This is a genomic window from Bacillus sp. SA1-12, assembly GCF_000981385.1.
Classification (GTDB): domain Bacteria; phylum Bacillota; class Bacilli; order Bacillales; family Bacillaceae; genus Metabacillus.
In genome coordinates this window covers 115,344-230,686 of sequence record NZ_LATZ01000129.1, presented here as the reverse complement: position 1 = coordinate 230,686, position 115,343 = coordinate 115,344, and the positions used below count along the sequence as shown (strand labels likewise).

96 protein-coding genes and 3 pseudogenes (2 of these 99 cut by a window edge) are annotated in these 115,343 nt (G+C 37.7%); 18 read left to right on the top strand and 81 right to left on the bottom strand.

All coding sequences use genetic code 11. The features are described from left to right. The 3 genes from WQ54_RS26650 to WQ54_RS26640 form a co-directional block, all read left to right on the top strand. A protein-coding gene (locus tag WQ54_RS26650; protein WP_046589024.1) for a LysR family transcriptional regulator crosses the window boundary here: on the top strand, positions 1-161 show its final stretch. It extends 718 nt beyond the left edge of the window; the window shows 161 of its 879 coding nt (coding positions 719-879); its start codon lies beyond the left edge, outside the window; its stop codon occupies positions 159-161. A 158-nt stretch (positions 162-319) separates the two neighbouring features. Further along, positions 320-1,234, top strand: coding sequence for a hydroxymethylglutaryl-CoA lyase (locus tag WQ54_RS26645; RefSeq protein ID WP_269431593.1), 915 nt, complete (start codon positions 320-322; stop codon positions 1,232-1,234). A 454-nt stretch (positions 1,235-1,688) separates the two neighbouring features. Then, positions 1,689-2,600 (top strand): DMT family transporter, encoded by a 912-nt coding sequence (locus WQ54_RS26640; protein WP_046589022.1) that lies wholly within the window; start codon positions 1,689-1,691, stop codon positions 2,598-2,600. A 152-nt stretch (positions 2,601-2,752) separates the two neighbouring features. Here the strand turns inward: WQ54_RS26640 and WQ54_RS26635 are convergent, their stop codons facing one another. From WQ54_RS26635 to WQ54_RS26625, 3 genes are all read right to left on the bottom strand, one after another. Then, complete coding sequence (locus WQ54_RS26635) at positions 2,753-3,700, bottom strand: formylglycine-generating enzyme family protein (protein WP_046589115.1); 948 nt, start codon at positions 3,698-3,700, stop codon at positions 2,753-2,755. A gap of 386 nt (positions 3,701-4,086) precedes the next feature. Continuing rightward, entirely contained in the window at positions 4,087-4,623 is a 537-nt protein-coding gene (locus WQ54_RS26630; protein ID WP_046589020.1) for a chromate transporter, read from the bottom strand. Between the two features lie 11 nt (positions 4,624-4,634). Continuing rightward, positions 4,635-5,282: a chromate transporter gene (locus WQ54_RS26625; protein WP_046589018.1), complete on the bottom strand. Its 648-nt coding sequence runs from the start codon at positions 5,280-5,282 to the stop codon at positions 4,635-4,637. A 229-nt stretch (positions 5,283-5,511) separates the two neighbouring features. Between WQ54_RS26625 and WQ54_RS26620 the strand changes: the two genes are divergently transcribed. Further along, the gene (locus WQ54_RS26620) at positions 5,512-6,393 is read left to right on the top strand and encodes a LysR family transcriptional regulator (protein ID WP_046589016.1); all 882 of its coding nucleotides are present in this window, start codon (positions 5,512-5,514) and stop codon (positions 6,391-6,393) included. A 290-nt stretch (positions 6,394-6,683) separates the two neighbouring features. Here WQ54_RS26620 and WQ54_RS26615 read toward each other — a convergent pair whose 3' ends face one another. From WQ54_RS26615 to WQ54_RS26570, 10 genes are all read right to left on the bottom strand, one after another. Then, on the bottom strand, positions 6,684-10,421 hold the full coding sequence (locus WQ54_RS26615; protein WP_052737989.1) for a GH32 C-terminal domain-containing protein: 3,738 nt from the start codon (positions 10,419-10,421) through the stop codon (positions 6,684-6,686). Between the two features lie 256 nt (positions 10,422-10,677). After that, positions 10,678-12,156, bottom strand: a complete 1,479-nt coding sequence (locus tag WQ54_RS26610) for a glycoside hydrolase family 32 protein (protein ID WP_046589015.1) — start codon at positions 12,154-12,156, stop codon at positions 10,678-10,680. Between the two features lie 80 nt (positions 12,157-12,236). After that, entirely contained in the window at positions 12,237-13,847 is a 1,611-nt protein-coding gene (locus tag WQ54_RS26605; protein ID WP_046589013.1) for an ABC transporter substrate-binding protein, read from the bottom strand. A 57-nt stretch (positions 13,848-13,904) separates the two neighbouring features. Continuing rightward, positions 13,905-14,765, bottom strand: coding sequence for a carbohydrate ABC transporter permease (locus WQ54_RS26600; RefSeq protein ID WP_046589111.1), 861 nt, complete (start codon positions 14,763-14,765; stop codon positions 13,905-13,907). Positions 14,766-14,801: 36 nt separating this feature from the next. Further along, positions 14,802-15,686 (bottom strand): sugar ABC transporter permease, encoded by an 885-nt coding sequence (locus tag WQ54_RS26595; protein WP_231597660.1) that lies wholly within the window; start codon positions 15,684-15,686, stop codon positions 14,802-14,804. 716 nt (positions 15,687-16,402) lie between these two features. Next, a complete protein-coding gene (locus WQ54_RS26590) occupies positions 16,403-17,734 on the bottom strand; it encodes a sugar ABC transporter substrate-binding protein (RefSeq protein ID WP_046589009.1) in 1,332 nt (443 codons plus the stop codon). 8 nt (positions 17,735-17,742) lie between these two features. Continuing rightward, positions 17,743-19,350: a response regulator gene (locus tag WQ54_RS26585; RefSeq protein ID WP_231597657.1), complete on the bottom strand. Its 1,608-nt coding sequence runs from the start codon at positions 19,348-19,350 to the stop codon at positions 17,743-17,745. Continuing rightward, positions 19,328-21,133: a sensor histidine kinase gene (locus WQ54_RS26580; RefSeq protein ID WP_046589007.1), complete on the bottom strand. Its 1,806-nt coding sequence runs from the start codon at positions 21,131-21,133 to the stop codon at positions 19,328-19,330. Before WQ54_RS26580 ends, WQ54_RS26585 begins: the two co-directional genes overlap by 23 nt. A 608-nt stretch (positions 21,134-21,741) precedes the next feature. Next, positions 21,742-22,389 carry a hypothetical protein gene (locus tag WQ54_RS26575; RefSeq protein ID WP_046589004.1) on the bottom strand — a complete coding sequence of 216 codons (648 nt, stop codon included), beginning with the start codon at positions 22,387-22,389 and terminating at the stop codon, positions 21,742-21,744. Positions 22,390-22,522: 133 nt separating this feature from the next. Continuing rightward, positions 22,523-28,486 carry an RHS repeat-associated core domain-containing protein gene (locus WQ54_RS26570; protein ID WP_052737988.1) on the bottom strand — a complete coding sequence of 1,988 codons (5,964 nt, stop codon included), beginning with the start codon at positions 28,484-28,486 and terminating at the stop codon, positions 22,523-22,525. 196 nt (positions 28,487-28,682) lie between these two features. Between WQ54_RS26570 and WQ54_RS33980 the strand changes: the two genes are divergently transcribed. After that, entirely contained in the window at positions 28,683-28,823 is a 141-nt protein-coding gene (locus tag WQ54_RS33980; protein WP_156178160.1) for a hypothetical protein, read from the top strand. 240 nt (positions 28,824-29,063) lie between these two features. Here WQ54_RS33980 and WQ54_RS26565 read toward each other — a convergent pair whose 3' ends face one another. From WQ54_RS26565 to WQ54_RS26540, 6 genes are all read right to left on the bottom strand, one after another. Continuing rightward, complete coding sequence (locus tag WQ54_RS26565; protein WP_046589002.1) at positions 29,064-30,122, bottom strand: Ger(x)C family spore germination protein; 1,059 nt, start codon at positions 30,120-30,122, stop codon at positions 29,064-29,066. Further along, entirely contained in the window at positions 30,109-31,185 is a 1,077-nt protein-coding gene (locus tag WQ54_RS26560; protein ID WP_046589000.1) for a GerAB/ArcD/ProY family transporter, read from the bottom strand. Before WQ54_RS26560 ends, WQ54_RS26565 begins: the two co-directional genes overlap by 14 nt. Further along, positions 31,178-32,512, bottom strand: a complete 1,335-nt coding sequence (locus tag WQ54_RS26555) for a spore germination protein (RefSeq protein ID WP_046588999.1) — start codon at positions 32,510-32,512, stop codon at positions 31,178-31,180. The genes WQ54_RS26560 and WQ54_RS26555 overlap by 8 nt, the downstream gene beginning before the upstream one ends. A gap of 140 nt (positions 32,513-32,652) precedes the next feature. Continuing rightward, positions 32,653-33,492, bottom strand: coding sequence for a MurR/RpiR family transcriptional regulator (locus tag WQ54_RS26550; RefSeq protein ID WP_046588998.1), 840 nt, complete (start codon positions 33,490-33,492; stop codon positions 32,653-32,655). Between the two features lie 190 nt (positions 33,493-33,682). Continuing rightward, positions 33,683-34,372, bottom strand: a complete 690-nt coding sequence (locus WQ54_RS26545; RefSeq protein WP_046588995.1) for an N-acetylmannosamine-6-phosphate 2-epimerase — start codon at positions 34,370-34,372, stop codon at positions 33,683-33,685. Positions 34,373-34,395: 23 nt separating this feature from the next. Further along, positions 34,396-35,928, bottom strand: a complete 1,533-nt coding sequence (locus WQ54_RS26540) for a maltose/glucose-specific PTS transporter subunit IIC (RefSeq protein WP_046588994.1) — start codon at positions 35,926-35,928, stop codon at positions 34,396-34,398. A 341-nt stretch (positions 35,929-36,269) separates the two neighbouring features. Between WQ54_RS26540 and WQ54_RS26535 the strand changes: the two genes are divergently transcribed. The 3 genes from WQ54_RS26535 to WQ54_RS26525 all read left to right on the top strand — a co-directional run bounded on the left by WQ54_RS26535 (position 36,270) and on the right by WQ54_RS26525 (position 38,452). Beyond that, positions 36,270-36,821: a DJ-1/PfpI family protein gene (locus WQ54_RS26535; protein ID WP_046588991.1), complete on the top strand. Its 552-nt coding sequence runs from the start codon at positions 36,270-36,272 to the stop codon at positions 36,819-36,821. A gap of 446 nt (positions 36,822-37,267) precedes the next feature. Further along, positions 37,268-37,447 (top strand): hypothetical protein, encoded by a 180-nt coding sequence (locus WQ54_RS26530; RefSeq protein ID WP_046588989.1) that lies wholly within the window; start codon positions 37,268-37,270, stop codon positions 37,445-37,447. Positions 37,448-37,615: 168 nt separating this feature from the next. After that, entirely contained in the window at positions 37,616-38,452 is an 837-nt protein-coding gene (locus WQ54_RS26525; protein WP_046588987.1) for an AraC family transcriptional regulator, read from the top strand. Between the two features lie 148 nt (positions 38,453-38,600). On the opposite strand, the gene WQ54_RS26520 is transcribed toward WQ54_RS26525, so the two are convergent. The 3 genes from WQ54_RS26520 to WQ54_RS26510 all read right to left on the bottom strand — a co-directional run bounded on the left by WQ54_RS26520 (position 38,601) and on the right by WQ54_RS26510 (position 42,216). Then, positions 38,601-40,016 carry a HEAT repeat domain-containing protein gene (locus WQ54_RS26520; protein ID WP_046588986.1) on the bottom strand — a complete coding sequence of 472 codons (1,416 nt, stop codon included), beginning with the start codon at positions 40,014-40,016 and terminating at the stop codon, positions 38,601-38,603. 242 nt (positions 40,017-40,258) lie between these two features. After that, a complete protein-coding gene (locus WQ54_RS26515) occupies positions 40,259-41,200 on the bottom strand; it encodes an aldo/keto reductase (RefSeq protein ID WP_046588985.1) in 942 nt (313 codons plus the stop codon). 20 nt (positions 41,201-41,220) lie between these two features. Continuing rightward, positions 41,221-42,216 (bottom strand): Gfo/Idh/MocA family protein, encoded by a 996-nt coding sequence (locus WQ54_RS26510; protein ID WP_046588984.1) that lies wholly within the window; start codon positions 42,214-42,216, stop codon positions 41,221-41,223. Between the two features lie 124 nt (positions 42,217-42,340). Here WQ54_RS26510 and WQ54_RS26505 point away from each other — a divergent pair, with 124 nt between their 5' ends. Then, positions 42,341-43,189, top strand: coding sequence for an AraC family transcriptional regulator (locus WQ54_RS26505; protein WP_046588983.1), 849 nt, complete (start codon positions 42,341-42,343; stop codon positions 43,187-43,189). A 173-nt stretch (positions 43,190-43,362) separates the two neighbouring features. Here the strand turns inward: WQ54_RS26505 and WQ54_RS26500 are convergent, their stop codons facing one another. Further along, a complete protein-coding gene (locus WQ54_RS26500) occupies positions 43,363-43,863 on the bottom strand; it encodes a GyrI-like domain-containing protein (RefSeq protein ID WP_231597656.1) in 501 nt (166 codons plus the stop codon). A 258-nt stretch (positions 43,864-44,121) separates the two neighbouring features. Here WQ54_RS26500 and WQ54_RS26495 point away from each other — a divergent pair, with 258 nt between their 5' ends. After that, complete coding sequence (locus tag WQ54_RS26495) at positions 44,122-44,979, top strand: manganese catalase family protein (protein WP_046588980.1); 858 nt, start codon at positions 44,122-44,124, stop codon at positions 44,977-44,979. Positions 44,980-45,051: 72 nt separating this feature from the next. On the opposite strand, the gene WQ54_RS26490 is transcribed toward WQ54_RS26495, so the two are convergent. After that, positions 45,052-46,068, bottom strand: a complete 1,017-nt coding sequence (locus tag WQ54_RS26490) for a phosphotransferase enzyme family protein (RefSeq protein ID WP_046588974.1) — start codon at positions 46,066-46,068, stop codon at positions 45,052-45,054. A 403-nt stretch (positions 46,069-46,471) separates the two neighbouring features. Between WQ54_RS26490 and hprK the strand changes: the two genes are divergently transcribed. Next, positions 46,472-47,392 carry an HPr(Ser) kinase/phosphatase gene (gene hprK / locus WQ54_RS26485; protein WP_046588972.1) on the top strand — a complete coding sequence of 307 codons (921 nt, stop codon included), beginning with the start codon at positions 46,472-46,474 and terminating at the stop codon, positions 47,390-47,392. A 256-nt stretch (positions 47,393-47,648) separates the two neighbouring features. On the opposite strand, the gene ybaK is transcribed toward hprK, so the two are convergent. The 3 genes from ybaK to WQ54_RS26470 form a co-directional block, all read right to left on the bottom strand. Next, positions 47,649-48,119: a Cys-tRNA(Pro) deacylase gene (gene ybaK, locus WQ54_RS26480; protein WP_046588970.1), complete on the bottom strand. Its 471-nt coding sequence runs from the start codon at positions 48,117-48,119 to the stop codon at positions 47,649-47,651. A 207-nt stretch (positions 48,120-48,326) separates the two neighbouring features. After that, the gene (locus WQ54_RS26475; protein ID WP_046588968.1) at positions 48,327-48,842 is read right to left on the bottom strand and encodes a methylated-DNA--[protein]-cysteine S-methyltransferase; all 516 of its coding nucleotides are present in this window, start codon (positions 48,840-48,842) and stop codon (positions 48,327-48,329) included. Between the two features lie 191 nt (positions 48,843-49,033). Then, positions 49,034-49,795 carry a YqcI/YcgG family protein gene (locus WQ54_RS26470; protein ID WP_046588966.1) on the bottom strand — a complete coding sequence of 254 codons (762 nt, stop codon included), beginning with the start codon at positions 49,793-49,795 and terminating at the stop codon, positions 49,034-49,036. 186 nt (positions 49,796-49,981) lie between these two features. Here WQ54_RS26470 and WQ54_RS26465 point away from each other — a divergent pair, with 186 nt between their 5' ends. After that, positions 49,982-51,097 carry an MFS transporter gene (locus tag WQ54_RS26465; protein ID WP_046588964.1) on the top strand — a complete coding sequence of 372 codons (1,116 nt, stop codon included), beginning with the start codon at positions 49,982-49,984 and terminating at the stop codon, positions 51,095-51,097. 79 nt (positions 51,098-51,176) lie between these two features. Further along, positions 51,177-51,734: a hypothetical protein gene (locus WQ54_RS26460; RefSeq protein ID WP_046588962.1), complete on the top strand. Its 558-nt coding sequence runs from the start codon at positions 51,177-51,179 to the stop codon at positions 51,732-51,734. Positions 51,735-51,792: 58 nt separating this feature from the next. Here the strand turns inward: WQ54_RS26460 and WQ54_RS32190 are convergent, their stop codons facing one another. From WQ54_RS32190 to WQ54_RS26410, 12 genes and pseudogenes are all read right to left on the bottom strand, one after another. Next, positions 51,793-52,353 carry a Ger(x)C family spore germination C-terminal domain-containing protein gene (locus tag WQ54_RS32190; protein WP_052737987.1) on the bottom strand — a complete coding sequence of 187 codons (561 nt, stop codon included), beginning with the start codon at positions 52,351-52,353 and terminating at the stop codon, positions 51,793-51,795. Between the two features lie 77 nt (positions 52,354-52,430). Then, positions 52,431-52,709, bottom strand: a complete 279-nt coding sequence (locus WQ54_RS32185) for a hypothetical protein (RefSeq protein ID WP_052737986.1) — start codon at positions 52,707-52,709, stop codon at positions 52,431-52,433. Next, positions 52,706-53,623, bottom strand: coding sequence for a GerAB/ArcD/ProY family transporter (locus tag WQ54_RS26450; protein ID WP_046588961.1), 918 nt, complete (start codon positions 53,621-53,623; stop codon positions 52,706-52,708). Before WQ54_RS26450 ends, WQ54_RS32185 begins: the two co-directional genes overlap by 4 nt. Further along, positions 53,605-53,796, bottom strand: a complete 192-nt coding sequence (locus WQ54_RS33975; RefSeq protein WP_046588959.1) for a hypothetical protein — start codon at positions 53,794-53,796, stop codon at positions 53,605-53,607. The genes WQ54_RS26450 and WQ54_RS33975 overlap by 19 nt, the downstream gene beginning before the upstream one ends. A gap of 10 nt (positions 53,797-53,806) precedes the next feature. Beyond that, positions 53,807-53,977 (bottom strand): annotated as a pseudogene (locus WQ54_RS35750) (spore germination protein); the annotation flags it as partial. A gap of 127 nt (positions 53,978-54,104) precedes the next feature. Beyond that, positions 54,105-54,908: an arylamine N-acetyltransferase gene (locus WQ54_RS26440; RefSeq protein ID WP_046589105.1), complete on the bottom strand. Its 804-nt coding sequence runs from the start codon at positions 54,906-54,908 to the stop codon at positions 54,105-54,107. A 258-nt stretch (positions 54,909-55,166) separates the two neighbouring features. Further along, positions 55,167-55,595, bottom strand: coding sequence for an L-fucose mutarotase (fucU, locus tag WQ54_RS26435; RefSeq protein ID WP_046588957.1), 429 nt, complete (start codon positions 55,593-55,595; stop codon positions 55,167-55,169). A gap of 19 nt (positions 55,596-55,614) precedes the next feature. Further along, complete coding sequence (locus WQ54_RS26430) at positions 55,615-56,511, bottom strand: fumarylacetoacetate hydrolase family protein (protein WP_046588955.1); 897 nt, start codon at positions 56,509-56,511, stop codon at positions 55,615-55,617. A 127-nt stretch (positions 56,512-56,638) separates the two neighbouring features. Continuing rightward, positions 56,639-57,412: an SDR family NAD(P)-dependent oxidoreductase gene (locus WQ54_RS26425; protein ID WP_046588953.1), complete on the bottom strand. Its 774-nt coding sequence runs from the start codon at positions 57,410-57,412 to the stop codon at positions 56,639-56,641. A gap of 26 nt (positions 57,413-57,438) precedes the next feature. Continuing rightward, positions 57,439-58,233, bottom strand: coding sequence for an SDR family NAD(P)-dependent oxidoreductase (locus WQ54_RS26420; protein ID WP_046588951.1), 795 nt, complete (start codon positions 58,231-58,233; stop codon positions 57,439-57,441). Between the two features lie 18 nt (positions 58,234-58,251). Then, positions 58,252-59,412, bottom strand: coding sequence for a UxaA family hydrolase (locus WQ54_RS26415; RefSeq protein ID WP_046588950.1), 1,161 nt, complete (start codon positions 59,410-59,412; stop codon positions 58,252-58,254). After that, positions 59,409-59,747, bottom strand: a complete 339-nt coding sequence (locus WQ54_RS26410; protein WP_046588948.1) for a UxaA family hydrolase — start codon at positions 59,745-59,747, stop codon at positions 59,409-59,411. The genes WQ54_RS26415 and WQ54_RS26410 overlap by 4 nt, the downstream gene beginning before the upstream one ends. Positions 59,748-60,032: 285 nt before the next feature. Here WQ54_RS26410 and WQ54_RS26405 point away from each other — a divergent pair, with 285 nt between their 5' ends. Then, positions 60,033-60,770, top strand: a complete 738-nt coding sequence (locus WQ54_RS26405; RefSeq protein WP_046588946.1) for a cyclase family protein — start codon at positions 60,033-60,035, stop codon at positions 60,768-60,770. A gap of 461 nt (positions 60,771-61,231) precedes the next feature. Then, entirely contained in the window at positions 61,232-62,101 is an 870-nt protein-coding gene (locus WQ54_RS26400) for an AraC family transcriptional regulator (RefSeq protein WP_046588942.1), read from the top strand. A 203-nt stretch (positions 62,102-62,304) separates the two neighbouring features. Here the strand turns inward: WQ54_RS26400 and WQ54_RS34970 are convergent, their stop codons facing one another. The 16 genes and pseudogenes from WQ54_RS34970 to WQ54_RS26335 form a co-directional block, all read right to left on the bottom strand. Further along, positions 62,305-62,775, bottom strand: coding sequence for a KGG domain-containing protein (locus WQ54_RS34970; RefSeq protein ID WP_046589103.1), 471 nt, complete (start codon positions 62,773-62,775; stop codon positions 62,305-62,307). Then, a pseudogene (gene gsiB, locus WQ54_RS34965) lies at positions 62,749-62,919 on the bottom strand (glucose starvation-inducible protein GsiB); the annotation flags it as partial. The gene WQ54_RS34970 and the pseudogene gsiB, both read right to left, overlap by 27 nt. 9 nt (positions 62,920-62,928) lie before the next feature. Beyond that, positions 62,929-63,354: pseudogene (locus WQ54_RS34960) on the bottom strand (KGG domain-containing protein); the annotation flags it as partial. 134 nt (positions 63,355-63,488) lie between these two features. Further along, the gene (locus tag WQ54_RS26385; protein WP_046588940.1) at positions 63,489-64,127 is read right to left on the bottom strand and encodes an isochorismatase family cysteine hydrolase; all 639 of its coding nucleotides are present in this window, start codon (positions 64,125-64,127) and stop codon (positions 63,489-63,491) included. Positions 64,128-64,294: 167 nt separating this feature from the next. Then, on the bottom strand, positions 64,295-65,302 hold the full coding sequence (locus tag WQ54_RS26380; protein ID WP_046588939.1) for a peptidoglycan-binding protein: 1,008 nt from the start codon (positions 65,300-65,302) through the stop codon (positions 64,295-64,297). A 276-nt stretch (positions 65,303-65,578) separates the two neighbouring features. Next, the gene (locus tag WQ54_RS26375; protein WP_046588937.1) at positions 65,579-66,202 is read right to left on the bottom strand and encodes an SGNH/GDSL hydrolase family protein; all 624 of its coding nucleotides are present in this window, start codon (positions 66,200-66,202) and stop codon (positions 65,579-65,581) included. Positions 66,203-66,300: 98 nt separating this feature from the next. Then, positions 66,301-67,134 carry an amidohydrolase gene (locus WQ54_RS26370; RefSeq protein WP_046588934.1) on the bottom strand — a complete coding sequence of 278 codons (834 nt, stop codon included), beginning with the start codon at positions 67,132-67,134 and terminating at the stop codon, positions 66,301-66,303. Positions 67,135-67,569: 435 nt separating this feature from the next. After that, positions 67,570-68,583, bottom strand: coding sequence for a zinc-binding alcohol dehydrogenase family protein (locus tag WQ54_RS26365; protein WP_046588932.1), 1,014 nt, complete (start codon positions 68,581-68,583; stop codon positions 67,570-67,572). A gap of 221 nt (positions 68,584-68,804) precedes the next feature. Further along, complete coding sequence (locus WQ54_RS26360; RefSeq protein WP_046588930.1) at positions 68,805-71,201, bottom strand: glycoside hydrolase N-terminal domain-containing protein; 2,397 nt, start codon at positions 71,199-71,201, stop codon at positions 68,805-68,807. Positions 71,202-71,278: 77 nt separating this feature from the next. Next, positions 71,279-72,106, bottom strand: a complete 828-nt coding sequence (locus WQ54_RS32180; RefSeq protein WP_052737985.1) for a hypothetical protein — start codon at positions 72,104-72,106, stop codon at positions 71,279-71,281. A gap of 112 nt (positions 72,107-72,218) precedes the next feature. Next, on the bottom strand, positions 72,219-72,380 hold the full coding sequence (locus WQ54_RS33965; RefSeq protein WP_156178156.1) for a hypothetical protein: 162 nt from the start codon (positions 72,378-72,380) through the stop codon (positions 72,219-72,221). Positions 72,381-72,492: 112 nt separating this feature from the next. Beyond that, entirely contained in the window at positions 72,493-73,539 is a 1,047-nt protein-coding gene (locus tag WQ54_RS32175; protein ID WP_052737984.1) for a DUF5703 domain-containing protein, read from the bottom strand. Positions 73,540-73,635: 96 nt separating this feature from the next. After that, positions 73,636-75,270 (bottom strand): extracellular solute-binding protein, encoded by a 1,635-nt coding sequence (locus tag WQ54_RS26350; RefSeq protein WP_046588928.1) that lies wholly within the window; start codon positions 75,268-75,270, stop codon positions 73,636-73,638. A 119-nt stretch (positions 75,271-75,389) separates the two neighbouring features. Continuing rightward, positions 75,390-76,286 carry a carbohydrate ABC transporter permease gene (locus WQ54_RS26345; protein ID WP_046588926.1) on the bottom strand — a complete coding sequence of 299 codons (897 nt, stop codon included), beginning with the start codon at positions 76,284-76,286 and terminating at the stop codon, positions 75,390-75,392. 18 nt (positions 76,287-76,304) lie between these two features. Then, complete coding sequence (locus WQ54_RS26340) at positions 76,305-77,210, bottom strand: sugar ABC transporter permease (protein ID WP_046589099.1); 906 nt, start codon at positions 77,208-77,210, stop codon at positions 76,305-76,307. A gap of 397 nt (positions 77,211-77,607) precedes the next feature. Beyond that, positions 77,608-79,956: a helix-turn-helix domain-containing protein gene (locus WQ54_RS26335; protein WP_046588924.1), complete on the bottom strand. Its 2,349-nt coding sequence runs from the start codon at positions 79,954-79,956 to the stop codon at positions 77,608-77,610. 461 nt (positions 79,957-80,417) lie between these two features. On the opposite strand from WQ54_RS26335, the gene WQ54_RS26330 reads away from it, so the two are divergent. Then, on the top strand, positions 80,418-81,284 hold the full coding sequence (locus WQ54_RS26330) for an AraC family transcriptional regulator (protein WP_046588923.1): 867 nt from the start codon (positions 80,418-80,420) through the stop codon (positions 81,282-81,284). A 78-nt stretch (positions 81,285-81,362) separates the two neighbouring features. Here the strand turns inward: WQ54_RS26330 and WQ54_RS26325 are convergent, their stop codons facing one another. The 19 genes from WQ54_RS26325 to WQ54_RS26235 all read right to left on the bottom strand — a co-directional run bounded on the left by WQ54_RS26325 (position 81,363) and on the right by WQ54_RS26235 (position 104,320). Beyond that, positions 81,363-82,454 (bottom strand): Gfo/Idh/MocA family protein, encoded by a 1,092-nt coding sequence (locus tag WQ54_RS26325; RefSeq protein ID WP_046588921.1) that lies wholly within the window; start codon positions 82,452-82,454, stop codon positions 81,363-81,365. A 17-nt stretch (positions 82,455-82,471) separates the two neighbouring features. After that, complete coding sequence (locus tag WQ54_RS26320; protein WP_046588919.1) at positions 82,472-83,635, bottom strand: Gfo/Idh/MocA family protein; 1,164 nt, start codon at positions 83,633-83,635, stop codon at positions 82,472-82,474. 45 nt (positions 83,636-83,680) lie between these two features. Further along, a complete protein-coding gene (locus tag WQ54_RS26315; protein WP_046588918.1) occupies positions 83,681-84,460 on the bottom strand; it encodes a sugar phosphate isomerase/epimerase in 780 nt (259 codons plus the stop codon). A gap of 14 nt (positions 84,461-84,474) precedes the next feature. Then, positions 84,475-85,308: an AraC family transcriptional regulator gene (locus tag WQ54_RS26310; protein ID WP_046589097.1), complete on the bottom strand. Its 834-nt coding sequence runs from the start codon at positions 85,306-85,308 to the stop codon at positions 84,475-84,477. A 329-nt stretch (positions 85,309-85,637) separates the two neighbouring features. Further along, positions 85,638-86,330 carry a YesL family protein gene (locus WQ54_RS26305; RefSeq protein WP_046588915.1) on the bottom strand — a complete coding sequence of 231 codons (693 nt, stop codon included), beginning with the start codon at positions 86,328-86,330 and terminating at the stop codon, positions 85,638-85,640. Between the two features lie 334 nt (positions 86,331-86,664). Beyond that, positions 86,665-87,495: a 5-dehydro-4-deoxy-D-glucuronate isomerase gene (gene kduI, locus WQ54_RS26300; protein WP_046588914.1), complete on the bottom strand. Its 831-nt coding sequence runs from the start codon at positions 87,493-87,495 to the stop codon at positions 86,665-86,667. Positions 87,496-87,644: 149 nt separating this feature from the next. Further along, positions 87,645-88,400, bottom strand: a complete 756-nt coding sequence (gene kduD / locus WQ54_RS26295; protein ID WP_046588912.1) for a 2-dehydro-3-deoxy-D-gluconate 5-dehydrogenase KduD — start codon at positions 88,398-88,400, stop codon at positions 87,645-87,647. Between the two features lie 123 nt (positions 88,401-88,523). Then, positions 88,524-89,288, bottom strand: a complete 765-nt coding sequence (locus WQ54_RS26290; protein WP_046588909.1) for a DeoR/GlpR family DNA-binding transcription regulator — start codon at positions 89,286-89,288, stop codon at positions 88,524-88,526. A 194-nt stretch (positions 89,289-89,482) separates the two neighbouring features. Continuing rightward, a complete protein-coding gene (locus WQ54_RS26285) occupies positions 89,483-90,604 on the bottom strand; it encodes a glycoside hydrolase family 88 protein (RefSeq protein ID WP_046588907.1) in 1,122 nt (373 codons plus the stop codon). 90 nt (positions 90,605-90,694) lie between these two features. Next, a complete protein-coding gene (locus tag WQ54_RS26280) occupies positions 90,695-93,004 on the bottom strand; it encodes a glycoside hydrolase N-terminal domain-containing protein (RefSeq protein WP_052737982.1) in 2,310 nt (769 codons plus the stop codon). 61 nt (positions 93,005-93,065) lie between these two features. After that, on the bottom strand, positions 93,066-94,229 hold the full coding sequence (locus WQ54_RS26275) for a Gfo/Idh/MocA family protein (protein ID WP_046588905.1): 1,164 nt from the start codon (positions 94,227-94,229) through the stop codon (positions 93,066-93,068). Between the two features lie 13 nt (positions 94,230-94,242). Then, positions 94,243-95,013, bottom strand: a complete 771-nt coding sequence (locus WQ54_RS26270) for a sugar phosphate isomerase/epimerase (RefSeq protein WP_046588902.1) — start codon at positions 95,011-95,013, stop codon at positions 94,243-94,245. A gap of 120 nt (positions 95,014-95,133) precedes the next feature. Continuing rightward, positions 95,134-96,252 carry an alginate lyase family protein gene (locus WQ54_RS26265; RefSeq protein ID WP_046588899.1) on the bottom strand — a complete coding sequence of 373 codons (1,119 nt, stop codon included), beginning with the start codon at positions 96,250-96,252 and terminating at the stop codon, positions 95,134-95,136. Positions 96,253-96,318: 66 nt separating this feature from the next. Further along, positions 96,319-97,194: a carbohydrate ABC transporter permease gene (locus WQ54_RS26260; RefSeq protein ID WP_046589093.1), complete on the bottom strand. Its 876-nt coding sequence runs from the start codon at positions 97,192-97,194 to the stop codon at positions 96,319-96,321. A gap of 19 nt (positions 97,195-97,213) precedes the next feature. After that, entirely contained in the window at positions 97,214-98,071 is an 858-nt protein-coding gene (locus WQ54_RS26255; protein ID WP_084822346.1) for a sugar ABC transporter permease, read from the bottom strand. 266 nt (positions 98,072-98,337) lie between these two features. Continuing rightward, complete coding sequence (locus WQ54_RS26250; protein WP_331435249.1) at positions 98,338-99,972, bottom strand: extracellular solute-binding protein; 1,635 nt, start codon at positions 99,970-99,972, stop codon at positions 98,338-98,340. Positions 99,973-100,141: 169 nt separating this feature from the next. Further along, positions 100,142-102,466 (bottom strand): helix-turn-helix domain-containing protein, encoded by a 2,325-nt coding sequence (locus WQ54_RS26245; RefSeq protein ID WP_046588897.1) that lies wholly within the window; start codon positions 102,464-102,466, stop codon positions 100,142-100,144. Between the two features lie 254 nt (positions 102,467-102,720). Continuing rightward, positions 102,721-103,356 carry a bifunctional 4-hydroxy-2-oxoglutarate aldolase/2-dehydro-3-deoxy-phosphogluconate aldolase gene (locus WQ54_RS26240; protein WP_046588895.1) on the bottom strand — a complete coding sequence of 212 codons (636 nt, stop codon included), beginning with the start codon at positions 103,354-103,356 and terminating at the stop codon, positions 102,721-102,723. A gap of 13 nt (positions 103,357-103,369) precedes the next feature. Then, positions 103,370-104,320 carry a sugar kinase gene (locus tag WQ54_RS26235; RefSeq protein WP_046588893.1) on the bottom strand — a complete coding sequence of 317 codons (951 nt, stop codon included), beginning with the start codon at positions 104,318-104,320 and terminating at the stop codon, positions 103,370-103,372. 475 nt (positions 104,321-104,795) lie between these two features. On the opposite strand from WQ54_RS26235, the gene WQ54_RS34435 reads away from it, so the two are divergent. Both WQ54_RS34435 and WQ54_RS26230 read left to right on the top strand, forming a co-directional pair. Beyond that, positions 104,796-104,969, top strand: coding sequence for an SE1832 family protein (locus WQ54_RS34435; protein ID WP_197089676.1), 174 nt, complete (start codon positions 104,796-104,798; stop codon positions 104,967-104,969). A 254-nt stretch (positions 104,970-105,223) separates the two neighbouring features. Next, the gene (locus WQ54_RS26230) at positions 105,224-105,988 is read left to right on the top strand and encodes an N-acetyltransferase (RefSeq protein ID WP_046588891.1); all 765 of its coding nucleotides are present in this window, start codon (positions 105,224-105,226) and stop codon (positions 105,986-105,988) included. Positions 105,989-106,081: 93 nt separating this feature from the next. On the opposite strand, the gene WQ54_RS26225 is transcribed toward WQ54_RS26230, so the two are convergent. The 7 genes from WQ54_RS26225 to WQ54_RS26195 form a co-directional block, all read right to left on the bottom strand. Continuing rightward, positions 106,082-107,140 carry a phosphotransferase gene (locus WQ54_RS26225; protein WP_046588889.1) on the bottom strand — a complete coding sequence of 353 codons (1,059 nt, stop codon included), beginning with the start codon at positions 107,138-107,140 and terminating at the stop codon, positions 106,082-106,084. A 43-nt stretch (positions 107,141-107,183) separates the two neighbouring features. Beyond that, entirely contained in the window at positions 107,184-107,843 is a 660-nt protein-coding gene (locus WQ54_RS26220; protein ID WP_046588883.1) for a M50 family metallopeptidase, read from the bottom strand. Between the two features lie 116 nt (positions 107,844-107,959). Then, positions 107,960-108,919: a D-glycerate dehydrogenase gene (locus WQ54_RS26215; protein ID WP_046588881.1), complete on the bottom strand. Its 960-nt coding sequence runs from the start codon at positions 108,917-108,919 to the stop codon at positions 107,960-107,962. Between the two features lie 202 nt (positions 108,920-109,121). Next, a complete protein-coding gene (gene atzF, locus WQ54_RS26210; RefSeq protein WP_046588880.1) occupies positions 109,122-110,867 on the bottom strand; it encodes an allophanate hydrolase in 1,746 nt (581 codons plus the stop codon). Then, entirely contained in the window at positions 110,867-114,505 is a 3,639-nt protein-coding gene (gene uca, locus WQ54_RS26205) for an urea carboxylase (protein ID WP_046588877.1), read from the bottom strand. The genes atzF and uca overlap by 1 nt, the downstream gene beginning before the upstream one ends. A 23-nt stretch (positions 114,506-114,528) precedes the next feature. Continuing rightward, positions 114,529-115,179, bottom strand: a complete 651-nt coding sequence (locus WQ54_RS26200) for an urea amidolyase associated protein UAAP2 (protein ID WP_046588875.1) — start codon at positions 115,177-115,179, stop codon at positions 114,529-114,531. A gap of 21 nt (positions 115,180-115,200) precedes the next feature. Further along, positions 115,201-115,343: the 3' end of an urea amidolyase associated protein UAAP1 gene (locus WQ54_RS26195; protein WP_046588871.1), read on the bottom strand. It continues 601 nt past the right edge of the window; only the last 143 of its 744 coding nucleotides appear in the window; the start codon falls outside the window, past its right edge — the gene reads right to left on this strand; the stop codon is at positions 115,201-115,203.

The window sequence follows — 115,343 nt, the reverse complement described above, 5'->3', positions numbered from 1 at the left end:
TTCCAAAATCAATATATAATAAGCAAAATAATCCGAACGTTTGCATTATTCCCTTATCTGAACCGCTTTATTGGAAATTAGGTATTATAACAAAAAAAGGTGCGTATCATTCATTTGCTTTGAGAAAGTTACTGCAGATGCTGGGAGTGGGTGAGGAATAATAGGACATAAAGAGATGTTAATATACAAAATAAGGCATATCTTCTATAACAAAATAATATTCTATTTCTAGTAAAGATTTATGGTGCTGCAGAGCATCGAGTTTTCATTTCTTCCAGCCATTTAAGTTGTTCGCTTAACAAGGGGGCGATATAAAGAAATGACCGTTTCCATTAGCAACTTTATGTTGAATTTCCCAGAAAAAGTTACCGTAAATGAAGTTGGACCCAGGGATGGATTGCAAAATGAAAAGACCTTTATCTCTACAGAGGATAAAATTGCTTGGATTAATCAATTATCTCAATGCGGCTTACCTTATATTGAAGTAACTTCCTTTGTAAACCCGAAGTGGATTCCTGCATTAGCTGATGCATATGAGGTAGCAAAACATATAGAGCGTGTATCAGGCGTTACCTATGCAGCACTGGTCCCCAATGTGAAAGGATTGCAGCGTGCATTAGATGCTAATATCGATGAGATCGCTGTTTTTATGTCCTCAAGTGAAACACATAATAAGAAGAATATTAACAAATCAATTAAGGAAACATTTCCTATTATAGAAGAAGTCGCAAGAGAAACTCTAGCTGTAAGAAAAACAGTTCGCGGATATGTTTCAACTGTTTTTGGCTGTCCATACGAAGGATCTGTCACTGTCGAAAAAGTAATCCGAATAGCAGAGACTCTATTTGAAATGGGCATTAGAGAATTATCGCTGGGTGATACAATCGGTGTGGCAAATCCATTGCAGGTGCAGAAAATGTTAGAAATTCTTCTTAAACGCTTTCCTTCTGAACGATTAGCCATGCACTTTCATGACACCCGCGGTTTGGCAATGGCAAATGTTCTGGTTTCCTTGGAAATGGGGATCACTAGTTTTGACGGGTCACTTGGAGGGCTCGGTGGTTGTCCATATGCTCCTGGTGCATCTGGAAATTTAGCAACCGATGATTTGTTGTATATGCTGGATGGAATGGGCATTAGGACAGGGATTAATCAGGAAAATCTATTAGATGCAGCTAAATTCATACAAGAGAAAGTGGGAAGGCCATTACCTAGTCATACTTTACAAGTCTGAATAGATCCTTTTGCATTTAAGAGATAAATAATCTCTTATGTAACAAGGAGGAAATGTTGGTAAAGGTCCTCTGTAGCATGTTAGCCATTCTGTAAAATTAAAAATAGAAATGGAAAGATGCAATCATCTTCACTATTGCATGGAAACTGGATTAGCTAGTGTTCAATATAATGAAATACCTTGACAAGTTTCAGAGTTGATTTTAAACTCGTAATGTAACTTGAATAATAAAACCTTTTTAGGACGTGGATTTTTCTAGAGATAATCTCTATTTTCGCCACACAACTGCCTTTTGGCAGTTGTGTGGCTTTTTTTTATGTAAATTTAAACGTTCATTTTTATAGCGCATGGTAATAGCAAGGCTGTGGAGGTTTTTCTAAAGCTGAACTTCTTATCTACCCCATAGCTACTATTGCGCTGCTAAAGCTCTTGAAATAAAGGAAGGGATGTAGTTATGAAAAATTGGCATTATGCATTAGTCGTATTTTTAGGAGGCTGTTGTTACGGGATATTATCAACTTTTGTTAAACTTGCCTATTCGGCAGGTTTTGAAGTTACTGAAGTAACCGGAGGACAATACTTTTTTGGATCGCTCATCCTTTGGATCATGGTCTTCTTGACGAAAAAGAAGAAATTGACATTATCTCAAGCTTTTAAACTTTTAGCATCTGGGATACCATTTGGTTTGACTGGTGTGTTTTATTATCAAGCTCTACAAACACTTAATGCTTCACTCGCAATTATCTTTTTATTTCAATTTGTTTGGATTGGAACCTTGTTTGAATTTATCTTTTTTAAGAAAAAACCAGCAAAAGATAAATTGGTTTCAATTGTTATTCTCTTAATCGGCTCAGTTCTAGCTACAGGCATTGCTTCAGTTGGGGGAGTTGTTGTTTCATGGGATGGTACGATATGGGCATTGCTCTCTGCCTTAACATTTACAACATTCATTTTTTTAAGCAGCTCTGTTGGAAAAGGCACTCCTCCTGTTATGAAAAGTGCGTTTCTTTCGACCGGTGGGTTAATTGTTGTTTTCCTAGTGTTTCCACCAACATTTTTATTTAATTTACCCGTCTTAACGGGAATAGCACCGTACGGATTATTGCTTGGCTTTTTTGGTGTTGCTCTGCCGCCGCTGTTATTTTCAATCGGCATGCCAAAAATTGGTCCCGGACTCGGCACAATCTTAACAGCATCTGAACTTCCGGTTGCCGTTACAATGTCTTCACTCATTCTGGCTGAACATGTAAGCTTGTCACAATGGATTGGTGTTTCTCTCATTTTAGGAGGAATAGTCGCCGGAAATTTGAAGTTTGCAACCCCAAAGCAAAAGCAGGCTGAAGTACAGACAAGGTCTATCTCGTAAAATTAAATGAAAATAATGGGCTGATCTTCAATTAAAGAGACCAGACATCTAATTATGTTAGTATCCGAATAGGTGGGTTAAATGATAAAAAGCATTACTCCCATGAACTTAAGGGACTAATGCTTTATTATCTCTAATTTTAATATCTAGAATTATCTAACATCTGCTAAAACTCGGAATCCGCAGTTGCTTGTAGAACTATCAGGTGTATTGGAACTTCTTGCTGCTACACGGTAACGGTTACAATAAGAAAGATGACAAAGAAATGAACCTCCACGCATAGATCGGCTCCCTGTTGGTTTCGTATATCTAGGATTATCTTTGGTCGTTTGCCTATGATACTTTGGCGAAAACCAATCACTGCACCACTCCCACACATTCCCCGACATATTATATAACCCATATCCATTAGGTTCAAAGGTGTCTACTGGGGCTGTACCAACATACCCGTCACTAGCATTGTTGGTGGCAGGAAACGTTCCTTGCCAAATATTACAGCGATGCTCTCCGTCTGGTTCTAGCTCATCTCCCCAAGGGTATATTTTTTGTTCTAATCCCCCGCGTGCCGCATACTCCCACTCCGCTTCTGTTGGCAGCCTTGTCCCAGACCACTTACAATAAGCATTTGCATCATTCCAAGATACATGCACAACAGGATAGTTTAATCGATCAGTGATCGTGGAATCAAATCCTTGAGGCTTTTTCCAATATGCCCCCTCAACTGGCAGCCACCAAGGAAGTCCCTGTGGAACCTGTTTTATTTTTGCTTTCACTTCTTTCGAAGCCAGTAAATGGAAAACAAAAGACCATCCAAATTGTTCCGCTTCTGTAATATACCCTGTAGCTTCCACAAAGGCTTGAAAATCTTTATTTGTTACTGTATATGGAGAAATAGAAAAGTCATTTACCCTTACCCTACGAACCGGACCCTCCCCATCGCTTGGAAACCCTTCTTTCGTTTCAGTTCCCATTAGAAAATCTCCGCCTTTTATGTGAACAAAATCAGATAAATCGATTGGATCTTTTTCCCTTTGAGGGGTATTTAATTTTAGTTGATCATCTATATTGTTTCTGCTTACGCTACAGCAAGATTTTGGCATTTGTTCTAACACTGTTACAACCCTCCATATTATTTTAAATGATGAACATTAGGATTTTTTGATCCGGCTCCTAGCTATTTCAAATTTCTTTAATAGTAAAGTAATTCAAACATCAATATTAATCTATCATAAACAAATTATACCTTAGTCCAGGAAATTACTAAACAAAGGTACAACACCGATCTTATTAATATAAACTTCGATACTATAATCCTTTTATTCGAACATAAAAAAATTAACAACTTTGTCTCCCAAAGAGTTTGCAAAATATGGACATCAAATCGAAGTTCAAGAATAGTTGATTAAAGGAGGGGTCCGTTATCTTTTACCCCTAGTTTATTGTAATTAAATTCTCCCTTGGAAATGGTAGATATTTTTCTATATCTTTAATAAATAAACGTCCCAAAAATTCCTGCACCCACAATTACTAAAACCGGGTGAATCCGAAAATATAGGAGAGCAGTCAGAGATACCCCAAAGATCATTAGCATGCTTAGCATGTCCCAGGATATAGAAGAGGATATAACACCATTCGAGATAGCTATTTTTATAGCTGCATAGAGGATTAAACTTGTCACAATAGGACGCAGTCCATAAAATACTGATTTAACAAGCTTGTTTTTATGGATTTTATATAAAAACATAGCAATGATTAAAATAAGCAACAAGGATGGTAAACTAATAGCAATAGTCGATATAATCGCCCCGGGCAAACCGGCAACCTTAAACCCTATGATGGTGGCACTATTGGAAGCTATCGATCCTGGTGTCATTCCAGCTAATGCCACTGCATCGGTAAAATCAGTCAAGGTTAACCAGCCCCTGCTTGTCACTTCTCTTTCAATAACCGGGATCATCGCGTAGCCTCCGCCAAATGACACGGTTCCAATGATAAAAAATAAAATAAATAACTCTAGCAGCATATTTACACCTCCTACAAACCAACTTTTTGCTTGATTTCATACAACAGATCCGTCATTTCTTTTTCCTCATTCTGTTCATAATCACTTTTTTCTAATTTCACAAAAACCCCTAGTTTTTCTTTCACTTTAATGATCAGAATTCCTAATATAGCACCTATTAAGATAATAAAAACCGGATGCCAATGAAAAAACAGCATGGCAATAAACATACTGCCGGCAAGTAGGGATGTTGTCTTATCTATTAACGATGTACGTGACATTTTGATCCCAGCATAGACAATTAAAGCAACAGTTGCTGAACGGATTCCGTAAAAAGCGGCCTCAACATGAGGGTTTTCCTGGAAGCTTGCCAGCATGCTACTAAGAAATAACACGATGATAAAAGTAGGAGTCAATGTTCCTAATGCTGCCGCAATTGCGCCTCTTAATCCGGCAATACGATGTCCAACAAAGGTTGCAGCATTTACAGCAATAGCACCAGGTACAGTCCCAGCAATGGCGAAAACATCTGTCAGATCTTCACTTTTAGCCCAATTCCTTTTATGAACCACTTCTTTTTCAATAATCGGAAGCATGGCATAGCCTCCACCAAACGTAATAGGTGAAATTTTAAAAAAGGTCCAAAAAAGGTGAACGATTATTTTCCATTCTTCCCTCATCAATATCAACTCTTTTCTTCTATATATCTAGTGAAAAGTGTAAACTTCTTATTTTCATAAAACAGTTAATGTTCTTATCTACTACGATATCATGGCTAAAACATAAGGTAAATTGCAAGAAGTGCATAGGTTATAACAGATCGTTATACCTCGTACTTCTTTTGAATCCTTATGGTAATATTGTATATATACGAATTATCGGACTTTCAATGAGCAGGGAGGAATTTGTTTGAATATCGAAAATCTAAAAATGTTTTGTTTAGTCGTTGATGAGGGAAGCATAAGCCAGGCAGCAAGACTAAGCTTTGTGTCTCAACCTGCGGTAACAAGACAAATTCGCCAATTGGAGAATTATTATGGAACCCTGCTATTCGACCGGACGGAAGGAAAATTAATTGTTACGGAAACTGGGAGAATTCTTTACCCTTTTGCAAAAGCGATAATTAATGACTTTAACCGTTCTAAAGAAGTGATTCAGCATGCGACAGGTGAGTATCATTCTAGCCTCCGTGTAGGAGCATCCTTAACAATTGGGGAATTTTTATTACCTAGTCTGCTCGGCCGCTTTAAAAAGCAGACACCTGATATAAAAGTTTCGCTTACCATTAAAAATACACCAAGTGTGCTGGAAGATTTAACAAATGATGTCATCGATATCGCATTAGTTGAAGGACTGGTTGAGGATGAGGATTTTATTGTGGAGAAATTCGCTGATGACGAATTAGTCCTCGTTTATCCTTCTGACCACCCTTGGAGTGAACGGTCTGAAATAAAGATTGATGAACTAGCAAATGAACGGATGATTTGGCGCGAGTCCCTTTCTGGTACTCGTTTGATTGTTGAAAGCACGTTAAAAGAACATGGAGTACTAGATAAAATTGAAAGCTATATGGAAATTAGCAGTACCCAAGCCATAAAAAGCGCGGTTGAATCAGGTCTTGGGATTAGTATTCTCCCTAGGCTAACAGTAGTAAGAGAATTAGAATTAGGCTATTTGAAGGAAATGAGAATAGCAGGAATACATATGAATCGAAGCTTATGGCTTGTGAAAAAACCACAACGATTTCATCGAATTGGAGTTTCTCGATTTGTGGAGTTTATACAAAAATAAGTTATATCATTTTTGAGGAAATAATAATGCTATATGCAAAAAAAAGCCTAATTTCTCTCCTTGAGAGGCAATAGGCTTCATTGAAGAATTCATACATTTATTAATTTTAAATACAGATAAATTTGGTCAGTCTGACTTGTTGTCTTCTGCTAATTCTTTAAAAACTTTATATTGAGTCAAAAGGGATGGATTACAATTTAAAACCCTAGGATCTTCCCTTTGCTCCCTCTCTTGTCAAATTCATTTGAATTAAGGGTAATTAATTGTATATATTTCATATTCCTATAGATTTATTTCCTTTGCTGCCCTGACAACTCAACCAACTTCCACTTTTGTGACTCCACCTGTTTCCAATCATGAATCTCAACAACCGTTTCATTTTCCAGGTTACCACCTGGGACTTCTAATGCTTTGCCGCTGTTTAACACGTTAAATGAGACGGTGCCATCCCAATGATCGGTAATTCGCCAATGTTGGTTTCCATACCCAAAATACTCCCATATTTGAACATCATCTCCATTTGATACCCCTGAAGCGTCCAACACCTTTCTGCTTTTCGGTGAGAGAACTTTATAATTTCCAGATCCAACACCTTGAAAATTCCATTGTTGATTCACGGAGCCATCGATAGAAAACAATTTTACTTTTGTTCCATTTGTCGTTCCATTAACAGTAAGTGCTTTATTGCTGTTAGCAGCCACAATACCATATGAAATCCGACTATTCACGACTGTAGATCCAATTAATTTTCCATCAGTTGTTTTAGCCGTAATAAATGCCCTTCCCTGTCCTAGCATCTTTACTTTAGCATGACGTTCATCTATTTGTTTCACTTCGGCAATTTCAGGATTACTTGATTGCCATTTCATTTTTTGATTCTTAGATGTACGAGAGAGAGTTGTTGCAGATATCGTATGTGTTTCACCAATCCCTAGTTCAAGCTTTTGATGATCCATAACAATTTTGTTTGGTAATTCCCCTTCTTGTGACTCATCCTTCCAAACCCCTGCTATAGGATAGATAGTTAATGAAACAATTTTTACATTTCCTCCTTTCGTAAAAAAGCTCATTCCATTACTCGCACCATCTGGAAAAACCACATTGGAAAAAACAGCTTGACCATTATTGCCAAATGCCTCGATAGATGATTCATCCACAAACAATCTCATCTTAATTCGATTATTTTGCGGCTTAACAGTTGTTTCATGAAATGTAGAAAATTTTTCAGAAAAGTCGATTACACCTGATTTTGAACGGTCAAAAAACATCTTTGAATTTGTTACATTATATCCAACAACTGTTTTTTGCTCATTGGATTCTCTAAGCTGGAAGCCAAATTCGGCTGCTCCATTTTCCTCAGGGAGCTCAAATTCTGCGATCATTTCAAATGCTGTTCCCTTAACTCCTGACAGCAAGTTCATTTCATGCGGTTTTACAATCTGGTTGCTCCAGGAATAAGCCAGTCCTCTTAGCTGTTCTAATTCCTTGATCGGCTTTTGAAACAATCGTACTCCTTCACCTGGAACCGTCTCTAAAGTTAATTCACGCGGAATAGACATCTGCCCTTGCCAAGGGGCTGTAGGAAAACTGAACGGATAATCCCAATTACTCATCCAACCTAATGAAATACGGCGTCCATCCGATTCTGGAATATCAGAAAATGACATGGCTGCATACATTTCTTTTCCGAATTCATTTTTTAATACAGTACCAGCTGGGTAATCGCTTACAAAACGATTTCCATCAAATGTTCCTACAAAATACTCAGAATCTGATCCGTTCGTTTTTGGATTTGCCCCTGTACTTATAGACAACACCCATTTTTTTCTATTTTCATCTCCATCAACAGGCAGCTGGAAGAAATCAGGACATTCCCAAACTCCGCCTCTGACATAATCACCATAGCCAAATGATTCAATCATTGTCCAATTCAATAAATCTTTTGAAGTAAAAAATCGAATATGATCCCCTCCAGAAACAACCATCACCCATTGGTTATGATCTTCATCCCAAACAACCTTTGGATCCCGGAAATCCCAGCCTCCGCCTCCATAAAATTCACCAATATTTGGGATGATCGGATTTTCGTCATAAAATTCCCATGTCCGTCCCTTATCACGGCTATAAGCTACAGCAATCTTTTGATCGCCATTATGCTTTTCAGGATTAAAGGATGTATAAAAAGCAATTAAACCAGAGCCAGCTTCATCAAACAAGCCTGAAACATTGTTCTTATCAACAACTGCCGATCCTGACCAGGCATGTCCCATCTCATTCCAAGGAATGGCGATCGGTAATCTCTTCCAATGTACAAGATCTGTACTAACTGCATGAGCCCATTTTCCCCCATCTTGATGAAAGAGATGATATTCTCCTTCATAATAAACCAAACCGTTCGGGTCACTCGCAGCACCTCTTGCCTGGGTAAAATGATACTGCGGCCGGTAAAGTTCTGAATAATAGTCATCATAATTTGTTGCATACACGTTTTGAAAATAAGCTGTTCCATTAAAAACATTTAATCCAAACTTTCCGCTCGTATATGCAGCATCTTTAACATGTATAACAGGTTGTGCATATCCATCCAGATAAATCTTTAACGTTTCACCATGTGCTTGAATTTCAAAATGATACGTTTTCCCAACCTCAACCTCACGATTTGCCACTCCAATTGTGCGATCCCCATAAAGATCCACTAAACGAACTCTGTTTAAATTAGAATCAATAGTGATCATGTATCCTTTCGTTGCATCCGAATTTGCACGAAAAACAAGCCCTGCTGTGCCATATGGTGTATTGGCATCTACTTTTACGTCTCCTTCTAAAACGAAATCAGCTTCCGTGCTTTCAGCAACACGGTACGTATGATCTGCCCCATTGCTAACACCCTTAATTCCATCAAGATGAGCTGTCCATTCTCCGTTGTATGAATTCCACCCATCTAAGTTTGTCTTTAAGTCACTTACGACAATATTTTGAAAGACGACAGTCCCATTGTCTGCATGCAGCCCTAAATACCCTTTTGTATAGGTATCATCCTGAATATTCAAGATCGGTTCCGTACGATTCTGCCAATATACTTTTAATGAAGCACCTTCGGCTTTTATTTGAACATGATAAACTTGATCGGTTTCAATTGACACTTCTCTTTCAGCAAGCTTTTTCTTATTATTTGTGTCATACAAACGAATGCGATCATCATTTGCATCTATTTGCAAGCCGTAAGCCTGTGAACCCGTTTTATTTGACCTGAGAATCAAGGTTCCAGCTGCGTTTGCATCGCTTACCATTACATCCGCTTCATATTTGAAGTCGGCTGCAGATGTTTTTGTTACTGCATAAAGGTCATCTGCTGAGTTAGCATCTGCAACAAGGCCTCGTGAAGAATGTTTCCATTTGTCTTCTTGCATTTGCCACCCGTTCAAATTTGTTACTGTTTCGTTTACAGACACTTGATGAAAAAAGGCAGACCCATTTTCAACAAGAAAGCCTGTATATCCTTTTGAGTAACTTTTATCCTTCACATTGAAAATCAGTTTTTCATTGAAAAATATCTTATATACCGCTCCGTCTCCGATTATTTTAACTTTATAGCTTTTACCAGCATCCATTTCTTTATCGATTGAATCAACCAGACTTGAGCCGTTTTTCATTGCAACCATATTTATTTTGTTCTTTTTTGGATTAAAGCTCAGCCTATAGCCTTCTTTGCCGGATTGATTCGCATGAAAGACGATCGAGGCAATTGCGCTAGGTGTAGAAGAATCAATTTTTACTTGTGCTTCATAGACAAAATGATTTCCAATCTCAGTTGTCGATAAGTTAATAGCAGGCTGTTTTTTATCAGTAGCACCCACTAGTTCTCCGCTTGACTTTTTCTTCCAAGAACCTGTAAGAGGTAAATAACCGAATAAAGCTGTAGACTGTTCAGATGCCTCTGCTCGATGAAAGAGGTCTATCGACAATGTTGACAAAGCAAATATAACCAGCATAATAAGTGTCATCCCTTTTATTTTCTTATTATTCATTTCATCACGTCTCCATTTTTAAAGCGCTTTCAGAAAGCGGGTTTGTTAAAGGATTGAAGGTAGAGTTTCCCTCAATCCCTCTTTATTTTCTATAACTTGTCTCATTAGGTTCACTCAATGATTACTGATCTGATTAGAGTAGTGCGATCAAAAGAAGGAATAGTCGTAATCGCTTAAAGGCCAATGTAAATGATCGATAAACTCATTTCAACTCTTACTCCCTTTCAATTCAGTACGTTTAGAAACTCTTTTTCGATTAACCCCATATTGGATCAAGATCAGTTAACTCTAAAGTACTCACCTTTATATTGCCGTCATATGGATGTAAAAGCAGTTTTTTACACCCTTCACTAGGGAACAATAAGCTTGTCACTGCTGCCTCCCCCTCATTAGCAAAGATTTCAATTGATGAAGTATCAATGAATAACTGTAATTTTATTCGATGATTTTTACTCTTTAGAGGTGCTTCTTGAAGAACGGGAAAGGATGATGAAAAATGATGTTCACCTGAATTCGAGCGGTCAACTATTAATCTTTCGTCTAAAACATCATACTGAATCTTCATATGTTCTAGGTCAGAATACTGAATGATCAGGTCGAATTTCTCAGTATTCAGTTGTTCAAGCTCAAGATTGATCTCCATCAATGGACTCGTCATTTCAAATGATACCAGCTTGTCAGATTCAACGATCAAGTTATGATGCACAATGCGATCTCTTCTCATTAACCGAACTTCTGATACCGGCCTTTGAAACAAGCTAATTCCTTCGTTACGCGAAATTAAAGTTACCTCTCGCGGAAGTGTCATCACACCACGCCAATCTTTAGTTGGTACATGGTTTGCATATCGCCAATTGCTCATCCATCCAATATAAATTCTTCTGCCGTCTGTACATGGGATATCTGACCAACTAACACCCGCATAGTTATCCATGCCGTAATCTAACCATAGAACCGTTTCATCATCATGATCGTTGAAAAACGTTACTCCATCAAATTCACCAATAAAATATTGTGTTCTTGAACCTTCTTTGCTAGTTCCTGTATCTCCAATACTGACCAGCATGACCCATTTGGTTTTATTCTCTTCATTCTCTACCTGTAAAGGAAAGAGGTCCGGGCATTCCCAAAACCCAGCATGGGAACCAGCATTGCTTCCAAATTCACTTGCAAACTCCCATTCTATTAAATTAGGAGAAGTGTAAATCGTAACCGATTGACCAGTAGCTAGGATCATGATCCATTTTTTTGTAGAATCATGCCAAAACACCTTAGGGTCGCGAAAATCGGTTTTCGTTTGGTCTGAAAGAACTGGATTATTCTCATATTTTACCCACGTTCTCCCATTGTCTTTGCTGTACGCTAAGCTTTGCCGTTGACGCGGCCGATTAGAATCAGGATAACTATCATTACTGGTGTATATTGCGACCATACCCGGCTGATCATCATCGAAAAATCCTGATGTATTCTGCCAATCAACTACAGCACTGCCAGAAAAAATGGTTCCGTGTTCATCCGGGTACAACGCAACCGGCAGTTGTTCCCAGTGAATAAGATCTTTACTAACCGCATGTCCCCAGTGCATTGGTCCCCAAATGGTATCAAAAGGGTTGTACTGATAAAACAAATGGTATTCATCGTTAAAAAACACCATGCCATTTGGATCGTTCATCCATTTTTCATCTGGTGAAAAATGAAATTGCGGACGATATTGTTCTTTTAATTTTTGCATCATTATTCTTCTCCTTTTTATTAAACTATTCATCTAAAAAAGGCTGTAGCTTCAAAAAATTCATACAGCCTTTTTGAAATCATCTACTGATTTTGCTGATTTCGATCATATCCTGTCTGTTTAATTTCCAACCATTCCTGTAAGCCTAGTCGGTTTAATTCTTTTATATAGGCATCCCATTCTTCTTCAACTTTGCCGTTAGTCATCCATTCAGCTCTTTTTCTATTCACATAAGCAAACAAATCGGTTTCAATTGTTGCCAGCTTGTCTAATTCTTCCAGTGAGAAAAATACTTTTGGATACGTATTTTCTGCTTTCATATGAGGGACCATGACTTCCTTCATTAAGTCTAGTCTCCATGCAGCATCATCTGGCTTCGTAGTAACTGTGCCATAGTATTCATCTAAAATAGCTAATGGTCCATTGATGCTCGTTTTTTGTCTTAATTCAACAGGGGCAGTGCCTTCTAACGGCAAATGCTTTAACATATTTTTTTCTTTATCAAACTCAAAAATATTTTGCTGCTTTTCATCCCCATATGTTCCCCAGTTGTTTTGAACCGATTGTTGCGGGTCATATAATTGATCAATCCATTTTGCTGTTAATTCCAAGTTTTTATTTGCACTTGTTATGACCATTCTGCCTCTGTCAAAGCCCATACCGTTCGTTCTTGTTGCATTAATATGACCGTCAGGACCCGCTAATGGCGACATTAACTGATATTTATCATTCATGCCTGTAATATTTGCTTTATCCCATGTGAAGTACATGCCATATCGCTCATCTTTTCCTTTAGCAAGATATGTGTTCCAATCATGCTCAAATGCCTCGATATCAATTAAACCTAATTTATATAAATCAGCAAAATAAGCAATTGCTTCTTTGTAGCCCTCATCAGCTGCGGTAAATAATACTTTCCCTTCATTGCTTACAACCGTGTGATCCCAATTATCACCTAATCCAAAGGATCCAAATAAGAAGGCAGGATCCTCACCGCCATGATTAATGACAAAGGACATTGGGATTTCATCAGCTTTTCCGTTTCCATTAGGGTCCTTGGTTTTAAACGCAAGTAATACTTGTTTTAACTCCTCTGTAGTTTTTGGCATTTTTAAGCCTAATTTATTTAACCATTCCACGTTTATCCAAGGAAAATCATCAATAGAGTGGATATTCTCCTTTCCTGTTCCTAACTCCTCAATCCATGGAAATGAATAAATATGTCCGTCTGGTGCTGTCATCATTGCTCGGTACTCAGGTGCAGCCTCTAACACTTTCTGAAGGTTTGGCATATAATTGTCTATTAAATCCTCGACCGGAATAATTGCTCCGTCTTTTGCTAGTTTTAGTAAATCATAGTCACTATAACCCGCGTCCATGATTGCATCAGGGAGATCACCGCTCGCAACCGCCAAGTTCCTTTTCTCAACAAAAACATCGTTTGTATAGTTCTTCCATTCAATATTGACGCCTGTTTTTTCTTCCAATCGCTTGTAAATTAATTTTTCATTTGGATCCTTTGGAGCTAATGGTGAGCTTTGGGTGATAAACTTTAATGTCACCTCTTCCTTTAATGGAAAAGAAACCTTAGAAAGCTCATAATCCTCTGAGGAAGATGTGCTTTTACTGCTGCATCCAGATAGTAATAAAAATGCAATAGCAGTAGAACACACCATTTTTCTTACATGTTTCATAATATTTTCCCCCTATTATTTTGTAAGTGTTTTCATAATTATTTATAAATTGGTCCATTATTTTAACGAACCAACCATAACACCTTTTTCAAAGTATTTTTGGAAAAATGGATACATCACAATTAAAGGAAGACTTGAAATCACAATAGCTGAGTATTTGATCATTTCTGAAACCTTGGCTAGTTCAGCCATCGCTAATTGATCACTAATCATTCCAGGTTCTGCTTGGTTTTGAATTAAAATTGATCGTAAAACAAGCTGCAATGGATGCAGTTTAGGGTCTTCAAGATAGATCATGGCATCAAAATAGGAGTTCCACTGACCAACAAAGGCATATAGTGCTAATACAAAGATGATTGGTTTTGACAGCGGTAACACTATTTTAAAGAAAATGAGTAAATCGGAGGCCCCATCAACCTTTGCTGCTTCATGCAGTTCTGTAGGTATTCCTTTAAAATAAGTCCTAGCCAAGATAATATTCCAAACATTCACTGCTCCGGGGAGCAAGATGGCCCATATTGTATTTAGCATTCCTAAATCTTTTACAACCAAATAGGTTGGAATTAAACCGCCGCTAAAGAACATCGTTATCAAAAATAGCGTCATAAAGAAATTTTTCCCAACAAAACCGTTTACTGATAACGGAAAAGCCGCAAAAACAGAGACCACAACCGTTATTACCGAAAAACCTACTGAATAGATCATTGCATTTATAAACCCTTTAATCATGGCATCATCAGATAAAATCCGCTTATAACCCTCAAGACTCCAATCAGATACTTGAAAGGAAATACCTTTATTTAATAGCACGGTTGGATCCATGAAAGAGGCAATCACAACATAAACCAAAGGAACCAAAATAACTAATACAGCTAGGCATAAGAAAACACTATTTAATGATAAAATGATGCGATCCATGCGTGTATGTTTTATCAATTCAAAAACTCTTTTCTTTTAATAGAGACCTTCACCTTCATTTAATTTTTTGACAACAAAATTCACAACAACCAGCAGAATCACGTTGATAACTGAGTTAAATAACCCAACAGCAGTTGAGTAGGCGTAATCACCTGCTTGCAGCCCTACTTTATAAACATAAGTTGGCAGAATTTCAGATGCCGGTAAATTCATGGCCGTTTGCATTAAATAGGCTTTTTCAAAACCGATTGCCATGATTCCGCCAGCACCAAGTATAAAGATTATCGCCATTAATGGCTTAAGTGTCGGCAGATCAATATGAATGATTCTTTGCAAAATATTAGCACCATCAATTGTTGCTGCATTATGAAGTTCTGGATCCACATTAGCTAGTGCAGCAACATAAACAATGGATGACCAGCCGGCCGCTTGCCAAATTCCAGATAGAATATAGATTGACCTGAAGTATTCCGGCTCAGACATAAACATCACCGGTTTTCCTGTGATAAAGGTAATGAGATTATTAATCGGTCCTGTCGGCGATAAGAAAATGAACAACATCCCTACGATGACCACGACCGAAATAAAGTTTGGTGCATATAAGATAAGCTGAATATTTTTCTTAACTGCGTTTCGGCGGATTTGATTAAGCATTAAAGCTAATATTATAGGAATTGGAAAGCCCAACAGTAACCCATATAAACTTAGCTTTAGCGTACTCATAAAAATCACTTCAAAATTTGGCGATGTCAGAAACTCAGTAAAATGTTTAAGACCAACCCATTCACTGCCTAGAATGCCTTTAATCGTACTAAAATCCTTAAACGCAATAATCGCTCCATACATCGGAACATACTTAAAAATGATCGTTAGAATAACTGCAGGTGCAATAAGCAAGTATAGAAAATAATTCTTTTTCATATACTCGATCTTGCTTTTGACTTTTGTGTTCTTAACGGTTTTGACTGGCACATTGTTATCAGCCTTTACCTTCGCTACTTCTTGCAAAACTGTTACCCCCTTTGTGAAAAAAATGAACTGGTTGGTATCTTTCAGAGAAACCATGCAGAAAGCGATTTCAATTTTTCACTTTTTGTTCATTTGTTTTCACCAACATTATGTTCTCTTTGTGGTTTCAACTATATCAAACAATTAAAAAGGAATATTTCAATATTTTCGGGTGGGGATCTTCAATTTTTTTGGATGTTTGAACTGAAAGATAAAATCAGTTTAGATAGGATGGGAAGTTCGTTCATTTTATCTTAGCAAAACCAATATCAGAAGAAGAACCAAGTAGATATTCTTTTTTTCTATGAAAAATAGACAGATCACTTTCGCCAGAATAAGGTTTGTTTTTCAACACACGTATGAAAGCAAATCTTCTTCGAAAATCTTGGGTTAACCTTTTATTGCTCGTATAAGAGGCAATTCATACTTGAAAGGCTTGGAGTTTTGTCTTCATACCTCAGGTGGGAGGTAAACTAAAGTTGGAATGAAGACTAACGTCCTTCAACTCTATAAATAAAATTTCTAAAACTCAAAACTGCGCCAAAACGCAAAGTTTTTTCAGAGTGAAGAAAATTATATTTCCGTAACTAAACAATAAAAAATCCTCCAGTAAAAAAACTAGAGGAAATCTATTTAATATCATGTAAGCTCTTATTAATTTTTTCAACAGCCTCATCTGCAGAGGCTTTTACATCCTTTCCGCCAATCCCTACATCTTCAAACAATTTTTTGATCGCATCACTTACCACAGGGTAAGCTGGTGTAACCGGCCTATTCTTTGAGTAGGTTTGGGCTTGTTGGACAAAAATATTTTTCGGATAGGTTGTAAGTTCAGGAAATTCTTGGGCTACTGAATATCTCGCAGGGAGATCACCTGTTATTTCTACATACCTTTTTGATCCTTCGTAGCTTGTCACATACTTAATAAATTCCCACGCTTCTTTCGGATATTTCGACTTTGATGAGATGCCCAATGCCCATCCGCCGTTTGGTGCAACTTGGTTTTTCGCCTTTGGCAGCGGGGCTACTCCATAATCTTCACCCAGCTTAAATTCAGGAAAGTTCTTTTCAAAATCAACTAGTGTCCAAGAGCCTAATACTGTCATAGCTAGATGACCTGAGACAAAAGGATCTGGCGGCAATTCTACAACAGCTACTTTATGCTTATGATAGAGATCTTGATAAAATTGGAGTGCTTCTAACGCATTTGGTGAATTTAAATATCCATCAGAATTGTCCGCCTCTGGACTTAAAACATCTGCACCAAACTGCCATAAAAGCGGAATTTTAAAATAAGCTGGTGACTCGCCATCGCTAAAACCTTGTGCAGGATCGATCCCATAAATACCCTTAGCAGGATTATTGAGTTTTTTCGCAATTAACAACACTTCACTCCACGTCATCGGTGAATGTGGGTCGTTTGAAGGAAAAGGCACGCCCCCCTCCTTAAATAAGTGCATATTATAAAATAACGCCACTCCCGACTCTACTACTGGAGAAAGGAAAATTTCATTTTTATATTTTAAGCCCTCCAGCGTAGAAGATGGAATATCCTCAATATTTCCTTCTGTCTTCATATAGCGGTCAATCGATAATAGTGATCCTGAATGGGCATATAAAGCTAGGTTCGGGCTGTCTATTGACATGATATCCGGAGGGTTTCCGGCGGCTATTTCTGTTCTCAATCTCAGTTCATAATCACCATACGGAATGGAAACCATTTGGATATCAATTGAAGGGTGAGCTCCTTCAAAAGCAGCAATAAGCTCTTTATACGCATCATTTTCTGATTTTGTCCCATAATTTCGCCAAAAGGTAAGCTGTATTTTATCACGGTCACCATTAAGACTTACATCTTGTTCTACTTGATTACTCGAGTACGTTTGGAAAAAAGAAAAAGTATATCCTCCAATAACACATATAAAAACAATAAAAATAATAATAGCGGTTCTTTTTTTCATGCGGCCCCTTACCTTACGCTTTGATTTAGCTGTAGAGACTTACGGAATTCAGCTGGTGTTTGACCAAAATGCTTCTTAAAAACAGTACTAAAATAACCGGAATTTGAAAACCCTGCCAGGTATGCCACATCTATAATTTTCAGCTGTTCGTCCTTCAAAAAATCCCTGGCATTCATCATTCGCATTTCAACAAGATAATCACTAAAATTTTTCCCGATATGCAGTTTAAAGATTTCCGATAAATAAGCACTATTGATATGGAATTTTTCAGCTAATGTAGTTAAGGATATTTCACTTGCATAGTGCTTGTCCAAATAACGGCGGACATTTTCGACGATAACCGCCCCATTTGAAGAATAACGGGCTTCTTTTACTTTCTCAATAATCAATCTTGCTAATTCAATCAGTTGCTCGATAACTTTTTTATGAACATTAAGCTCCCAAATTCGTTGTTGGCAGCTCCAAATCAAGTTATTCATTTCGTTCGTATCAAGATCATATTTTGTTGCAAGAGAACCTAATAAAAATAAAATTCTGTTGGCAACAAATGAGAAAGACATCATGGAATGGTTATTGGTCTCACCTAAAATCGACTCTATATTCTTCTTAAATTCATCATAATTGACACTTTCAATTGAATTCACCAATTTTTTCTCAACTGTAGAAGAAAACTCAACAATTTCTTTCGTAATTGTCCCATCAATCACTTGAGAATATGTGCCGGGCTGACTTTGGCTCCAAGAAAGCAATGCAGAAATATAGCCGGTTTTAAACTCTGTAATCCCCTTCACAATTTTGCCAATTCCAGCAACCGTCTCCACGTTTAAATATTTCTTCACATTTCTTTGAATGGCATGAATAATGCTGACTGTTTGATTTTGATGTTTAGAATCAATCAGGTAGATAAAATGGAGCATATTGGCATAGTTCGCATCATAAAAAGTATACGTTCCTTTATAACTCTGAGCGATTTCCTTGCACAACATCGTAAATGGCAGCCATAATTCTTTAATTAATTCTGGGTTGGAATCAGAAGCTCTAATTTCAACTGTAAAAAACTGAACACGTGCATGTACATTAGCAAATTCCGCTAACTGAAGCTGTTGTAATCTCTCCATTGCCATCGTGATCTCAGTCCATTCTTCTTTGACTAAATGAAGCAAATATTGCTGTTTCATTTCTTCTAACTGATTGTGAACCAATCTGTTCATTCTTTCCGTTTCAAGTTGTTTTTTCTTTTCTTCCTCTATTTCAGACTGTATTCTTTTTAAAGCATCAACTAGTTCATCAGGAGCCACCGGCTTTAATAAATAATCTTTTACTCCTTGTACAAGGGATGTTCTGACATATTCAAAATCAGAATAACCAGATAACACGATCACTTTCACTTTTGGATGTTCAATATGACATCTCTTAACAAATTCAATCCCATCCATGATTGGCATTCTGACATCTGTTATAACAACATCAACATCCATTTTCTTTAATAACTCAAGTGTTTCGTGTCCATTTGCAGCTTCACCAACAATATTGAAGCCTTCCTCCTCCCAATCAACCTTCATTCTCAGCCCTTTACGAATTTGAATTTCATCATCAGTGATGATAACCTTCATCATGTATATCCCCCTCTGCAACTTTTATACACAATGTAATGCTCGTACCTTTCCCCACTTCAGATTGAATATTAAAAGTAAAAAGATCCCCGTAATATAAATGTAATCGGCTGATGACATTTTTAAGCCCTATGCTGTGGCCTCTGCTTTCTAATACAGGTGTCGTTTCATTCTTTTTATCGATTTTTAAGATGTCACCGAACACCTCATCAGACATTCCTGCCCCCTTATCTTCTACTAGAATAGTAAGGAGATCTTCTTTCAATTCGGTTTTGACTTTGATTTCTGCTTTTGTTTTTTCTATAAAACTATATTTAACAGCATTTTCTACAAGCGGCTGGATAATAAATTTAATAATCGGTATCCTTTTTGTAGCTGCATCTTCCTCAATTAGGTATGTGAGAGCACCTTCATACCTTATCTTTAATATCTCTATGAAACTTCTGATATAGGTGATTTCTTCACCTAATTTGACTACGTCTGTTTCAGTGTTTAAAGAGTATCTCATCATCCTGCCCAAATAGATGCTTACATTCATCACTTCTTTCTTTTTCCCTTGGACGGCTAGCCCTCCAATAATTTCAAGAGTATTGTTCAAAAAGTGAGGATTAATCTGTAGTAATAACGCTTTATATTCAGCATCTTTTCTGCGAATATTTGCTTCATATTCTGTTGCGATTAAATGATTGAGTTGTTCAATTGTCCGATTAAAAACCTTTATCACATAACCGACTTCATGATTATATGATTTAATTGGAGGCATGACTTTTTTTGCTGCGGCAAAGTCTCCTCTTTCAACAAACCTCATTGCTTTTGTAAGTCTCCCTAAAGGACTGACAATATTAGCAGAAAGCAAATATGACGTAATGATCGTTAATAAAAAAATTAAGGCACTTATGATGAACAAATTCTTTTGCAACTGATTGATTTTGCCAAATAACTCAGACTTGGTGATTTCGCTAATAAGAATCCAATCTCCAATTTTTAATTTTTGATAGAATACAAGGTAATCCTCACCATTGTAACCTGTTTCTATTAAGCCCTTGTCCTGCCTGCCGGTGGTTATTTTCTTAAAGCTTTTATTAATGACATCCTTTGGTGTTTGTACTTGCCCCGATAAGACATTTATTCCTTGTCGATCTAATAGATAGACTCGACCGCTTTCTCCCAGCTTGATTTTACTTAAGGCTGTTTCAAGTAAATCTGAGGGAAAACTAACTTTAATAATTCCAGATAACTTTAACATATTCATATCAAACAAAGGGATCAGATAACTATTCATGTTCTTTCCACGCATTTCTTGATGAAGCTGAAAAGCATCCTTATGTGTTTTCACCCATCTTTGATCATTAGCTAAAAAATCTTTGTACCATGTCATGTCATTTAATGACGGTATATTCCCCCAAGTACCTGTGCCATCATTTAAAAATACAGAAATCGACATTCCATTTGAATTATTAACCATCATCGACGAGAGCTGCATTTTCAATTGGTTCTTTATTAATAACCGCTGTGCACTTGATACATTTTCCCTTTCTTTTTCAGTCTTTAACCACTGTTGAGTTGCTTGATTGACGAGGACTTGTTTTCCAAGATCTTGTGCTTGGGTGGTAATGGAATCTATGAATAGTGAATACTGATCCATCATTTCAACTGTTGAGTCTTTTGTTTGGTCTTCAATGACCGATGTAAACCAAGTTGGAATAATGATAGACATAAGCAAGAACGGGATGGTTAGTAATAACGTAAAGATAATAAACAGACGATTTCTTAGTGAAAAAAACATTTGCCCCTCCTAGAGAAACTCCTACAAATGATAAGCAACCGTATTGTCTTATTTATCTTAGTCTCTCTATTTTCAGTATTTGTTTTTTTATAAATTTATCATAGCCTATCAAATCTTGCCATATGATACTTTTGTTGCTCCTACGTTATACTTTTTTCAAATTCACTTCAGAGTTTATTGGATCTCCACCCTCTTAAGTTAGAAATATATAATAAACTGAACTGCTATTATAATATAAGCAATTAAGTAAACACTTCTTTTAAATGAGAGAAGCCCTTATAAAACTGTCCATTCTATTAGTCATTATTATTGGTTTATTGGTCTTAGCAGGTACCATTTTATTAGGGGAAAAGGTGCCCATCATTATGACGAAGCAAAAAAGGGGAGTATCTCCAAGCTTTCAAGGATTTATATTATTCTAGTAATATTGTGGTCATCTGCTCTTTGCCTTTTTTAGATGGTTCATATTAAGCTTCCTTTTTTTTTGCGTGGTTCTTATTTTACTTAGTAAGAATTTTTTTCATATCACTAGAAAAAATCCAGATTCAAGATGAACTGGATTTTAATTAATATTAACTTCACATACTTACTTTACTGACTAAGTCCTATTATGCACCTAAATGTTTTAATAGTTCCTTATACTGTTTGAAAGGAAATCTCTTATTATCAGGGGTTCGTAAACTTAAAAAAGAGGCTTCTCCTTCACAGTACCATCCAAATTCAGGATCAAGGGTAAATTGAATACCTTTTATAGGATATCCAATTCGATCGATGACCTCCTCTTGAATGAAATCATCGGGAAATAGCGCCAATGACCGCCAGGCTGCTTTTGTTTTTTGATGGATTCTTTCTAAATCATCAGCAGCCGTAATGGCCATAAAGTTGCTAAGCAATATGTAAGGTGCGGTTGGATATTCAGGCACTTGCTGAGCAAGAAATTCGCCTAGTGCTTCAACTTCCTCATAACGCAGCACAGCAGCATGTGGATGTGAATCATCGAATTTTCCAATTTCAATCCCGTTCGGAGCCGAAGAATCATAAATTTTCAATGAAGTGCTCGGCAAATAATCACCCATCTCCAATATAAGACCGGAGTCCTTCGTTATTGGGAACCGAATTGGATTTTCGTATTCATAAGCGAAAGGTTCATCGTCTATCACGAATTCATTTTCCCAGACTTCCGGATCGGTTTCGAGAAAAAAATAATCGATCCAAAACTCCCTATGTTGGAGTGCATTTTTCCATAATTTATTCAAGTTTTTCCCCTCCCTATCTCTATTATAATATGAAGCCGGTATCGATCATAGATACCGGCCACATAACACATTATCACAATCTTAACTGGCATTATATCCCTTCGGGAAAACCCCCACTCATGAAAGTCTCCCTTTATAGACCGAATAATCCTCTGATTACAGAGAAGAGAGCCTTTACAACGGCTTTTTTATCAGCTTCTGTATAGAAGCTATAGGTGACTTTTGTACCTTTTGAACTATATTTGCTTACCCTTTCATCGCATTTAAAAGAAGTGCTGCATGGTTGTTGTTCAACATAGATTCTTCTTACTCGATCAGGTGTGATGCCATTATCTTGAAGCCAATGATCCATCATTCCCTCAGCATGCACTCCTTGGCCCGGTACACCTTGATATTTTTCAGGGTTTGACCTAATTTCATTATGCGAAACATTGCGGAAGGTTTTTCGTTGAACCTGACCGTTCTTATCTACATATTCGACTGCTGCATAGGTAAATGCACCATTGAGAATAGCATTCTTCCTTCTGTTATTCGGTGCATTTTTTGCATCTTCTGCCCGTTGATTAATAACCATCAAGCTTAAATCGGTGCAGCCATACGGAACCTGACCTGATACGTTTGGATTCTTTAATGCTTTCGTACATTGATTTTCCTCACCGCGTTCCTTTGCTTTCGTTCTGACATGTGCCTTTACCTCAGCTGCGATATCTTTAGTAGCTGTTTCGGCTTTAGTCTGGGTCTGAGTTGTTTCTTCTTCCCCTTCAAAAACATCGGATTTTGAAGCCTGATCCACAACTGCTGCTGTACCAACAACCGCAACGGTTCCAGCAACTGCCCAGCCTACCGCTTCAGCAGTAATTGGAATTAACACAACAACGAAGGCGAAATGGCCGTCATATTCCACGTTTGTGATCGGATTTCCCCCTGCAAAGGCATATGGGTTGTTTGTATATGGATCCGTTGTGAGGCTCATATCTGATAATGCCCCGTTGTACATATCTCGGCTCAAGAAACGGTTTAAGCCTGGATCGTAATTCCTGAAGCCCATATCATATTGCTTGGTTGCAGGATCCCAGCGTTTTGAATTATACCTGTAATTGTTATAAGGCTCTTGATCGGGATTGTTAGGTTCAGGCTTATCAACGCCTGTAAATGCCTTTTCATCATTTTGCCCGTAAGCGGTATATCCATAAGTGGCCCGGGTGCTCCCATTCTCATCTGTCAATGTTTCAACATCTGTATGAGGATTGTAGCCATAGTATGAATCCTCATGCTGTTCATTGTCGGTATATTTGACCATCGACAAACGTTCGCCCCATGGGGAGTACTGATAGGATTTCGTAATCTCTCCGGCAATTTCCTCATTCAGCACATTATCTGAGAGACCAAGATAGTTGAAATTAGTTGTTTTTGCGTCTTCTTTCTCTGCATTAACCGTTTGGCTCACTGTCCGATCTAACGGATCATACGTATAGCTTGTAACCTCTGTATTTCCCTGTTCGTTCAACTGTTGATGCTCGGATACTCGGTCAAATCCATCATATTTATATTTTTCAAGCTGTTTATCATTGGCTGTTACTGTATCTAACCGGCCTGTCGGATCATAGTTGTAATTTACCGTGACACCGCCTGTTTCCATTGTTTGGAGACGGTTGCGGTCATAATTGAAATTCGTTTTTTTGCCGTCAATCGTTTCTTCAATCACATTGCCGTTCGCATCATGCACATAGGTTTCGGTTTTTGCATTATCACCGGTCTTCGTGTATTCAACAATTTGTCCCATCGGATTGTACCTATAAGAAAGCACACTATTGACCGATTTATTGTCAGCGTCAAGCATTTGAAGGGTATCTTTCACTTTATGACCGTCAGCATTGTATTCAAGCGAATGTTGATTTACAATCGTGCCGTCAGGCTTTTTCTCTGTCTGTTGTTTTAGTAAATTATCCCAGTAGTAAGAATAGGTAACAACGTTGCCATTGCCTTTTTTCTCCTGCTGCTTTAATCCGTTCTTTGTATACTCATAAGTAGTGACCTTTGGTTCATTGCCATTTTCCTTATTGGTTACTTTTTCAACCTGATTTAATTCATTAAAAACATACTCTGATATATCTTGATCATGCTGTCTTTTAATTGCATTCCCATTGACATCATAGGAATATGTCGTCGTATGCAGACTCTTTCCGTCTTTTAATTCCTCGACTTTCAGGACCTCATTTAGTTCCGTATAGATCATTTCATAAGTGTCCGTTTTTGATCCTGAGCTTGAATCGGTCATTTTAATTAGATTAGCATTGGCATCATAGTAGTAATCTAATTGTTTGGATTCTTCGTCTTTCGTATTTCCTTTGTCTCGAACTAACTTAACGGCATCTGCTATGACTGTGCCATTTGCTTTGTCGGTAAGAGTAAGTTTCCCAGTTTTCTTTTCATCAAAGGTATATTTACCAATTGAAACCCATTCTCCGGCATTTTCCTTCTGATTAATCGTTTTTTCTTCTGTTCCTTTTTCGTGTTCAATCGTAAAAGGAGCATCACTTGCTGAGTCAGTCCTGGCAGGATATTTAATATAAACCGTATACTCACCTGATTCGGGAATATGCAGCTTCCAGCTAAATTGATCCTGTCCGTTACCTTTTTGGCTATAAAAATAGTTATATCCGTGATAGCCTTTTTCTGCGTCAGCTGTTTCCCAATTATTCGTTGACTCTATGTTTTGCTTGTCACTATTATCGACAAGAGCAACTTTTTCGCCTACTGGGAATCCGTCATCTGATTTAGACTTTAATTTCCCGTCCGGATAATATGACCAGCTCATTGTACGACTGCTCGAACCTCCTGCACTGGTAAGAGTCCGTTTCGTCTGCAATCCATTCTCATTGTATTCAAAGCTGGTTTGGATATCCCAAGGATCACTCGAACTTTTCACCCATCCGTTATCAAAATAGGTATACGTATTGTCATTTCGAACTTTTTGACCCTCTGAAGAAGGCGCACTTACCTTCATTAAATTTCCCACTTCGTCATAATACTTGATCAGCTTATGTGTTTCACGATCACGCGGGTTATCACTGGATGGATCAATTGGATAGATGATTTCTTTTTCTCTGTTTAAAGCATCGTAAACAATTTTTTGTGTGAAATCGTCCGTATCTGCTGTTTCCATTCCTCTTGGAGCGATTACTTTCGTCCGATTCCCAACTTCATCGTACTCATAACGCATGACGGCTGTTTTTCCTTCTTCGTGAGGAATCCTCATTTCTTCTACCAAACCGCGTTCATCATAAACAGTCGTTAGGGTTCGGCCCTCTTTATTGACAACTTGAGTTCGGTTGCTGTCATGATCATATACATATTTGATACTGCTTCCTTTTGAATCAATTTCTTCTATAACACGATGATTGAGATCGAATTTAGCTTGGGATGTATAATCATCTTTTTCTTCTGTTTCATTTCCTATTGGTTCGGTTATTTTTACGGTGTTTCCTACCTTGTCATATTCATAGGTAATTTTGTGATTTTTACTGTTCGTAGTACTGATCAACTGATCCAGTTCGTCATAAATATAAGTTGTTGTAAAATCAGTTGGATCGTCAGTGGATAAATTCCCTTTTGGCTCTGTTTGTTTGACAAGGTTGCCTATGAGATCGAATTCGTAAGTTGTTTTTCGAACAGGTGATGAATCGGAATCTTTCGGCTCATTTGCAGCAACCATCTGATCGACTGCATCGTAAGCATAGTCTGATTTCGCTCCATTTGGTGCTATTTGACTGATTACATTATCATTTTGGTCATAAACTGGAGCAGGTGTGACGATGTATTCTCCCTTTTCTTGATCCTTAGGAACTTTACTTGTGAGTGGGCGGTTGAAAACATCGTACGTATATTCACTTTTCTTCCCTTTGGCATCTGTGATGGAGAGTACTTCGCCACGCTTCCCATATTGATAGCGGGTTTCTTGTTTAAGCGCATCGGTAATCATCGTTGGATAGCCATTTTGATCATACCCATAGTTCTGTGCATCAGAATCTCCATAAGTGGTAACGCCGCCGTTAGCATCAGTGACCGTATTCAGCAGCCCTGTCTTTCCATAATAGGTGTAAGTAGTCGTGTAATCTCCTTGCTCTTCAGTTGCATTTCCTTTTGGATCCGTGACAGATAACAAATTGCCCGTGCTGTCATAGGTAAACGTATGGACACGGCCTTCAGGACTTGTTTTTTTCACGAGGTCAGCGACATGGCCACCTTTGGAATATTGATATTCCAATTTTTGCGATTTTCTTTTAGAAGGATCTTTAATAGCGTTATTAACAGCATCTATTTTTGACACTAACAGTCCATTGTCTTCATATGACCAGCTAGTTACAGCTCCATTTGGTTCCTCAAGGCGATCTACATTATGATCGTCATCCCAGTGCATGCGGGTTGTTAAATTTTTGGCATTTGTAATCTCTGTTGGATTTCCATACCCGTTCATTCGATAGGTTGTTTTATGTGTAAGTGCATCGGTAACTGTTGTGATTACTTCTGAATCATTGTTAGGCGGATTATCTGTGTCTTCATATTCAAAACGGGTTACTCCCTTTAATCTGTCGACCATTTGTTCAATTTTTCCGTTATCCTTGCCATTTTCAATATAATGAAACTCTGTTTTATTGCCGCGTGGATCGACAGCAGACACCATTTTCGTATGGATGGATTTAGAGTCATAGTCAAACTGGAAAATTTTTGCGTCCTTTGTTCCAGCCCCATCAGTGATTTGAGCAAGAGTGCCGTTACGTACATCCTCGCTTTTATCGTTGTAGGTAAATTCTAATGTCCGTCCTGAAATATCCTTAATCGTTTTGATTTTATCTAAGATTTTTGGGTTTTTTGTTTCATCCTTGGTGTAATAATCAATTTTTAATGTTTCTCGTTTAGAAGGATCAATTAGCGCGGTTAAAAATTTGGTAGGTTTCTTGTTAGAGTGGCGCTCTTCATACACAAACTGCATTTCGTTTCCATTCTTATCACGTGTTGCAACCTGGTACCCATCTTCATCAAAAATAAATTGGGTCCGATCAGAGCGGGTAAAGATCCATTGACGTTCTTTCTTATCAGTTTGAATCATTTCCAAATACAGATTAACTCCAGCAGGTTCTACGTACTCAGGCTTATCTGCCTTTGGATCTTTAACGTAAAAAACATGTCTTGTACCGTCTCCGTCAGTTAAGGTAACTTCACGCGGAGGTTTATTTCCATTACCAATAAATTCAAGCGGACTACCAAGCTTCATAATGTTAGAAGCAGAAATTGTCCATCCATGACCAAGAGGAGAGTCAGAGGTATCTAAGCTATTGTACGTAAATCGTATAAATGTCGATAGCCCCAGCCCTGGATTATTAAATGGATCATAGCTAAAAACCATGTTTCCATTATGCAAATTCACCATTGCTGTTGAACCAGCACCGGTATTTTTACCGAGATACTGATAGAACTTTTCTAATCCAATACCATTTGACGCAGGATCTTCAATAACCACAGGATAGTCACCGGTTTTTGGCCCACCGTTTTCTGAAAGCCATTCCTTGTTCTTTTGATGATAAAAATCCCATTTTAGGATATATTCATCAGGATGATTCCCCTGTGAGCTTTGAATAGGTGTTTTTACTTCAGCTGTAACGGTAATCGATTTTCCAGGAGCAATATCTTCTGGTAATGATGTTTCTAAGCGATTTCCATCTTTGGTTACATCCTCTCCATCGGGAAGTGTCCAATGATAAGAAAGCACGAAGTCCTCCGCTTTCCAAATGTCATTCGTAATGTTCGTAATCTTCACTTGAACCTTATATGGATTTTCGTTACCAGGAATCATACGAGATTGAGTATATGATGCTTCATATGCAGAAGATATGTACTCTTCCTCATTACCGAACCAACTATTTAAAATATTTCCCAACTTGAACTTACTTGATATGCCGAAGTTTTCAAAGTCGGTTTTATTAAATACGTTCTGCACCCCATGAGTTGCAAAAGCTAAGTTAGGCTGGCTCCCAATAAAAAACACAAAAATAACCAACATTAGCAACAACCGTCGAACTGTTCTTTTCCTATTCATATTAACCTCCTAATCAATCAATAAATTTAGTAATTAGTAAATACCTAACTTCCCCCCCTTATTACGTTTTCAAGACTATCTATTACAGTTTAATGAGATTGGGATTTTATACCAAGTTAGCAAAGACCTATTCTAACAATATTTTACAACTTCCTCCAAAAACAGGATAAAAGTAACAAGATGTGAGGATTTTAAGATGCCTTTTATACAGATTTCCCTTATAAAAAAAGTCGAAAAACCATATTATTATGAAGAAGATGAGGGGGACGATGCCGTCCGCATTAGAGTGAAGGTTAATGTATCCATGGAAGCAAAAGAGTCGGAAGTATACACATAACTAGGTAACTAGGAGTTCATCAAACTTCCATAGATGACTCCTTTTAAGCCATTTTTTATCTTGGTTACCTTTAGAAACGAAATCCTCCATTTCCTGCGAAGTCGAACATTGTACCTGCGTAAAAGGTCATTAATTTATCTGAAAAAGGAGCAACTACAGAATTTGTTATTTCGGGATCTAATAACGGTTAATTATTAAGCTTTTTCTTTCATATGGTGATAATCCAAATCCCTTTTATTTCTAAGTTGTTTTTAAATAGCCTTCATTTTGAATATCAATTTCAAATTTTATATCCATTTTCAAATTTGGGTAATATTCTGATCGCCAGTTTTTTAACTCTTTTCGGCTGATTTTGTTCCGGAAAAATTGCCCTAATCCTAAAATATCCGCCTCACTTTTTTGCATCGTTGACAACATCCCCTTAAATCGATCGGCAAGGAGTGTATTCAGTTCTTCTTCAATCATTCTCGCGGTTGGATCTCCTCTTGTTTCCAGTACCACTACCTTCAAATTCACCAAACTTTTCATATAGGGCTTTTTATCAGTCAGTTGGCTTTTATGGTGCATCGTATTACCAATAATCATGACACTTGCATGATTAAGTACTTCAATTTGTCCGTGGGTGCTCTCCCCGTCAAATGCATTAAATAATAACGTTTCATCTGCGGTAATTTGTTCAACCATTTTTCCATTTTTTATTATGGCTGATCCAACTTGTTCAATGTTGGTTGTAATTCCTGTCTTAATTATTGGTATCGCAACATCACGTGTAAAGGAATGAATACTTCGGTAAACCTCCCACACTCTTGTAAGGGCGATTTGCGGATTCCATCCGGCATTTCTTTCAAAAAAGTCAATCATGGTGGTTCCTTCGGTCCCAGAGGACTTTTGTATGTTCGAGAAGAATTCATTCATATCTTCATTACAAATTGCTACTAACGCTTTTTGGGAAACTTCCCGTGATCTCATAAAAGCCGAGATGATGTCTTTTACCCCCTTCTCTGCTGTTTCTCTCTCAATTAAAATCACTTTTACATGAAGTAAATCCACACTGCTCTCCATATTTTTACTGATTGTATCGACTGCCTTTGTAATCGTTTCTCCTATTGCTGAGACAATTTTAATTTTGCCAGCTTCTCCGTTAGGATCTGGTATTTTAAGAAAAACTTTGTACTGTTCTTCAACCATTGTTATACCAAGGACAACAGGAAGCACCCTATGATTGATATCTCTATTATCCCAGCAGCCACATAAAGTGATGATCATACATATCAGGCAAATCATTTTAAATCGTTTCATGTTTATCCTTCCTCTTTAATCGACGTCCAAAGAAATAGATCGAAACGGGCACAGCGATAAGAACGTAAAACCTTAAAAAAGTATTCCACCAAAATAATTGTTCAACATCTTTCCAGCTCGTAATCATAACACTAGAAAAAAAGATGCAAATAGAAAGGAAGATCGCCAAGTAAACAGGTTTAATTGACGGCAGGTAATTGTTTATAATGCGACTAGCTGTCCACATTATGAGTGAAAGAAAAATCATAATAAATGCAATTAAACTTAATAGGAAAAACATAGTAACCCTGTCAAACATCAGCCAATTAATATCTATTGCATCTACGACTACAACGTACGGGAGGAACATCGTTGATGCTGTGGCTTGCCCAAAGGTAAGAACAGGAATATAGACTGAAAAAACAAAAAAGGGAATAAGAATTATTGCAGCGACTAAAACGCTTCCTCTTTTATATGAAAAATAGGGCTGAACGAAACCGAGAAATAGAAAACCTCCAGTAAAGGCAAAGAAGCTTTCATAATAAGTGCGTTTTTTTAAAAATTGAAAATTAGAATCAAAAGGTATGGTATAACGCCAATCGACATTTTGAAAAGAAGTAAAGAAGATCACAATAATAATTGGCAAAAAAAGAATTGCGAGGAGCAAGCCTGTCCTAAAAATGACTTCAACCCCATTTACTGACAAGTATGTTGAGATTGACAGCAACAGCAGCAAGATTGCCCATAAAGGTGTATTTGATAAGAAGACAATCGTAATAATTTCAGAATAAGCTCTAGCTGTAATAAAGATAATCATAATGAAATAAAGCAACACAGGTACAACAAATAGAGCCGAAGCCCATTTGCCAATACTTGAATAAATAGTAATGATATCTTTTTTCGGAAAAAAGCTCAGCCCTTTTATATAAATAGATAGAAAGATAAAATGGACAATAATCCCTAACACAATCGGCAGCCAGTGACCCTGGGATGTACTATCTACCACATTACTAGGATACATAAAGAAAATAAGGCCCAAATGGCTGAGGATATAGATCAGCATGACATGATAGCTTTTATCCATTATTGGTTTCATTCCTTTTATTCGTAACATCAAGATATGATTTCCCATATGTGTTAAGGCTTGCTAAGTAAGCACTGACGAATACAAGACCTGTAACAAGGCCTAAAACACCAAAAATGGCCGATAATATTACAATTGCATACTTAAATAACCTGATTGAAATTGAATTTTGAAACCCTACAATTGTTGAATTGGCGATAGTAGTAGCTGCAAGGATAATAATTAGCAGATTACTGACTAATTTCGCTTCTACAGCTGCTTGACCAAGAATAATCCCGCCGACCATTGTAATTGTTGGCCCAATGGTTTTTGGAAGCCTCACGCTCGCTTCTAGAATCAATTCAAGAATGATAAGCATAATCATCATCTCAACTATTGCTGGGTATGGAACACCTTCACGGCTCTGGGCAACTGATAATGCAAGCTTGATCTGCAGTATTTCAGGATTAACAGCAACCAGTGCCACATACAAACCTGGGAAGACCAATGTCACTAAAACGCCGATAACCCTAACTGCCCTAATGGCAATCATAATTGTTAAAGGAAAGTTTCGATCATTTTCCATAGCAAACATATCCCAAAGCATTCCAGGTAATATAAGTGCAAAGGGCATTTGATCAACAAAAAGGATCACTCTTCCTTTTTTTAACAGTCGACTTGCATGGGATGGGAGCTCAGTTGGATTAAATTTGGATACAGCATCCCATGAAGGAAACTCCATCATTTTCGAGAGCCCTTGTAAATCACTAACATCCATTATTATATTTTTCTTAATATGACGCTTAATATTATCAACAAGCCCATGATCAGCTTGGCCATCGATATAAAGTAAGGAGAGTTTCTTTTTTTGAATTTGCCCAGTTGAATATGTAAGCACAGAGAGAGTGTCTGAATTGACTTGCTTGCGAATAATGCCAATATTTACATTTATATCCTCTGTGAATGAATTTAGCGGACCTTGAATCACATTTTCATTGGAAGGGAGATCAATCGAGCGACTAATCATTTTGGAAACAGGTTCCATGATCAGATACCGATCGATATTTTCAATCACAATAATTAACTTACCTTCGTAAATAGCTGAAATCGCACTCTTAACATCTCCGTCGATAAACTCACCAAGCAAACACCATAAATCCTCTGAAGTTTTGCCTTGTAAAAAGAAACTTTCTGATTGCTTTTGGAGGATTGTCATCGTTTTTGTAAAATCAACTAGTGTCTTAAATCCTAAGAGAATAACAGCAGTATCAGCCAGGTAATCCCGCTTATAAATAAAATCATCATTTGCCTTTAACACTGCTTGAATTTCATCTGCCATTGGATTCATAACAAATTCCCTTCATAAAGAAATATTATTAATTTCCTCTATTTGGGCAGTTTTTATTCTATTTGTGACTAAATGCCGTCAAAACCTATGCTGCAGCGAATGAAATAAGATTTAAAATCATTCCGACAAAGCGCCAATTCTTAGATATCCTCTAAAGCTTTTAATGTCATATCCCGAATCTTAATCCGGTTCATATAATCCTTTGCAACAAGTTCGGTGTATATTAAGTCAAAAAGCAAAAACAGGGGTAAAGTTGGAGAGATGTTCTGACCCATATGCATATTACTCTTGCTCATAACAATAAGGGTTAAATTGGCTAACTGAGAGAGTTCAGATGTTTTATCACTCGTGATTGCCATAATTGTCGCACCCTGCTTCTTGGCAATTTTAATCGCATCCATAACTTCTTTAGTTTTTCCGGAAACAGAAATGCCGATGACAAGACTGTTTTCTGTGCTTAATGCTGCATCCATCACAGCTTGATGGGGATCTGTAATCGCCTCAACTTGGACTCCAACTCGAAAAAACTTCCATTTAAACTCTTGGGCTGCGATTCCAGAGTTACCTATCCCATAAACATGAACTTTTTTTGCGGTTTTTAAAAGTGTAACAGCATGCTGAATATCATCATAGGTCATTTTCCGAAAAGTCGTTTCGATAATTTCCAAGTGATTTTGATAGAGTTTAGAAAAGTAATCAATCTCCTTGATGCCGCTCGCTGCGGATGGTTTGTTTCTTAAATCTAGATATCGTTTTAATTCATGCTTAAATTCATTAAAACCTGAAAAGGAAATCTTTTGACAAAACCGGGTAATCGTGGCAGGAGATATATGAATCTTTTTCGCTATTTGACTAATCGATAATAAACTGACCTCATCAGGATTTTTGATAATATATTTTGCTAATTCAGCCTCAGAACTTGTGAACTTTTCCATCGTACACGCGATACCATGAAGAAGGTTTTCACCGAGATATTCCATATACTTTCTCCTCTACAAGTTAATATCCATATAGTATACAAGATGATAACCTATATTTTTAGTTATATGGTTGAAAACTATTAAAAAGGATGAATGCATTCATAAAAAAAGGACAATCCCCTAAGACATACTATACAGGATTTAAAATTCCTATATAATCGAATGGGGACTGTCACTATTGATAAAAACTTTATTTCATAGCATCCACAAATTTTTTCGTGATAATCTGTGGTCTTGTAATAGCGCTGCCCACGACAACAGCATGCACATTTATATCAAGCACGTAACGAGCAATTTCTGGAGTTGAAACATTACCCTCTGCGATCACCTTTGCGTTTTTCACATGTCGGACAATTTGTTTAATAACCGAATAATTATGATCATCAATTTTTAAGCCTTTCGTTTCTTCTGTATATCCGTATAATGTTGGTCCCACTATATCAAATCCTAACTTATCGGCAAAGATCGCTTCTTCAACCGAAGAGACGTCAGCCATCAGCAAAATGTGTGGATACTTTTCTCTTATGCCTTGATAAAAAGTCACCAAATCACTGCCATTCGGCCGAATTCGGCTCGTGGCATCAGTTGCGATAATTTCTGCTCCCGAATTTGCTAAGGCATCAATCTCTTTCATCGTTGGGGTAATAAATACAGGATGATGTCCGTACACTTGTTTTATAATGCCAATCACTGGAAGATCTACTTGTTTTTTTATTTCCACAATGTCCGAAACGGAATTAGCGCGAATTCCAACTGCCCCGCCTTCTTTTGCAGCTAATGCCATTCTTCCCATAATGAACGAACTATGAAGCGGTTCATCTTCTAACGCTTGGCAGGAAACCACTAAGCCATTCTTAATCTGTTCTAACACTTGATGCATTAATAACACGTCCTTATGATTTATTACAAACCTAAATACTCTTCAACTTCGTTTTTCACGATGGTGACTTGAGGTCCATAAATAATTTGTACACCTGTTCCTTTTTTCACAATCCCTTTTGAACCGGTTTGTTTGATCATATTGTCCTTCACCAATAATTCATCCTTAACGGTTACTCTGAGGCGCGTCGCACAACAATCGACAATTTCAATATTATTCATTCCGCCTAAACCTTCTACAATCGTTTTAGCTCGTTCTGTTGCTGAAACCTGTTCAGTAACCTCTTCCTCATCTTCACGTCCAATGACTTTAAAATTCTTTTTTCTAATTAAAAACTTAAATGTAAAGTAATATAATAAGAACCATGGAATACCTACCAATAAGACATATGGCCAATTCGTTTTATCAGCACCTTGAAGAATTCCAAATAAGATAAAATCAATAAATCCGCCTGAGAATGTTTGTCCAACAGTGATATTGAAAATATCTGCCATCATAAAAGCAAATCCATCGAAGATTGCATGTACAACATAAAGAAGTGGTGCTACAAACAAGAAACTAAATTCAAGCGGTTCTGTAATTCCTGTTAAGAAAGAAGTTAACGCAGCTGACAGCAGAATTCCTGCAACTACTTTCCTATTTTTCTTTTTAGAGCAATGATAAATGGCCAATGCTGCACCGGGTAAACCAAACATCATTGTGATAAAACGGCCGGACATAAATCTCGATACCCCTTCGTAATATTGTTCAGTCGAAGGGTCCCCCAATTGGGCAAAAAAGATATTTTGTGTACCGCTGATTAATTTTCCTCCGATCTCAAGCGTACCGCCAAGGGCTGTTTGCCAGAATGGCAAATAGAAAATATGGTGTAAGCCCAGCGGTCCAAGCATACGTAAAATAAATCCATAGAAAAGGGTTCCGATTTCGCCAGTACTTGTTACAATCGAGCCTAACTGCTGAATAAGTAATTGGAAATAAGGCCAAATCACAAAAAGAAGTGCCCCCACGAAAATCGAAGCAAACGATACGATAATGGGTATAAATCGGGAACCGCCAAAAAACCCTAACACTTGCGGCAGCTGAATTTTATTGTATTTATTGTGCAAAGCAGCTGAGACAATACCTATTATAATACCTCCAAATACACCTGTTTCTAATGTCTGTATCCCAACAGCCATCCCCTGACCGGCTCCAGCTAAATTATCTTTTACTAGATCTCCGGTTAAAGAAAGCAAGGCATTAATAGTACTATTCATAACAAAGTAGCCGATTACTGCTGCTAATCCAGCCGTTGCTTTATCCGAACGGGCTAGACCAATCGCAACACCTACCGCAAATATAATTGGCAAGTTGGCAAATACAATCGAACCAGCTGCACTCATGATGGTAAATATCGCCTGCATCCAGCTAATATCCAAAAAGGGATAAACTGAAACCGTATTCGGGTTTGAAAGTGCACCGCCGATCCCCAATAACAAACCTGCAGCAGGTAAAACGGCAATTGGAAGCATAAACGATTTTCCAAATTGCTGAGCTTTTTCGAAAGCTTTTTTCATAGCTGTTAACCTCCTTGATCTTGATCGAAGCTTATTGCTTTAAATCTTATCCATATCATATATTCGTATTTTCAAGGATTCAACAGGATTGGAATCGTTTTCAACCATTTTCATTGTTCCCCCTTTCAGACTGAAAATATTTTCATTTTCGAGCTAGAGTAATGAATGAAATCGGATCTGTTTTTACGGACCAAGTGCGCTAATTCGTTCCAATTTAGATGTGATAAATCAAACATCACTTAATTAAAAAGGAAATCATATACAATTGTCGAATTGATTAAATGAAAAGGTAACATGACGGGTGTTACACACAAAAAAAAGTTTCATGGGAGGTTTTGTTCATGAGTAAGAAAGTACTGATTGTGACTGGAGATGCTGTTGAGGCGCTTGAAATTTACTATCCATATTACCGGTGTCTGGAAGAGGAATTTGATGTAACGATCGCTTCACCTTCTGTAAAAAAACTACAAACTGTCAGTCATGATTTTATTGAAGGCATGGAAACATATGTTGAAAAGCCGGCATATGGCATCGATTCTCAAATATCGTTTGCCAATGTGAATCCGTCTGATTATGATGGATTAATCATTCCTGGTGGTCGAGCACCTGAATATATTCGCTTGGATGAATCATTGCCGAATATTGTCCGTCACTTTTTTGAGGAAAATAAGCCTGTCGGTGCAATTTGCCATGCCGCACAAGTGCTATCTATTGTACCAGACCTTATGAAAGGCAGAGAGTATACAGCATATATTGCTTGTAAACCCGATGTAACGGCATGTGGAGCTACATATATTGAAGAACATTTACACATTCATAAAAATCTTGTTTCTGGCCATGCATGGCCTGATTTGCCTGGGTTCATGCGAGAATTTATTAGATTACTTAAATAAGGTCAGATAGAACATAAGTCCAAGCGCTCCAGCCTCGGGCGATAAGACAATTTAGAATAGAAGGCGTTCATTTCCTTCAATTCTAAATTGTCTGGAGTCTTTTAGGGCTATGTGCTGAAACTAGATGACTAAGCGATGCTTATAAAAGTACATGAATTTCTGGTTCCTAAACCTTCATATATCTGACCAGCAATACTACTAAATGGACAATAACAAGCGACCTCCTTACTCCTTTTTTAGAAAATCAAGGTGTTTTATTTATTTGCCTTTTAACTATTCATTATTAATTTTCCTGCTGACACCTAACAAATCATGATTCTAATCCTTCATTTGAAACCGCTTCACAAATTGTTCAAAAAAATCTAGTTAAAACGCTTACAAAATAATAGATTTTGTTTTATAATATAATAAAATTATTCAATCATACATCTAAGGAGAATACAACGATGAAACAGTTTGTTTTTTTAATAGATACAGGTACTGAAACAAGAGAACATAAAATCAATGCTGCCGGCATGACAGATGCTGTTAAGCGAATTAAAGATATGAAAAAGGATTTTATGAAAGGTGACACTTCACACCTTAAAATAAAATTTAAAGGCGTCATCTATGAAAACGCTTACTGAACATTCTTTAAATTCAGAAAATTTTGTTTTTCATTCTAAGCGTTCGCTTTGAATTCCTATTTTAACATACCTTCTAATGCATTGATCCGAATATCGGGCATAAAAGAGTCCCTTATTCGGTTTTTTTCTATTTATGTAAGAATAATAGAAAGAGAGTGGTAGAATCAGATGAAGAATCAGGCAGAAACTTTTTTGGGGAAAAATCTTGCAAATGTACAATTGGATGTATCCATTGCCGCCTATACCAAAGTCCCTGAAACTTGGCGTGATGAAAATTATACAACTGATTTTAATAAGCTTTATTATATTATGGAAGGTGAAGGTTTCGTCAAAGTAAATAATGAGACGTTTTACCCTAAAGCTGGTGAGCTTTATTTATTGCCTTCAGGCTCAGTTCAATCATACGGAACGATAAACGCCAATACGTTCGGAAAATATTGGTGCCATTTCACAGCTAAAATCGGTGATTTTCATTTATTTCAGCTAATGAAGACCCCAGTCTTTATTCGACCAGATGAATCTGAACTAGAAGAAAAGTTCAAGCAGCTTATTACGCACATGCATAGCGATAGCCTTTCTAGTACCTTTCGTGTTCATTCAATCCTGCTTGAAATCATTGCTGTATTCATTGAAAAAAGCCCAGCCATTCATTTTAAATTAAATGCATCGCCTTCTTTTGATAAAATGGATACCATTTTAACTTATATCGAAGAACATTTGGATGAAAACTTGTCTGTTGAAGCTCTAGCACAAATAGCGAATTTTCATCCAAATTATTTTATTACCGTCTTTAAAAATTTTACTGGATCTTCGCCGATTCAATACATAAACCGCCGAAAAATTGAAAAAGCAAAGGAGTTACTTGCCGTTAGTGAACAAACTGTCTCGTCAATATCCGATTCAGTAGGTATGGAACTTTCCTATTTTTCTAGAGCGTTTAAAGAACTTACAGGACTTTCTCCAACTTCATTTCGTGAATTATCAGCAAAATCACGGATAAAGTGATACTTATTACACTTATACCTTTACATCCTTACGTATCACCTGACATGGACAACAAACCCTTACTTGATCTTTACAGGCAGTAAAATCTTCACCTAGCTTTGAGGGTTTTACTGCCTGTTAAGGATAAATCAAAAGGAGATTAGCAGATTTACGGATAAAATGTACTTGCTGGTGTTGTAGTCGGGCACCATCTAGAATTTAATAAAAATGTAATCAACGCTTTGTTTGCTTTCTCTGTTCCAATATAACGAAGAGCTTCTGCTGCATGAGCACGTACATATCGGTTTTCATCCTCTAAAGCGATTTCCAATTGAGGAACGGCAGGATCTGCTGATGCACCGATTCTAGATAACGAAAGCCCTGCCATAAAGCGAACTTGCGCATCCTCATCTTGTAAACAACGGATTAATCCGTCGACCGCTTCCTCAGCAGGACTCCCAATCATTCCAAGTGCTTCTGCAATCGATCTTCGGACGATTACTGAGGCATTTTCTAGTAATCGATTTAAAGCAGGAACTGCTTCAGCTGCCAAATGTCTATGTTCACTAAGAGCAAAAATGGCACGGACCACTGTAGATGTTCTGCTATGATCCAAAGCTTGAATTAAACCTGGGATTGCCTCTTTCCCTGCAATGGATAACCCGTATGCAGCAAGCCGCGATACATTACTATTTTCATGCTGCAGGGCTGATAGTAAGTTTTCGACACCATCTTTTCCGCAGCATGCAAGTTCATAAGCAGCATTCAATGCCACTGGTTCATATTCATCCTCTAGTGAACTTAACTTATTTTCTATCATATTTGACGAACAACTTTCCGTCGATGCCATGCTGCCAAGTTTCCCCGATAACCAGTTCCAGGTTTCTTCCCACATTACGTTATGCTGCGCAAATAACGTGCTTGCAGTTTCAGGAAGCCGCCATGCGTTTTCTACATTATTCCAGCTCGGCTTGGTTGGCGCTTTTGTTCGCATAAACTCAAACTTAAGCATAAATCGCGGGTTTCCAAGTGTGTTTGGAGTGGCACGATGCCATATATCATAGTGAATCAAAGCAAATGTACCTGCTTCTCCGCATGCTAATACCTCTTGATCCAATTCATCTGACTCAAAGACGCGGGAGTCGTAATTTTGGGTACCAGGCAGGATTCCAGTAGGACCCAATTCCGCTGGTGTATCCTGTGGAAAATACATAACCATTGCCCACCATGGATGATGATTCCGCATGCGATTATAGCCCCAATAACTGTCTTTATGCCAATCTCCTGGCACTGAAGAAGCATTATAATGACCGTGTCGATGGGCATGCAGCATATAATCAGGTCCGAGGACACTGGTCAGTGCTCCAGTAATAACCGGATGTTCAAATACTCTTTGCAGCTCCGTTACTCTCGGTAATAAGTTATTTCCTGGATTCCCCTCTTCCTCGTAAACTTTCAATAGCTGATCATTTAATCTTTCATGGAATTCATTGGAAAAATCTGTTTTCAAAACGAGAAAACCATCAGTTATAAACTTTCTCATTTGCTCGTCTGTTAATAAAAGCGGATTGTTTGCTACAGCCATCCCCTTATTGCCTCCCTTTATCATTATTGAAGCTTCATAATTATTATAAAAGAGGAGAAATTGGATAAACATAGAGAAAATTCATGTACATTTGTACAATACTAAGGTGTTTTTGCCTGATTTGCATCAATCTATAAAAAATCAGGTGCTGCTCCAAGAAGGCCGTTGCCCTTTGGTTTAGCACCTGATTTTTAAAGATATCGATCTAAATGTTTATAGGAAATGGTTTAACTCCTATATTCCTAGCTTACACTTTTTTCAACATGCTCCAACCAGTTGATTTCATCTTCTGTCAACACAATGTTTGAGCCTTCAAGACATGATTGTAATTCTTCTTCATTTTGAGCTCCAATAAGCGCGCAAGTAGGAAACGGTTGATTTAATACATATGCAAGAGCTATTTGAATCGTAGTGACACCTTTCTCTTTCGCTAATTGCTCTGCACGGCGGAGGCGTTCCCAGTTGTCATCACTGTAAAATACACGTACAAGATCCTCGTTGCTTCGATCTTCTGGTGTAAAGCGGCCTGTAAAGAAGCCTCTTGCTTGGGAAGACCACGATAGAATCGGAAGCTGATGCTCTTTATGCCATGCACAATCCGAAGCATCAGCAGAAACACAGCCCGCCCAAAAAGGTTCTTTTGCTTTTGCTAAGCTAAGATTTGGGCTGCTGAAGGTAAAGCCAACAAGCCCATTTTCTGCTGCATATTCATTTGCTTCTTGTAAGCGCTGGACTGTCCAGTTTGATCCTCCAATTGCTTTGATGCGTCCAGCTTTGATGTGTTCGTTTAATGCATCAATAATAATGCTGACTGGTACAGAAGGATCATCACGATGTAAAGCATATAAATCAATATAATCAGTTCCAAGACGCTCTAAGCTCTTAAATAGATCACTAGAAATAGCCTCTGGATTAACACGTGGACCGTTTTGATCATGATGTGCCCCTTTTGTAAGAATCACGACATCTTCACGATTATTACGATCTTTCATCCATTGACCAATTGCCACTTCACTTTCGCCGCCACAATAGATGTGAGCAGTATCAATTGTATTACCGCCTATAGCAAAATAGCGATCTAATACACTGCATACCCTTTCATAAACGCTTGGTCTAAAATAGTCGGAGCCTTGAATAAGAGTGGTTACCGGTTTGTCTAATCCTGGAATCTTAATTGTTTTCATCATACATTCCTCCTAGATTATTAGATTTCAACACGACGGCGTTCTTTTGCCGATGTTAAACATGCATCAAGAACCTTCATATTCGAAATGGCATCTGTTGCTGGAAAAGGAAGAGGCTCTCCACTTAAAATACTTTTTCCTAGTGCATCTGCCTGTAAAGAATATTGATTCAAACGAGGAACTTCTACCTCTCTGCGTCCGTCTTTCGAAAAGACATAAAAATTATCTGATTGATCTTGTTGCACAACAAATGCTGAAGGAACCTCAATACGGCCTTCTGTGCCAAGAATCTCAAGAGTATTTCTAAAGGCTGCCCACATTCCGCAATCAAATGTAAGAGCAACACCTTTTTCAAATTCAAGGATGCCGGATGCCATCATATCTACATGATCATGGTCTTCAGAAAATAAGGCGTGCACAGTAGCAGCTTGCGGTTCCTGGCCAAGCAGCATCCGTGCAGCACTAATTGGGTAAACCCCCACATCATATAGTGAACCACCGCCCCATTCTTGCTTATAACGAACATTCCCTTTGTCTTTTGCATTGTTAAAGGTAAATGTTCCATGGATGCCCCGAAGCTCTCCTATTTCTCCTGATTGAATAATTTCTTGTATCATCATATAGCGAGGGTGGTAGCGGTACATAAAAGCTTCCGCAAAAACAACACCAGCTTTTTCACATGCTTCAACCATTTCGGCAGCTTCACTGGCATCAATCGCTAATGGTTTTTCACATAATACATGCTTTCCAGCCTCAGCAGCACGTATTGTCCATTCTTTATGTAAGTGGTTTGGCAGTGGAATGTAAACGCCATCAATATTTGGATCGGCAAGTAACTCTTCATAACTTCCATAGGCGTTTGGTATATTCAATTCTTCTGCTGTTTGTTTTGCTTTTTCTAGTCCGCGACTTGCAATCGCATAAACTTCCCCTGTTTCAGATTGTTGAATTCCAGGGATAACGGCCCGCTTTGCAATACTTGCTGAACCCATGATCCCCCAACGAATCTTCTTCATTCCGTTCCTCTCCTTTATGCCTTAGTTAATACTATATTGTCATTATATAAGACTAAGATTAAAATAAAAATAGAATCTTATTGCTATGCATATGAAACTATTTTGCTACGAAAGAGTGATAATTTTGAACCGACAATATTTATTGCCTACTTTAAATGACCATGAATATATGATTCTTCCTGAATCTATCGGCTGGTATTATGATGCACCTGAGCATGATGTCGATCGTAAGGTAGGGACATTAAATAACTTTAGTATCCATTTTGTCCTATCTGGAACAGGTTTTGTGGAAGCAGATGGTAAACAATATCTATTAAAACGCGGGGACGCATTTTTATACTTTCCAATGCAAGAACAGCGGTATTATAGCAGCAAAGATGATCCATGGAATATTCGCTGGGTTCATTTTTATGGAAGTATCCTTAATCAATTTCTATCAGAAAGAGGTTTTCATCGTTATTCACTTTGGAATGTTAAGCATATTAAACCTGTTGAGGAAGCACACGAGCAGCTTCTCATTGAAGCGGAGGAGAATAGCTTTCTGCACCTATCTCGTTTGTCCACTTTAACCTATACCTTTTTGATGGAATTCATTACAAATGCGGTACCAAAAACTTCTGATCGCAGACAAGAACTTGATGATCGAATTCAGCCCCTTCTCCCCTTAATGCAAAGAAAGGCTTGTGAGCCATTCGAATTAGATTATTGGGCAGAGCAAGCTGGTGTAAGCACTTATTATTTCTGTCGTTTATTTAAACGTGCTACGCAAATGACACCAATGGCGTTTATTACATTATGCCGGCTTCAGATGAGCAAGCAATGGCTGTTGGACAACAAAGAAATGACAATTAAAGATATTGCATTGAAGGCGGGCTATCCGAGTATCAGCTATTTTAATAAACGCTTCCTGGAACAAGAAGGTTTAACACCGACGGAATATCGGAAACTTTATCATCATAAAACATTGGAGTAAGCCGCAGCTTTAAAAAATAAATCAACTCCCTACTTGCCAAGTGCAATGCAGTTGCTCAGGAATAGAAGAAGCTGTTTACCATCTAGCCCTGAACAGCTGGATTCTTGGCAGTACGTACTCTAGCATCATTATTTCATTTAGCTAGATATCGCCGCATACTTATATCTATATTTTCAAGAAAATGATCTTCTCTTAATAATAGGAATATAGATATCAAAATGCGGTTTCGTAGAATCACGGTCTTTCGGATATCTTTCATGTTTGATCGGTAAATTATCATAATATTTTACATCTGCTTCAACAAAAGATTCATAGTCACTTCTTTTCATCCATTGCTCTATTTTTTCGTAGGTTTGACCGATATTTTGATCTCTTTTGTGATGTGTCATCAGATACGTCATTTTCGGTATATAAATTTCCGCCATGCCATCGGGAAGTTGTTGGGCTTCACTAACTTCATAGACCGAATAATGCACAAAGCCATCAGGTCTTAAATGATATGATAGACCTAATTGAACCTCTGGATGGATAGCATGATCTAATTCTCCAACTCTCGTACTCATACTGGTAATAAGTTTTTTTAAAGATCCAATTTCTGTATATGATCCACTCCATTTTAATCCGATTCCCCGATAAGCCGGCAACTCAATAATGTCATATTCAAAGTTCTGCAAAATCATTTCCACCTTTCTTAGTTACGATTACTCTAATCCCTTCTGCTTACTACTCATTAATTCCTTTAGTTTTCCTAAAAATATAAAAAAATGGCAAAATGGATATCTAATACACCGAACTAATTTCCCTTTTTTTCATTATTTTCTATTAGGTATTTCTCCTTAAATTCCTTATATTAGTTTTATCGTAATCTAGGCGGGGAATAGGAGATCGAGGCAGAAATGGCTATTAATTCAAATTCATAGGAGGAGATTCGTTTGTTTCGACATCAAAAAGAATTGCAGTTTGAAGTAAAGGTTGAGCGTCCAGACCCCATGCTTGCTCGTCAAGTACAAGAAGTTTTAGGCGGACAGTTTGGGGAAATGACTGTTATGATGCAGTATCTTTTCCAAGGGTTTAACTGCCGCGGAGAAGAAAAATATAAGGACATGCTTATGGATATTGGTACAGAAGAAATTGGTCATGTGGAAATGCTTTGTTCCCTTATCTCTCAATTGCTAGATGGTGCTTCACCTGAGGACCAAGCAGAAGCAGCAAAGGATCCGGTAACCGCTTCTATTATGGGCGGAATAAATCCCCAGCACCTGCTAGTCAGCGGACTAGGCGGATTGCCTACCAGCTCAACTGGTGTCCCATGGAATGGCTCGTATATCGTAGCAAGCGGAAATTTATTAGCCGATATGCGTTCAAATCTTCATGCGGAATCCCAAGGCCGCCTTCAAGTAGCAAGGTTATACCATATGACCAATGATGAAGGTGTACGAGCAACGTTCCGTAAAATGCTGGCACGGGATCGGTACCATCAATATCAGTGGATGGCAGCTATTGAGGAACTTGAAAATAAAAACGGTGTTGTTGTCCCTGCCTCATTTCCACCTGAGGCTGAAAAAGAAGCACAGGAAGAAGCGTATAAATTCTGGGATTTATCAGAAGGCGAAGCATCCAGTGAAGGTCTTTGGGCAACTGGAAGCGCCCCAGACGGTACTGGCCATTTCGAATATGTAGCCAATCCAATAGCAAAAGGACAAATTCCTAAATCAAAAGTTCCTGCAACTGAACTTCATCACGATCTCGATTACCTAAAGATAGCTGAGGATGAATGGAAGCTAAAATAAAGAAAAACCATAATAAAAGCTGGCAAAAACCATTATAAGGTTTATGCCAGCCTTATTCTCTTTCCTTTAACTCTATCTCATTTCCTTCAGAAGTCTCTTAAAGTCCAAATCAATAATAGCTTGATTATCAATTAGTCTCTGTTCGATCTTTGTCACGATTTTGATTAATTTTTCATCAGCACTTTTTAAATCGAATTTTTTATAAAAGAAGCTATATAAAGTGAGATCCCTTAACTTTAAAAATAAAGGGATTGTTTCATAATCATGGAAAGTAAGTTGATTTTCTGTCTCGTAACCCTTTAGAAAAGCCTTCATAAAGATGGCAGCGAATTCGTTTAGATCTTTTTCACCTTCTCGCTCAAAGTTCCAAATCAAATAATACAAAGGTATGGCTAAATCACTAGCAAACCAGTGATATGAACAATCATCAAAATCAAAAACGAATATCTTTCCTTCATGATAATGAAAATTTCCATGATGAATATCAGAATGGATTAATCCAAAATTATCATGATGAACAGGAAGGGCTTCAAGTTGCCTTAAAATGAATTTCTGTTGGTGAGCAACTTGGTCAGGAGAATCAAAATGATACTGTTTTACATCTAATAATTCTTCTTCATACCAATTAAGCCTTTTAAATTCCGGGTTTGGCTTATAGCTTTTTGTTTTATTATGCAACAGACCAATCGTTTTTCCCCATTCATAAAAGAACTCTTCGTTTACTTGTTCATCCTTTATTTTTATTTGAACACCTGGAGCTTTTTCAAACAAACAACAATAAAAGTTTGATCCATCAAGCCCCTTTACGATTTCAACTAAATTATTATTACGAGAAGGAATCACTTTAGGAATGGTCACTCCATTATTTTGTAAGAATTCAATCCACTTCAACTCTGCAAATACTTGTTCTTTTTGCCGATGTGATTGGTGAGTCATTCTTAAAATGTAAGGAGTCTCATCCCGATAAACCTCAAATACATAATTCTCTGCTTCCCCAAGTTTTAAAAACCGAACAGAATTGATTCCGAAAAATTTTCCGGCCATTTCTATCATGTCATTTGAAAATATTCTTTCTACAGCTGCTTCCATTATATTGCCTCCTATATCGTTTGCAAAATATGCAATCATAAAAAACATAGTTTTATAGTCTTATTATGATAAATCGCGACCAATCATGCATGAATCACCGCGCCAACATGTTTAGCCTGACTTGGTCAACAATCCTCCGTCAGAACTTTAAGGGTAGTTATGCTCTGCTATATATAAGCTATTCTTGAAGCGGAAGTTTAAATGAGCATTAAGATGGGACAAATTTGATTTATTTTAATTTTTAGGAAGATATTTACTAGTAATCATACAGATGATAAAGTACGATTATACTATCAGAGTTTCCGGAGTTTAAGAAGATTTCTATCTTGGCGAAGTAAAATCCTCCTTTTTACATGTTTCAATAAGAAGTAGAAAGTTATTAACGAAGGAGAGTTCCATAAAGGTGAAATTACTAACAGTTGAAAAATTGGCTAAAACGTTTTCATTAGTAGTATTGGCTGGAGAAGATAAACTCCAACAGCCGATTACTCAGTCACGTTCACATCGTCCCGGTTTGGAATTTGTGGGTCACTTTGACTTTTTTCCAACTGAACGTGTTCAAATACTTGGGCGAAAAGAAATTACGTATTTACATAAGTTAAGCATTGAAGAACGACAACTGCGAATTGGCAATATTGTCAAATACCATCCTCCATGTTTTATCGTTACTGCCGGACGAGAAGGACTAACGTATTTGACTCAATATTGTAAAGAAGAGGGCATTCCGTTGTTATGTACAAACGAACCTCAAGCGACTTCTGAATTTATTACGAGGCTTGACGCTTTTATGGTCAAAACATTGGCACCAGAAATCGCGATTCATGGGGTTTGTGTTAATGTATATGGAATTGGAATTTTACTTCGAGGAAAATCTGGAGTAGGGAAAAGCGAAACGGCTCATACATTAATCGGACGGGGACATAGACTGATTGCAGATGATATTGTCGTGTTGAAAAAGCTCAGTCCGCGAACCATTCTTGGTACCCATGATGGGAAAACGAAGGAATTTCTTGCCCTGCGCAGTATCGGTCTGTTGAATGTAGTCCGTTTATATGGAAGAAAAGCTTTTCAGGATGAAACGAGGATCGCACTTGATATTGAATTGACAAAATGGCAAAAAAATTCGCTTAATAATGAATTGGAACATGAACCAAAATTTACAGAGTATATGGGTGTGCAAATTCCTCATATTGAGATTCAGCTCCAGCCAGGGCGTGATGTGGCCGGGTTAATCGAAGCTGCTGCAAATAACTGGCTTCTAAAACAGCAAGGATACAGTGCTGCAGAAGAGTTTATGAGACGGCTTGAATCTGATTCATGCTGATCTCATTTCCCTACCATGAAATGAAAGGGTTGTCAAAAGAACAAAAGCACAAGTGCCTTCAACAGCCTAAGGCAAATAAAACGAATTGGATATGAAGCGTTTATCCCCTTCAATTCCAATTTGTCTTGACCATACAAGGGCTAGAAGCTTGAGTTGGAACTTGCACGCTTAGCCGTAGTTAATGGCATATTATTTTATTGCTGAGCAACTAATAAAAGTCGATTCCTATATTAATAGGAGAATCGACTTTTTTAGCTTATTTAGTTAATTCTAAAAACTTTGCATAAACACAATCTGCTAGAAGCAGGGGTTCAATTTCGATTTGCATCCCTATTTTCCCTGCACTAACAATTATCTTATCTAATTGGCTGGCACTATAATCAATAAACGTTGGATAGTTTTTTTTCATCCCTATAGGGGAACAACCGCCGCGAATATATCCCGTCCATTTTTGAAGATCCTTTACTGGGAGCATTTCCAGCTTTTTTTCACCTGCGGCTTTGGCCGCTTTTTTTAAATCAAGCTCCTCAGCTACAGGAATAACAAAGATATAGAGGTTATTTTCACGATGTGCCACTAAAGTTTTAAATACTTTTTCCATTGATTTGTTTATTTTTTCAGCAACAGCCGTTCCATTTATTAGCCCATCTTGTACATCATAGGATAAAATATCGTAACTTAATTTTTTCCCATCTAGAATTCTCATTGCATTTGTTTTACTGCTCATTTTTTTCACCCTTTTCAGTTCCTTTTACGCCTCAAACCTTTGCTAGCTGTTCCTCAAAAAATACACTAATAAGCCTTTCATAAATGCAAATACGAACTAGCAAACGAGCAACCTGTTTTCGGATTTAATGAATTTGTTTATCCAGCAAGGAGTTTGTTCAATTATTAAGAGCCTTTTTTTGATATGTATAAAAAAGTACGTGATTCATTATTGTCTTTCAAGCTCTAATAGCTTTGTCTTCATTTCGATACCGCCGCGATAGCCAGTCAGCTTGCCATTTTTTCCAATAACACGATGGCAGGGAATTGTAATGAGCACTGGATTCGCTCCAATTGCCGCTCCCACTGCACGAACCGCTGCTGGTTTATTAATTGCATGCGCAATCCCTGAATAGTCTCTGGTTTCGCCAAAAGGAATGTCACAAAGAGCATTCCACACAGCTATTTGAAATTCTGTTCCATGATAATCAAAAGGAATCGTAAAGCTCGTTCGTCTCCCTTCAAAGTATTCAATAAGCTCCTTTATATAGGGCTTAAGTTTTTCTTGATTCTCTAAGAGTGGACATCCCGGGAATCGCTTTTCTATCCATCCGGTTAATTCATCAATCGGCATATTCTGCGAGCCTACGTAGCACAATCCTTTCTCTGTTGCTGCAAGATAAATATTCCAATGTTTATGATTTAGCAATGACCAATAAATAGTAGGCTCCGTTTCGATTTTCACGTTTCATTGCCTCCTTTTTATTCCCTCACTAAAAATGAGTAGTGATTGTCCGGTCAATTATGTTTTGGCCCACACATATCACCCTCCCCTTAGATTATATCCTCTTTTGAGAGGGAATGTCCCTTATCATAGAACTTAAAAGAGATCACATGGTTCATTTTATATGAATGATAAAAGTGAAGCGGACCACTTTAAAGTCCGCTGTGTTTATGATCATTCTTTTTATGGAGAAATGAAAAAGGACATCGAGATGGTGAGGAGTGATCATCACTAAGAAAATACTGTTTCCATTCAAAATTAGTTGGGTTACCATATAAATTTAAATCAGGATGGATTTTGACCGAATCATATGCAAGGAGTCTTTCACGAATTTTCTTCGTCACTTTTTCCGATGTTGATGTAGAATGAAATTCTTCTAGAACCCAACGGGGAGTGACCGCAAAAATAAAATAAGGGAAGGAGCGGCTCTTTCTTCTTTTATGAGCAGGAGTAGCGCAATAAATAAAATATTGCTCGCCATCAAAGCAATATTCCCAAATATGATTCTCAGGTTCTCCTGGAATATGGCTTGGCCATTCTTTCCTATCTAATTTAGTAACATTCTTTAAAATAGACCAGAATAAAACCCTATATTCGTCAACTGAATAATCTTCAGCTAAATCCAAAGGTGTTTGAAAAATGGTAATGAGTGATGTGTAGGCACCAAATGCCTTAGATTCTTCCCCGAATGTTCTGAGGGCATCTGCGAATTGGTAAACCGTTTCATTTTCTCTTGGATCATTTAAGAATGCATACCTAAATTGATTTAAGCGAAAGCCTATTGATGCCGGTATACAAGGAAAAAGTTTCTTATCATTTAATATCATGGCCGAAAATTTCATAAAGGCATCATATTGCCAATTTTTTATAGTAGTGTAGTTAGCTTTGATTCCATCTTTCTCTAAAAGTTCCATTTTAGACTTCCTCCTCCTAATTAGCGTATGAAATAAGGAAAAGGCAGGTGAATGTCCTTAAATGAGAAAGTTGTTTACAACCTTGAAAACCTTCTATTAAGGCATAGATACGAATATATATGGTTAAAACTTACACACCAGATACTTCCTAAAAAGCTTATGGATCATTTTTGGAGGTGTTAACTAATGGTTAAACGGACAATCGAGCTTTTTATGTTGATTGGGGCTATTAGTGCAGCAAGTAATATTTATTTGTTCATTCCGATCTACTCGGATGTTGCCCATGCATTATCGATTACATATAGGGAGGTTGTTTACTCTAGTACCTTATTTACTCTTGCTTATAGTTTCGGGCTATTAAGCTTTGGACCTCTTTCTGAACTGGTCTCGAAAAAAAAGGTGTTAGTCTTCGGAATGGCTGCTTCTTGTCTTTTAACTCTTTCCATATCATTTTCCTATTCATTAGCAAGCTTTTATCTATTTAGAAGCGCTCAAGGTTTTATCTTGGGCAGTTTTGCTCCTATTGCCTATGCCTATTGCTTTGATCTATTTGAACAAAAAAGGAGGACTCTTGTTATAGCGATTATAAATATGGGATTTTTAATGGCCGGAATCATTGGCCAGCTAATTAGCTCTTATCTTATTGAGCGCTTTGATTGGAAAAGCGTTTTTTATTTTTTCAGCTTGCTATACATGTTTTTAGCACTATTTTCACTCCTTTTCCTTCCTTCAGCGCCACGTACTCGAATGAAGCGACATTCCAGACTATTATTCTCACCCACTCTATTAAAACCAGCAATACTAGCAGGGCTTGCTGTTACATTCTTTACCTTAATGTCCTTTGTTGCTTTTTATGACGGCCTTTCTCTACGGTATGCTGAAGAAACTGATGCATTATTTTACAGCAAATGTATAGCTCTGGCTGGTACGCCGCTCTCCCTGCTTTGCGGAAAATGGATGAAAAGGTATCAGACAAAAACGATGCTATTTACCTGTTTATTTATTATGATGTGTTCCTTCTTACTTATGCTTATACCGCAACAACTGATGTTGATTACAGCCTTTTCTCTTGTATTTGTATCAGCCATTGCTGTTTTTATTCCAACACTTATTACTTTTATTGCAGAAGCTGCTGCAGATCAGCGGTCTGCCGCCATCTCACTCTATTCCTTCCTGCTATTAACTGGAGCAAGTATAGGACCATTAGTTGCAACTTTCTTATCTTTTCATAACATTCTCCTCTTTTTTTCGTTTTTATTTGGTATAGCCATTTTCTTTTTATATGTAGTGACCAAAACATAGAGACTAATAATTCGGATAAAAATTCAAGAGGTGCGCACCCTAAGGGCAAGGATAGATTTGAGCTCAGGAGGTACTTCTGTTGGATTATAAACAATATTGGAAGTCAATAGCTGAAAAGAATCATGAATTAAATTCGTTGTTGGCTTCTTACTGGAATGATTATTCCCATATGGGAACTTGGCAATTCTGGGTGGTCATCGCTTTATTGATTATCCCTTTGGTTCTGCTATATTTTACAGTGGATCGGAGAAGAATTTTTGAGGTATTTTTCTTTGGATATACCGTACATATACTTTGGACTTATCTTGATCTTGCCCTTGAAAAATACCATTTCTTTAATCACACATATTTTTTAACTCCCGTATTGCCATTTGCATTAAACATGAATGCTTCTGTACTCCCGGTCGGTTTCTTACTCATCTACCAATACTGTACAAATAACAACAAAAATTTTTATTTGTATAGTATATTGATTAGCGTGATATTTGCATTTGGCTTCGCCTCTTTAGAAGAATATGTGGGCTTAGTAAATTTCAGCAAAGGAATGAATAAGTTCTATCTTTTCGTTCTTGATATGGGAATAATAGTAATATCGTACTGGTTGACAAAGCTAATGCTAAAAATAAAAAGGGACTGATCCCTCACTAGAGATCGTCCTTTTTTCATTTACCGCTTTATTTCCCTAACTCCTTATTTCAACCTAACAACCTTGAATTTGAATTATCAAGATTCATCTTCACTTTTAGACCTTGACCATTGGTCACTTTAGATGCAATCCGATATTTTGGTTCTAAAGGATCCTCATAGGTAGCTAGCATATCCTCTACATTAATTGTAGGATCCAAAATTAACGCAGCCCTTGTTTCTTCGCCGTTAAGTGTCCCCACCATTTTCCCTTCTTTAAATATAGCTGATCCGATAAATTGAGTTAGATTGTCTCCAACAATGGGAATCTCTCCAGCCTTATATTCATCTTCAAATCTATTTCTTGTTTCAACATCGTGACCTTCTGTAGTAGCATAAATTGCAAGAAAGAGATCCGCATCTCTTTCAGTTGTTTGAAAGTAGTGGAGTAAATCAGAAGGTGGAACAAATCCTGTTTCTCTGGCCCTATTCAGCATAAGCTGGTAAAATTTATGCGGTCTTGTCTCAAGTAAAGGCTGGTTATTCTTAATAAACTCTGCAGCCTTTTCTTTTGTTACAATCATGTTAACAGCCTTTCTCAGCTCACGCTCCCGGATGCCTGTATAGATCATCTTAATAAAGTCTTCACTCCTAGCAAGCTCTTCTGAAACAAGTAACACATGTGTCTGAGAGAAGCTTAATTTTCTGCTTATAAAAATGCATTAACTGTATTTCTAGCAGTTAAGAAGTCATTGGCAATAATCGATATATTTTCATATGGTTTTTCATTTGGAGGAGGCGTCCCTGTCAAAGATGTACCTACCTCTGGATTAGCTATTTGATACATTACTTCGACCTTATTACCTTGAGCCTTATCTAACCCTATAGCTACCACATACGATATCTGTTCCAGTTCCTTTTGATCCCAACACCCAGTAAGCGGTAAAAGGAAAAGACTAAAAAAAAGAATCATTTTCACTTTCATCAATTAGCCCGTCCCTTCACTTTATCAGTAAGCCACAAAACAACACTATATAGCATTAGACCATATGTTGCCGTATTATAAAAAAGTTCTCTCAGAATAAACGAATTATATACTGGGTTTTCAGGCACCATCGAGAGGATTAATGCTAATAAAGATAAAGGGGCTAAGATTGGTTTATAACTTTTCATATTAAACGTTGTTTTATATATAACTGCTGAACCATAAAGATAAAAAGATAATCTTAGAGCAACTGCCAATAACCAAAAAAAGAAAAAGTACGTTTCAATATGGCTGGAAAAGCTGCCTATTTTTACATACTTTGATACTTCATGAAAGGCGAACGTAACCCTCTCTAAAAAGGGATAACCAAATAGGATGATGTAACTTAATATAAAAAATGACATTTCAACCATTAGAAAAATGGTTCCATATAATGTTACCTTTGTAAAATTCTTTTTATCCATAATGCTAGGATAGATAAGAAGTAAAAGAAACAAATCCCCAAATATTGACGCCTTGTTAAGACTCTGTTTGACGATTTCTTTTCCACCGCCGCCAAAGATAGGGAGTGCATTTGACCATGCAGACTCTTTTATTATTAAAATGGCTAGAAGGAAAATTGACAATTTAATATATGGAGTGCATATATAAAAAGCGGATCCTAATGATTTCAATCCTCTTATGGAATTGTAGTAACAAGTGATAATAAATAGTAAAGCAATCACAAACAAAGGTGTATCTGGTAAGTAAATAATCGCTATCGTATCTGAATATTCACGTAAATCTAGACATAATATCAAAAAGACAAGAAAAAAAAGAAGCAAAGAAATAAAAGAGCCAATTTTCTTACCAAAGACTTGTTTTGTCATTTCAATCGAATTTTTAGTAACACGTTTCGTTACAACAATTGATGCCAAGAAAAAAACGGATAAAAAAAGATTCCTGAAAAAATTGGTACCATCCATGTTGCAGATTTTACCTCTTCCATCAATAAAGCTGGAGTGGTATCCGCCATTTTTACACCTATAAGAATGAGCATTATGGAAAGATATTCCTTTACCCCAATCCCATCTACATAATGTTTAGACACTTTTCCCTCCTTAAAACTTTCTCTTCTTTAATTTAGGAAACATAAAACCCGGTCTGAATGTTTCTTTCCTAAAAATTCGCCTGAAGATTGAATCTTTTGATGACTCATAATAGGGAGTTAACGGTGCTAAAAATGGAACACCAAAAGACTTTAGTGACGTTAAATAACAAATAAAGGATAAAAATAAAAAAAGAAGGCAACATTAAATCTGCCTTCTTTTTGTTAGATACTTTATATTTAAAAAGAAAACACCAGCTCTCATGTCTCCTTCTGGTGTTTTCCTATATGTTATTTTATTCTTCAATATGTTAATTAATCTTTTCCACATTATTTAAGACGATTCCAAAATAATCACGTAACGCTTCTGCATATTCTTCCTCCGTATTCGGGGTGAATGTACGAACACCATCTTCTGTAAAAATGCGAAATTCATTTCCTGCTATCGTATTCCTTCCCTCGTTTGTTCGAATTGCAGCCATCGCAGCTTGGGTAAATATAGATTCAGGAGCATTCTCACACCAATATGAGGTTGTAATAAAGTCCATAGCCAGCTGTGGTTCTTCTGAAAAAGAATAGAGCCAATTCCATTTTCCCTGCCTTTGTTCACAAAGAATCCAGCCATAAGTGGAATCACGCTCTAGTTTATAAAACTCATTACCTTGTCCCTGTACCAAATTCTCAATCATTTTGATTGGTCTTCTCGGAGCAACACCACCGACACCAACATCACATAGATACTTTTCTCCTTCTGCCTCAACAAGTAATATATGATGTCTCCGCATTGGCGGGGGATTTGGTTCATCACGCCAAAATCGTGCAAAGCAATCAATTACTTGGTAGCCTAGCTCTTTTAATAACCAGCCAAACAAAGCATTTAATTCAAAGCAATATCCCCCTCGTCTGCGAATAACAATTTTCTCATATAAATCTTGAATTTCTAATGACAATGGTTTTTTTTCTAAAATATCAAAATTCTCATACGGTACGGTTTGAACATGGCATTCCTGCAAACTTGAAAGTGCTGCTAAGCTGGAATCTACTTGACCGTCATAACCAATTCTATCTAGGTATCCGCGAATTACTGTCTTTATTTCAACTTGATTATGTTTCATTAACATCAGTCCCTCTTATAAATTATCATTCTTTAAAAAAAAGGGTTGTTATTCATCAAAGGTGAAAAGCATGTCTAATTGATTTTACGGTTCAATCAGTGATATCTTCTCAAATATATATGCTTTTTTCTAGAATATATCAGTTAAATTGCTTTAGTTCCTACTAATGAATGATAAAAACCAATAAGGGGCGATCTCAATACTAAAGAGTAGTCAAACTCTTTTGAGATGCCCCTCCTGCTTAAGGAATTTGGCCCCTTATCCAATTACACCCTTTTTTAAGATAATATTTGCATAAAGTGCTCTTTCACCTGTTGCCACAACCGCATACGTTTTCTTTGTCCGGTCATAAAAAGAAAAGCGGTCAATCCATTCAATAGAGATAGACTTACTTTCTTTTTCATTAGCGATCTGTTGATACTGCTCCCAAATGACTGGTTTAACATCATCCCCTGGAACTGCTGCCATTAGTGTGATTGGATGTTCCACATACGTATCAAGAGGAAATAACGTTAGAATCGCCTCTAACAAATCAGGTATTGAATGACCGTCAGCTCGAATTAATCTTTGCGCATGGCTTGCTGCCGGAAAATTGCTGTCTGCTAAGACAATTTCATCGCCATGTCCCATTTCACAAAGCACCTTTAATAAGTCTGGAGATAAAAGTGGCGGAATCCCTTTTAACATATTATCAACCTACTATCGATTATTTTTCCTCAACAAATGTATTAGTTAATGTGCCTAATTTTTCAATTTCAACTGTGATTTCATCTCCTGGCTGTATATATACCTGCTTTTCAACAGGGTAACCTAAAACTACTCCTTCCGGGGTACCTGTTAGGATTACATCCCCTGGTGTAAGGGTCATATGCTGTGATATGTAACTGACAATTTCATCGACATAAAAAATCATATCTGACGTATTTGAATCTTGGCGGACTTCTCCATTTACATACGTTTTTAATTGAAGATTGTTCGGATTTCCAACTTCATCCGCTGTTACGAGATAAGGTCCCATTGGGCTGAAATCATCACATGTCTTTCCTAGCAGCCATTGAGGGGTTCTTAATTGTAAATCCCTTGCTGATAAGTCATTTACAGTACAATAGCCAAATACATGTTCCAATGCAGCTTCTTTGCTTACATATTTTGCTTTTTTTCCAATAACGACGCCAAGCTCTACTTCGTAATCTAATTGTTCTGTTACTTTTGGAACCGCTATTTCCCTTTTGTGGCCTGTTAACGTATTATTAAATTTATTAAATAAAATCGGAACTTCTGGATACGGAGCATTTGTTTCATCGGCATGCTTGCGATAGTTTAATCCGACACAAATGATTTTATTCGGTTGTGTGACACATGGTCCCCATTGAATATCGTCTTCATTTTTTAAAAAAGGAGCCTCATTTGAAACTGGCAGAGTAGAAATATAATCTTCTAGTTTAGAAATAGCTTCCTGTCCGCCTGCTATAATCTCCATCACATTTGTTTGAATTTGATTATTTGGATTTTCATTTAATGCAGCTTCAACGTCTATGATTCCCTTTTCCACTTTTACACCTAACGCTTGTTTTTCATCTTTAATAAACGTTACTAGTTTCATAAAATATCCTCCTGATTTTTTCTCATTTATTATTAAAATTAAGCAGCTAACAATTACTTTCAATCATACCTCACACTATAAATACCGAGACAGTTATCAAAACATTTTACAAGATAAATTTGATGGATCAAGCATTCTTTCCATATACAACACCTCCATCTATATAAAGAGGAGATCCCATCATAAACCTTGATTCATCTGATGCTAAAAAAAGCGCGGCATATGCTACATCCTCAGGCCTTCCTAAATCACCGCTTAGTTGACGAGTTTTGATCTTTTCAATCGCTTCATCAGGGTTTTCATAGGATTGCTTCAAATAATTCTCTACAAAAGGAGTTAATATAGTACCTGGCAAAAGGGCATTTACTCGAATATTGTAAGCGGCATAATCTACCTGCATTGACTTCGTTAAGGCTAAAATCGCTCCTTTAGTGGTTGAATAGGATGCACGGTCAGCTAGTCCCATTTCGGCAATACAAGAAGACATATTAATAATGGAACCTTTCTTTTGTTCCATCATATGCGGGAGAACAAATTTGCTTGGCAGCATCACACCATTGATGTTTACATTCATTGTTTTGTTCCAAGCATCTAAATCTACTTCATGGAGCTTTCCGATTCCGCTAATACCAGCATTATTAAACAGTACATCAATACGTCCATATTTGCTTATTGCTTCTTCGACCATTGCCTTAACAGAGCTTGCGTCTGTAACATCCGCCTGAATGAAAAAGGCCTCGCCATTTGCTTCGCGAATTTCCGCTGCGGTTTCTTCGCCGCTTTCAGCATTTAAATCATTAACAATAAGGGATGCCCCTTCTTTTGCAAAAAGTAACGCTGTACATTTTCCAATCCCGGAGCCTGCACCAGTAATTAAGATCACTTTATCTTTCAATCTCATATTCTTTCATCCCCTCCTATAATAATTTAATGCTCCATATGGTCATCTGGCTGTGCCGCTTTCACTGTTAATCCGCCGTCTACCATTAATAAATGCCCATTGATTTGTTTCGCTTCGTCCGAGGCTAAAAACACCACTGCATCTCCGATTTGCTTCGCTGTACCCAACCTTTTCATCGGGTTTGCTTCAATTTCTTGGCGGCGAATTTCCGGATCAGCAAGAAAATCGGTACACATATCTGTATCAATCGTACTTGGTCCAACTGCATTCACATTGATATTGTATCGCCCAAGCTCGATTGCCATACCTTTTGTTAACATATGTCCAGCTGCTTTTGATGCTTGATAATGCGGAATAACTGGACTTGTGACCATTAGGCTGGCAGTAGATAAAATGTTAATGATTTTTCCTTTTCGGTTAGGAATCATCCGTTTGGCTGCTACTTGAGATGTGAGAAATATTCCTTTTACATTTGTATTAAATGTTCGGTCCCATGTCTCTTCTGTTACTTGCATAAACGGTTCAAAAGGGGCAATTCCAGCATTATTAACCAAGATTTCGACTTCTCCAAGCTGTTCCTCAATTGTTGTGAACATTGTTTCTACATCTTGTTTATTGCCAACGTCGGCTTTTATTACTATTGCTTTCCTGCCGAGCTTTTCTGCCATATTAAGAACCTCTATCGCTTGTTCTCTTAAATCATCAGTATAATAATTGATGGCAACATTAGCTCCCTCTTCAGCCAATCTTAAAACAATCGCCTCACCAATCCCACGGTTGCCGCCTGTTACAAGAGCAACCTTTCCAAGTAAGCGCTTCATTAATATTCCGCTCCTCTCCTACAAACTAATGCCAATTCTGCTGATACTGAATTCCTGATGACCTAAAATCTCCGCTTTTGTTAATTGCCCTGATGCTACACTTACAATTTCGTCATATATCCGTTTTCCCGCTTGTTGAAGTGACTCTTTCCCTTTTAAAACAGGACTTGTATCAACATCAATATTGTCTGCCATTCGCTTTGCCATGACTTCGTTGCCGGAAATCTTAATAACTGGAACAATCGGATTTCCAGTCGGTGTCCCTCTTCCGGTTGTAAAGCATACGAGCTGAATGCCTGCTGCTGCCATTCCAGTGACACATTCAATATCATTTCCTGGCGAGTCCATAAAATAGAAGCCACTTCCAGGTATTTCACTAGCAAAGTCAACCACTCCTTGTAATGGAGCTGTACCTGCTTTACTTATACACCCTAATGATTTCTCCTCAATACTGGATAATCCTCCTTCAATATTTCCCGGACTAGGATTTCCACCTCTCATATCAACACCCATACGTTCAATTTCTGCTTCAAATTTAGCTATTGAATCATACAGTTTATTCTTTACTTCTTCGTTCACCGCTTTTTCAGCTAATATATGTTCCGCACCGATAATTTCAGTCGTTTCCCCCATGACGATGCTTCCGCCTTTTTCAATAATAAGATCGGATGTCCTTCCTAAGGCAGGATTGCTGCATAAACCTGATGTTGCATCAGATCCGCCGCATTTCACACCGACAATAAGCTCTGAAAGAGAAATATCTTCATGTGGAATGGTTGCTATTTTTTCTGAAAGCTCTTTTGCCAATTCGATTCCTTTTCTTATCGAATTTACCGAGCCACCCTCGTCTTGAATATCGATCCATATTACCGGCTTTCCAGTCTCAGCAATTTCATCTCGGATCTGCTCTGCATTCATAACCTCACAACCCAAGCTTACAATTAAAACGGCACCAACATTCGGGTTTTTCCCCATCCCGACAAGAACCTTATGTGTCCTCTCTTTATCCTCACCTACCTGGCTGCAGCCATGCTGATGAGGAATGGCCACTGATCCTTGTACCTGCTGTTGGATGCGATTTACAACTTGATTAGCACAAATAACTGTCGGCATTAGCAGCAAATGATTGCGGATCCCTACTCTTCCATCAGGCCTGAGATATCCTTTGATCTTGGTCATAATTTCACCTCTCCTTTTTCACGAATTGGTTGATCCCCACGGCCGCGAACACCTATTAGGTTATGCACATGAACATGCTCACCCTCTTCAATTACTGCCGTGGCAACACCGATTGACTCTCCATATTTTAGAATTGTTTCTCCAATTTCGATTCTTTTTAGAGCTAGTTTATGACCGAAAGCTACATCCTGTTTAGCTGTTAACGTACAAGTACGTTCCTCAATTTGAACGGTTAATTGCTCACCCTTTTCAACAGAACGAAGCAATGTGACAACGCTATCATTTCGATCCATCACAATGCATGAGATACCTTCATCAAATGATTTTTCTTCCATTTAATATTCTTCCTTTCAATCGAAAGTTCCTTGCTATTTATCAGTCTATCACCTATAAATTGTTATAAAAATTGCCTGAATTGACTTCTTTGTATCATATTTTGATATGTTAATACTTTAGAAAAAAATAAGGCAATCCCCTGTTTAGAAATAGTTTTGGGCTTAAATTTCTTCAGCATGTTTAAAATTTTTTAACTACAAAATATTACTTATAGAGGAATTGTGACAGTCAATGAAAAATACATAATAAATAGAATGATATTTTCTAAAACAAAGGAGGAAAATATGAAAGCGCAGACAAAACTCATTGAGCCATTACTATCATTGTTCGAAAACTATCAGACGATTGATTTAAGCTACACCTTAGAAAACGGGATTCCTGCATATCCTACACATCCAAAATTTTACACAGCACCATGGAATGAAGTAGATAAAATTGCTGATTTAAATATGCTGATTATGAGTGACCATACCGGTACTCATATCGATAGTACATCTCATTTTATTCTTGATGAAGGAAATTCAATACGAAAGGGCATTGATGAGATCCAGCCTTTACTAGGACGAGCTATAAAAGCAACATTTGGTCCTTTTGAAGCAACAAATCAATTCGTAACAAAAAGTCAGATTATCCAATGGGAATCGGAAAACATGATGATAAAAAAAGATGACATTTTTATCATTCATTTTCAATGGGGCCAAAAATGGGCAATAGGTCCAAAAGGAGATGAGTTTGTAAAAGGCTGGCCTGGACTCGCAGAAGATGCTGTTTCATACTTAGTTGAAAAACAAATAAAAGCAATTGGAACAGATTGTTTAAGTATTGATCCAGGTGATGGAGGCAAAGGTGCTTTTTCTGCTCATTATGGGTTTTTAGGTAACGGGATTTTAATCATTGAAAATTTAACAAATCTAGATAAATTACCAGTTGAAAGCTTTTTCATTGCACTTCCATTAAAGATTAAAGATGGAACAGCCTCTCCAATAAGACCCATAGCTCTGGTTCCAAAGAATGAAACGTAACGGTACAAAAAAGAACAAATCGCTCAAAGCAGATAAATGAAAAGCAGGGAGGTTATTAAAACTATTTCGTCCCCTATTTAAAGCTTTTATCCATTCCAAAAAAGGTTTTCAATTAAACCATATGTTAGCGGTTTAATTGAAAACCATCTTTTTGGAACTTTCTTATATAAATTCATTTCTATCATGAACACTCTTATTCTTTTAAAATAGGAACAACAATATCAGGGTTTTGAACAGTAATTAAATTATCCAAATGTATCAAGGAAACTATTCGTTTAACAATTAGGCATTCATCCTCTTTTCATAGAAACCCATAAAGTGAAAACTTCACTAACATCCTCATGCATTTCATTTTTCATCTTTAACCTGACTTCTTGTATAAAAATTGCCGAAACTGACTTTTTTGTATCAAATACTGATATATAATAGTAAGAAAAGTATGAGTGAGGTGTTCGTTAATAATGATGCCAATTCGTAAACAATTTTATTCTGAAAATTCTTTACCTTTCCATATCGTTTATAAACAAACGAAAGGGCTTCAACACGAGTTGCCTGAACATACACATGAATGGTTAGAAATTGTGATGATACATGAAGGAAAAGGGACATTTTTCATTGATCAAACGTTTTATGATTTACAGAAAGCGGATCTTATCATAATTCCAAGTAATACGATCCACCGTGCCATACCAGATAAAGGGCATTCCCTCACGTCAACTGCTATTTTCTTTAGCCCTGCCCTGCTTAATCATTCTATTTTTGGAAATAGCTTTTTATATTTGAAGATTTTTGAGGAATCAAAGAAAGGGAAGAATTATAAGTACTCCTTAGAAACAAACCATCTCCTTCAATTAAATGAATATATTGATACGCTTGTGAATGAGGTGGAGACAGAAAGCCCAGACCAAGTGAATGCTATTCTTTTATGGCTGCATGTCATGTTGCTTCACTTAAATCGACATTGCCTTACCTGGAAAACAGGAGTTACTAACCAAACCTCCACTTTCGGTCCCGAGTGGTTTAAGCAAGCATTAATCTATATTGATCAACATTTAAACTCAAATTTAGATTTACATTCACTCTCAACACGGTTTTCCGTTTCAGCGGCTCATTTTAGCCGAGTATTTAAACAGCTTATCGGTATTAATATAACCGATTACATAGCGATGAAACGAATTCTATTAGCGAAAGATCTTCTAAGCAGTTATAATGAAAAAATATCTACAGTTGCTGAACAATGTGGATTTACGAGTATGCCGCATTTTTTTCGGACATTTAAGAAGCTGACATCGATGACCCCATCGGAGTATCGGAAGAAGATTAGCATGTAAAACATAATGCGGCTGTCTTTAGTTTCCCAAAAAACACAAAATATAGAGGGCTTTATGAGTAGTCCTGTATATTGAGGTTTATAGAAAGGGGGAAAATGAGACAGCCGCAATAGCTTTTAACGGAAAAGGTTTTCTATGTCTTTTTTAGTACTGTATTATAAAAAACTTTTTAACTATTTTCTAAAAAGGTTTTATTTTAGAAATTAATCGTTATCACGTTGTTTCGCGCGTGATTCTCCGCCCTTTTCACCAATTTCTTGGTAAAACTCTTTATCATGATTTTCGGAAGTGGCTTCCCCACCCTTTTGTCCTATTTCTTGATAGAATTCCTTATCATGATTTTCAGCTGTGGCTTCTCCGCCCTTTTGTCCTATTTCTTGATAGAATTCTTTATCATGATTTTTTGAAGTGGCTTCTCCACCTTTTCTGCCAATCTCTTGATAAAATTCCTTATCATGATTTTCGGAAGTGGCTTCCCCACCCTTTTGTCCTATTTCTTGATAGAATTCCTTATCATGATTTTCAGCTGTGGCTTCTCCGCCCTTTTGTCCTATTTCTTGATAGAATTCTTTATCATGATTTTTTGAAGTGGCTTCTCCACCTTTTCTGCCAATCTCTTGATAAAATTCCTTATCATGATTTTCGGAAGTGGCTTCCCCACCCTTTTGTCCTATTTCTTGATAGAATTCCTTATCATGATTTTCAGCTGTGGCTTCTCCGCCCTTTTGTCCTATTTCTTGATAGAATTCTTTATCATGATTTTTTGAAGTGGCTTCTCCACCTTTTCTGCCAATCTCTTGATAAAATTCCTTATCATGATTTTCGGAAGTGGCTTCCCCACCCTTTTGTCCTATTTCTTGATAGAATTCCTTATCATGATTTTCAGCTGTGGCTTCTCCGCCCTTTTGTCCTATTTCTTGATAGAATTCTTTATCATGATTTTTTGAAGTGGCTTCTCCACCTTTTCTGCCAATCTCTTGATAAAATTCCTTATCATGATTTTCGGAAGTGGCTTCCCCACCCTTTTGTCCTATTTCTTGATAGAATTCCTTATCATGATTTTCAGCTGTGGCTTCTCCGCCCTTTTGTCCTATTTCTTGATAGAATTCTTTATCATGATTTTTTGAAGTGGCTTCTCCACCTTTTCTGCCAATCTCTTGATAAAATTCCTTATCATGATTTCTTGAAGTGGCTTCTCCGCCTTTACGACCTGCTTCTTCCAACGTCATTTTTCGATCATTATCTTTTGCCATTATTAATTCCTCCTTGATTAATTCTTTTTAAAATGCTTGTCCTCTCGAACATATAGAAAATATAACCGTCTTGTTCCAAGTTAAAACCTATTTTTCTAAAATCTTTTAAAATTATCAAATCTTACTAAACTAAATTAATATCTTTGCAGATGCTGATCAGATGGAGAGGGCTGGATCAAATTCTCCAAGTCTAATTTCGTTGATGGTGTGGTATCTGCTTTCAATAGTCTTTTCATTTTTTCTAAAGCATAAGTATGATCATCTATTTTTTCAGAAGCAGCACAGTCTTCAGGAATACAAATTTGATAGTTTCTCATATAGGCATCATTTGCTGTAAAAAGAACACAAATATCAGTTTGCAGCCCCGTAAGAATTAACCTCTGTGCCTTTAAAGAGGCAAGCAGTGTCTCCAATGTTGTGGAAAAAAAACCGGAATGCTTTGGCTTTATGATGAAATAATCGTCTTTATCTGGTATAAGTAACTCTGCAACCTCCCTTCCTGTACTTTCCTTACGTAATGATGCCTTCACAATTTGTGCCCGTTCAGAGGTCCATTTGCCATAATTGTCATTGATATAAATAACCGGAATCCCTTTCCTCTTAAATTTTTCCTTCAACACTCGCAATCTCTTTGCCATTGGTAATGCGTTTTTTGCCAATTCTCTTCCGCCTTCGAAATTCATATCATTGAAGACGTCTATGATCAATAAAGTTGTAAAAGAAAAATCAGGTACGCTTCCGTTTAACGTATCATTGATTGACAGTTCCTCCATTTTTATCCTCCTCCGCTCATCCATTTCCTTTTCAATAACTTTAGACACCTCAATTATTTTTTCATTCCCGCTCTGTGGAATAGCAAAACAAGTCCTAATAAGCTCCGTATAAAAAAATAAAGACTGCCGGGTTTCCCGGGCAGCCTTTAAGTGAAAATTACCTTACGTTAATTTCTTAATGCTTTTTTAGTACTAGGTCCAACTATGCCATCCGCTGTTAGACCACGGGACTGTTGGAATTGACGCACTGCCCGTTCTGTATTTGATCCAAATACTCCATCCATGCCATTTGTATTAAACCCTTTGGCGGTAAGAATACGTTGCAGTTCTTTTACAGCAGCACCTTTGCTTCCTCTTTTCAGAGTACCGCTATTATATAAGGCTGAACCAGATGATGATGAAGGTGGTGTTGGTTTAGTTACTGTTGTGCCTCCAAGTGCTTTTCTTGTTGCAGGACCGACTATGCCATCTGCTACTAGATGTCTTGCTTTTTGGAATTGGCGGACAGCCTTGTCTGTATTTGAACCAAATACCCCATCGACCCCTTTGGTGTTATAACCTAATGCCGTTAGCTTACGTTGCAGTTCTGCAACTGCAGGCCCTCTATCCCCTTTTTTAAGAGTGGCTCCATTTGATGTAGCTGGAACTGAGCCTTTAGAAACTTTATATCCATAAGAAACTGCAATTGAATCAAAGGATTTACCTGAAGTGACGATCATAACAGGTGTACCCACCGGTACTTGATTATACAGCCATTCCACCTCGTTATCATACATACGGACACAGCCGCTGCTCACATAGCCGCCAATTGAATTAGGATTATTATTGCCGTGAATCGCATAGGTAGTTCCCCATGTTCCCCTGGCATTTATTCCAAGCCATCTGTTTCCAAGCGGATTTCGTGGGTCACCGCCTGGAATCCCCCCTTTGTAATAAGGTCTGTTCTTAATTTTGTTCACAATCTTAAATTTCCCCTCTGGTGTTAACGATTGGCTCCTTCCAGTTCCTACCTTAAACACTTTTTTCAGTTGATTATTTTCGTAATATGCAAGCTGATTGGTTGCCTTATTAATAATAATAAATTTGTTTCCTGCTGCAGAGCTGGTTGATATGTTTCCAATACTGAAAAACATTAAAACTGCCATTAGAAAAACCAAAAAACATTTTTTAACCATTACTGTTCCCCCCTAAGTTGTCACTACACATGATTAGACGGAACATACTTAAGAAATGTTTTCATCATTCCAAATTTTTCTATTGACAAAAACCAACAGAATTTTACTTGCCGATTTTCAAGAATGGTGTATCCTGTTTACTGATAAATTGCTGCAGAAGAATTAAGCGATACTATCTTCAGAGGGTATTACTGTCCGTTAAAAATGAGATAAAATGGCGAAAGGCGCCAAACTCAATTGAGAGTTTGACGCCTTTCAAGCAAGGATTCAAGTTTATTATTTTAAGAGATGCTCAACAGCTCGGAGCCAAGTCGTTGCCATCAGCATATTTCCAGCGGAATTCATATGAACACCGTCTGTCGTAAGTTTAGATGTATTTCCAGATTGTAAATACTCGAGAAAAGCTTGATGGGTTGGAATAATTGTCGACCCAAATTGTTTAGCGAGTTGATGGACAATTTCAACATAATCCCTTAACAGTTTATTTCCTGTTGAGTTAAGATCCTCATCAATAATGGTTGGTTCCATTAACAGGATTTGTGCATTTGTTTCTTCTTTTACCTTTGTTAATAGTTCTTTGTACACGTTGTTGAACTTTTCAGGAAGTACTTGCTCTATTTCAGGACGGTCAAGCTGTCTCCAGACATCGTTTATTCCAATTGAAATGGAAACATAATCAGGTTGGTGGGCAATGACATCTGTCTGCCATCTTGCAGCTAAGTCAGTAACTCTGTTTCCGCCTATTCCTGTATTGACAATTTGGAAGTTAGCAGCAGGGTAGGTTGTGAGCAGATAATCGTGGATGAGTCTGACATATCCATTTCCCAATCCCTCATGGTCTTCTCGTCTTCCGCAATCTGTAATGCTATCACCAATCAGCAAAATTTTCGTCGTTTTCATTTTTTCTTCTCCTCTAAATGATGTATTTCTTTTCTACGTTAATTATTTTACATCTATCCGGGAAATACCTGCTTCTTGGCTAAACAACATGATTTCTTTTATTCTTTAATCGAATAAAATTTGGCACAGTTCTCTCCTAAAATGAGATGTTCTGAATCGGGTGCAAATTGTTTTACATAATCAATGACAATCTCCATGACAGATTCATAGCCTTTACTGACTGTGCAGACCGGCCAATCTGATCCGATCATGATTCTTTCAGGTCCAAATGCTTTAAATACAATATCCAAATATGGCTTAAAATCTTCTTTTCGGCAATTCATCCAATCTGCCTCTGTCACCATCCCTGATACTTTTACAAAGACGTTTTGGCAGCCTGCTAGCTTGGCAATATCTTCTTGCCATGGAGACATTTCTTTATTCTTTATATCCGGTTTACCGATATGATCTAATACAAAGGGTTGATTCGGGAATGCTTCGACAAGCCTTAGGGCATTAGGGAGATACTTTGGAAAGAGTAAGAGATCATATGTAAGACCAAATTCACTTAACTTACCAATACCTCTTTGAAAATCCTCTCTTAGCATAAATTGATCATCTGCTTCATCATGTATGATATGGCGAACTCCTTTAAAATAAGGATTGTCCGCGAATTGTTTTAATTGTTCGGTTATATCCGGTGCGCATAAATCAACCCAGCCAACGACACCTTTGATAAAATCGTGATTCTCAGCTAACTCCAAAAGCCATCTTGTTTCCTCTAAGCTTTGTCTTGCTTGAACAGCAACGGTGCCGTCAAAATGAATTGCTTCTAAAAGCACCATAAGATCTTCAGGCAAAAAATCATGTTTCAACTTGGACATGTTCTCATTAATCCAGCCATATTCCTTTTCGTTATAAACCCAAAAATGATGATGAGCATCAATTTTCAAAATAGACTTCCCCCTTACATCCAAGATTTATTCTTAAGGCTTACTATGATTCTTTTAAAGCAGTTTCCGGTTTTGAAAAGAGCTTTCTCTCGACCGTTTCACTTTTTCTATTACTTGGTTTTGGACCTGAGAAGCCTTTTATCGACCTTTTCACTGGTTCTATTAGCTGGTTTTGGACCTGAGAAGCCTTCTATCGACCTTTTTATTGATTCAATTACCTGGTATTGGAATTGAGAAGCCTTCTTTCGACCTTTTCACTGGTTCTATTACCTGGTTTTGGACCTGAGAAGCCTTCTATCGACCTTTTTATTGATTCAATTACCTAGTTTTGGTCTTGAGAAGCCTTCTATCAACCCTTTCCCTGTTTCTATTACCTAGTTTCGGACTTGAGAATCCTTCTATCGACCTTTTCACTGTTACAATTAGCCAACTTTATTATATTTCAATAATCGCTTTAATTACGTTTGACTGTGGTAAAAGCCATTCTTCAAACTGTACAGTCATCTCATTAAAGGAGCAGCGATGTGTAATCAAGTCTTCTAATTGAATTTTCTTATCCTTTACCGCACCAATAACATTGGTAAAATCCTCTTTTGTCGCATTTCTGCTCGCCAATAGCGTCAGCTCTTTTTTATGAAAATCCGGATCGTGGAAGGTAATGTCGCCCTTTACCAATCCGACAAATACTAAAGTGCCTCCATGTGCTGTATATTGAAAAGCTTGATTCATGGATTGTATATTCCCTGTAGCATCAAAAACAATACTTGGTAAATCTCCATCCGTCATTTCTGATAACTGCTTGATAGGATCATTTTTTGCATTGACTGTTTCATCTACATTAGCCCAGCTCCGACAGAACGCAAGTCTTTCTTCATTAATATCCATTGCGATGACATGAGCGCCGCGATATTTTGCGAATGCCATTACTCCAAGACCAATCGGTCCGGCTCCAATCACTAAAACCTTGTCGCCTTCCTTTAAGGATGAACGGCGAACAGCATGGGCACCGATCGACATAGGCTCTAGCATGGCTGCTTCATCAAGTGAAATTCTATCGGTCTTAATTAAATGGGTCACTGGTACTGTTAATGTTTCAACCATGCCCCCATCCTTATGTACCCCAATGACCTGCATTTCTGTACAGCAATTCGTTTTTCCTGTTTTGCAGGCAATACATTTCCCGCAATGCATATATGGGATAATAGCAACATGATCCCCACTTTGAAATCCCTTACCATTCTCTTCGACTTTTTCAATTATTCCCGATAATTCATGACCTAAAATTCTTGGATAGGTAAAAAAGGGCTGGTTACCTTTATAAGCATGTATATCTGTGCCGCATATCCCAATCCGCTTTATATTGACCGATGCCTCTCCGTTTTTCAATATGGGCTTTTCTGTTTCAATGATTTGTAAGTCGTCCGGTTTTTGGCAAACAATTGCTTTCATATGTTTCTCCTCCTAGATAAAAATGCTACAAATACTCTTTCTCTTTTTGTAAACCCTTTCAAAAATTTTATCATGTCTATAAAGATATAAAAATAACTGATTCTGCTGTTTTTATACCTTTTCATGATTATTACTTCAGAAACTTCCAACCATTTATAAAAAAAGCAGGCTATTATGCGAATACACATAGCCTGCTTTCCCTATCACCGATTTCAATTTCCCTATACAGCTGCTGCTTTTATTGGTCGAATGGTATATGATTGTCCTGGATTAGTTGAAAAAGCGATCAAGCCATTTCCTATTTTTTCAGTATCGACCGCGCTTCCCCCAGCTTTCACTTCAACTGCATTTTCTATGCTAACAATACACCTTTCACCTTTTAAAGAACGGATCTGGACTTCTTTCAATTGTCTATTCTCCCACTCTAGATCTACCTCGAATCCGCCGCGCGCTCTTAGTCCCCTGACAAATCCATCTGCCCATGCATCAGGCAGTGCCGGCAAGAATTGTATTCCGTCTGTATGTGATTGAAGAAGTAATTCAGCAAGTCCTGCTACAAAACCAAAGTTTCCATCAATTTGGAATGGCGGATGGGCGTCAAAGAGGTTGGGATAAACACCGCCTTTGTGATAATTTGTCTTATTATCTTCAGTGACAAGCTGAAGTAAATTTGATATCAAATCTAGTGCACGATTTCCATCTTTAAATCTAGCCCATAATGCTATCTTCCAAGCAAGGCTCCAGCCCGTTCCCTCATCCCCTCTTCTTAAAAGAGACTGCTTGGCTGCCTCAAATAATTCAGGTGTTTCATGATCAGTAAACTGTTTGCCCGGGTATACACCAAAAAGGTGTGAGACATGACGATGGTTTATTTCTTGATCCTCCCAATCTTTAAACCATTCTTGAAGCTGACTATATTGTCCGATCTGAAGCGGGAAAAGCTTTGATCTTTTTTCTTCTAATTCTTTTCTGAATTCTATATCACTATTTAACTCTTTTGTTGCATCGATGCAGTTTGTGAACAAATCCCATATTAGCGTTAGATCCATTGTAGCAGCCATACTAATCGCTGCCAGTTTTCCATTTTCGGTTACAAATTTATGTTCAGGGGACGTTGAAGGCGCTGTCACTAAGTATCCAGCTTCATCCTCTATTAACCAATCGATACAAAATAGCGCTGCTTTTTTCATAATTGGGTATGCCTTTTCACGTAAGAATTGCTTATCACGGCTAAAGTTAAAGTGCTCCCATAAATGCTGTGATAGCCATGCTCCTGCCATCGGCCAGAATGTCCAAACCGGATCACCATGACCGTAACCGCCTACTTGAGCAGATTGACGCCAAATATCTGAGTTATGATGGGCAGTCCAGCCTCGGCAACCATAATTTATCTCGGCTGTTCTTTCCCCGTTAAGGGATAGCTCCTCTATAAAAGTAAGGAGTGGTTCATGGCATTCTGCTAAGTTACAGGTTTCAACGGGCCAATAATTCATTTGTGCATTAATATTTAGTGTATAGTTACTGCTCCAAGGCGGTTGAAGCATATCATTCCATATGCCTTGTAAATTAGCTGGCTGAGTTCCAGGGCGAGAGCTTGTGATCATTAAATATCTGCCATAATGAAAAAGCAGCTCAACTAATTTAGGATCCCTGGCTCCATAGTGTTCAATCCATTTGTCTGTCGATATCTCTCCCTTTACCAAAGATGGACCCAAATCAAGTTCTACGCGATTGAAAAGTGAAGAGTAGTCCTTTATATGATTTTCTCGAAGTGTTTCAAACGTATGTTGTTTTGCATTTTTTAAGTACTCTATAACAGCAATGGAAGGATCTTTTCCTTCTTTACGCGGTGATTTTTCATACCCATTGAAGCTTGTCGCAGCTGTAAAAAACAAGGTAGCTGTTGTTGCTCCCTTTACCTGAAGCTCTTCATCATTAAGATTGAATACACCATCCTCTAATTTAACAGCTAACCGCCCTTCGAATGTGATAGAGTTCCCCTTTTCATCTTGCGCGTAAATAATTGGCTGATCATTTTCTTGGTAATAATTCGGATCTACATTATCCGGGCAAACTCCTTTGAGAATGAGTTCTTCATTTGTATTTTCTGTGTTGGAATGAAGCAAGCTTGTTAATTTAGCCGTAAAGTTGAGCTTCCCCTGTTTATCTGTTTTAAGGTAAATCACAATCACTTGATCTTCAAAAGATGAAAACATTTCTCGTGTGTATGTAACATCTTCAATCATATATTGAACACGAGCGATGCCATCCTTTAGATCAAGACTTCGCTTATAATCATTTATTCTGCCATTGTGATCAAATGTTATAAGCAAATCACCTAATGGCAAATACGATTGTGTATACGGGCCCATCGTTTTCTTTGCAAGCTGATCTGCCTCTTCGTATTTTCCATCAACTATTAATTTTCTTATTTCAGGTAAATACTGTTTGGCCTCTGGATTGTTCCATTCTTTTGGACTTCCTGACCACAATGTATCCTCATTCAGTTGCAATCTTTCCAAATCTACCCCGCCAAAAATCATTGCTCCCAGCCGGCCATTTCCGATAGGAAGCGCCTCATTCCATGTTTTTGCACTTGTTTGATAGGTTAATTCCATTTTTAACATCCCCCTTCAGCTCTTTTAACCCATTCATTGATCGTTTTTGCATCATCAACACCCTCATTATAAAGCACTTACGCTTTCATATTAATAATATCTCTTATTCTTTCTTTTGGGTAAACCTCCTCGATTTTTACCTTTCCATTTTGATAACTTCCTTTAACAGTTGTTTTAAAAGGAGCATGCAGTTTAAACTCAACATCCCAATTGTCAGGCCATGCCGGAAATAGATAAATAGCCTTTCCATTGGTCTGCATGAGCATTTCTTGAAGTCCAATCATGCCTGTTCCTCCCCAATTATGATCAGGTGTCCAATCATGTCCAGGTCCCCAAAAAGCGGGAAAACGGTGTGGGCCATCAGACAATTTTTTAATTGCGAAATCAGCCGCTTCCTCCGTTAAACCAAGCAGAGCCGTAAAGATATTACCTTGGTGCCAGCTAACATGCCCCTTATGCTGGTCATGGTAGACACTAATTCGCCATGTGTTAATGGCTGTTTGCAAATCAGGGCGCCCAAATCCATATAACCTGAAAGGAAAAAGAGGGTAAAGCTGCGGAATCTCAACATTTTGGACATGTGACCATGATTCGGCAGGAGCAATGGTTCGCTTACCATCTATTTTTTCAAATGAAAGCGGGGGTACACGATTTAGAATTCCAAGCCATTCTCTCTTTTTGGCTGCACTAGCCAACTCCTCTGGAAGATCAAGCATTTGCTGAAGGACCGCAATTAAGCCCGCAATAACATCTGTCGGGTTTTTTGCATTTTTAAAGGTTTCAACTGCTGTTGATGGGTAAATAACCAGATGCCCATTTTCATCTAGCCTATTGCCAGTCTGCTGATTAAGCCGATATTGATAATGCTCATCAAAAAATCGAATTGCACTTTCAATAAAAGGCATGTAACAAGTAATGTCCTCACCACAATATTGATAGTTTTGGAGAATCATGAGGGCAAAATCTAACTGGTGGACATATTCATACTTAACGTAATCATTATCTTCAACCCCTGGATCAAGTCCTTAACCGATTCCAGCCATATTCCCTGCTGGTTGGCAGTCCTGTATGATTTAACTGTTCTGTAAACGAACATCCCTCATGTCCCCAATAAACTCTCGTTCGCAATTCTGCCGTCTTAAGCGCGTTTAAGTAAAATTCAAATTGCGGCTTCATCATGTCAAAGTCACCTGATTTCAACATTAGTCAATACACTAACCGTTGATTTTGTGCTGTAAATGTACTGCCTCCCCACCTCCTAAAATCTGGTGTCTCAGAATTATAGTTTTCCTTAACGAACAGGAACAAATGTAAAAAGCCCTCCGTTAAACTTTGTTGGTTCTTTACCATTTGCATTGCAAGCTAGCATGAATCTGAATAATTGGTAGTTTCTTCCTATTTTCCAAACGGGGTCTTCAGGAATTTTTTCATTTGGCTTTATGAATATATAGCTTCTGTCCCAAAATTCCCTCCACCATTTTTGATGAAAAGCCCAAGTTTTATTCCGGTTGTTGTTTTGTTCAATCGCTTTTTGCAATTCACTTTTCCATACCTCAATATTAGGAGCATATGAGGTATGGAAATATCCATCAATTGTACATTTTTTTAGTGGTGAGTTGCTCCTCAATGACCACCCTTGATAAGGAATCCCCTGATAGGATCCTTTTATGATTTCATTTTGAGACATTTCACTGCATGAGAGAAAGCCTCCAAATACCAGTTTTTTTGTTGGATGATAGATTTCATCTCGATATTCATCTAAGCTTTGCAATTGAACCTCTTTATCAAACATGAGCTTGTTTGGGTCATTCTGGTGGTAAAATAAGACTCCACCCTCCTTAAATTCTACTTTATCCGGATATGTAAAAACTTCTCCTGGATAATCAATTAATGTAGAACATGGATCTCGATTAATGATAAGACGAGGGCCCGTTCTCCAAGTTTCAAAAATGGCTTCAACTGTTCGTTCAACTTCAGATTCAAGCTCAACATGGATAACCGGTTGATTGATTTCTACCCAAATCTTTATTTTCACAAATCTATTTTGCTCATCTTTTGCAGCAATATGGATAATCCCTTGAGAAAGGTTTAATTCTTGAATAAATTCAGAAGTTTGCTTAAATGGATTTGGGTTCATTCTAATTCTGCAGCGTCCTGCCTTTAACATTTGTCCGTTTTCATCGATTGTTCCGCTTCGTGAGATATAGAAGAGAAGCTCATGGTTCTCAACCCATACATTTAGACCAATATCTCCTCCTCCAACAGGCATTGATTCAGATGAGTCTATGCTTTCTTTGCACCATTTCACATTATAGGATTCCAACAATTTTTGCAGCATTTTTCATCTCCTTGTTTCTAAATAAGGAAGGAACCGATGAAGAATACCTCCATCGGCTTTTCTTTTATTGCTTATCAAACCCTAACAAAGCTCCTTTTATAAATCAGAGTTATCATAAGCTTCCTGCATAATCTCTAGATAACGTTTAAGGTTTAATTGTTCAAACCCTTGAACATACGATTCCCATTCCTTGTCTAAATCCTTTGAGCCTGTAATAAATTGCAGTGAATTTTGCTCAATATAGTCCTCAATATTCGTCCGAATCATCGCGGCTTCATCTGCAACTGCAGGGTCAATCCAGATTGCCCAATGCGGGAAAACCTCAGAAGGCTCTTTTCCTTCATATAAATGTGTTGCTTCCTGTAATCTGCGTTCATATCCTTCAGGTGAATAAATATCAGTGGCTTGGATCCATCCATCCCTGAATTCTCTTGGTTGATAATATTGCGCCATTGCTCCCCAACTATCGTTACGCGGTTCTTCGCCTTCTTTAGAAGGAATTTGCGCTAAAATAGCTTCTGCTTTTTCCTCAATGGCTACATCTCCTTCTTGAGGCTTTCTCCAGCTTACACCTTCTTCACCAAAGTGACTGCGAATCTGACCTTCTTGAGTAAACATATAGTCAACTAGCTTAATAGCAGCAATCTGTGCTTCTTCACTTGCATTATTTGTTAACACAAATGCTCCGCCAGGACTGCTTGGAAAATTGTATGTCGCATAACCAGTATTTGTCCCTTTAAGCGGTCCAGCAGCATCATAGTCTTTTTGATACTCAGCCTCAGAAACAAATACTCCCGGATGCATGGAGGTAGCTGCTCCTAAAATTTGCGCATCTGCATTATTTCCTGTTTTTTGGAGGGCCTCCGTATTTTGTGAAAAGGCACCTTTATCGATTAGCCCCTCCTCATATAACGATTTAATATAAGAAAGACCTTCCTTCCATTCCTCTTTATTCGCAGCAAGATCAACGTTTCCATTTTCCAAAAGCAAGCGTGATCTTGAATCATCATAAATGAAACCATTCATTAAATAAGGAATAACAGAAGATTCAACTAAGCCAGGAGAACCGCTCAACGGAACTTCATCTTGTTTACCGTTTCCGTTTGGGTCTTGAGTTTTAAAAGCTGTTAAAACATTTTTTAATTCTTCTGGTGTTGTTGGCATTTCTAACTTCAATTTTTCAAGCCAGTCTGTATTGATCCAAAGTTTATTTCCATACGAGCAATGGAAGCACTCATTTAATTGCGGCAATCCGTAAATATTCCCGTCCGGCGCGGTTGCCATTGCCTTATAATACGGATGATTCTCTAACACTTTCTTGATATTTGGAGCATGCTTATCAATCAAATCATTTAATGGAAGAACAACCCCCTGTTTTCCATAGCGCAGTAAGTCTGTTTGAGTAAACTGATCGACCCATGGAATAAGGAGAAAGAGATCCGGGTAATCTCCACTGGCAAGGGCAATATTTCTAACTTCACTTGCGGAAGTAGCATCAAACGTCGTTGTTTGCCATTGGAGATCTATATTAAACTTCTCTTCTGCAAGTTTGCTGAATGAATTCGTTTCTAGGTCCGTTTCAGCATTCTGCGGAGCAAAGACCTTTATTTTGACTGGACCATCTCCACTTCCCTCTTGTGACACGTCCGTTTTTTCATTGTTGCTGCACCCTGCTAAAGCAAGACTTAAAGTAAGTAAAAGTGATAAAAACAGCATGATTGTCTTTTTCATCGTAACCTTCCCCTTTTCGTTAAAATGAGAACATTATCAATCTAGGAAATAGATAAAGATAGATTTCAGTGTATTTACACCTGCATCACTCCCTTCAAAATCAGCGAAATATTTCCTTCTTATCCTTTAACCGAACCAATCATCATCCCTTTTACAAAGTGGCGCTGTACAAATGGATAAATCAGCATAACAGGTAAACTTGCCACAACGATTAAGGCATATTTCATTAGATCAGCCAGTTGCTGTCTTTCCATCATTTCCGATGCTTCCATTCCGGCGGTGCTTGTATTCAAAATAATAATATTTCTAAGGACCAATTGAAGCGGATGCAGGTCCGGGTTCTTTAAGTAAATTAAGGCGTCAAAATAAGCGTTCCACTGTCCTACTGCATACATTAAAACAAGAACTGCTATAATAGGCTTGGCCAATGGAAGCACAACAGACCAAAGAAAACGCAAATCACTGCAGCCATCCATTTCACTCGCCTCGACTAATTCATCTGGTATAGAGGTTTGAAAGAAGGTACGTGCGATAATAACCTGCCAAACGGCAATCGCATTAGGAATTAACAGAGCCCATCTCGTATCTACCATCCCTAAAGACTTCACAACTAAGTAAGTTGGGATCAAACCTCCATAAAACAACATCGTAAATACGATAAAAAACATTAAAAAATTTCGTCCAAAAAATGTTTTTCTAGATAGAGGATAGGCAATTAACACCGTTAACGTCACACTAATCAAGGTGCCGAAAAGAGTATAAATGAGTGAATTTGTATATCCTGTAATGATCTGTGAATTACTAAAAATAATTTCATAGCCTTTAAAGGACAGGTCGACTGGCCATAGCCATACTTTTCCCGATGAGACTGCCCCAGGACTGCTTATTGATGCACTGACAATATAGATAAGCGGATAAAGAACAACCACTAAAACGAGAGATAAAAAAAGGTAAACGCAAGTAAGAAAAAATCGATCAGTAAATGATTCTTTTATTTTGTTTTTTCGTCCAATCATTGTTTCATTCCCCCCTTATTACCATAAGCCGTTTTTAGAAATTTTCTTTGCAAGTGCATTTACAGTTACCAGTAAAACTAGATTTATGATTGAATTAAATAAGCCAACGGCAGTGGCAAAACTAAAGTTCGCATTCAACAAGCCTATTTTGTAAACATATGTGGCTATTACTTCAGATGTAGAAAGATTAAGCGGATTCTGCAATAAAAAGACTTTTTCAAAACCAAGCGCCATTATGTTGCCTACACTTAAAATGAGGATAATCGTTGCAACAGGCATGATACTCGGTATGTCGATATAAATAATTTTTTGAAGCCTTGTGGCCCCGTCAACCTTTGCTGCTTCATAATGAGACGGATCAACTCCTGATAGCGCTGCCAAATAAATAATTGCAGAATACCCTGCATGCTGCCACACATCTGACCATACATAAATGTCCCTAAACATTTCCGGCATACCAAGAAAGTTAATTGATTCAAGTTCAAAATGACTCAAAAGTTGATTAACGATTCCTAGTCTTGGAGAAAACATTAATGTTAACATTGAAACGATGATAACAGTTGAAATAAAATAGGGCGCATACGTCACCATCTGGACTGTCTTTTTAAATATGCCATTACGAATTTCATTTAAACAAAGTGCCAATAGAATTGGTATAGGGAAACCAACGGCTAAAGCATACAAACTTAGGAAGAATGTATTCTTTATAAGCACCCAAAACTGCGGATTATGAAAAAAGAGCTCAAAATGTTTTAATCCAACCCACTCGCTTCCCCAGATTCCTTTAACAACACTATAATCTTTAAAGGCAATAACGGAATTGACCATCGGTATATACTTAAAAATAATGAAATATAAAACCGGCGGGATGACCAGAAGATAAAATTGCCAGTGTCTTCTAAAGGATTTTTTTGCCTCGCCCAAGATGGTTGGCTTTACTTTTTGGGTACTTGAAGCTGGTAAAGCCCTATTTGATATCTCGACTTTCAACTTAATCACTCCTATCCTCATTTTTGTAAACGCTGTCATCATTTCGGCTGCTAAACTGGTTTGAATGTAACATGAATTACTGCTCCTTCATAGGTACAATTGATTTTGTCAGGGACAATTAAGAAATAAATGAATAACATACTAAGGACAATCGTTATGAGAATAAAGAGGATTCGTCTTTGGGAGGCTGACAAAGAAAATGAGGAAAAATGTTTAAAAGGTACAATTGATTTTAGAAGGTACAATTAAATTTTCATGTTAATTTTCCTGATAAAATGGAAAATACACAAAAAAACAAATAGAATAAACTCTATTTGTTTTAAAATGAAATTTATGAACTTGCTTGCTTCTTACTTTTACTATTTATTGTTCCATCGTTATAACTGATTGTTTGCCTATAGACTTTTGGAGTAACATGTAAAACCCTTTTAAAAGCCCTGCGAAATGAATGAGCAGAATTATAGCCGACATGAATCGAAATTTCCTCAATTGTCTGATCGGTCGTTACTAATAGCTCTGAAGCTTTATTTATCCGGATTTTTTCAATATAATCTGAAACAAATTCTCCTAATTGCTCTTTAAAAAGCTGTGAAACAAACTTTTCAGGAAGACCTATTTTTTCAGAAATCCGATACAAAGATAGGTCTGGATCGCTATAGTTATCTTCCAAAAACTTCATAATTAATTTTATTGCATGATCATTCGTTTCTCTTTTCTTTTTATTAACTAGGTTGCAAAATTCTTCAGTTAAATTCTCAAAATCTTTCCATACTTGTTTAATTTCCTGCTTCAGTTGAACTTGTAAAACTTTTTTTATCAAATCCTTTGATTGATCAGAACCCTGATACATATTTGAGTCAAACGTTTTAATTAGTGTAGATTTAATCTCTTCAAGAAGCTGTTCTGCAATCTTAGGCGATAAATCCCTTTCGCAAAAATTTTCCCGGAAAACTTGTTCCAATATTTGATTTACTTCATGTGACTCTCCGGTTTTAATTGCATTCACAAGCCGAAGTTCCAGATCAATAGGATAATAGAAGATCGAATTTTCCTTTTCCATATCTTTGTACCATAACATTTTGCTTCCATCCATCAATGTGAAGGTATAATCCAAAGCCTCTTTTGCTTCATGATAGGAACGGCTAATGTCAAGATAATTCCTAAAGGATCTGCCAATAACAGCTGATATCGAAATGCGATAAGCCCTCTCCATCGATAAAGAAAGAGTATGAATGATGCGTTTTATTTCATTTGCTGCATCCTTCTCTTTTTCTCTATTAAATGAAAAAATAACAATTACCTTATCCGAATGTAAATCAGTCAAAACGATTGTCGGTTCTAATTCTGTAAGGGTCCGTTTAATAATAAGACGTGCAGCACCCAACTCATCATGAATCTCTTTATTTTCCATATGGCCATAACCATTTATTTTCAGGATACCGACATATCCAACATCACCTTGAAAGTATACTTCTAATTGTTCTGTACGATCCTTTATTCCTTGTTGGGTAGGAAATTCTCCATTTAATAAACTCTTTATAAACGAATCCTTTACGATTTGCTTCTGACTCGTTAATTCACTTTTAAGCGATTTATTATTTGATATAAGATTGGATATATTTCCATGTATAAAATCATATTCGTTTTTATGCTTTGAAACATCTGAACCAATATGCTCTCTTACTACATCCATCAATTTATGGATTGGGGTGCTGTTCCGATATGCTAAAAACAAACAAAGCAACATACCGATTAATAATGTGCTCCCTGTGACCATCCATGTCATATGTTTAATAATTTCTGCTTTTTCCATTAAACCTTGCTTAGGTATTCCGGCAACATACTGCCAGCCGTTAAAATCTGATTCTGCTGATATTAACATTGTTCCATTTTCTAGATACTGATTTGTTGAGCCTGCTTGCTTTTTTAACTTTTCGACGATCTTCTTCGTTTGAGATTCATCAATTCCTACCATTGTTAGTGGATTCCCCTCATTGTCCGCAATAAAGGCCCAGCCTCCATATTGTTTTGATAATCCTTCTAACAGAGAGCCAATTTTTCGGTGATCTATCGTAATAACAGATGTACCTAATGGTTTATTAAAGCTATTTATAGGCAGTGACTGTACATAGGTGATAACAGAAAGATCCTTTTTATTACTCGTATAGGAACGAACGGGTATAATCTTCCCCTGATGATTCCCTTCCAAAATTGTTTTTTTCCATTGATCGAAGGAAAGGTCATTGTAATGATAAAGTTCATAGAAATGATCGACTCTGAAAAAGACGGAACCATTAGATAAAATAACATTATAATTTTTCAAATAAATATAGGAGTCCGTTAAAAAATCGTTCGTATGAGCATAGGATGAAATATAACGTGACGTTTCTCGCAAACTATATAAATCAATTGGGCCAGATTCTGCTGTTGCACTTAAATGCTCATTAAAATCTTCTACTGATTGAAGCTGCCTGGTAAATCTCTCCACTTCCATCATCCGATTTTCTAAAATCTCCTTACTCTTTTTCAAAATCAACATGCTTGATTCGATGGAACTTGACTTTGCAACATTGATTGACACTTGGTAAGATACAAATCCAGTAATAAGTGGAAATAAAAGAATGATAACATATGAAAGCAAGAACTTCCTGAATGTTTTTGTTAATTTCTTCTTTAGCATGTAGTGATTCCCTCCAATCCATTAAAGTCAGCATTTAAGATAGCGCTTTCATTTCATTTAATGTTCTTCATAAAACCTCTATTCTTTGCTAAATAAACCCACTCCTAATAGTATTTTCTATAAAATTGGAGCATTTCCCTTTTAAACTATATATTCTGATTGGAAGAATCGTTTTTTCTGTAAAAGAAGTAGTATCATGGGGTGGTTTAATACAGGAATATCACCTGTTGAAAATCATATGATATCTATGCAGATTTGAAAGAATAACTACATTGATAGTTTTAAAGTTTTTGCATGATAAAAACCATCAGTTCCATTTTGAGATGGTTTCCATATAAATTGATCCTATTTTCACTAAAATTTATCACAACTGTTTTGATATAAAAATGACTTATTCTGATATTTTTATACCTTTTCATGTTATTAGTCATGTATAATCAAACTAAAAAGGACCCTATTAAATGAAACCTTTGCGTAAGCAATTTAATGATCAATCTCATTTTCCTTTTTCTATCGTCTATAAGGATACGAAAAATCCTCAGAATGAACTTCCCGACCATTTGCATGATTGGCATGAAATTGTCTATGTTTACAGCGGGAAAGGGATTTTTTTTATCGATCAGTCGTTTCATGAGATGCAAGCTGGAAACATCTTTATCATTCCGGGTAATACGATTCATCGTGCATTTCCTGACAAAGAAAACCCTATTACCTCAACAGCCATTTTTTTCAGTCCGTTATTAATCCATACTCCATTGCTTGAACATTCTTTTACCTATTTGATGCTGGCAGATCTATGTAAGAAACATAAATCATATAAATTCACATTAGATCATAATGTTTTAAAAGAGATCGAAGCTTACATAGACAAAATGAAGGATGAAGTTAGTCAAGCAAACCATGATAGCCAAGAACTGATCATTCATTGGCTTCATATTATTTTGGTATACTTAAATCGAAATTGTTTAATCGACAGGGAGACTGAAAAGAACCCACAATTTGAACCAGAGTGGGTTCGAGCTGCACTCCAATACATCGATCAACATCTCGATACGAAACTAGAGTTAGATTTTTTAGCAAAATATGCTGCAGTTTCACCTTCACACTTTAGCCGTGTATTTAAGCAGTTAATAGGAATCAGTGTAACCGACTATATCACGACAAAACGGATCATCAAGGTGAAGGAATTGCTTTGGAATACAAAGGATAAGGTGAATATACTTGCAGAACAATGCGGCTTTCAAAGTATGCCTTATTTTTATCGGACATTTAAGAAGCATACGGGGATGACACCGAAGGAATATCGGAAAAAGGCAGTAACACTCTGACAAATTTTTATGAAATGAATGCGAAAAGGAAACAACCCTTATGCGAGTTTATATGCTAAGGGTTGTTTCCTTTTTCACTTATTTTACCTGTACTTGTTGCTCTGTGATAAATACTGCTTGCTCTTGCGCCCTCAAGCATAATTCTGCTGCTTTAAAGGCATGAGCCTGAGTCATTGCATTTTCTGTTCGATTTATGCAATCCAGGATTAACTGGCCAAAGAACGGATACCCAACCTGGCCGGAAACAGTGAAATGCTGCTCTCCGTCTTTATTCACTAAATAGACATGATTTCCCTTTTTGTCTCTGGCAAGATCCACGTATTTACGGATTTCAATGGTACCTTCTGTTCCAATAATAAAAGTTCTTCCGTCACCCCATGTACTTAATCCATCAGGTGTAAACCAATCTACGCGGAAGTAATTTGTTGCGCCATTATCTCCAACCAAGGTGGCATCTCCAAAATCATCTAACTCAGGGTATTCTGGATTATGATAGTTTCCAATTTTACTATGCAAAACTTTTGCATCCTTACAGCCGGCATAGAATAAAAATTGCTCAATTTGATGGCTGCCAATATCACATAAAATTCCGCCGTATTGCTCTTTCTTAAAAAACCAGTCCGGGCGGCTTGGAGCATTAAGACGATGAGGTCCAAAGCCGGTAACTTGAATCACACGGCCGATTGCTCCCTTCTCGATTAATTCACCAGCATAAACAGCTCCTTCCACATGGAGTCGCTCACTATAATAAACCATGTACTTTTGGCCAGTTTGCTCTGCTACTCTTTTTGTTTCTTCAAGCTGTTCAAGAGTTGTAAAAGGAGTTTTATCTGTAAAATAATCTTTTCCCGCTCGCATCACCTGATTACCAAGCTCACTCCGTTTTGAAGGAATCGCTGCAGCAGCGACAAGCCTGATTGAATCATCGGATAATATTTGCTCTAATGACTCTGCTGGCATGACATCAGGAAAAGCCTTGACAAACCCAGCTACTTTTTGAGGGTCGGGGTCATACACCCATTTCAATGTTGCCCCTGCTTCAATTAACCCGTTGCACATGCCAAAAATATGCCCATGGTCAAGAGCAGCTGCAGCAAATTGAAACTCTCCTTTTTCAACTACAGGATTTGGTTTCCCTTTTGGTGCATAGTTCATTCCATCCTTCGTCATTGTTTAATCTCCTCTCCTTAATGCGTTCCTGACACATCTAAATTCACTTTTTCTACGTTCTTTTTTTGAAAAGATGAATTCTTAATTTTTTCTTGCAGCATTTCATAATAAAGATCTGGATCAACCGGTAATTCTACCGGCTGGTTAAGCCAAGAGGATAAATAAATTGCATTAGAGATTTGAACTCCCTTGATACCCTCTTCACCAGGAGCCAGCAGTGGTGTACCATTTGTAATTGAATCAATCCAATTTTGAATAATCCCTTGATGTCCTGCGCTTTTTCCATTAATAGGAATATCGATCGTCCAGCATTCAGGATTTCCAAAACCACCTTTATATGTTGCGTTAAATTCCCGTTCAGATTGAGTTAGGCGGTAAAAGGTAAGCTTATTGTTTTCCACAACCATCTTCCCGCGGTCACCAGCAATTTCAAAACGGTTTGTTCCAGGTGCCTCACCAGTAGAGGTAATGAATACTCCTGTCGCCCCGTTTTCATATTCTACATATGCTGTGATATCGTCCTCAACCTCTATATCATGGTATTTTCCATAGTTACAAAAAGAATGAACTTTCTTTGGCATAAGCCCTGTAGTCCACTGCCATAGGTCTAATTGGTGTGGGGCCTGATTTAATAAAACACCCCCGCCTTCACCTTGCCAGGTTGCCCGCCATTCACTTGAATCATAATAACTTTGCGAGCGATACCAATCGGTAATGATCCAATTCGTACGTTTAATCTCACCGAGTTCACCAGCTTGAATCAGCTCGCGCAATTTTTGATAAATCGGATTTGTCCGTTGGTTATACATTATGGAAAAGACTTTGCCGCTTTCTTCAGCAGCTTTATTCATTTCAGCGACATTTTTCGTATAGACACCTGCCGGTTTTTCAATAAGAACATGCATACCCTTTGAAAATGCCTTCATAGCAAGCTTCGGATGATCATAATGCGGAGTAGAAATCAGGATTGCATCAATTCCAGATTCATTTAAAAAGGCATCTTCATCTCGAAAAATCTGCACATCGCTTTGTGAATCGCTTACTAATGATTCGAGTTGATCTTGAAATGGGTCACATATTGCCGTTAGAATAGCTCCGTTTATTTTTCCTTTACTTAAAAGCTTTACATGCGATCTGCCCATATTTCCAATACCAATAACGCCAACTTTAATTAAATTCATCTGCCTCACCTCATCATCTAAATTTATTTGCTCTCATAAGAAACCCTACAGTCTAGAATTCTCTTTTTCCTTTACTTGATCTGCAAATTTCTTTAAGTTTCGCAGACTTGTTTCTAGGCATTCTAATGGCGGGTGTTCACAAACATCCTGTTCAACTGCATACCATTCAATACCATTTGCTTCACCCCATTGTAAAATAGGAATAAAATCTATAACACCTGTTCCTACTTCTGCAAAGGTTTGCCGCTGATCATTTGTCATATCCTTTAAGTGGATGATCGGCATCCGGTTTGCATAAGGAGCTATATATTCAAGCGGATCTCGGCCGGCCTTTTTCAGCCAATATACATCTATTTCTGCTAGAATCCTATTATCATCTGATGGATCTAGCAAATAACGGAGGGCATCCTGTCCATCTATTTGGGTATCAAATTCAAATGCGTGGTTATGATAGGAAATTCGATATTCAGGTGCTTCGTTTGCAATCTGGTTCAGGATCCTTTTTATTTCTTTGTACCCTTCTGGAGTTTTCAAATCAGCTGGAACCGATGGAAGAATAATATCTTTTGTTCCATATAATTCTGCTTCTTTTAATACACCATTTAGGTCATTTTTTAAACGGTCTAGAGATATATGCATTCCAACTGCATGTAAGTTATTTTCTGTTAACGCCTGTGCCACTTCGTTTTGATCATAACCTTGAGGCAAAGCGGAAATTTGCACACCTGCCCAGCCCATATCTTTAAGCGTCTTAAATAGCGGGCGGATACCTTCCTTTAATTCCTCTCGCAATGTAAAAAGTTGTGCTGCAAATTTTTGCTCCACTTTAAACACTTCCTTTATCTATTTTTTAGACGGATTTGGCGGTATTCTTTTGCCGTTACCCCTGTTTTTTCTCGAAAGTATCGACTAAAATGTGTAGCGCTTTCAAATCCGGATTCAAAAGAAACATCCTTTAATGGTTTAAGCGGTTCCATTTCGAGTAAGTATTTTGCCTGTGTTAGACGGCATTCCATTACATATTCCATAACCGTATAGCCTGTCATTGTCTTAAACACTTGAGCAACATAAGATCTGCTTACATTCAGATTGTCTGCGATACTCTGCAAAGTCAATTTGTTCATAAAATGATTTTGGATATAATCTGCAATGTTTTCAGCATGCACGGCTTTATCTTCTTTTTCATGAGGGATTTCAATTGAATTCATCCTTCCAAGCTTATGAACACTAATTAAAGCCTGCAGCAGCAATACCTTCATTTCTGTCTCCGCTTGGATATCTGGGAATTCAGCCGTTCGATGTAACTCAGCAAGGCGGCAAAACACTTTCTCAAGTTCTTTTGATTCTTCATTTTCATTTGTTCTTATTAAACAATTGTGTAATGTTTGAAAGGTTTCAAGTAAATACATTCCGCCCATTTCTATCAAAACACCTTTGATCCAATGAGGGGAAAATTGAATCACACTTCGCACATATTCACTCGTGGGACTAACATTTGGTTTATGTAAGGTCAGGCCATCCATGACCAAAATATCCCCGGGCTCTAGATCATAAATTTGATTGTGAATTAAATATCTGCAATCCCCTGCATGGAAAAAATAGATTTCATAATCCTGATGTGAATGATAATGGAACGGACCATTCCACTTATTTCGATAACTAGCTGTCACCATTTCACTCAATTCATTCAAACCTCCAATGAATCTAATATTATTATAGTGAAAACCATTAGTATATTCATGGTCTCAGATTATCTAGTTTTCTTTTAAAATTATCTGAGCGTCTTTTGATTTTTTGAATAAGTATTCTTTAGCTTTTTAGTTCAATGTATACGTCTTTTCTTCCTTTTATTTAACTATAAGCAGCGGACGCACATCACTCAACCTAAGGCAAATAAAATGAAATGTATAAGACAGAAAACTTAGCATAAAAAGGTAAACTTTCTTTAACAAAAAACTTGGCCGTCTCTATGACTAACCAAGTTTCTGCTGCAAGTTTTCAATTATTCAATCGCTTCCTTTTTGGATCCTTGGATTTTCGAAACCTTTTGATAATAACCTGCGAAGGAGACAAAGGCTATTAGTGAACCCATAAAAAACGGTATAAGGAAGGTAAACATTGTTAAGCTGACATATATGATGATTCCGTTAAGCACAACCACCAATATATTATTAAAAGGATAAAGTAAGGTTAAGAAAAATGAATTTTTAAGATTCTGAAAAAACTTCAAATCTGCGTGAACCGTATTTGCAAAAAAAGTAAGCGCAAACAAAAACAAAAAGAAAAATCCTACTAAAAAGATAGAGCTTAAAATAACATTAACTTTAGAGAAGAAATAGAAGTCAACTCCCCAGATAACCCAAATGAGAGAGAAAATAAGACCTCCAGACATACTTCTTACATAGTTTTCCTTATAATATGCCCAATACGATTTAAATAATGGGACATCATGCTCACCCATCACCCACTTTCTCACAACCCCAAACATTGCTGTTGTTGCTGGAAAAAAGAAAAAAGGAGCCAAGACGACGATGGTTGCTAATAGCATAAATAAAACGGATGAGTTACTTGCATAAAGTAAAGAAAGAGCCAAATAACAGATTGGCAGATTAAATCCTATCCATAGTAAATTTATCACGGACAATCGCATAACCCATTCAAATATTCGATTTAGTCCACCCATAAGATCCGTCATTACAATACATCCCGCTTTCTGAATATTCTTTCGTCTATTATAGCATTAATTTTCATTGTATTATATCTAAATAATGACTTTTCTTACATTAATATTCTATTAAACTTGCTTGCTGCTTAACAAACAGTTGCTCGCTTTTAAATTTTTCCTAAATCCTTCTCAGCGCATAGCCATCTGCAGGTTCTCATATGTTACATTGTTTCTGCAGAAGTCACATTTAAGAATCTATTTAACAAGTGGACAAATCTATAAAAAGTGTTGCATCGCTTCCATAAAAAAATAGTGCCCTTACCCTTTACTTCCCAGAATAAGCAGCACTATCTATTAAAGTTTATTATTTTAATTCATCCATCTTAACAGCATCCATATCTGTGAACGTATAATTTTCCCCAGCCATTGCCCAGATGAATGTGTAGTTGCTTGTGCCCACACCAGAATGGATTGACCATGGCGGAGAAAGAACAGCTTGTTCATTTTTCACAACAAGGTGTCTTGTTTCTTTTGGCTCACCCATAAAGTGGAATACGCGGGAATCTTGATCCATATCGAAATAGAGGTAAACTTCCATACGGCGGTCATGAAGATGTGCCGGCATTGTGTTCCACATGTTGTTTGGTTCTAAAAGAGTCATACCCATCATTAATTGACAGCTCTGAATGCCATCAGCATGGATGTACTTGTAAATAGTACGTTTATTTGACTCACTGTCAGAGCCTAAATGATTTGGCTCAGCATCTTCGATCGGCGCTTTTTTTGTAGGATATTGTTTATGAGCCGGTGTTGAAACGATATAAAATTTAGCTGGATCAGATGCATTGCTGCTTTCAAATAAAACTTCTTTATTGCCTAGTCCAACATAAAGACAATCTCTTTTATTTAATGTATATGCCTGACCATCTACTAATACGGTTCCTTCTGCCCCAATATTAATGATGCCTACCTCGCGTCTTTCTAAGAAATAATCAGTTTTTAATGTTTCTTGATCTTCAAGCTTAAGCGCTTGCGAAGTTGGGATTGCACCCCCCGTTACCACACGATCGTAGTGTGAATAAACCAGGTTAATTTCCCCTTGTACGAAAAGTGAATCGATTAAAAAGTCACTTCTTAATCTTTCTGTTGTATACGATTTAAAATCTGCCGGATTTGTAGCATGTCTAATTTCCATTATTTATTTCCCCTTTCGAAATTAAAAATTTTAAAAGCATTCATTTGAGCTTTGACACCAAGATTTGAAAGAATAGCCTCGGCAAGGAACCTATTCAATTATGTTCCGCCCTATGCTTATAAGAGCTGATCAAGACGCTTGCGCTTTCGTTAAGAGCTCATCCATCCTCCATCAACACATAAAATATGACCATTCACATAGCTGGAAGCATCAGAGGCTAAGAAGACTACTGCACCTTTTAAATCGTCTGGGGTGCCCCAACGTCCTTGCGGAATTCTTGATGTAATGTATTCATTTCGTTCAGTATTCGCGCGAAGCTGTGCTGTATTGTCAGTTTCCATATACCCTGGCGCAATCGCGTTTACGTTAACACCTCTGCTTGACCATTCATTTGCAAGTGATTTTGTTAAGCCGGCAACAGCATGTTTGCTTGCTGTGTATGCTGGTACTCGTAACCCGCCTTGGAAGGAAAGCATGGAAGCAACATTGATGATTCTGCCTGAACGATTTTCCAGCATATGTCTTCCAACTTCTCTGCATAATTGGAAAACAGCATGCTGATTCACCTTAATCACTTCGAACCAATCATCATCCGTGAAGTTCTCTGCTTCTGCTCGCCGTATGATTCCTGCATTGTTTACTAAAATATCAATCTTGTTTGTAAAAGATAAAGCTTCAGAGACTAATTTTTCTGCGGCCTGATCTTGTGAAAGATCAATTTTAACTTCGTAGAATGTGCCGCCAATTTCTTCGATTTTTTTACGAGTTCCCGACATATCACTCATCCCGGCACCAATAACAGCTGCCCCTGCTTCAGCAAGTCCGACCGCCATTCCTTGGCCCAATCCGCGGCTGGCGCCAGTTATTAAGGCTACTTTGCCTTGTAATGAAAAAAGAGATTCCATTTCCTAGCCTCCTCTAAATAAGTGCGTAATTGTTCAATTTCGTTCGTTGTGGTTTGATTATAACACAAATAAAAAAGATGACAACGGTTAATTGTTCGTTTGTCATCTTTTTTTGGTTTTTTATTAAATTTCAGCCATCTGTAATGTAATATTTTGGGTTCCAAGCATTTCCTTTACTTTATCATCCAATCTTGAATCCGTTACAATTTCATTCACTTCTTCCAAAGAAGCAAATTGAATAAGTGCTACCTTTTCAAATTTTGTCGAATCTGCAAGCAATGTTACATGGTCCGCACATTTTATGATTTGCTTCTTCCAATCAGCATGGATGCTGTTTATGACAGTCAAGCCATGTTCCAGAGAAACACCTGTTGTACCAAAGAACAATCTGTTTACCCTGATTCTTTCCAGCATCTCTGTTGCTTGAGCCCCGATTAAAGAGGATGAATAATTAATCCTTGTGCCGCCCAAGACAATCAACTGAACATTATTTTTATCCAATAAAACATTGGCTATTTTTAAATCATTTGTAATAACCGTTATTGGGAAATCCCCAAGTAATTCAGCAACTGCAAGTGTCGTGCTTCCGCCATCCATTAGAATCGTCTCATTAGGCTTAATTAGCTTAACTGCCTCTTTCGCAATCGCAAGCTTTACCTCACTATGACGAGATTGCCTCTCAGCAATTGGGAGCATTCTTCCTTCTTCTTCAACAATGACTGCTCCTCCATGAATTCTCTTTAAGAGACCTCTTTGCTCCAAAAGCTCCAGATCTCCTCTAACCGTTTTTTCTGTCACTTCTAATAACTTGCTAAGTTCCGAAACCTTAACAATTTTACTTTTATCTAATTGTTCGATTATTCGTTCATGCCGTTCCACTGAAAGCATTGGTAATCCCCCGTAAAAAAACTATTTAGTTTTTATTATAGAACAATTTCGAACAAAAACAAACGTTTATTTTTCGGGAAATGAACGAACAGATAATTAATCGGACAAATTTCCAAAATAATGCAGTTTTTTCGGTAAACAGACTAGTAAAAAGAGACTGCTTATTAAAGATAACTAAAATTCAAACATTACTTTTACCAAAAGTGTACTGAACTTCCCCTTAATTTTGAAATCCCTTCTACAAAATAGTAATCGCCGTAGATCAGAGGGGTATTAATGTGAGTACCCCCCGGGAAGTTTGATGTTCCTTTTGTAATGAGTCCCTCTTCATTTGAATCCCACGCACCATAATGAACATCTAATGAATGCAAAATACGTTCTGCCGCATTACGATACAAATTAGCTTCTGTTTCAGAGACCACCTTTGAAAGTTCAATTAAGCCACAGGCAGCACATGCTCCTGCAGAACTGTCTCTTGGCGCATTTTCATTAAGAGGTGCTCGAAAATCCCAATAAGGTACAAAGTCTTCAGGGAGATTGGCTATGAAAAAATGCGCTGCTTGTTTTGCCCCATTTAAATACCGTTTTTCTCTTGTATGCAAATATGAGTTTACTAGACCATAAATGGTCCATGCACTTCCTCTTGACCATGCCGAATCTTCAGAATAACCCTGTCCACTGCGAGCACCAATTCTTTCCCCTGTTTCCGGGTCAAAACATAGTATATGATAACTAGATCCATCTGGACGCAGGAAATGCGTAAGCACTGTATCGGCATGTGCCATTGCTATATGTTTAAAGCGAGGATCATTCGTTGTTTCCGATGCCCAATACAAAAGGGATAGATTCATCATTGTATCAATGATTGACCATCCTGAACGGTTGCCGTTCTGCTTATCATCATGCCATGCACGAATATATCTTCCTTTAAGATTGAAGCGGCTGGCAAGCTGACTAGCAGCCATAAATCCCCTATGCCGTGATTCATTGCTTCCCGTGATTTGATAGTTTGCGACAGCTGACAAGCCCCATATAAAACCAGAATCATGATGTACAGACAGGTCATAAAGAGATTCATCAAGCCTTAATTCACATTCTTCAGCAATCCTCTGAAGCTCTGTATCTCCATTGTCTGCTACAATCTGCCATAATATCCCCGGCCAAAAACCAGCTGTCCACCATGAGGAACGCATCGAATCATATACTCCATCAACAGATGCATGAGGAAAGCTTGTTCCTATACGTCTGCTACTTTCTTTTACCTTATGATAAATTCTCTCCCAAGTATCATTTGACCATTGTTCTCCACTATTCATAAAGCTCCCCCTATGTTATAAATTCTAAACGTTAAATTGGCTTCATCTTTTATAGTCTTTTAGATTCTTATTATCACAGCGACACTTTCTTCATTGATTGGAAACCACGTATAGGTTATATACCTTTCCTTTAACTGTATAAAATTCAAGAGTTGAATTCTGCCAACTCCCTGATACAAACTCGTTTTCACACATAATAGAAAAAGGAATATCAGTACGTATCCGACAGGTACCACTTTTATAAACTCTCATTTTTGCCGAATGCAATGCTCCTTCTTTCCAAAAAATATCAAATTCATAACCTCCTCGTGCCCGCAGTCCTAGGATTTCCCCTTCTTTCCAAGCCTGAGGAAGTGCAGGAAGTAAAACAATTTCTCCAGCATGTGACTGCAAAAGCATTTCTGCAATTCCAGCGGTTGCTCCAAAATTACCGTCAATTTGGAATGGCGGATGGGCATCAAACAAGTTTGTATAAACGGAGCTGGTTAATAGCAATCTAATGTTCTCATAGGCAACATCTCCCTCTCTTAACCGGGCCCAGAAATTAATCATCCAGGCTCTGCTCCAACCGGTATGGCCTCCTCCATTGATAAGCCTTCTCTTCAAAGTTCTCTTAGCTGCCTTGGCTAATTCTGGTGTATGAACCGGATGGATCATTTCCCCGGGATGCAATGCAAACAAATGAGAAATATGGCGATGTCCGGGATCTTTTTCATCATAATCCTCAACCCACTCCAAAATCTGTCCAAACTTTCCAATATTTATCTTAGGCAATCGCTCTTTAATTTCCTCGATCTTTGAACAAAACTCCTGATCAATCTTTAACCTTCTACCGGCTTCAAGGACAGCTGTAAACAAAAAATGCAGGATTTGGCTGTCCATTGCCGGACCCATACAAAGATTACCCGATATACCATCAATACGGATAAATGTGTTTTCTGGAGAGATGGACGGTCCAGTCAATAACAATCCATTCTTATCTTCTACAAGATAATCAAGGAAAAATTCCGCCGCTTCCTTCATTACTGGAAAGGCTCGATCCCTAAGAAAGACTTCGTCCATTCCGAATCGGTAGTGTTCCCATAGATGCAAAGACAGCCATGCCGCCCCCATCGGCCATATTGAGGCACTTAGAGGAATCCCTTCAATATGTGTTTCTCCCCAGATATTTGTATTGTGATGAGCGACAAACCCTTTACACCCATAAACCTCCTTGGCTGTTATCCTGCCTCTTTCCCTCATTCGTTCGATCAGATCAAACAACGGTTCATGACACTCTAACAGATTGCATACTTCAGCAGGCCAATAGTTCATCTGTATATTGATATTGATTGTATATTTAGACTCCCATGGTGGAGTATATTTATCATTCCAAATTCCTTGTAAATTTGCCGCCAGACTTTCCGGTCTTGAGCAAGAGATGAGAAGGTACCTTCCGTATTGGAAAAATAAGGAGACCAAACCCAAATCTTCCTTTCCTTTCTGATGACGCTTTAACCGCTGATCAGTTGGGAGCAGATTACACTCTTCTTCAATTTCCGTTTCCGAGAGCCGCAAGGAAACACGGTGAAATTTTTCCTGATATTCAGCAATGTGTGCATCTTTTAATTCTGAGTAAGATTTGCATGCAGCGGTCTCGATCCGCTGCATGCAAACTTGTTCGGGAACTTCATATCGATACGTCGTTGCTGCAGAAAGGAATAAGGTTACGGCGCTGGCATTCTCGATGGATATGAAATCTCCAAGTGTATTGACACTCCCGCCCTCATTTACTGCTTTTACTACAGTTCGAAATTCTACGCCATCACGCCCACAGTCCCCACACATCATGATTGTATCGGAGGAAATTGCCCTGCTGCCTCCGTCAAACGGACGGCGCATGAAATGGACGCCAAATGTCAAACCATTTGGCTTTTCACTCTCCAACCGAACAACCAATACTTGATCAACAGCACTGCTGAAATATTCACGGTAAAAGCTTGCTCCGTTTAAGTTATAGCTAACGCTTGCAATTGCCGTTTCCAAGTCCAAGCTCATTTGGTACCCTTGAACACAACCTTTCTCTTCGAGGAACCATAAATACATTTCCCCCAGAGGCTGATACGGGTTTAAGTATCTTGGCTGTGAGAGCATAGTCATTCTCGCAAGATGTTCAGCCTCTCTTTGTTTACCTTCGAATAATAATTGGCGAATTTGCGGCAAATATTTTCTGGAATTGACATTATTGGCCTTCTTCGGCCCTCCATACCAGACAGAGTCCTCATTTAACTGAATTTTATCTTGGTGGACCCCGCCAAAGACCATTCCTCCTAATCGGCCGTTACCGATCGGTAGTGCTTCCTCCCACTTTTTTGCAGGTTGCTTATACCAAATTAGATTGCTAGTCTTTATTTTTCCCACTCCCTGCTTTTTTCAGCTATTAATCTATCCTTAAGTGAAATTAAGAGCATCACCCTTTTAATTAATGGGTACCATGGACGTTAAGCGTAATATTTTCAATTTGCTTCTTCGAATGGGCAGATTCTTTTATTTTCTCTTGGAGTTTCGTATAATATAGGTCTTCATTAATAGGGAGCTCCACCCAATTATCTGTCCAAGCAGATAGATGCATAGCATTTGATATTTCTAACCCTTTTATCCCTTCTTCACCTGGTGCTAAAAGTTTTGTGCCGTTCTTAATAGCATTGACCCAATCGATGGTGATTCCTTTATGTTCAGTTGACGCCCCTTTTATAGGGATATCAATTTTCCAGCATTCTGGTTGGCCAAAGCCGCCTTTATATTCCTTGTTAAATTGTCTTTCCGATTGTTTTAATCTCCAAAACGTTAATTTTCCATCTTCAACAACTACTTTTCCCCGATCTGCTGAAATTTCATAACGATTCGTTCCCGGGGCATCCCCTGTAGAGGTAATGAAAACTCCAGTTGCACCATTTTCATATTCGACATATGCAGTTACATCATCCTCTACTTCAATATCATGAAATTTACCGAATCCACAGAAGGCACGTACTCGTTTTGGCATCATTCCACATGTCCATTGCCACAAATCAAGCTGGTGCGGATCTTGATTTAAGAGAACACCGCCACCTTCTCCAGCCCAGGTTGCCCTCCAACCGCCAGAATCATAATAACTTTGCGAACGGTACCAATTTGTAATAATCCAATTTGTCCGTTTGATTTCTCCTAATTCCCCTGTCTGAACAAGTTCTCTTAATTTTTGATAGACGGGGTTTGTCCTTTGGTTATACATAATCCCAAATACCTTATCAGACTTTTTCGCTGCTAAGTTCATTTGGCGTACGGTTTTTGTGTACACACCCGCAGGCTTTTCACACAAAACATGTAATCCTTTTTTAAACGACTTAATTGCTAATGTCGGATGATCATAGTGAGGAGTTGCAATAATTACAGCATCTATTTCGCTTTGAGCCAAAAATTGATCTGGGTCATCGAATACTTGAATATCCTCTCCCAATGTTGTTTTCGCCCATTGTAACCTCTCATGATTTAGATCGCAGACTGCAGCTAAGTTTGCACCAGGAACTTCTCCATTGTTCAAATATACAGCGTGTGCACTTCCCATATTTCCAATTCCAATAATGCCAATTTTGATGTTTTCCATCCTATCATCCCCTTTATTTCGTGCTTGTTTGAAGCTGATTAGACATTTCTTTAAGGTTGTCTAAGCTTTTTTGCAGACTATCCATCGGATTTCCAGGGCATTTATCTTGTTCAACTGCATACCATTGGACACCTGAGCTTTCACACCATTTTAAAATTGGGAGAAAATCAATTTTGCCTGTGCCAACTTCTGCAAATGTTTCATGGTCATCCTTTGTCATATCTTTTAGGTGGATGATTGGCATCCGCTGGGCATATTTTTGAATGAATGACAGCGGGTCCTGACCACCTTTTTTTACCCAGAAAACATCAATTTCTGCTAAAATTTGATTCTCAGAATCAGGGTCTAACAAATATTCAAGTGCCGATTTCCCCTCAATTTCCGTTTCAAATTCAAATGCATGATTATGATAGCTGATTCTAAACCCTTCGGCTCTTCTTGCGATGTCATTTAACCTTTCCTTTACATATTTGTAGCCTTCAATTGTGCGGATTTCCTGAGAAATAAATGGGCACACAAGATCCTTCGTATTGAATAGCTTTGCTTCAGCTAATACATTTTCAAGATCCTGTTCCAATCTTTCTAAAGATACATGCATGCCAGCGGTACCAAGGTTGTTTTCTTGCAATGCTTCTGAAACCTCATATGGATCATACCCAGAAGGCAAAGCTGAGATTTGTATACCCGCCCATCCCATCTCGCTTAACTTTTTAAATACTGGCTTAATTCCCTTCTTTAATTCTTCTCTTAAAGTAAATAATTGAGCAGCAAACTTATTTTCCATTTTATCTCTCCTTCATTTTAATAATGATTTATTACTCTCAGACAATTGAATAAAGCTTCTCATTAGTCCATTCGCCATAGAGGAAGGATTCTAGAACCACTATTTTTTCTTGTGCTGCTTTTAAAGCCACAATACCTGCTGACGTATGGCTATATTTCTTCTAACCTCTTGATCGGTAGGATCTCGGTCGAGAGATTTCCAAAGTTTGATATATTCCGATTCTCCAGTAGCGATTCCTGCAAACAACAGGAAAGATACTCTTGCCGGCCATCCCTCAAAGTGTTCAATATCTTGGTCAAACTTCCATGTTGATTTATCCTTTAAAAAAGGAAAGAGAAATTCTATTCCTTTACGTATCGATCTTCCATCCTCTAATTGAAAGTCCCATAAGTTATCTTTATCAGAGGATAAAATATGGCAAAGTGTCACCAAATTGTCCAACACAAATATAGAATAGCTATAAGGCTTTGTACGAGCCAGTTCCAAAGGAAAACTCCCATCTTCAGCCATCTGTTGCGGGATAAGTACGGATTTATATTGCTGAATGCAGTAATTTATCATATCTGAATCTTCAGTAAATTTAGCGAAGGCTGCTGCCTGCACGTACCAGCATACACTGTGATTGTTTTTAGCATTCATTTCTTCTTTTCCATATGGATGTGTACTCATCCACTCTAAATATTCTGAGAACCATCGCTTTAGCCCTTCCAAGATATCCGGCGTAAGTGCAAGTGATGGTTTAATTGCTCGAATAGCCATCGGAATATCGATCAAATGCAACGTATCGATAATTCCAATACCTCTTCCCGTGCATATACCAGGAATCGCCTGTGCGTATAAAAGATGTGGATTCATTCTTGTTTTTTCGTCCAGAAAAAATTCTTTCAGAAAAAGCACGGCTATTTCGGCATATTCCTCTTTTTCAGTAAGAAGATATCCCGCAGCCAAATTTGCCGTATTTGTTCTCATTCTTCGCAATATTTGCCGGTGTTCATGAAATACATTTGGATAAGATTGACCATCCCTCTTTATGTAAGGCAATCCGTTCTCCGTATGTGGATTTGGCCACCAATAATCACCGTTTGAGTAATAATCATGAATACTCCCTGGACTTTTATCGCTATAAGCATCGGTAATATGCACTGGCTTCTCACTTAGTGAATGATTAGCTTGTGTTAAAATCCAGTCTCTTTCTTTTTCGAAAATATCATTGACTATTTCTCTACTTTTCAACTGCATATTTTTCCTCCTCTCAAATCTTGCTCATTTTCACTGGCATGATGAGGCTAGGACATATGGTTGCTTTTACTCTTTTATCCCCCCAATCATGACACCCTTTACAAAATACTTCTGTAAGAATGGATATAAAAGGAGAATCGGAACCGTTGCAATGATGATGGTTGCATATTTAATGGTCTCGCCAATTGGCATAGCATCAGCAGATCCTACTCCTGTCATCATGTTACTTGTATCATTAGCAATTAAAATTTCACGCAGTATGAGCTGCAGCGGGAATAGCTCACGATCTTGAATAAAAATCATCGCATGGAACCAAGAATTCCAATGATATACGCCGTAGAACAACAACATAACTGCCACAACAGGCATTGATAATGGCAAAACAATTTTGAAGAGAATCGTAAAATCATTTGCTCCATCAATACGTGCAGATTCTTCTAAGCTTTCCGGAATCGCTTGAAAGGCTGTACGCATAATGATTAGATTGAATGCACTAACTGCTGTTGGTAAAATTAACGCCCAACGGGAATCAAGCATTCCTATTTCATTTACAAGGAGATACAACGGAATAATTCCACCTTCAAAAAACATCGTAAAGACAATCAGAAACATAATGACGTTTTTCCACATCACATTTTTCCGGGAAAGAGCATAAGCACCAAGTGATGTTAAAAAGATATTAACCGTTGTCCCCACAATTACATAAAAGAGTGTGTTAAGGTAGGCTGTAGAGATCATAGGATTTGTAAATACCATTTTGTAGGCATCTAGTGTAAATCCTTTTGGCGCGAGCATAATACCACGTAACTGTGCTACATAAGCAGGGTCACTTAACGAGGCAAATAAGACGTAAACTAACGGATAAAGTGTAACAATAGACAAAATCGTCAGGAATATTGTATTTCCATAATCAAAGATTCGCTCTCCAATTGACCTTTTCATCATTTAACCATCAACTCCTTTACCATAGTTTCGTGTCACTTACTTTTCTAGCAATGCTATTGGCTATAACTAATAAAGTAAATGCAATAATGGACTTAAATAAACCAACTGCCGCACTAAAGCTAAAATTGCTTTCTAATATCCCTTTTCGATACACATAAGTTCCGATGGAATCTGCCGTTTCATAGGTTGTTGGATTATACATTAACAGGATCTTCTCATCCCCAACGGTCATAAATTTTCCGATGGCCAAAATTAACAAAATGATCACGGTCGGCATGATTCCCGGTATTGTAATGTGCAGGATTTGCTTCCAGCGGTTAGCTCCATCCATTTTGGCTGCCTCATATAACGTCGGGTCAATATTTGACATCGCCGCAAGAAAAATAATGGAGCTCCAGCCGACATTCTGCCAAATATCTGATGAAATAAACAGCGTTCTGAACCAACTAGCTTCTCTCATATAGGCAACAGGTTCAATCCCAAATAAAAACACCAATATGTCATTAATAACTCCATCTCTTGCTGTAAAATCAAATAAAATACCTACAATTACCACTAGGGAAACGAAGTGAGGCATATATGTGATCGTTTGGATACTCCGTTTAAACACGCTGCTCCTAACCTCGTTAAGTAATAAGGCCAGAATAATACCTGCCGGAAAGGCAAAAATCAAACTATATAGACTTAATAGAATGGTGTTGCGCAATAATCTCCAAAAATAGATGCTGTTAAAAAACTCTAGAAAATTCTCAAAACCTGTCCAGGGACTTCCTAAAAAACCAAGAGCTGGTGAATAATCTTTAAAGGCGATTTGCAAACCGTACATCGGCCCGTATTGAAAGATTAAATAATATAAAACAACAGGTGACAACATGAGGTAAATTAATTTATTTCTCTTGAAATCTTTTACTATTTTTTTATTTAAATCTGTTATTTTGATTCGAACTCTGCTTTTTTCTTTTACCTTAACCGTGCTTGACTCATTCCCGATAACTGGCAATTTTATCACCCCTATTTATTAAAATTGCGTGGTTTAAACAGTGAATGTCGTGTTCCGAATTTCTTATCACGACATTCACATCATTGATATCTTTCAATTAATCTGGTTTTCTTTTAAAGATGACTCTTGTTAACTTGGTCCTAACGCTTGTTGTATCGATCTAAAGCATTTTGTTGAAGCTCAATCGCTCTTTCGATTCCCATACCTTTAAGCGTTTCGACGAACTCTTCGAATTTATCCATAGATGTGTCGCCCATAATGAATTTTATAACCATTTCATCATAATATGTTTCAAGGTCACTCATAATAGAGGCATACTCCTCATTTTCCTCAGCTGTCATTGTGATTGGAGGCATATTAATCTTGTTTTCTGCGGATTCATCCCAGATTTTAATCGCCTCTTTCTGTTCCGGCAACTCGGCATATTGTTCAATATATCGCTTGTCTTGGACGAATGGACCGTTATACGAAGCTCTAATATATTTTCCTGCTGCTTGAGTAAATGGAAGACCATCTGGATTCTTTGTTATCTCTGCTGTATAGGCTGGATATCCATCTTTCATTTCATAGCTGACTCCTTCAATCCCGAAGTTAAATAGCATATGTCCTTCCTCAGAGTAAGCAAAATCAAGCCATTTCACAATTTCCTCTGGATTTTCTGCTGAAGTTGTAATAGCAGCCATTGCATTCCCGGGAATTGAATTGTCCTTTTGTCCCATTGCAGCTTTTTGGCCTTCTTTTAAACCAGGATGCGGTGCAGGAAAAAGTTCGAAATCAGGATACTTCTCTTTCATTAACCCCGTATATTTCCCAATACCGCTGCCTGTATATGAATATAGGCCTGCAAGCTGATTCCCCGTCATTTTTGCATCCCTTAATTTCGAATCCATTGCAGCAAAATCAGGGTCTAGCAAGCCTTTTTCATACCAGCTGTTCATCGTAGTAAGAAATTCACCGAATTCAGGTTGAATTGAACCAAATTTAACCGTACCGTTATCATTGTAGAACCAAGGGCTGATCCCCCATGCACTTGCAAATGCACCTGTACCTTTAATATCTGCTAACTCCAGTAAAAGCGGGATTTCATCTTGCTTGCCGTTACCGTTTGGATCCCCTTCCTTAATAGCAGTCAATACTTCTTCAAATTCACTAATCGTGGAGGGAATGTCTAATTGAAGCTTTTTAAGCCAATCATTACGCAATAAAGGTCCCATAAATATCTTCAAAGATTCATCTCCACGTATAAATGGAAAACTATAGATATTTCCGTCATCTGTCATGATCATTTTTTTAATATCCGGGTGTTCATCTAAATATTTTGAAAAATTTGGTGCATACTTCTCAATCAACTCATTTAGCCTTATAATGGTACCATTTTTAATGGCATTGTCAGGGCCTTTTGGAACAGTCAGCCAGCTATACTCAATGACATCAGGCAGATTTCCAGAAGCAATCATTAAGTTAAACTGTTCGGTAACTTGATCGCCTTCACCTGATGGATGCTTGAATTCAACCTTTGTTCCGGTTGCTTTTTCGATTTCTTGATATACCCCTACATCATTTAAGCTTTTAGATGTTACTGAAACATTTGGATTTAACTCTACCCAATATGTAAGCTTCTCAGGATAACCTACATCCTCTGGGTTTGGACCTTCTTTAGTATTTGTTTCTGCTGGTTTTACTGTTTGTTTATTAGAGCATCCAGCAATTCCTAAAGCGAATACCATCAATAAAGATAATAATACAGAAAGCGTTTTCAATTTCTTTTGACCCAATGTAAATCCTCCTTTTTCAATTTCTTATTTAAGTCAACTGACTTGTCTTTAGCATAAGAAAAAAAGACAGGATCGTATATAATACATCCTTTTGATTGATTAACAGACATATAGAATTGGGATTATCATTTCTTTATTTTCATTATCTATCCTTTATATTTTCTAATAATTAGAGTGTTTCTCGATATTTTCCTGGAGGTATTCCTTCTACTTTTTTGAAAACTCTTATTAATCCTACGCTATTAGAATATCCGACCTTTTTGGCGATTTCCGAAATAGTAAGCGTTTGATCAGCTAACATTTTTTTTGACTCAGCTACCCGCTTTTGGGTAATGAAATCAGACATATTTTGTCCGCCCTGTTTTTTAAAGAAGGCTGATAAATAAGATGAATTCATATTAAAATGGTCTGCCATCTTATTAAGGCTAAACATGCAGTCATGATAATTTTCTTCGATAAACTCGATAATTTCCTGATATAATCGTTCATTGTGATTTGTTTTGGAGTCATTTATATATGTGCAATATTCTTCATACAAACGTTTGATATTTTGCTGAATTTCTTCCACTGTACTGCTATCAGATACTAATTTAAATGGGCTGTTCACGTCCATGATCCTTTTTTTATCTTCTTCATTAACTGAACTTAGCAACTTAAACCAAGTACTTAATAAGTCATAGGATAGGCATTTACTTAGTTCCGGAGTCAATTTTTGAGAATGTACATTAGCCTGAAAAATTCGGTCAAGGGTTTTCTCAATATTTACAAAGTCGCCGCTTTTTGCATAATTGAATAATTGGACCTCTGTTTCCATTGGATAATGATAATCATGACCCTTACTATCTTTTATATCCGAGTAAAAAAGGATTGAATTTGTTCCTTTAACTATCCGATAATCTAATGCCATCACAGCCTCACTATAGCATTCGGAGATCTCCGCCATACTACAGTGAATTTGACTAACTGCCACCGTTATTCTTATCATAAAACGTTGAGCTAATATATCCTTTAGCTCATGAATAAATGCTGTAACCCAAGTTTCGTTTACCTCTGATGAATCCTTATGATTAAGCAAAATGACGAGTTGATCACGTTCTACTTCGATTGTATAGCCTTTGCATTTAAGGAGATCTTCACTGAGATTAGAAACGATAAACCTTGTTAAGGCCCACTCCGTTTCTGTATTCTCATTAATAAATTGGCTTAAACGATCAATTTGAATTGTGAGGATTCGGTAATAGTCTCCAACTAATCTTACACCCATTATTTCTAAATCCCTGTTAGTTATTGTGCTTATATTGACTTGTCCCCTAATCAAACGTGAAAGAAAATCAGCCCTAATGACCGGGGCCTGCTGGGAGACAATCCGATTAAGCTGGGTTTGTTCATCAATGGAACTGAGTATGGTATGTTTAATAAAGTCTATTTCATTTGAGTAACTTCCCTTCGAACGATTGTTGCCATTTAAAATCGCAGTTACTACCTCTTGAATTGGCCTATAGTTTCGATTGGCTAAATAATACGAAGCAATAATTCCGATGATGAAAGCTGCTAGTATTAAGGCAAATGCCCAAGATTTCACGAGATTTACTTGAGATAATACAATTTCTTTTGGCACAATCGAGACGTAGGTCCAGCCATTTTTTGTAGAAGTTGCGTAGGAGGCAGTCATTTCTTTGCCATTAATTTTATGTGTCAAGGAACCCTCTTTGTTATGAAACAATGGTTTGAGCTCAGCAAGAATATTTTTGTTATCATTTGTGGACATGATAATGTTCTTGTGCTCGTCCAATATGTAGATCGATCCGCTATTTAGCCATTCCATTTGATTTAGCATCTCTCTGATTTGCTGCTCATCAATATTGATGACTAGAGCACCTTTAATATCGGTTCTTTCCCCAAAAGGTAAGGATTGAACAAAGGAAATGATATTTTTTTCATGATACCCCATCTTCACTTTCTCGGAAGGGAAGTACTGTTGAAAATGATGACCGGACAGCCTGGTATTGATTAAGTCTTTAAAAGGAATATTATGATATATTTGAATATGTTTAAAAAACAGGAAAGGATTTGTTTTCATCGTAGGTGAAAGGATCACATTTGGCTCAGACATGTACACATAATAATCGTTAATATGGGTACTAATAACTCGGTATTTTGCAAGCTCCTTTACTAACTCTATATATTTATAATTGCTGGAGTGAGGCTCGTTAAGAAGGCTGTTTAATTTTTGATTTGAATGGATTTGCATTGAAAGCTGTTCAACCTCTTTCAATCTGTTATCCATTACCTGTCTAACCTGTTCAAGCAAGGCTATATTTGATTTATTTGCATTATGTATCATGATTGACTCAATTTTGTTAAACAATAGCGTTCCAAAAATCATAGGTAATAAAAGGATGATTATATTCGAATACATCAACCTTAAAAAAACAGTTTTTCGTCTTCTGCTCATGTTTTTACCAAACATAGTGAAACGCTTACAAAAATTCATAAAACCCCTCCCTAATGATCATCGTTGGTTCATCAACTACAATTATGAACTTCATTCTTTCAACCCCTTATACAGCTTTTTTTGTGATTTTACTATAATACTAGCCCTTTTGTTCAGCAAATGTAAACGCTTTATTTTAAATCCAATATGAAACAGAAGCATTTTAATTAGCAAAAAAGATAGTTAGTTCTCATATCAAAATCTAAAAATACAAAAAAAGCAACCTACCATCATGATAGGTCGCCCTTTAGAAATTATCCTCTAGCCTCTTTAATCGCTTGAATAAATCTCCCAGCTGTTGCGGTAATTTCACTTAAATATTCATCTGTTAATGCCTTTTTCGTGTTAACTAGTGAGCTGCCAACACCGACCCCAACAGCACCTGCTCTAATATAATCTCCAACATTATCAACGGAAATGCCACCGGTTGTAATAATCGGTATTTGCGGCATTGGGCCGTGGATATCCTTGATATAGCTAGGTCCGAATACGTTTGCAGGGAAGACCTTAATTAAATCTGCACCGCTTTCAAAAGCCGTTAAAATTTCAGTAGGTGTTAATGCACCAGGGATACTAACAACACCATATCTCTTCGCCATTTCAATAGTTTTGACATTTGTTGTTGGTGAAAATACAAATTTTGCTCCTGACATGATTGCCGTTCTAGCAGTCTCAGGATCTAGCACTGTACCTGCACCTACAAGCACATCATCAAATTCCTGTGATGCTTTTTCAATCGCTCCGCATGCCCCAGGCGTTTCGACCGTAATTTCTAATACTTTTACTCCACCTTCTTTTAACGCCTTTGCGATTGCAACAATATTATCTTTTGTTGCGCCGCGAATAACTGCTGCCACACCAGTTTCTTTAATGATTTCAATATGACTCATGAATATTTCCTCCTTATCGAACTACATCTTCACCATTTTTGGATAACAATTGCTCTACTTCGTCTCGTTCAGGTAATCCATCAACATCACCATTTACCATTGTGACAAGAGCTCCAACTGCATTTGCACGCTCTACAGCCTTGCTAAGTTCCAAACCATCTAACAATCCTGATAGGAAGCCTGCTGCAAACCCATCCCCTGCTCCAACTGGATCAACCACTTGTTTAACAGGGAACCCAGGAATTAAAGCGCTCTCTTTCTCAGTAAAATAATATGCACCTTCAGCACCCATTTTCATGACAACAACTGATGCACCATGATTTAAAAATAACTCTCCTAGTTTAAGTGGGTCACTTTCACCAAATAAAAATTCGCCCTCTGAAACCCCAGGTAAAATAATGTCAGCTTCAGCAGAAATTTCAAGCAATGTTTTTCTTGCTGTTTCCGCGTCCCATAACTTTGTACGAAGGTTTGGATCAAATACAATGGTGCTTCCATTGTTTTTAGCCAGTCTAATAGCTTCAAAGATTGTTTCCCTGCAGCTTTGACTTAACGCTGGCGTGATCCCTGTAATATGAAGATATTTCGCTTTTGAAAGATATCCGTTATCAAGATCACTTGGTGATAGCTTACTAGCTGCTGACCCTTTTCGATAATAATAAACTCTCATATTATTTTGTCTTCTTGGCTCTTTAAAATAAATACCGGTTGGTGCCTCTTGATCAAATGTCACTTTGCTTACATCAACATTCTCACCTTTTAAAGCAGCTAATATAGCTTTTCCAAATTCATCATCCCCAAGCTTGCTAATCCAGCCAACATGATGGCCTAATCTCGCAAGCCCGATTGCGACATTTGATTCTGCACCGCCAATCTTTTTTGTAAATTGAGTAGCATTTCGCATGAATCCATCACTGTTCGGCGTAAACACTACCATAGATTCACCTAGTGTTACAACATCCATCTTTCATCCTCCCTCAATCATTTGCTTTAGTCCTGTAAAGACCGTAAACTAGTTTTTCAAAATTCTAATATGACTAGTATATCTTTGCCTGAAAAATTTCTCTACCTATTTTTTTAATTTACTAAACCGAATTATGTAGTTTCCTAGTTTTTAAGATAATAGCTATGTTAAGAGCTGAAAACACCATTTCCTTCAACAAATACAAACAAATAAGACCTTTTTAATCGCTGAAACACATAAATATGTTGGTGTGCTTGTCTCTGGAAAGATTAATTGAGATAATGTGTTTATTAAAACCGTGTTTATCATAAAAGGTCTTTTCTCCTAAATTGGGCATAAATAAATTCACTAAGAAATGCTCAATTAAGATCCTATTTTTGCAGAAAACGTATAATCAAACACCTGCAAGCTGAAATGGAATTTTGTCTATAACACGTTACATAGAGATTACATTATTTAGGGGGATCATGAAAAAATGAAAAAAGAGACAATCAATCAAAAAATATCAGGATTGAAAATGGAGTATATTCGTATTCAAGGGGATATTGAAAAGCTTGAATCAACTGGACATTCCATTACAAAATTGGAAGAAAGATTGCAGGAAATAGAAGCTGAATTAAAAGATCAATATTCACATCTAAATGAATAATGGAATATATGGGCTGCGATAAAAAAAGCAGCCCCTCCTTTTCATAAAAGTGCGGAAGGATAAAATTCCCAAAAAAATGCAGATGAGATGTCCTTCATAAAGCCGCTCAAGGACTGAACACGGAAAAAGAAAACTATAAAATGATACAAAAATACCTCAAATGATTAATTTGCATATTACTTTATAAATATAATATTAACCTGGTAAGAATGAGTCTAATTTACCATTTAAAGAACAATCATGGAGGGCTATAGATGAAAACAGAGATTGATGTGAGCCTAATCAATTTTATTGAGCAATTAGCAGCAAATGCTTGGCCTTGTTATACCCAAGAAACCGTTGAAAATTGGAAAATGAGAGCTACATTTGGTGTGACGAAAAGAGCAAATAGCGTCCATGCCCTCGGATCAATGCCACAGGATCCAATGTGGCTGGAAAAGATTGAAACGTTTTATCGAGAGAAATCAATCACTCCATGTTTTTACATAAGCGAAGTTTCGCCAAAAGAGCTGGATGTTTTATTAGAATCTAAAGGATACGAAAAAGTTGATGAATGTTTTACAATGACGGCATCTTGTGAGGATATATTACCCCATTCTGTGAATAAACCTTCATGGACCATCGAGTGCTTATCAGAGCCAGATTATAAATGGATTGAAGAATTTATTCAATTAGAAGGCTTTACTTCAGAGAGACATGAAGCATATGCTCATATTTTTTCATCGATAAAACCTTTAAAAACCTTTTTACGTATTTCAGAACAAGAGGAAACAATTGGTCTTGGTACAGTTATCTTAGAGGATGGCTGGGCGTGCATTTGCAATATTGTAGTCAACAAGCAGCATCGCAGAAAAGGGTTCGCCACCCATATCGTGAATGTTCTTACAAAATGGGCATCTGAAAATGGTGGACATCATATGTATTTACAGGTTATCCAAACAAATCAATCCGCAATTGAGCTTTATAAAAAGATGGGCTTTACTCCATTATCCAGACACCACTATAGAATACTATCCTAGTAATCATTATATAAGTATAACAAAAAATCCAACCAAGATGATGACTGGTTGGATTTTTTATCGTCTTTATCCATTCTATTCGCAACTGTGAGATCATTTACTAGTTTTTCCTTCTAAAGAAACTTTTTTTATGATTTCTTCTGCCTTTATTATATTTGGTTCAATATTATCCCAACGGTTCATGCAATGATAAATGATCATTTCTAGATCATTTTCATTTTGAGCTTCGTCAGTGTTTCGATAAAGAATATTCATTAACCAATTTGCCAGATTTCGAAGGTGATGGCGATAGGAGTAAAATCTTAATAAATCTAGATTTAAAGAAATAGTATGGTTTATATACTTTTGATAAGAGGTGAGAAATACTTCAAATTCATCACCTAAATAGCTAAACAAATCAAATTCAGGTGGTGCAATCATTGCTGCTTCCCAATCAATGATAAACAGCTTGTTTTTTTGAAGAATTAAATTTCCTCCCCACAGATCACCGTGACATAAAACCTTGTCTTTGTTCTCATCTAGTGCAAGAACACGCAGTTTGCGAACAAGCTTTAGTAAGTATATAATTTGTTCTTTTTTTACGACTATCTGATCTCTTAAACTGTTTATTATTTGGCTTTTTTTTGTAGCAGGTCCCTCAAGCACTGACAAACATTTTAATAGGTCAGATTCAAAGGAAATATCAAATGTTTCCTTTTCTATGAAGGTAATGGCGATATTCTTTGGAACCTGATGGATTAACGCCATTTCTTTTGCAACTTCATTCAACAACTCTTTTGAGAAAGGGTATGCTTCTGCCAATGTTTCTCCTTCAATAAACGGAAACAAAACAAATGTTAAGTCATTAAATGTTGTTATAAACTCACCATTTTGTTTTTTAATTGGGTATGTAATATTAGTCAGATAACAGCTATGGTACAATGTCCAAGTTAATGGCAAATAGTTTTGAAGCCTTTCAACTGCTTTTCTTTGTCTGTCATGCTTATGATCAAACAATTTCAAATAATAGGTATCCCCATTACAGCAATTCACCCTGTATGAGTATGCTGAGTCACCCATCGGAATAAATTCTACACTCACAGCTTGAATACAGTATTCTTTATGAAGTTGCAGGATAAGTATCTCATCATCAATAAGGTATTTTGTTTTCATATGTGCCCTCCTCCTCAGGCAAACAAAAGATTCGCAGATTAAATCAAACAAGGTTGCGAATGGCAATAAACGCAACATAGAGAGATTGAAAGAAAAAAACAAATCCCCATAGGAAGGCAGGAATTTTCGTATAATGAGCCAAACTTGCTGCATCTCCTGCTGACTTACTTTTTACTATGCTTAACATAAAAATTTGTAAGGCAGAAGAAACAGACTCTGTTAATAGGACTGATGACAGAAAATAGGCAAGAAATGTTTGAATGGTGCCATTCCCGCTATATAACGTCCATCCGAATAGAGCAATAAATGAAATAAGCCAAACAGCCCCATACAGATTTCTTATCCACAGCAGTAAATTAATGATTGCAATCGTTAAAAATGCATATAAAATGAAACGACTATTTCCCTTGTTCAGAAGCATAAAACAGCCATAAGCGGCTAGAGAAGAAAACGTATATCCAGCATAAGAAATCACTACACTTGAAAACCATCCGCGTTGGCCTGTAACCGCTTCTCCTGCCGTATTAATAAATAATTTAATTGAATAAACCTTGCCATTAAGAAACAGCGCAGCTAGAGCATGGCCATTTTCATGAATCAATGTATTGATCATTGTAAGATAGCGTCCAATAATTGGGACATGGGACAAAATATATGCAGCGATTAAATAAACAACGATTTGATTTGTTAGTAGATTTTCCAACTAAAACATTCCCCTTTTTTCAGGTTATGTTCTTTAGTCTAGGAAAAATTTCGGATCTATAATCAATCATGATTAATTAAATATGGGACAGAACTTTTATTCTGTCCCACATTCTATTAAATAATCAAATTCGGCGGAGTGCCGCCCTCAAGTCCGGTTACTAAATTTTCAGCTGCCAGCCTCGCCATCTTTTCCCTTGTTTCTTTTGTGGCTGATCCGATATGAGGCAGCGTAACGACGTTGGAAAGGTTTAATAATGGGTTATCTTTGTTTACCGGTTCTGTTTCATAAACATCCAAACCTGCAGCTAAAATTTGTCCGGATTGCAAAGCTTTTATCAACGCTGATTCATCAACGTTTTTACCTCTTGACCCATTGATAAAGATAGCTGTGTCTCTCATTAATCGGAATTCTCTTTCTCCGATCATCTTATCCGTTTCTGGAGTATGCGGTGTCATTAAGCAAACATAATCCGATTTGCTCAGCAATTCGTCAAGCTCACAATATGCAGCCTTAAACTCATTTTCCACCTGTGCATTTCTTGAGCGATTGTGATAGAGAATCTCCATATCAAAGCCAAAATGGCCTCGTTTGGCAATGGCTTTTCCGATGTCCCCTAATCCAATAATACCGAGAACTTTATGATGAACATCTACACCGAACAAATCCTCGTCCTTCGTTCCTTTCCACTTACCTGTTTTCACATATAAATCAAGCTCAGGCATTCTTCTAGCTGTTGCAAGCAATAGACCAAAAACAGTATCCGCTGTTGTATCTACTAATACTCCTGGTGTATTCGTTGCTTGGATACCTCTTTTTTTCAATTCTTCTAAATCCAAATTATCGTAGCCAACTGAAATATTTGATACGATTTTTAAATTGGGGGCTTGATCGAGGAACTCCTTATTTACTTTTAGGCTAGCACCTAGCAATCCATGTGCAGAAGGTAATACTTTCAGAAAATCAGGATCATGATCTGTTTCTAAGTTATTAAAATACTTAATATCGAATTTTTCCTTTAATAAGGCTAGAACATCCTCAGGTACTTTTCGGTAAATGATGACCGTTTGTTTCAACTTTCTCCCACTCCTAATATCAGCTTCAGACCACTCATTATTCGCAAGGCCGTTACAAACTTATTCAAGTTTATAAATAGAAAGTCCTGCTTATTTAAAGAAGAAATTGATTAGAAGAACAAATTTCATAAAAAATACCCCTGCTTAGTTTTTAACAAGACAAGGGTATTAAGTAAGATGAAAGTAATTTCATACGATTCTATTAAGCTTTTACCTCTAGCTTCTTCCAGCTTCCTAAATCAGTTATATCTTGTGATCCATCTGCTGCATAGCCTTCACAAATAAATCCTGGTATTTCTGAACCATCCTGAAGCTCCACTTTACCAATTCCAAGTGGGGCTGGTATAAGAGCAGCAAATTCTCCGAATGAATGAAATGGCATTTCCCAAATCTCTAATTCAATTGCTTTTCCGCCTGTTTGCTTTTTGATAAGACCAGGCTTTGCAGGGGAAGTCGGGAGTTTAATAAATTGATATTTTTCTGCTGTGATTGCCTCCTTCACAAAGATCGCACCAAACTCAAGCATTTGCTTTTCCAATGGGAAGCCTCGCATATGCAAACCACATACCGCTACAAATGTTTTCTTTTCAGGACTTTCATTTTGATCCATAAAAACCTCAGCTGCACCTGTCATAATGCCTTCGTTTTCTGAGAGAGCAAAGAAGGTGATCCCAAATGGAAGATTTACTGCAGCTTTTCCAGCAGGAATGGCAACCGCACATAAATCCAATAAGTTGCAATGATTTGTATAACGCCCCATATCACTGTTTGTTTTGATCGGATCTTCTCTTACTTGCTCCCGAGTCCAGGTTCCGCCTGCTGTTGGCATCACAAGCACGGCATTCTTTAAAAGATTGCTGGCTTTTCGTTTTAATGTCTGTAAACGATGTATGGAATGAAAGAGGGAAGCAGCATCATATTTTGGTGAGGCACCTGAACGCAATACTTGTTCTGTTACTGGAAAAGCAGTACCTGGATGCTCTTCAATAAAGCCTCCTAGATCAGCCCAGCGTTCCGCTACAAATGGTCCATCATAAAGAACGGATGCAGCTTCAGAAAATAATTGATCATCAATATATTCTATCGGAATATTTAATTGTTTTAAGTTACTAATTGCTTGTTCCCATGCAGCTTTATACTCATTGGCAAATGGACCAAAAAACGCTAGTGGCTCTCTTGGTAAACAGATTTTTTCAGGCAATTTCTGTACTGGAAATGGAAGTTGGCGTGACCAAGGATCGTGCTCATCTATTCCCCTTGCCATAGCATCAACCTTCTTGGCATCTTCTAAGCTATGAGAAAAAACAGTGACACAGTCAAGACTCGCACATGCTGGGACAACTCCTTTTGTCGGCCACGCTCCTAAACTCGGCTTTAATCCGACTAGATCATTTAAAGCTGCCGGTACTCGACCAGAACCTGCTGTATCTGTTCCAAGGGAAAATGCAGCTTGCCCTCTTGCCACCGCAACGGCAGAGCCGGAGCTTGAACCGCCGCTTATGAGTTCTGGCCGCTTAGAGTTATGCGTTTCTCCGTATGGACTTCTCGTACCTACCAATCCTGTTGCAAATTGATCAAGATTGGTTTTTCCAATCGGGATGGCTCCTGCTTCGATTAATCGTGCGACAACTGTTGAATGTTCTGTTGGTGTATAGGCATATTCAGGACACCCCGCAGTGGTTGGGACATTTGCCAAATCGATATTATCCTTAATGGCGAAAGGAATACCCCAAAGTGGTGCCGAGTCAATGTCGAGCAATTGCAAACGATCAAGATTTGGCTGAATATCCCCCATGTTTGGCGGTGTTATCCAAATATTCATTCGTTCATCTCTTTTGGCACGCTTAATTATTTCGTTTATTACTTCAGTTGGGGTAAGTTCATGTTTAAGATATTTTTCACGCAGCCAAGCTAGTGTTAGTTTTTTGGGTAATTCAATTTTATTCATTATACAGCACCCACCTTTTCATTCACTTCCTCAAACATGCTGACAATTAATTGTCCTGCATGGACAGCATCTCCAGGTTTTACGTACACTTCAACAACGATTCCATCACATGGTGCTGTTTGGGGAAATTCCATTTTCATGCTTTCCTCAATGATCAGAACATCCCCTTTTTTCATATTTTGCCCCGGTGTAACAAGAACCTTCCACACACTTCCAGGCATCGTACAGTGAATAGGTATTGCCCCTTCTGGAAGAACTTCTTCATCATGAGCACTTGCAGTTTCTTCCTCAGAAACGTGCTCGGCAATCCCTAGTTCCTTCCATCTTTCTCGTTCTGCTTTAAAGGCCTCTTGTTGGAGAACCTTAAATTGCTTGGTGCTTTCCTTAATCTCTTCATGGAATGTCAAATATTCACCAAGATCAAATGTTGTTTCTGTTATATCCGCCTCAAATCTGCCTCGTAAGAAGTTCTCACGCATCTCCAGCAATTCATCAGCTTCTACCGGATAAAACTGAATTTGATCAAAAAAGCGTAATAACCATGGCTTGCCCTGTTCAAAACTCTTTGTAGAACGAAGCCTGTTCCACATTTGAATGGTTCTTCCAACAAATTGATAGCCTCCCGGTCCCTCCATTCCATATACACACATATATGCACCGCCGATGCCTACAGCGTTTTCAGGTGTCCAGGTACGCGCAGGATTATACTTTGTTGTCACAAGACGATGTCTGGGATCAATTGGTGTGGCAACAGGTGCACCTAAATAGACATCCCCTAGGCCAAGTACAAGATAATTGGCAGAAAAGACGATATCTTTTACATCTTTAATGCTTTCAAGTCCATTTATTCTTCTAATAAATTCTAGATTATCCGGACACCATGGCGCATCTGACCGGACATTTTGCTGATATCGTTCTGTTGCAAGCTGTACAGAGGGATCATTCCATGAAAGCGGCAAACGAACAATTCTTGATGGTACTTGGATGGATTCAAGAGCCGGGAGCCTTCTATCAATTTCTAATACCTTTTCAGCTGTTTCTTTCACTGTTATTTTTGAGGCATCAATGTGTATTTGCAATGAGCGTATACCGGGTGTTAAGTCTAATACAGGTATTTCGCTGCTATTTTGGATAGCATCCATTAATGCATGGGCCTGAAATCTAAGTAATAAGTCAAGCTCCATTTCCCCGTACTCTACTAATAAGTGTTCATCGCCGCAACAACGAATGGTGATTGGAAAATTACGATTGTGTTTCTCAAATGCCAGCACTGGATAATCTGAAGATAAAACTTTCTTTGCTTGTATGATTTCAACCTTGTTTAAAAGATTGAACTCGTTATCACCAATCGCTTTAAGATTATTTTCCTGCAGCTTTCGTAAACGGGCAGCTTCTTCTAATGTAATGAGCTGGAATTGGACAGTATCCCCAGGATGAAGCTGACCAATTTTCCAAAATTCCGCAGATGCAGTCGTCACTGGACAAACAAATCCCCCAAGACTAGGACCATCGGGACCTAGCAGAATCGGCATATCGCCTGTTAAATCTAACGTACCAATTGCATATGCATTGTCATGAATATTGGATGGATGCAGCCCTGCTTCTCCTCCGTCCTCCCGTGCCCAAAGCGGCTTAGGCCCAACAAGACGGACGCCTGTTCTAGAGCTATTAAAATGAACCTCCCATTTCGTTTCTGTCAGCTGGGTTAAATAACCCTCTTGCAAAAATTCTTCTGTACAATGCGGTCCGGGAATAACACCAATTTTCCATGAGCGATTCATTCGCGGCTGGTGCAAAGCAGGAAGTTCTTGATAATAACTTTGTTTGATGTGATGACCAACAGCTAACACATCTCCTGTGCGGAGAGCCCGGCCACCATGGCCTCCAAAGTTTCCAAGTGTAAATGTTGATGAGCTGCCTAAAATTTTTGGCATATCAAAACCGCCAGCGATCATCAAATATGTGCGCATCCCAACTTTCGCCTCTCCGAACGATAGTACCTGGCCATTTCTAGCCGAAATCGGTTTATACATTGGAACAGCCTCACCATCCAGCAATGCCTCCATATCAGCTCCGGTTAAGCAGAACCACATCTCATTTCGAAACCGATAAGAACCGCCCCGCAAAGTGAGTTCCAATCCTGGAGCATAATCATCATTTCCTAATAATTTGTTTCCGATCCTAAAGGATAGCGGATCCATTGGACCACAAGGAGGAACACCTATATCCCAATGGCCAGTTCTTCCCGGCCAATCCTGTATGGTTGTTTGCACACCGCCATCTAATACCTCCAAGGCATTTTCAACAGGATTGAAACCATTTAACATCCGCGTATAAACATTACCTTCCAGGCAATCCTCTTCCATTAGCAGGCTTTGTAAATACTGAAGATTGGTTGTAATGCCATATAGGCGTGTTTCACTTAAGGCCTGAACTAATTTAGCGATCGCTTCTTTTCTTGTTTCACTGTGAACAATGATCTTTGCTAGCATTGGATCATATAATGAAGTAATCGTGATTCCATCTCTTACCCATGTTTCATTCCTTGAAAGGCTTGAAAATATGGCTTGATCCAGCTGACCTGCACTAGGGCGAAAATCATGAAGACAATCTTCCGCATAGATCCGAGCTTGGACGCTATGTCCTATTGGCTTATGAATAAGAGATTGTAAATCTGTTAATTCATTTGCCGCCTCCTTGACCATCCACTCAACTAAATCCACCCCTAATACCTCTTCTGTTACACCATGTTCAACCTGCAATCTGGTATTGACTTCTAAAAAATAAAACTCAGAACTTTGAGGATCATACAAAAATTCTACGGTTCCTGCACTTCTGTATCCGACCTCACTTGCTAACCGCTTTGCAGCAGCAAACATGTTTTCACGTACTTCATTTGATAGATTTGGTGCCGGACTTTCCTCAATCACCTTTTGATTGCGCCGTTGTATGGAACAGTCACGTTCCCCTAACGAAACAACCTCTCCAAATTGATTTCCGAAAATCTGTACCTCGATATGACGGGCTTTTTCTATATATTTTTCTAAAAAAAGACCGCCATTTTTAAAATTCGTTTCTGCAAGATGACGGACACCATCATACGCAGCTTTTAGCTCTGCCTCATCCTGACATACACGCATCCCAATTCCGCCGCCCCCTGCCGTGCTTTTTAAAATAACAGGGTAACCGATTTTCTCAGCATGCTTTAAAGCAGTTTCTAAATTATCAATTAAATTAGTTCCAGATAGCATTGGAACACGCGCTCTTTCAGCAATTTCCCTTGCTGAATGCTTTAATCCGAACATTTCCATTTGCTCTGGAGAAGGTCCAATAAATGCGATTCCTTTTTCAAGACATGCCCTGGCAAAATCAGCATTTTCACTTAGAAACCCATAGCCTGGATGAATTGCATCTGCACCAGTCTCAAGCGCTGTTTGTAATATTAATTCTGCATGTAAATAACTGTCTTTTGCTGCCCCTTCGCCGATCAGCACAGCTTCATCGGCATTATCAACATGCAAACTATCTTGGTCTGCTTTTGTGTAAACCGCAACAGAAGAAATACCAAGTCTTTTTAACGTACGTTCAATTCGTACTGCAATTGCCCCGCGGTTTGCAATAAGTATCTTTTTAAACATATCTATCACTCCTGTCTTTTCAACTAGTTATTCCAGATCAGCACGCGGATCGGTGTTGGATTATATGCATTACATGGATTGTTCAACTGTGGACAATTGCTGATTAAGGCGATCGTTTTTACAATTGATTGGACTTCTACATATCTTCCCGGAGCTGATACACCATCTGCAAATTGGAGTCCTCCTTCAGGGGTTACAGGAACATTCATAAAAAAGTTGATGTTAGGAGCCAAATCGCGTTTTGTATATGTGTCATCATACTTTGCAAGCTGAAGCATGAATGTATCACGACAATTATGCATGGGAAGTGTATCGTGAGAATAACGAACTGTGTTGCTTTGTGCCGAGCATGCACCGCCTAATGTATCATGGCAGCCACAGGTATCTGCCACAATTTTTAACAGCTCTTTATTTGATTCAGCGCGTAAAATCGTGCCCGTTGATAAATAAATATTGCCTTGCCCAGCTATGGTTGCAACTGCACTATAATGATCATCTGGATTTTCAGCATTGTAAAAAAGCGTATCCGCCGCTTGGTTTCCCTCTAAATCTACTATTCTTAACACCTGACCTGGTAAAAGCTCATGCATCCACCCTTCACCGGCAAGAATCGTTTGATCATAAATTGCGTCTTCTTCTTTTCGCGGACTTTCCGTATAGTTTAAGACTGCCATGTTTCTTCCTCCCCGTTTATTTTATTTAGTAACAGCAACCGGATTAGCATTTCCTAGTAATATGTTATACTCCCATGTATTTTCAAAAGCTCGGCGGTTCTCTGGTCGATAATTTAAGCAAATATCATCACTTTCTACCGGGTTCGCATCAAATACCTCGATTG

Bases quoted from the DNA above. Each gene is read 5' to 3' on its own strand.
- WQ54_RS26645 (WP_269431593.1), top strand. From the start codon at position 320: ATGACCGTTTCCATTAGCAACTTTATGTTGAATTTCCCAGAAAAAGTT.
- WQ54_RS26640 (WP_046589022.1), top strand. From the start codon at position 1,689: ATGAAAAATTGGCATTATGCATTAGTCGTATTTTTAGGAGGCTGTTGT.
- WQ54_RS26635 (WP_046589115.1), bottom strand. From the start codon at position 3,700: ATGCCAAAATCTTGCTGTAGCGTAAGCAGAAACAATATAGATGATCAA.
- WQ54_RS26630 (WP_046589020.1), bottom strand. From the start codon at position 4,623: ATGCTGCTAGAGTTATTTATTTTATTTTTTATCATTGGAACCGTGTCA.
- WQ54_RS26625 (WP_046589018.1), bottom strand. From the start codon at position 5,282: ATGAGGGAAGAATGGAAAATAATCGTTCACCTTTTTTGGACCTTTTTT.
- WQ54_RS26615 (WP_052737989.1), bottom strand. From the start codon at position 10,421: ATGAATAATAAGAAAATAAAAGGGATGACACTTATTATGCTGGTTATA.
- WQ54_RS26610 (WP_046589015.1), bottom strand. From the start codon at position 12,156: ATGATGCAAAAATTAAAAGAACAATATCGTCCGCAATTTCATTTTTCA.
- WQ54_RS26605 (WP_046589013.1), bottom strand. From the start codon at position 13,847: ATGAAACATGTAAGAAAAATGGTGTGTTCTACTGCTATTGCATTTTTA.
- WQ54_RS26600 (WP_046589111.1), bottom strand. From the start codon at position 14,765: ATGGATCGCATCATTTTATCATTAAATAGTGTTTTCTTATGCCTAGCT.
- WQ54_RS26595 (WP_231597660.1), bottom strand. From the start codon at position 15,686: ATGAAAAAGAATTATTTTCTATACTTGCTTATTGCACCTGCAGTTATT.
- WQ54_RS26590 (WP_046589009.1), bottom strand. From the start codon at position 17,734: ATGAAAAAAAGAACCGCTATTATTATTTTTATTGTTTTTATATGTGTT.
- WQ54_RS26585 (WP_231597657.1), bottom strand. From the start codon at position 19,350: ATGATGAAGGTTATCATCACTGATGATGAAATTCAAATTCGTAAAGGG.
- WQ54_RS26580 (WP_046589007.1), bottom strand. From the start codon at position 21,133: ATGTTTTTTTCACTAAGAAATCGTCTGTTTATTATCTTTACGTTATTA.
- WQ54_RS26570 (WP_052737988.1), bottom strand. From the start codon at position 28,486: ATGAATAGGAAAAGAACAGTTCGACGGTTGTTGCTAATGTTGGTTATT.
- WQ54_RS33980 (WP_156178160.1), top strand. From the start codon at position 28,683: ATGCCTTTTATACAGATTTCCCTTATAAAAAAAGTCGAAAAACCATAT.
- WQ54_RS26565 (WP_046589002.1), bottom strand. From the start codon at position 30,122: ATGAAACGATTTAAAATGATTTGCCTGATATGTATGATCATCACTTTA.
- WQ54_RS26560 (WP_046589000.1), bottom strand. From the start codon at position 31,185: ATGGATAAAAGCTATCATGTCATGCTGATCTATATCCTCAGCCATTTG.
- WQ54_RS26555 (WP_046588999.1), bottom strand. From the start codon at position 32,512: ATGAATCCAATGGCAGATGAAATTCAAGCAGTGTTAAAGGCAAATGAT.
- WQ54_RS26550 (WP_046588998.1), bottom strand. From the start codon at position 33,492: ATGGAATATCTCGGTGAAAACCTTCTTCATGGTATCGCGTGTACGATG.
- WQ54_RS26545 (WP_046588995.1), bottom strand. From the start codon at position 34,372: ATGCATCAAGTGTTAGAACAGATTAAGAATGGCTTAGTGGTTTCCTGC.
- WQ54_RS26540 (WP_046588994.1), bottom strand. From the start codon at position 35,928: ATGAAAAAAGCTTTCGAAAAAGCTCAGCAATTTGGAAAATCGTTTATG.
- WQ54_RS26535 (WP_046588991.1), top strand. From the start codon at position 36,270: ATGAGTAAGAAAGTACTGATTGTGACTGGAGATGCTGTTGAGGCGCTT.
- WQ54_RS26530 (WP_046588989.1), top strand. From the start codon at position 37,268: ATGAAACAGTTTGTTTTTTTAATAGATACAGGTACTGAAACAAGAGAA.
- WQ54_RS26525 (WP_046588987.1), top strand. From the start codon at position 37,616: ATGAAGAATCAGGCAGAAACTTTTTTGGGGAAAAATCTTGCAAATGTA.
- WQ54_RS26520 (WP_046588986.1), bottom strand. From the start codon at position 40,016: ATGGCTGTAGCAAACAATCCGCTTTTATTAACAGACGAGCAAATGAGA.
- WQ54_RS26515 (WP_046588985.1), bottom strand. From the start codon at position 41,200: ATGAAAACAATTAAGATTCCAGGATTAGACAAACCGGTAACCACTCTT.
- WQ54_RS26510 (WP_046588984.1), bottom strand. From the start codon at position 42,216: ATGAAGAAGATTCGTTGGGGGATCATGGGTTCAGCAAGTATTGCAAAG.
- WQ54_RS26490 (WP_046588974.1), bottom strand. From the start codon at position 46,068: ATGGAAGCAGCTGTAGAAAGAATATTTTCAAATGACATGATAGAAATG.
- ybaK (WP_046588970.1), bottom strand. From the start codon at position 48,119: ATGAGCAGTAAAACAAATGCAATGAGAATTCTAGATGGGAAAAAATTA.
- WQ54_RS26470 (WP_046588966.1), bottom strand. From the start codon at position 49,795: ATGGAACTTTTAGAGAAAGATGGAATCAAAGCTAACTACACTACTATA.
- WQ54_RS26465 (WP_046588964.1), top strand. From the start codon at position 49,982: ATGGTTAAACGGACAATCGAGCTTTTTATGTTGATTGGGGCTATTAGT.
- WQ54_RS32190 (WP_052737987.1), bottom strand. From the start codon at position 52,353: ATGATCTATACAGGCATCCGGGAGCGTGAGCTGAGAAAGGCTGTTAAC.
- WQ54_RS26440 (WP_046589105.1), bottom strand. From the start codon at position 54,908: ATGAAACATAATCAAGTTGAAATAAAGACAGTAATTCGCGGATACCTA.
- fucU (WP_046588957.1), bottom strand. From the start codon at position 55,595: ATGTTAAAAGGGATTCCGCCACTTTTATCTCCAGACTTATTAAAGGTG.
- WQ54_RS26430 (WP_046588955.1), bottom strand. From the start codon at position 56,511: ATGAAACTAGTAACGTTTATTAAAGATGAAAAACAAGCGTTAGGTGTA.
- WQ54_RS26425 (WP_046588953.1), bottom strand. From the start codon at position 57,412: ATGAGATTGAAAGATAAAGTGATCTTAATTACTGGTGCAGGCTCCGGG.
- WQ54_RS26420 (WP_046588951.1), bottom strand. From the start codon at position 58,233: ATGAAGCGCTTACTTGGAAAGGTTGCTCTTGTAACAGGCGGCAACCGT.
- WQ54_RS26415 (WP_046588950.1), bottom strand. From the start codon at position 59,412: ATGACCAAGATCAAAGGATATCTCAGGCCTGATGGAAGAGTAGGGATC.
- WQ54_RS26410 (WP_046588948.1), bottom strand. From the start codon at position 59,747: ATGGAAGAAAAATCATTTGATGAAGGTATCTCATGCATTGTGATGGAT.
- WQ54_RS26405 (WP_046588946.1), top strand. From the start codon at position 60,033: ATGAAAGCGCAGACAAAACTCATTGAGCCATTACTATCATTGTTCGAA.
- WQ54_RS26400 (WP_046588942.1), top strand. From the start codon at position 61,232: ATGATGCCAATTCGTAAACAATTTTATTCTGAAAATTCTTTACCTTTC.
- WQ54_RS26385 (WP_046588940.1), bottom strand. From the start codon at position 64,127: ATGGAGGAACTGTCAATCAATGATACGTTAAACGGAAGCGTACCTGAT.
- WQ54_RS26380 (WP_046588939.1), bottom strand. From the start codon at position 65,302: ATGGTTAAAAAATGTTTTTTGGTTTTTCTAATGGCAGTTTTAATGTTT.
- WQ54_RS26375 (WP_046588937.1), bottom strand. From the start codon at position 66,202: ATGAAAACGACGAAAATTTTGCTGATTGGTGATAGCATTACAGATTGC.
- WQ54_RS26365 (WP_046588932.1), bottom strand. From the start codon at position 68,583: ATGAAAGCAATTGTTTGCCAAAAACCGGACGACTTACAAATCATTGAA.
- WQ54_RS26360 (WP_046588930.1), bottom strand. From the start codon at position 71,201: ATGGAATTAACCTATCAAACAAGTGCAAAAACATGGAATGAGGCGCTT.
- WQ54_RS32180 (WP_052737985.1), bottom strand. From the start codon at position 72,106: ATGCCTTTTATTGAAAGTGCAATTCGATTTTTTGATGAGCATTATCAA.
- WQ54_RS33965 (WP_156178156.1), bottom strand. From the start codon at position 72,380: ATGATGAAGCCGCAATTTGAATTTTACTTAAACGCGCTTAAGACGGCA.
- WQ54_RS32175 (WP_052737984.1), bottom strand. From the start codon at position 73,539: ATGCTGCAAAAATTGTTGGAATCCTATAATGTGAAATGGTGCAAAGAA.
- WQ54_RS26350 (WP_046588928.1), bottom strand. From the start codon at position 75,270: ATGAAAAAGACAATCATGCTGTTTTTATCACTTTTACTTACTTTAAGT.
- WQ54_RS26345 (WP_046588926.1), bottom strand. From the start codon at position 76,286: ATGATTGGACGAAAAAACAAAATAAAAGAATCATTTACTGATCGATTT.
- WQ54_RS26335 (WP_046588924.1), bottom strand. From the start codon at position 79,956: ATGCTAAAGAAGAAATTAACAAAAACATTCAGGAAGTTCTTGCTTTCA.
- WQ54_RS26330 (WP_046588923.1), top strand. From the start codon at position 80,418: ATGAAACCTTTGCGTAAGCAATTTAATGATCAATCTCATTTTCCTTTT.
- WQ54_RS26325 (WP_046588921.1), bottom strand. From the start codon at position 82,454: ATGACGAAGGATGGAATGAACTATGCACCAAAAGGGAAACCAAATCCT.
- WQ54_RS26320 (WP_046588919.1), bottom strand. From the start codon at position 83,635: ATGAATTTAATTAAAGTTGGCGTTATTGGTATTGGAAATATGGGCAGA.
- WQ54_RS26310 (WP_046589097.1), bottom strand. From the start codon at position 85,308: ATGGTGACAGCTAGTTATCGAAATAAGTGGAATGGTCCGTTCCATTAT.
- WQ54_RS26305 (WP_046588915.1), bottom strand. From the start codon at position 86,330: ATGACGGATCTTATGGGTGGACTAAATCGAATATTTGAATGGGTTATG.
- kduI (WP_046588914.1), bottom strand. From the start codon at position 87,495: ATGGAAATTAGACATGCTACAAATCCGGCAGATTTTAAATCGTATACA.
- kduD (WP_046588912.1), bottom strand. From the start codon at position 88,400: ATGGAATCTCTTTTTTCATTACAAGGCAAAGTAGCCTTAATAACTGGC.
- WQ54_RS26290 (WP_046588909.1), bottom strand. From the start codon at position 89,288: ATGCTTTCAGTGGAACGGCATGAACGAATAATCGAACAATTAGATAAA.
- WQ54_RS26285 (WP_046588907.1), bottom strand. From the start codon at position 90,604: ATGAATAGTGGAGAACAATGGTCAAATGATACTTGGGAGAGAATTTAT.
- WQ54_RS26275 (WP_046588905.1), bottom strand. From the start codon at position 94,229: ATGGAAAACATCAAAATTGGCATTATTGGAATTGGAAATATGGGAAGT.
- WQ54_RS26270 (WP_046588902.1), bottom strand. From the start codon at position 95,013: ATGGAAAATAAGTTTGCTGCTCAATTATTTACTTTAAGAGAAGAATTA.
- WQ54_RS26265 (WP_046588899.1), bottom strand. From the start codon at position 96,252: ATGCAGTTGAAAAGTAGAGAAATAGTCAATGATATTTTCGAAAAAGAA.
- WQ54_RS26260 (WP_046589093.1), bottom strand. From the start codon at position 97,194: ATGAAAAGGTCAATTGGAGAGCGAATCTTTGATTATGGAAATACAATA.
- WQ54_RS26255 (WP_084822346.1), bottom strand. From the start codon at position 98,071: ATGTTGTCACCTGTTGTTTTATATTATTTAATCTTTCAATACGGGCCG.
- WQ54_RS26245 (WP_046588897.1), bottom strand. From the start codon at position 102,466: ATGAATTTTTGTAAGCGTTTCACTATGTTTGGTAAAAACATGAGCAGA.
- WQ54_RS26240 (WP_046588895.1), bottom strand. From the start codon at position 103,356: ATGAGTCATATTGAAATCATTAAAGAAACTGGTGTGGCAGCAGTTATT.
- WQ54_RS26235 (WP_046588893.1), bottom strand. From the start codon at position 104,320: ATGGATGTTGTAACACTAGGTGAATCTATGGTAGTGTTTACGCCGAAC.
- WQ54_RS34435 (WP_197089676.1), top strand. From the start codon at position 104,796: ATGAAAAAAGAGACAATCAATCAAAAAATATCAGGATTGAAAATGGAG.
- WQ54_RS26230 (WP_046588891.1), top strand. From the start codon at position 105,224: ATGAAAACAGAGATTGATGTGAGCCTAATCAATTTTATTGAGCAATTA.
- WQ54_RS26225 (WP_046588889.1), bottom strand. From the start codon at position 107,140: ATGAAAACAAAATACCTTATTGATGATGAGATACTTATCCTGCAACTT.
- atzF (WP_046588880.1), bottom strand. From the start codon at position 110,867: ATGAATAAAATTGAATTACCCAAAAAACTAACACTAGCTTGGCTGCGT.
- uca (WP_046588877.1), bottom strand. From the start codon at position 114,505: ATGTTTAAAAAGATACTTATTGCAAACCGCGGGGCAATTGCAGTACGA.
- WQ54_RS26200 (WP_046588875.1), bottom strand. From the start codon at position 115,179: ATGGCAGTCTTAAACTATACGGAAAGTCCGCGAAAAGAAGAAGACGCA.